This is a genomic window from Pseudomonas sp. BP6 (assembly GCF_017875935.1).
Classification (GTDB): domain Bacteria; phylum Pseudomonadota; class Gammaproteobacteria; order Pseudomonadales; family Pseudomonadaceae; genus Aquipseudomonas; species Aquipseudomonas putida_Y.
The window spans coordinates 4,218,963-4,332,412 of record NZ_JAGINI010000001.1; the positions used below are offsets into that span (position 1 = coordinate 4,218,963).

The 113,450-nt window shown below is 62.0% G+C and carries 109 protein-coding genes (1 of these 109 only partly in view); 54 read left to right on the forward strand and 55 right to left on the reverse strand.

Going from position 1 to position 113,450, the window contains the following annotated elements:
- Positions 1-92: 92 nt before the first annotated feature.
- Together lptG and lptF are read right to left on the reverse strand one after the other, a co-directional pair.
- Positions 93-1,154 carry an LPS export ABC transporter permease LptG gene (lptG, locus tag J3A98_RS19135; RefSeq protein ID WP_209967813.1) on the reverse strand — a complete coding sequence of 354 codons (1,062 nt, stop codon included), beginning with the start codon at positions 1,152-1,154 and terminating at the stop codon, positions 93-95.
- Positions 1,147-2,262 (reverse strand): LPS export ABC transporter permease LptF, encoded by a 1,116-nt coding sequence (gene lptF / locus J3A98_RS19140; protein WP_004575655.1) that lies wholly within the window; start codon positions 2,260-2,262, stop codon positions 1,147-1,149. Before lptF ends, lptG begins: the two co-directional genes overlap by 8 nt.
- Positions 2,263-2,563: 301 nt before the next feature.
- Here lptF and J3A98_RS19145 point away from each other — a divergent pair, with 301 nt between their 5' ends.
- From J3A98_RS19145 to rlmF, 5 genes are all read left to right on the forward strand, one after another.
- On the forward strand, positions 2,564-4,057 hold the full coding sequence (locus J3A98_RS19145; protein ID WP_209967817.1) for a leucyl aminopeptidase: 1,494 nt from the start codon (positions 2,564-2,566) through the stop codon (positions 4,055-4,057).
- Positions 4,058-4,107: 50 nt separating this feature from the next.
- A complete protein-coding gene (locus J3A98_RS19150; RefSeq protein ID WP_176683725.1) occupies positions 4,108-4,536 on the forward strand; it encodes a DNA polymerase III subunit chi in 429 nt (142 codons plus the stop codon).
- 5 nt (positions 4,537-4,541) lie between these two features.
- A complete protein-coding gene (locus J3A98_RS19155) occupies positions 4,542-4,907 on the forward strand; it encodes a DNA polymerase III subunit chi (protein ID WP_209967819.1) in 366 nt (121 codons plus the stop codon).
- Between the two features lie 180 nt (positions 4,908-5,087).
- Positions 5,088-7,934 carry a valine--tRNA ligase gene (locus J3A98_RS19160; RefSeq protein ID WP_176683727.1) on the forward strand — a complete coding sequence of 949 codons (2,847 nt, stop codon included), beginning with the start codon at positions 5,088-5,090 and terminating at the stop codon, positions 7,932-7,934.
- A gap of 178 nt (positions 7,935-8,112) precedes the next feature.
- Positions 8,113-9,066 carry a 23S rRNA (adenine(1618)-N(6))-methyltransferase RlmF gene (rlmF, locus tag J3A98_RS19165; RefSeq protein WP_209967821.1) on the forward strand — a complete coding sequence of 318 codons (954 nt, stop codon included), beginning with the start codon at positions 8,113-8,115 and terminating at the stop codon, positions 9,064-9,066.
- 47 nt (positions 9,067-9,113) lie between these two features.
- On the opposite strand, the gene J3A98_RS19170 is transcribed toward rlmF, so the two are convergent.
- The gene (locus tag J3A98_RS19170; RefSeq protein ID WP_003255106.1) at positions 9,114-9,395 is read right to left on the reverse strand and encodes an HU family DNA-binding protein; all 282 of its coding nucleotides are present in this window, start codon (positions 9,393-9,395) and stop codon (positions 9,114-9,116) included.
- A 370-nt stretch (positions 9,396-9,765) separates the two neighbouring features.
- Here J3A98_RS19170 and yejK point away from each other — a divergent pair, with 370 nt between their 5' ends.
- On the forward strand, positions 9,766-10,773 hold the full coding sequence (gene yejK, locus J3A98_RS19175) for a nucleoid-associated protein YejK (RefSeq protein WP_209967824.1): 1,008 nt from the start codon (positions 9,766-9,768) through the stop codon (positions 10,771-10,773).
- Here yejK and J3A98_RS19180 read toward each other — a convergent pair.
- The 4 genes from J3A98_RS19180 to J3A98_RS19195 form a co-directional block, all read right to left on the reverse strand.
- Positions 10,721-11,062 carry a GIY-YIG nuclease family protein gene (locus J3A98_RS19180; RefSeq protein WP_176683729.1) on the reverse strand — a complete coding sequence of 114 codons (342 nt, stop codon included), beginning with the start codon at positions 11,060-11,062 and terminating at the stop codon, positions 10,721-10,723. The two genes, yejK and J3A98_RS19180, sit on opposite strands and share 53 nt — an antisense overlap.
- Complete coding sequence (locus tag J3A98_RS19185) at positions 11,055-11,531, reverse strand: nuclear transport factor 2 family protein (RefSeq protein WP_176683730.1); 477 nt, start codon at positions 11,529-11,531, stop codon at positions 11,055-11,057. Before J3A98_RS19185 ends, J3A98_RS19180 begins: the two co-directional genes overlap by 8 nt.
- Positions 11,532-11,639: 108 nt before the next feature.
- Positions 11,640-12,920, reverse strand: a complete 1,281-nt coding sequence (locus J3A98_RS19190) for a CynX/NimT family MFS transporter (RefSeq protein WP_209967826.1) — start codon at positions 12,918-12,920, stop codon at positions 11,640-11,642.
- A gap of 13 nt (positions 12,921-12,933) precedes the next feature.
- Positions 12,934-13,584, reverse strand: a complete 651-nt coding sequence (locus J3A98_RS19195; protein ID WP_176683732.1) for a FadR/GntR family transcriptional regulator — start codon at positions 13,582-13,584, stop codon at positions 12,934-12,936.
- Positions 13,585-13,723: 139 nt separating this feature from the next.
- Between J3A98_RS19195 and J3A98_RS19200 the strand changes: the two genes are divergently transcribed.
- Positions 13,724-14,908 (forward strand): alkaline phosphatase family protein, encoded by a 1,185-nt coding sequence (locus tag J3A98_RS19200; protein ID WP_209967827.1) that lies wholly within the window; start codon positions 13,724-13,726, stop codon positions 14,906-14,908.
- 582 nt (positions 14,909-15,490) lie between these two features.
- On the opposite strand, the gene hisC is transcribed toward J3A98_RS19200, so the two are convergent.
- The 10 genes from hisC to J3A98_RS19250 form a co-directional block, all read right to left on the reverse strand.
- Complete coding sequence (hisC, locus tag J3A98_RS19205; protein WP_209967830.1) at positions 15,491-16,537, reverse strand: histidinol-phosphate transaminase; 1,047 nt, start codon at positions 16,535-16,537, stop codon at positions 15,491-15,493.
- Between the two features lie 2 nt (positions 16,538-16,539).
- Positions 16,540-17,865 carry a histidinol dehydrogenase gene (hisD, locus tag J3A98_RS19210; RefSeq protein ID WP_176683735.1) on the reverse strand — a complete coding sequence of 442 codons (1,326 nt, stop codon included), beginning with the start codon at positions 17,863-17,865 and terminating at the stop codon, positions 16,540-16,542.
- Between the two features lie 294 nt (positions 17,866-18,159).
- A complete protein-coding gene (gene hisG / locus J3A98_RS19215; protein ID WP_021781861.1) occupies positions 18,160-18,795 on the reverse strand; it encodes an ATP phosphoribosyltransferase in 636 nt (211 codons plus the stop codon).
- A 91-nt stretch (positions 18,796-18,886) separates the two neighbouring features.
- Complete coding sequence (gene murA, locus J3A98_RS19220) at positions 18,887-20,152, reverse strand: UDP-N-acetylglucosamine 1-carboxyvinyltransferase (protein ID WP_176683737.1); 1,266 nt, start codon at positions 20,150-20,152, stop codon at positions 18,887-18,889.
- Between the two features lie 23 nt (positions 20,153-20,175).
- A complete protein-coding gene (locus tag J3A98_RS19225) occupies positions 20,176-20,415 on the reverse strand; it encodes a BolA family protein (protein ID WP_003255121.1) in 240 nt (79 codons plus the stop codon).
- Between the two features lie 117 nt (positions 20,416-20,532).
- Complete coding sequence (locus J3A98_RS19230) at positions 20,533-20,835, reverse strand: STAS domain-containing protein (RefSeq protein WP_176683738.1); 303 nt, start codon at positions 20,833-20,835, stop codon at positions 20,533-20,535.
- Positions 20,832-21,479 carry an ABC transporter substrate-binding protein gene (locus J3A98_RS19235; protein WP_176683739.1) on the reverse strand — a complete coding sequence of 216 codons (648 nt, stop codon included), beginning with the start codon at positions 21,477-21,479 and terminating at the stop codon, positions 20,832-20,834. The genes J3A98_RS19230 and J3A98_RS19235 overlap by 4 nt, the downstream gene beginning before the upstream one ends.
- 9 nt (positions 21,480-21,488) lie before the next feature.
- Positions 21,489-21,974, reverse strand: a complete 486-nt coding sequence (mlaD, locus tag J3A98_RS19240) for an outer membrane lipid asymmetry maintenance protein MlaD (protein WP_176683740.1) — start codon at positions 21,972-21,974, stop codon at positions 21,489-21,491.
- Positions 21,974-22,771, reverse strand: a complete 798-nt coding sequence (gene mlaE / locus J3A98_RS19245) for a lipid asymmetry maintenance ABC transporter permease subunit MlaE (RefSeq protein ID WP_003255125.1) — start codon at positions 22,769-22,771, stop codon at positions 21,974-21,976. Before mlaE ends, mlaD begins: the two co-directional genes overlap by 1 nt.
- Positions 22,771-23,580 (reverse strand): ATP-binding cassette domain-containing protein, encoded by an 810-nt coding sequence (locus tag J3A98_RS19250; RefSeq protein WP_003255127.1) that lies wholly within the window; start codon positions 23,578-23,580, stop codon positions 22,771-22,773. Before J3A98_RS19250 ends, mlaE begins: the two co-directional genes overlap by 1 nt.
- Before the next feature lie 248 nt (positions 23,581-23,828).
- Between J3A98_RS19250 and J3A98_RS19255 the strand changes: the two genes are divergently transcribed.
- From J3A98_RS19255 to J3A98_RS19300, 10 genes are all read left to right on the forward strand, one after another.
- A complete protein-coding gene (locus J3A98_RS19255; protein WP_176683741.1) occupies positions 23,829-24,803 on the forward strand; it encodes a KpsF/GutQ family sugar-phosphate isomerase in 975 nt (324 codons plus the stop codon).
- A gap of 12 nt (positions 24,804-24,815) precedes the next feature.
- The gene (locus J3A98_RS19260; protein ID WP_176683742.1) at positions 24,816-25,340 is read left to right on the forward strand and encodes an HAD family hydrolase; all 525 of its coding nucleotides are present in this window, start codon (positions 24,816-24,818) and stop codon (positions 25,338-25,340) included.
- Between the two features lie 8 nt (positions 25,341-25,348).
- On the forward strand, positions 25,349-25,921 hold the full coding sequence (gene lptC, locus J3A98_RS19265; protein WP_209967832.1) for an LPS export ABC transporter periplasmic protein LptC: 573 nt from the start codon (positions 25,349-25,351) through the stop codon (positions 25,919-25,921).
- A complete protein-coding gene (gene lptA, locus J3A98_RS19270; protein WP_209967834.1) occupies positions 25,908-26,432 on the forward strand; it encodes a lipopolysaccharide transport periplasmic protein LptA in 525 nt (174 codons plus the stop codon). The genes lptC and lptA overlap by 14 nt, the downstream gene beginning before the upstream one ends.
- Positions 26,433-27,158 carry an LPS export ABC transporter ATP-binding protein gene (gene lptB, locus J3A98_RS19275; RefSeq protein ID WP_209967836.1) on the forward strand — a complete coding sequence of 242 codons (726 nt, stop codon included), beginning with the start codon at positions 26,433-26,435 and terminating at the stop codon, positions 27,156-27,158. It begins immediately after the preceding gene.
- 176 nt (positions 27,159-27,334) lie between these two features.
- Positions 27,335-28,828, forward strand: coding sequence for an RNA polymerase factor sigma-54 (locus J3A98_RS19280; protein WP_028697418.1), 1,494 nt, complete (start codon positions 27,335-27,337; stop codon positions 28,826-28,828).
- Between the two features lie 79 nt (positions 28,829-28,907).
- A complete protein-coding gene (gene raiA / locus J3A98_RS19285; protein WP_003255135.1) occupies positions 28,908-29,216 on the forward strand; it encodes a ribosome-associated translation inhibitor RaiA in 309 nt (102 codons plus the stop codon).
- 12 nt (positions 29,217-29,228) lie between these two features.
- The gene (ptsN, locus tag J3A98_RS19290; RefSeq protein WP_003255137.1) at positions 29,229-29,693 is read left to right on the forward strand and encodes a PTS IIA-like nitrogen regulatory protein PtsN; all 465 of its coding nucleotides are present in this window, start codon (positions 29,229-29,231) and stop codon (positions 29,691-29,693) included.
- Positions 29,694-29,695: 2 nt separating this feature from the next.
- Positions 29,696-30,550 (forward strand): RNase adapter RapZ, encoded by an 855-nt coding sequence (gene rapZ / locus J3A98_RS19295; RefSeq protein WP_176683746.1) that lies wholly within the window; start codon positions 29,696-29,698, stop codon positions 30,548-30,550.
- Between the two features lie 19 nt (positions 30,551-30,569).
- The gene (locus J3A98_RS19300; protein WP_010952144.1) at positions 30,570-30,842 is read left to right on the forward strand and encodes an HPr family phosphocarrier protein; all 273 of its coding nucleotides are present in this window, start codon (positions 30,570-30,572) and stop codon (positions 30,840-30,842) included.
- A gap of 23 nt (positions 30,843-30,865) precedes the next feature.
- Here J3A98_RS19300 and J3A98_RS19305 read toward each other — a convergent pair whose 3' ends face one another.
- From J3A98_RS19305 to pmbA, 6 genes are all read right to left on the reverse strand, one after another.
- Entirely contained in the window at positions 30,866-31,759 is an 894-nt protein-coding gene (locus J3A98_RS19305; RefSeq protein WP_049586462.1) for a ZIP family metal transporter, read from the reverse strand.
- 11 nt (positions 31,760-31,770) lie between these two features.
- Positions 31,771-32,382 (reverse strand): superoxide dismutase, encoded by a 612-nt coding sequence (locus J3A98_RS19310; RefSeq protein WP_176683748.1) that lies wholly within the window; start codon positions 32,380-32,382, stop codon positions 31,771-31,773.
- A gap of 1 nt (position 32,383) precedes the next feature.
- Positions 32,384-32,845 carry a hypothetical protein gene (locus tag J3A98_RS19315; RefSeq protein WP_209967838.1) on the reverse strand — a complete coding sequence of 154 codons (462 nt, stop codon included), beginning with the start codon at positions 32,843-32,845 and terminating at the stop codon, positions 32,384-32,386.
- A gap of 27 nt (positions 32,846-32,872) precedes the next feature.
- The gene (locus J3A98_RS19320) at positions 32,873-34,249 is read right to left on the reverse strand and encodes a class II fumarate hydratase (protein WP_209967840.1); all 1,377 of its coding nucleotides are present in this window, start codon (positions 34,247-34,249) and stop codon (positions 32,873-32,875) included.
- Positions 34,242-34,643: a hypothetical protein gene (locus J3A98_RS19325; RefSeq protein ID WP_012051310.1), complete on the reverse strand. Its 402-nt coding sequence runs from the start codon at positions 34,641-34,643 to the stop codon at positions 34,242-34,244. The genes J3A98_RS19320 and J3A98_RS19325 overlap by 8 nt, the downstream gene beginning before the upstream one ends.
- Positions 34,644-34,887: 244 nt before the next feature.
- Positions 34,888-36,234 carry a metalloprotease PmbA gene (gene pmbA / locus J3A98_RS19330; protein WP_176683751.1) on the reverse strand — a complete coding sequence of 449 codons (1,347 nt, stop codon included), beginning with the start codon at positions 36,232-36,234 and terminating at the stop codon, positions 34,888-34,890.
- Between the two features lie 109 nt (positions 36,235-36,343).
- On the opposite strand from pmbA, the gene yjgA reads away from it, so the two are divergent.
- Positions 36,344-36,865 carry a ribosome biogenesis factor YjgA gene (yjgA, locus tag J3A98_RS19335; RefSeq protein WP_003255152.1) on the forward strand — a complete coding sequence of 174 codons (522 nt, stop codon included), beginning with the start codon at positions 36,344-36,346 and terminating at the stop codon, positions 36,863-36,865.
- Between the two features lie 57 nt (positions 36,866-36,922).
- Here the strand turns inward: yjgA and tldD are convergent, their stop codons facing one another.
- The 8 genes from tldD to mreB all read right to left on the reverse strand — a co-directional run bounded on the left by tldD (position 36,923) and on the right by mreB (position 48,029).
- Positions 36,923-38,362: a metalloprotease TldD gene (gene tldD / locus J3A98_RS19340; RefSeq protein WP_209967842.1), complete on the reverse strand. Its 1,440-nt coding sequence runs from the start codon at positions 38,360-38,362 to the stop codon at positions 36,923-36,925.
- A 2-nt stretch (positions 38,363-38,364) separates the two neighbouring features.
- Positions 38,365-39,216, reverse strand: a complete 852-nt coding sequence (locus J3A98_RS19345) for a carbon-nitrogen hydrolase family protein (RefSeq protein ID WP_209967844.1) — start codon at positions 39,214-39,216, stop codon at positions 38,365-38,367.
- 8 nt (positions 39,217-39,224) lie between these two features.
- Positions 39,225-43,046, reverse strand: coding sequence for a YhdP family protein (locus tag J3A98_RS19350; RefSeq protein ID WP_209967846.1), 3,822 nt, complete (start codon positions 43,044-43,046; stop codon positions 39,225-39,227).
- A gap of 82 nt (positions 43,047-43,128) precedes the next feature.
- Positions 43,129-44,586 carry a ribonuclease G gene (gene rng, locus J3A98_RS19355; RefSeq protein ID WP_021781845.1) on the reverse strand — a complete coding sequence of 486 codons (1,458 nt, stop codon included), beginning with the start codon at positions 44,584-44,586 and terminating at the stop codon, positions 43,129-43,131.
- A gap of 54 nt (positions 44,587-44,640) precedes the next feature.
- A complete protein-coding gene (locus J3A98_RS19360) occupies positions 44,641-45,252 on the reverse strand; it encodes a Maf family protein (RefSeq protein WP_209967848.1) in 612 nt (203 codons plus the stop codon).
- A 32-nt stretch (positions 45,253-45,284) separates the two neighbouring features.
- Positions 45,285-45,773, reverse strand: coding sequence for a rod shape-determining protein MreD (mreD, locus tag J3A98_RS19365; RefSeq protein ID WP_176683756.1), 489 nt, complete (start codon positions 45,771-45,773; stop codon positions 45,285-45,287).
- Positions 45,773-46,825 carry a rod shape-determining protein MreC gene (gene mreC, locus J3A98_RS19370; RefSeq protein WP_209969917.1) on the reverse strand — a complete coding sequence of 351 codons (1,053 nt, stop codon included), beginning with the start codon at positions 46,823-46,825 and terminating at the stop codon, positions 45,773-45,775. The genes mreD and mreC overlap by 1 nt, the downstream gene beginning before the upstream one ends.
- 166 nt (positions 46,826-46,991) lie before the next feature.
- Complete coding sequence (mreB, locus tag J3A98_RS19375; protein ID WP_003255163.1) at positions 46,992-48,029, reverse strand: rod shape-determining protein MreB; 1,038 nt, start codon at positions 48,027-48,029, stop codon at positions 46,992-46,994.
- Between the two features lie 205 nt (positions 48,030-48,234).
- Here mreB and gatC point away from each other — a divergent pair, with 205 nt between their 5' ends.
- The 5 genes from gatC (at position 48,235) to J3A98_RS19400 (ending at position 53,053) form a co-directional block, all read left to right on the forward strand.
- Positions 48,235-48,522 (forward strand): Asp-tRNA(Asn)/Glu-tRNA(Gln) amidotransferase subunit GatC, encoded by a 288-nt coding sequence (gene gatC, locus J3A98_RS19380; RefSeq protein WP_003255165.1) that lies wholly within the window; start codon positions 48,235-48,237, stop codon positions 48,520-48,522.
- A gap of 15 nt (positions 48,523-48,537) precedes the next feature.
- A complete protein-coding gene (gatA, locus tag J3A98_RS19385; RefSeq protein ID WP_176683757.1) occupies positions 48,538-49,989 on the forward strand; it encodes an Asp-tRNA(Asn)/Glu-tRNA(Gln) amidotransferase subunit GatA in 1,452 nt (483 codons plus the stop codon).
- Positions 49,990-50,000: 11 nt separating this feature from the next.
- Positions 50,001-51,446: an Asp-tRNA(Asn)/Glu-tRNA(Gln) amidotransferase subunit GatB gene (gatB, locus tag J3A98_RS19390; protein ID WP_176683758.1), complete on the forward strand. Its 1,446-nt coding sequence runs from the start codon at positions 50,001-50,003 to the stop codon at positions 51,444-51,446.
- Between the two features lie 128 nt (positions 51,447-51,574).
- Positions 51,575-51,949, forward strand: coding sequence for a septal ring lytic transglycosylase RlpA family protein (locus J3A98_RS19395; protein ID WP_209967849.1), 375 nt, complete (start codon positions 51,575-51,577; stop codon positions 51,947-51,949).
- Positions 51,950-52,009: 60 nt separating this feature from the next.
- Positions 52,010-53,053 carry a calcium/sodium antiporter gene (locus J3A98_RS19400; protein ID WP_209967851.1) on the forward strand — a complete coding sequence of 348 codons (1,044 nt, stop codon included), beginning with the start codon at positions 52,010-52,012 and terminating at the stop codon, positions 53,051-53,053.
- 661 nt (positions 53,054-53,714) lie between these two features.
- Here J3A98_RS19400 and J3A98_RS19405 read toward each other — a convergent pair.
- The 3 genes from J3A98_RS19405 to J3A98_RS19415 form a co-directional block, all read right to left on the reverse strand.
- Positions 53,715-55,076 carry an amino acid permease gene (locus J3A98_RS19405; protein ID WP_176683761.1) on the reverse strand — a complete coding sequence of 454 codons (1,362 nt, stop codon included), beginning with the start codon at positions 55,074-55,076 and terminating at the stop codon, positions 53,715-53,717.
- Positions 55,077-55,132: 56 nt separating this feature from the next.
- Positions 55,133-56,074, reverse strand: coding sequence for an AEC family transporter (locus J3A98_RS19410; RefSeq protein WP_176683762.1), 942 nt, complete (start codon positions 56,072-56,074; stop codon positions 55,133-55,135).
- Between the two features lie 192 nt (positions 56,075-56,266).
- Complete coding sequence (locus tag J3A98_RS19415; protein ID WP_209967853.1) at positions 56,267-57,151, reverse strand: acyl-CoA dehydrogenase; 885 nt, start codon at positions 57,149-57,151, stop codon at positions 56,267-56,269.
- 160 nt (positions 57,152-57,311) lie between these two features.
- Here J3A98_RS19415 and olsB point away from each other — a divergent pair, with 160 nt between their 5' ends.
- Both olsB and J3A98_RS19425 read left to right on the forward strand, forming a co-directional pair.
- Entirely contained in the window at positions 57,312-58,067 is a 756-nt protein-coding gene (olsB, locus tag J3A98_RS19420; protein WP_003255175.1) for an L-ornithine N(alpha)-acyltransferase, read from the forward strand.
- Positions 58,067-58,855 carry a lysophospholipid acyltransferase family protein gene (locus J3A98_RS19425; protein WP_209967854.1) on the forward strand — a complete coding sequence of 263 codons (789 nt, stop codon included), beginning with the start codon at positions 58,067-58,069 and terminating at the stop codon, positions 58,853-58,855. Before olsB ends, J3A98_RS19425 begins: the two co-directional genes overlap by 1 nt.
- A 112-nt stretch (positions 58,856-58,967) precedes the next feature.
- Here the strand turns inward: J3A98_RS19425 and J3A98_RS19430 are convergent, their stop codons facing one another.
- On the reverse strand, positions 58,968-59,552 hold the full coding sequence (locus tag J3A98_RS19430) for an ACP phosphodiesterase (protein ID WP_176683765.1): 585 nt from the start codon (positions 59,550-59,552) through the stop codon (positions 58,968-58,970).
- A gap of 150 nt (positions 59,553-59,702) precedes the next feature.
- Between J3A98_RS19430 and J3A98_RS19435 the strand changes: the two genes are divergently transcribed.
- Both J3A98_RS19435 and J3A98_RS19440 read left to right on the forward strand, forming a co-directional pair.
- Positions 59,703-60,005, forward strand: a complete 303-nt coding sequence (locus J3A98_RS19435) for a helix-turn-helix transcriptional regulator (protein WP_003255178.1) — start codon at positions 59,703-59,705, stop codon at positions 60,003-60,005.
- 17 nt (positions 60,006-60,022) lie between these two features.
- Entirely contained in the window at positions 60,023-61,072 is a 1,050-nt protein-coding gene (locus J3A98_RS19440; protein ID WP_176683766.1) for an alkene reductase, read from the forward strand.
- A gap of 109 nt (positions 61,073-61,181) precedes the next feature.
- On the opposite strand, the gene J3A98_RS19445 is transcribed toward J3A98_RS19440, so the two are convergent.
- The 3 genes from J3A98_RS19445 to J3A98_RS19455 form a co-directional block, all read right to left on the reverse strand.
- Complete coding sequence (locus J3A98_RS19445) at positions 61,182-62,051, reverse strand: ATPase (protein ID WP_176683767.1); 870 nt, start codon at positions 62,049-62,051, stop codon at positions 61,182-61,184.
- Positions 62,052-62,124: 73 nt separating this feature from the next.
- Positions 62,125-63,117 (reverse strand): NAD(P)-dependent oxidoreductase, encoded by a 993-nt coding sequence (locus tag J3A98_RS19450; protein WP_209967856.1) that lies wholly within the window; start codon positions 63,115-63,117, stop codon positions 62,125-62,127.
- Between the two features lie 49 nt (positions 63,118-63,166).
- Complete coding sequence (locus J3A98_RS19455; RefSeq protein ID WP_209967858.1) at positions 63,167-64,057, reverse strand: LysR family transcriptional regulator ArgP; 891 nt, start codon at positions 64,055-64,057, stop codon at positions 63,167-63,169.
- Between the two features lie 101 nt (positions 64,058-64,158).
- On the opposite strand from J3A98_RS19455, the gene J3A98_RS19460 reads away from it, so the two are divergent.
- Both J3A98_RS19460 and J3A98_RS19465 read left to right on the forward strand, forming a co-directional pair.
- Positions 64,159-64,758 carry a LysE/ArgO family amino acid transporter gene (locus J3A98_RS19460; protein ID WP_003255185.1) on the forward strand — a complete coding sequence of 200 codons (600 nt, stop codon included), beginning with the start codon at positions 64,159-64,161 and terminating at the stop codon, positions 64,756-64,758.
- Between the two features lie 271 nt (positions 64,759-65,029).
- Entirely contained in the window at positions 65,030-65,626 is a 597-nt protein-coding gene (locus J3A98_RS19465) for a Fe-Mn family superoxide dismutase (RefSeq protein WP_003255187.1), read from the forward strand.
- A 153-nt stretch (positions 65,627-65,779) separates the two neighbouring features.
- Here the strand turns inward: J3A98_RS19465 and J3A98_RS19470 are convergent, their stop codons facing one another.
- Entirely contained in the window at positions 65,780-66,529 is a 750-nt protein-coding gene (locus J3A98_RS19470; RefSeq protein ID WP_176683770.1) for a TIM barrel protein, read from the reverse strand.
- Between the two features lie 193 nt (positions 66,530-66,722).
- Here J3A98_RS19470 and J3A98_RS19475 point away from each other — a divergent pair, with 193 nt between their 5' ends.
- From J3A98_RS19475 to J3A98_RS19535, 13 genes are all read left to right on the forward strand, one after another.
- Positions 66,723-67,625, forward strand: a complete 903-nt coding sequence (locus tag J3A98_RS19475) for a GntR family transcriptional regulator (RefSeq protein WP_104886648.1) — start codon at positions 66,723-66,725, stop codon at positions 67,623-67,625.
- Between the two features lie 206 nt (positions 67,626-67,831).
- Positions 67,832-70,288, forward strand: coding sequence for a membrane-bound PQQ-dependent dehydrogenase, glucose/quinate/shikimate family (locus J3A98_RS19480; RefSeq protein ID WP_209967860.1), 2,457 nt, complete (start codon positions 67,832-67,834; stop codon positions 70,286-70,288).
- A 187-nt stretch (positions 70,289-70,475) separates the two neighbouring features.
- Entirely contained in the window at positions 70,476-71,213 is a 738-nt protein-coding gene (locus tag J3A98_RS19485) for a TSUP family transporter (protein ID WP_209967861.1), read from the forward strand.
- A gap of 29 nt (positions 71,214-71,242) precedes the next feature.
- On the forward strand, positions 71,243-72,208 hold the full coding sequence (locus J3A98_RS19490; protein ID WP_209967863.1) for a TauD/TfdA family dioxygenase: 966 nt from the start codon (positions 71,243-71,245) through the stop codon (positions 72,206-72,208).
- Positions 72,209-72,623: 415 nt separating this feature from the next.
- A complete protein-coding gene (locus J3A98_RS19495) occupies positions 72,624-74,675 on the forward strand; it encodes a GGDEF domain-containing phosphodiesterase (protein WP_176683772.1) in 2,052 nt (683 codons plus the stop codon).
- A 158-nt stretch (positions 74,676-74,833) separates the two neighbouring features.
- Positions 74,834-76,165: an imelysin family protein gene (locus J3A98_RS19500; RefSeq protein WP_209967865.1), complete on the forward strand. Its 1,332-nt coding sequence runs from the start codon at positions 74,834-74,836 to the stop codon at positions 76,163-76,165.
- A 141-nt stretch (positions 76,166-76,306) separates the two neighbouring features.
- Positions 76,307-76,789 (forward strand): hypothetical protein, encoded by a 483-nt coding sequence (locus tag J3A98_RS19505; RefSeq protein ID WP_209967867.1) that lies wholly within the window; start codon positions 76,307-76,309, stop codon positions 76,787-76,789.
- Between the two features lie 13 nt (positions 76,790-76,802).
- Positions 76,803-77,189, forward strand: a complete 387-nt coding sequence (locus tag J3A98_RS19510) for a hypothetical protein (RefSeq protein ID WP_020192047.1) — start codon at positions 76,803-76,805, stop codon at positions 77,187-77,189.
- Between the two features lie 110 nt (positions 77,190-77,299).
- Complete coding sequence (locus tag J3A98_RS19515) at positions 77,300-78,727, forward strand: di-heme oxidoredictase family protein (protein ID WP_209967869.1); 1,428 nt, start codon at positions 77,300-77,302, stop codon at positions 78,725-78,727.
- 19 nt (positions 78,728-78,746) lie between these two features.
- The gene (locus J3A98_RS19520; RefSeq protein WP_104960841.1) at positions 78,747-79,811 is read left to right on the forward strand and encodes an imelysin family protein; all 1,065 of its coding nucleotides are present in this window, start codon (positions 78,747-78,749) and stop codon (positions 79,809-79,811) included.
- A gap of 2 nt (positions 79,812-79,813) precedes the next feature.
- Entirely contained in the window at positions 79,814-80,911 is a 1,098-nt protein-coding gene (locus J3A98_RS19525) for a DUF1513 domain-containing protein (RefSeq protein WP_176683776.1), read from the forward strand.
- A 218-nt stretch (positions 80,912-81,129) separates the two neighbouring features.
- A complete protein-coding gene (locus tag J3A98_RS19530) occupies positions 81,130-82,278 on the forward strand; it encodes an efflux RND transporter periplasmic adaptor subunit (RefSeq protein ID WP_209967871.1) in 1,149 nt (382 codons plus the stop codon).
- Positions 82,279-82,290: 12 nt separating this feature from the next.
- On the forward strand, positions 82,291-85,335 hold the full coding sequence (locus tag J3A98_RS19535; protein ID WP_209967872.1) for a multidrug efflux RND transporter permease subunit: 3,045 nt from the start codon (positions 82,291-82,293) through the stop codon (positions 85,333-85,335).
- Positions 85,336-85,443: 108 nt separating this feature from the next.
- Here the strand turns inward: J3A98_RS19535 and J3A98_RS19540 are convergent, their stop codons facing one another.
- The 5 genes from J3A98_RS19540 to colR all read right to left on the reverse strand — a co-directional run bounded on the left by J3A98_RS19540 (position 85,444) and on the right by colR (position 89,150).
- On the reverse strand, positions 85,444-85,674 hold the full coding sequence (locus J3A98_RS19540) for a hypothetical protein (RefSeq protein WP_021781819.1): 231 nt from the start codon (positions 85,672-85,674) through the stop codon (positions 85,444-85,446).
- Positions 85,674-86,372, reverse strand: coding sequence for a lipopolysaccharide kinase InaA family protein (locus tag J3A98_RS19545; RefSeq protein ID WP_209967874.1), 699 nt, complete (start codon positions 86,370-86,372; stop codon positions 85,674-85,676). Before J3A98_RS19545 ends, J3A98_RS19540 begins: the two co-directional genes overlap by 1 nt.
- Before the next feature lie 6 nt (positions 86,373-86,378).
- Positions 86,379-87,059 carry a class I SAM-dependent methyltransferase gene (locus J3A98_RS19550; RefSeq protein ID WP_209967876.1) on the reverse strand — a complete coding sequence of 227 codons (681 nt, stop codon included), beginning with the start codon at positions 87,057-87,059 and terminating at the stop codon, positions 86,379-86,381.
- A gap of 107 nt (positions 87,060-87,166) precedes the next feature.
- The gene (locus tag J3A98_RS19555; protein ID WP_021781816.1) at positions 87,167-88,477 is read right to left on the reverse strand and encodes a HAMP domain-containing sensor histidine kinase; all 1,311 of its coding nucleotides are present in this window, start codon (positions 88,475-88,477) and stop codon (positions 87,167-87,169) included.
- Positions 88,467-89,150: a two-component system response regulator ColR gene (gene colR / locus J3A98_RS19560; RefSeq protein ID WP_003255215.1), complete on the reverse strand. Its 684-nt coding sequence runs from the start codon at positions 89,148-89,150 to the stop codon at positions 88,467-88,469. The genes J3A98_RS19555 and colR overlap by 11 nt, the downstream gene beginning before the upstream one ends.
- Positions 89,151-89,333: 183 nt before the next feature.
- On the opposite strand from colR, the gene J3A98_RS19565 reads away from it, so the two are divergent.
- Positions 89,334-90,062 carry a phosphatase PAP2 family protein gene (locus J3A98_RS19565; protein WP_209967878.1) on the forward strand — a complete coding sequence of 243 codons (729 nt, stop codon included), beginning with the start codon at positions 89,334-89,336 and terminating at the stop codon, positions 90,060-90,062.
- 43 nt (positions 90,063-90,105) lie between these two features.
- On the opposite strand, the gene J3A98_RS19570 is transcribed toward J3A98_RS19565, so the two are convergent.
- The gene (locus J3A98_RS19570; RefSeq protein WP_209967880.1) at positions 90,106-91,026 is read right to left on the reverse strand and encodes an iron-sulfur-binding ferredoxin reductase; all 921 of its coding nucleotides are present in this window, start codon (positions 91,024-91,026) and stop codon (positions 90,106-90,108) included.
- 249 nt (positions 91,027-91,275) lie between these two features.
- Here J3A98_RS19570 and J3A98_RS19575 point away from each other — a divergent pair, with 249 nt between their 5' ends.
- Entirely contained in the window at positions 91,276-92,799 is a 1,524-nt protein-coding gene (locus J3A98_RS19575; RefSeq protein ID WP_003255232.1) for a fumarate hydratase, read from the forward strand.
- A 121-nt stretch (positions 92,800-92,920) separates the two neighbouring features.
- Here J3A98_RS19575 and J3A98_RS19580 read toward each other — a convergent pair whose 3' ends face one another.
- Positions 92,921-93,793: a carbon-nitrogen hydrolase family protein gene (locus J3A98_RS19580; protein ID WP_209967882.1), complete on the reverse strand. Its 873-nt coding sequence runs from the start codon at positions 93,791-93,793 to the stop codon at positions 92,921-92,923.
- The gene (locus J3A98_RS19585) at positions 93,790-94,380 is read right to left on the reverse strand and encodes a GNAT family N-acetyltransferase (protein ID WP_003255235.1); all 591 of its coding nucleotides are present in this window, start codon (positions 94,378-94,380) and stop codon (positions 93,790-93,792) included. Before J3A98_RS19585 ends, J3A98_RS19580 begins: the two co-directional genes overlap by 4 nt.
- A 115-nt stretch (positions 94,381-94,495) precedes the next feature.
- Here J3A98_RS19585 and J3A98_RS19590 point away from each other — a divergent pair, with 115 nt between their 5' ends.
- Positions 94,496-94,894 (forward strand): nuclear transport factor 2 family protein, encoded by a 399-nt coding sequence (locus J3A98_RS19590; RefSeq protein WP_176683785.1) that lies wholly within the window; start codon positions 94,496-94,498, stop codon positions 94,892-94,894.
- 30 nt (positions 94,895-94,924) lie between these two features.
- On the opposite strand, the gene J3A98_RS19595 is transcribed toward J3A98_RS19590, so the two are convergent.
- The 7 genes from J3A98_RS19595 to J3A98_RS19625 form a co-directional block, all read right to left on the reverse strand.
- Positions 94,925-95,503 (reverse strand): DJ-1/PfpI family protein, encoded by a 579-nt coding sequence (locus J3A98_RS19595; protein WP_021781811.1) that lies wholly within the window; start codon positions 95,501-95,503, stop codon positions 94,925-94,927.
- 51 nt (positions 95,504-95,554) lie between these two features.
- Positions 95,555-96,712 (reverse strand): phosphatidylserine/phosphatidylglycerophosphate/cardiolipin synthase family protein, encoded by a 1,158-nt coding sequence (locus J3A98_RS19600; protein ID WP_176683786.1) that lies wholly within the window; start codon positions 96,710-96,712, stop codon positions 95,555-95,557.
- Between the two features lies 1 nt (position 96,713).
- The gene (locus J3A98_RS19605; RefSeq protein ID WP_176683787.1) at positions 96,714-97,295 is read right to left on the reverse strand and encodes a YceI family protein; all 582 of its coding nucleotides are present in this window, start codon (positions 97,293-97,295) and stop codon (positions 96,714-96,716) included.
- A 44-nt stretch (positions 97,296-97,339) separates the two neighbouring features.
- The gene (locus J3A98_RS19610) at positions 97,340-97,636 is read right to left on the reverse strand and encodes an amidase (RefSeq protein ID WP_176683788.1); all 297 of its coding nucleotides are present in this window, start codon (positions 97,634-97,636) and stop codon (positions 97,340-97,342) included.
- Positions 97,633-98,712 carry a serine hydrolase gene (locus J3A98_RS19615; RefSeq protein ID WP_176683789.1) on the reverse strand — a complete coding sequence of 360 codons (1,080 nt, stop codon included), beginning with the start codon at positions 98,710-98,712 and terminating at the stop codon, positions 97,633-97,635. Before J3A98_RS19615 ends, J3A98_RS19610 begins: the two co-directional genes overlap by 4 nt.
- Before the next feature lie 108 nt (positions 98,713-98,820).
- Complete coding sequence (locus J3A98_RS19620; protein WP_003255244.1) at positions 98,821-99,381, reverse strand: response regulator; 561 nt, start codon at positions 99,379-99,381, stop codon at positions 98,821-98,823.
- Positions 99,381-100,637, reverse strand: coding sequence for an ATP-binding protein (locus J3A98_RS19625; protein WP_176683790.1), 1,257 nt, complete (start codon positions 100,635-100,637; stop codon positions 99,381-99,383). Before J3A98_RS19625 ends, J3A98_RS19620 begins: the two co-directional genes overlap by 1 nt.
- Before the next feature lie 202 nt (positions 100,638-100,839).
- Between J3A98_RS19625 and J3A98_RS19630 the strand changes: the two genes are divergently transcribed.
- The 9 genes from J3A98_RS19630 (at position 100,840) to J3A98_RS19670 (ending at position 112,593) form a co-directional block, all read left to right on the forward strand.
- On the forward strand, positions 100,840-101,556 hold the full coding sequence (locus J3A98_RS19630; protein ID WP_021781805.1) for an SIMPL domain-containing protein: 717 nt from the start codon (positions 100,840-100,842) through the stop codon (positions 101,554-101,556).
- A 388-nt stretch (positions 101,557-101,944) separates the two neighbouring features.
- The gene (locus J3A98_RS19635) at positions 101,945-103,570 is read left to right on the forward strand and encodes an ABC transporter substrate-binding protein (RefSeq protein ID WP_209967883.1); all 1,626 of its coding nucleotides are present in this window, start codon (positions 101,945-101,947) and stop codon (positions 103,568-103,570) included.
- Positions 103,571-103,717: 147 nt separating this feature from the next.
- Entirely contained in the window at positions 103,718-105,310 is a 1,593-nt protein-coding gene (locus tag J3A98_RS19640; protein ID WP_209967885.1) for an ABC transporter substrate-binding protein, read from the forward strand.
- 228 nt (positions 105,311-105,538) lie between these two features.
- On the forward strand, positions 105,539-106,918 hold the full coding sequence (locus tag J3A98_RS19645) for an OprD family porin (protein WP_021781802.1): 1,380 nt from the start codon (positions 105,539-105,541) through the stop codon (positions 106,916-106,918).
- A 78-nt stretch (positions 106,919-106,996) separates the two neighbouring features.
- Positions 106,997-108,607 carry an ABC transporter substrate-binding protein gene (locus J3A98_RS19650; protein WP_209967887.1) on the forward strand — a complete coding sequence of 537 codons (1,611 nt, stop codon included), beginning with the start codon at positions 106,997-106,999 and terminating at the stop codon, positions 108,605-108,607.
- A gap of 91 nt (positions 108,608-108,698) precedes the next feature.
- Positions 108,699-109,709, forward strand: a complete 1,011-nt coding sequence (locus J3A98_RS19655) for an ABC transporter permease subunit (protein WP_209967890.1) — start codon at positions 108,699-108,701, stop codon at positions 109,707-109,709.
- A gap of 10 nt (positions 109,710-109,719) precedes the next feature.
- Complete coding sequence (locus J3A98_RS19660) at positions 109,720-110,646, forward strand: ABC transporter permease subunit (RefSeq protein WP_009685150.1); 927 nt, start codon at positions 109,720-109,722, stop codon at positions 110,644-110,646.
- Positions 110,647-110,656: 10 nt separating this feature from the next.
- Positions 110,657-111,625, forward strand: coding sequence for an ABC transporter ATP-binding protein (locus tag J3A98_RS19665; RefSeq protein WP_209967892.1), 969 nt, complete (start codon positions 110,657-110,659; stop codon positions 111,623-111,625).
- Complete coding sequence (locus J3A98_RS19670) at positions 111,625-112,593, forward strand: peptide ABC transporter ATP-binding protein (protein WP_028697406.1); 969 nt, start codon at positions 111,625-111,627, stop codon at positions 112,591-112,593. Before J3A98_RS19665 ends, J3A98_RS19670 begins: the two co-directional genes overlap by 1 nt.
- 322 nt (positions 112,594-112,915) lie before the next feature.
- Here J3A98_RS19670 and J3A98_RS19675 read toward each other — a convergent pair whose 3' ends face one another.
- Positions 112,916-113,450, reverse strand: the 3' portion of a protein-coding gene (locus J3A98_RS19675; protein ID WP_209967895.1) for a DMT family transporter. 335 nt of this gene lie beyond the right edge of the window; 535 of the gene's 870 nt are visible here — the last part of the coding sequence; its start codon lies beyond the right edge, outside the window; it ends in the stop codon at positions 112,916-112,918.

The window sequence follows — 113,450 nt, forward strand, 5'->3', positions numbered from 1 at the left end:
TAGGAGCGGGTTTACCCGCGAAGAGGCCGGAATAGATCAACACCCATGAAAAAGCCGACCCTGAGGTCGGCTTTCTTGTGTACCTCAGGCTATTACCCTGCCCGGCGCAACAACCACAGGCCGGCCAAGGCACAGATGCCCCCCGGTATCACTACCGCCAGCAGCGGCGGGAAGCCGAATACCTGGCTCGAAGGCCCGAGCAGGTCCTGGCCAATGCGAAACACGAAGCCCACCAGTACACCCGTGAACACACGCTGACCAAGGGTTACCGAACGCAGCGGGCCAAAGATGAACGAGATCGCCATCAGCACCAGGGCCGCCGTTACCATCGGCTGCAGCACCTTGGTCCAGAACGCCAGCCAGTAGCGGGAGTTGTTCAGGCCCTGGTCAGACAGGTAGTGGATGTAGTCCCACAACCCGGTAATCGAAAGCGACTCCGGCGCGAGGATCACGGTATTGAGCAGTTCTGGCGTGAGCGAAACATCCCAGCGTTCCTCCGGCGCGCTGACCACCTCGGTGTGGTCGCCACGGAAGTAGGTGGTACGCACATCAGCGAGCAGCCAGTGGTCGTTCTGGTACTGCGCACGGCGGGCAAAGCTCGAGGTGACAATCTTGCGCTCGCTGTCGAAGCGGTAGCGGGTCACGCCCAGCAGCAGGCCATTGGGCTGCACGGCGTTGATGTGCACATACTCCTCGCCCTGGCGGTGCCACATACCGCGCTTGGAACTTTGTGCTTCACCACCACCTTGGGCCAGGGAACGGTCGGCCTGGGCCTTGTTCTCGGTCACCGGAGCCACATATTCGCCAATCAGCAGACCAACCAGCATCAGCACCAGCATCGGTTTCATCACCGCCCAGACGATACGGCCGATGGACACGCCAGCCGCACGCATGATGGTCAGCTCGCTGCTGCTGGCCAGACTGCCAAGACCGATCAGGCAACCGATCAAGGCGGCCATTGGCAGCATTTCATACAGCCGCCGAGGTGCGGTAAGCAGGACATAGTTGCCCGCTTCCATCAACGTGTAGGTGTCACTCAGGTCGCCCATCTCATCGATGAAGGCGAAAAGCGAAGCCAGGCCGAGGATGATCCCCAGCACAGCCAGAATGGCCAGCAGCACGCTCTGGCCGATGTAGCGATCGAGCTTAGCCATGGGCCACCTCCGCACGGCGGGCGGCGCGTTTGAGGCGCAGCGGCTCCCAGTACATCAGGCCAAGGCCGATCAGCAGGAACAGGCCGTGGACCCACCACATGCCCAGGGCAATCGGCAGCTTGCCCTTCTCGAGGGCGCCGCGTACGGAAATCAGCATTGTCAGGTAGGCCATGTACAGAAGAATTGCCGGCAGCAGCTTGAGGAAGCGGCCCTGGCGCGGGTTGACCCGCGACAGCGGCACCGCCAGCAGGGTGACGACGAACACCAGGATCGGCAGCGACAGCCGCCATTGCAGCTCGGCACGCTCACGCAGGCCCTCCTTGCCGATCAGTTCGGAAGTGGGAAGCGCTTCGCGCTCGGTCACTTCCTCGGCGACTTCCGGCTTGGGCAGCAGCACACCGTAGGTGTCATATTTGATGGCGCGGTAGTCGGCCTGGCCCGGGTTGCCGTCGTAGCGGTAACCGTTCTCCAGGACCAGGTAGCGGTTGCCGTCGGCCTGGATTTCCTGGTGGCCCTTCTCGGCGACCAGCACCGACGGGGCGCGGTCCTTGGTCTTGTCCTGGTTGAAGCGCTTCTCGGAGATGAACACCCCGCCCAGGTTGATACGGTCATCCGACAACTGCTCGGTATAGGTTACCCGCGAACCATCACGCAAGGTCTGGAAGCGGCCTGGCACCAAGGTATCGAACTCGGTCAGGGCGTCCTGCTGGCTGATGATCTGCTGCACCTGGGCCACGCCCAGCGGGGCCAGGCTCAGGCTCAGCCAGGCCACCAGCAGGGCAACCAGGGCAGCCGGTGCCATGGTCATGCCCAGCAGGCGCTGCTGGCTCATGCCCGTGGCCGACAGTACGGTCATCTCGCTTTCCAGGTACAGGCGCCCGTAAGCCAGGAGGATGCCGAGGAACAGCCCCAGAGGCAGGATCAGTTGCAGGAAGCCTGGCAAGCGGAAGCCCATGATCAGGAACAACACGCCCGGGTCGAGCACGCCCTGGGCAGCCTGGGCCAGGTACTTGATGAAGCGCCCGCTCATGATGATCACCAACAGCACAGCGCTGACGGCGCTCAAGGTGACCAGGACCTCGCGGGACAGATAACGAAAGACGATCAAACCAGACACTCCTGGGTTGTCAGGGCGGACAGCCATGCAATGGCGCCAAACAATGACTTAGTACATCCAAGAACAATGCCGGTTCGCCAAAGGCGAACCTCCATGTAAAGTGCGCGCATTATCCTGTGATTGACCGCCCCTGTCACTTGGCCGCGTACGAAGGCGCACATCGGGGTTGTCAGCACGCTTGCCACAGGCTCAAACTGGCAGCTTTTCCGCTGGTGCGCGACGACGCGGCCAGGCCCGTCCAGAGCGCTGGAACACACAGCGCCATTCGTATCGATCATTCGGGGATCCTGTCATGGAACTGGTTGTAAAAAGCGTAGCTGCTGCATCCGTAAAAACCGCCACCCTGGTCCTTCCGGTAGGGGAAAACCGCAAGCTCGGCGCTGTTGCCAAGGCTGCCGACCAGGCCTGCGAAGGGGCCATCAGCGCCGTGCTCAAGCGCGGCGACCTGGCCGGCAAGCCGGGCCAGACCCTGCTGCTACAGAACCTCCCGGGCCTGAAGGCCGAGCGCGTGCTGCTGGTAGGTAGCGGCAAGGAAGAAGCCATGGGCGACCGCGCCTGGCGCAAACTGGTGACCAGTGTCGCTGGCGTGCTCAAGGGCCTGAACGGCACTGACGCAGTGCTGGCCCTGGACGATATCGCGGTCAGCAACCGCGACGCCCATTACGGCAAGTACCGCCTGCTGGCCGAAACCCTGCTGGACGGCGAGTATGTGTTCGACCGCTTCAAGAGCCAGAAAGCCGAGCCGCGCGCGCTGAAAAAGGTCACCCTGCTGGCCGACAAAGCCGGCCAGGCCGAAGTCGAGCGCGCGGTCAAGCATGCCAGCGCCATCGCCAGCGGCATGGCCTTCACCCGCGACCTTGGCAACCTGCCGCCTAACCTTTGCCACCCAAGCTTCCTGGCCGAACAGGCCAAAGACCTGGGCAAGGCGCACAAGGCCCTCAAGGTTGAAGTGCTGGACGAGAAAAAGATCAAGGACCTGGGCATGGGCGCGTTCTACGCCGTGGGTCAGGGCAGCGACCAGCCACCACGCCTGATCGTGCTCAATTACCAGGGCGGCAAAAAGGCCGACAAGCCTTTCGTGCTGGTGGGTAAAGGCATTACCTTCGACACCGGCGGCATCAGCCTCAAGCCAGGCGCCGGCATGGACGAAATGAAGTACGACATGTGCGGCGCCGCCAGTGTGTTCGGCACCCTGCATGCAGTGCTCGAACTGCAACTGCCGATCAACCTGGTGTGCCTGCTGGCCTGCGCCGAGAACATGCCAAGCGGCGGTGCTACCCGCCCGGGTGACATCGTCACCACCATGAGCGGCCAGACCGTGGAAATCCTCAACACCGATGCTGAAGGCCGCCTGGTGCTGTGCGACACCCTGACCTACGCCGAGCGCTTCAAACCGCAGGCGGTCATCGACATCGCCACCCTGACCGGCGCCTGCATCGTCGCCCTGGGCAGCCACACCTCCGGCCTGATGGGCAACAACGACGACCTGGTCGGGCAGTTGCTCGATGCCGGCAAGCGCGCCGACGACCGTGCCTGGCAGTTGCCGCTGTTCGATGAATACCAGGAACAACTGGACAGCCCGTTCGCCGACATGGGCAACATTGGTGGGCCGAAGGCCGGTACGATCACCGCTGGCTGCTTCCTGTCGCGCTTCGCCAAAGCCTACAACTGGGCGCACATGGACATCGCCGGTACCGCCTGGGTCAGTGGCGGCAAGGACAAAGGCGCCACTGGCCGCCCGGTACCTCTGCTGACCCAGTACCTGCTGGACCGCGCTGGCGCCTGACGCCGTGAATCCGGTGGTGCCTTGCGCGCCACCGGCCGGCGATTCCCACCATGAGCAAAGTCGACTTCTACATTCTGCCCACCGACTCGCTGTCGGCGCGGCTCGATTTCGCCTGCAAGCTGTGCGAAAAGGCCTGGCGCCTCGGCCACCAGGTCTATCTGCACTGCCAGGATGCAGAACAGCGCAGTGAACTGGACCAACGCTTGTGGCGCTTCAAGGGCGAGGCCTTCGTGCCCCACGACCTGGCCGAGGTGCATGCCGATACTGGCGTGGTTCTGGGCCTGGCCGACGACGCAGGTAAGCACTGTGGTCTGCTGATCAACCTCGGCGCCAGCGTGCCGGGCTTTGTCGGGCAGTTCGAGCGGGTGGCCGAAATCGTCGTTGAAGAGCCCGCTATCCGCCAATCAGCCCGAGAGCGATTCCGTTTCTACCGTGAACAGGGCTATGCTCTGCAAGACCACCGCTTACAGCGACTTTGACGACGATGGACAAGCCCTCCCCTTTGCCCGATTCCGCCCACCTGCTCGATGACCTCGAGTCGATCCGTCAGCTGCTTGGCGACGCCGACCTGCAACCGCCGCTGCTCACCGAGACGGTAGAGCAGATTCCGTTGCTGCTGGACGAAACCGCCAGCGCCCCCGCGGCGCCCGCCGAACCGGTCGCTGCCGAACCCGAGGACGACCCGCAGGCCCGCCGCCAGGACACCCTGCTGCACCTGGAAAGCGAGCTGCGTGCCGCAGCGCAGATGATCATGCAAGACGTGATCAACGACTTCACCCCGCATATCGAGAACGAAATCAAGCGCCGGCTGGATGCGCGGATCGAGCGGCTGATCAAGCGTTCCGAGTAGAACCGGGCAGCGGTGTCGCCTACTTCGCGGGCAAGCCCGCTCCCACAGGTTCGAAGCCTGCGCTTTGCCCGCGAGGCAGGCGACACTGTTCCGACAGTTGTCAGCAGCTTGTCGCCTGCGGCCCCCAGCTTGGTTATACTTCCCGGCTTTCCCGAATAAATGCACAGGGTCCCGCCGCGCATGGATAAGACCTACCAGCCGCACGCAATCGAAACTTCCTGGTACAACACCTGGGAGTCCGAGAACTATTTCGCTCCACAAGGTGCAGGCGAGTCCTACACCATCATGATCCCGCCGCCGAACGTGACCGGCAGCCTGCACATGGGCCACGGGTTCAACAACGCGATCATGGACGCCCTGATCCGTTTCCGCCGCATGCAAGGCCGCGATACCCTGTGGCAGCCAGGCACCGATCACGCGGGTATCGCCACGCAGATGCTGGTCGAGCGCCAACTTGAAGCCAAAGGCCAGAACCGTCATGACCTGGGCCGCGAAAAGTTCCTGGAAAAGGTCTGGGAATGGAAGGATCAGTCCGGTGGCAACATCAGCCGCCAGATTCGCCGCCTGGGCTCGTCGGTAGACTGGAGCCGCGAGCGCTTTACCATGGACGATGGCCTGTCCGAAGCAGTGAAAGAAGCGTTCGTGCGCCTGCATGAAGACGGCCTTATCTACCGCGGCAAGCGCCTGGTCAACTGGGACACCAAGCTGCACACAGCCATCTCCGACCTCGAAGTGGAAAACCACGACGAGAAAGGCCACCTGTGGAACCTGCGCTACCCGCTGGCCGACGGCGCCAAGACCGCCGAAGGCCAGGACTACCTGGTGGTTGCCACCACGCGTCCGGAAACCCTGCTGGGTGACGCCGCCGTGGCAGTCAACCCGAACGACGAACGCTACCAGGCACTGATCGGCAAATTCGTCGAGCTGCCATTGGTCGGCCGCCGCATCCCGATCATCGCCGATGACTATTGCGACCCCGAGTTCGGTACCGGTTGCGTGAAGATCACCCCGGCCCACGACTTCAACGACTACGAAGTCGGCAAGCGTCACAACCTGCCGCTGCTGAACATCTTCGACAAGAATGCCTTCGTGCTGGCCAACGCCCAGGCCTTCAACCTCGACGGCAGCGTCAACGAGCAGGTCGACACCCAGCTGCCGGCCCAGTACGCCAACCTTGACCGCTTTGTCGCGCGCAAGCAGATCGTCGCCGACCTGGACGCCCAGGGCCTGCTGGTCAGCATCGACGACCACGCCCTGAAAGTGCCGAAAGGCGACCGCTCCGGCACGGTCATCGAGCCGTGGCTGACCGACCAGTGGTACGTTTCCACCAAGCCGCTGGCAGAACCTGCCATCGCCGCCGTGGAAGATGGCCGCATCCAGTTCGTGCCCAAGCAATACGAGAACATGTACTTCTCCTGGATGCGTGATATCCAGGACTGGTGCATCAGCCGCCAGCTGTGGTGGGGCCACCGTATTCCGGCGTGGTACGACGAGGCTGGCCAGGTCTACGTCGGCCGCAGCGAGGAAGAAGTACGCACCAAGCACAAGCTGGGCGCCGACGTGGTCCTGCGCCAGGATGACGACGTACTCGACACCTGGTTCAGCTCGGGCCTGTGGACGTTCTCCACCCTGGGCTGGCCGGAACAGACCGAATTCCTCAAGAAGTTCCACTCCACCGACGTGCTGGTGACTGGCTTCGACATCATCTTCTTCTGGGTTGCGCGCATGATCATGCTGACCATGCACCTGATCAAGAACGAAGACGGCACCCCGCAGGTACCGTTCAAGACCGTGTACGTGCACGGCCTGGTACGTGACGGCCAGGGCCAGAAGATGTCCAAGTCCAAGGGTAACGTGCTGGACCCACTGGACATCGTCGACGGTATCACCCTCGACGCCCTGCTGGAAAAACGCACCAGCGGCATGATGCAGCCCAAGCTTGCCGAGAAGATCGCCAAGCAGACCAAAGCCGAGTTCCCCGAAGGTATTGCCAGCTACGGCACCGACGCCCTGCGCTTCACCTTCTGCTCGCTGGCCTCGACTGGCCGCGACATCAAGTTCGACATGGGCCGCGTCGAAGGCTATCGCAACTTCTGCAACAAGATCTGGAACGCCGCCCGCTACGTGCTGGACAAGGGTGAAGACTGTGGCCAGAACGGCGAAGCCTACGAGCTGTCGCTGGCCGACCGCTGGATCATCTCGCAACTTCAGCGCACCGAAGCCGAAGTAACCCGCCAGCTGGAGCAGTTCCGCTTCGACCTGGCCAGCCAGGCGCTGTACGAGTTCATCTGGAACCAGTACTGCGACTGGTACCTGGAGCTGTCCAAACCGGTACTGTGGGACGAAAACGCCCCGGTAGAGCGCGCCCGCGGCACTCGCCGCACCCTGGTGCGCGTACTGGAAGTGGCACTGCGTCTTGCGCATCCGTTCATGCCGTTCATCACCGAAGAAATCTGGCAGCGCATCGCGCCGCTGGCCGGCATCGACGGCAAGACCATCATGCTGCAGCCATGGCCAGTGGCCAACGAAGCACGCATTGACGCCGCTGCCGAAGGCGACATCGAGTGGCTGAAAGAACTGATGGTCGGCCTGCGCAATATCCGTGCCGAAATGAACATCGGCCCCGGCAAGCCGCTGCCGCTGTTCCTGAAGAACGCCAACGCCGACGACCAGCGCCGCCTGCAGGAAAACGAAGCGCTGCTGAAGAAGCTCGCCAAGGTCGAGTCGTTCACCGTACTGGGTGATGCCGACGAAGCGCCGCTGTCGGCCACCGCCCTGGTAGGTGACCTGCAAGTGCTGGTGCCAATGGCCGGGCTGATCGACAAGGATGCCGAGCTGGCGCGCCTGAACAAGGAAATCCAGCGTCTGCAAGGTGAAGTGCAACGTGTTGGCGGCAAGCTGTCCAACGCAGCCTTCGTCGACAAGGCCCCGCCTGCGGTGATCGAGAAAGAACGCGCCAAGCTGGCCGAGTCTGAACAGGCCCTGGCCAACTTCACCGAGCAGCATGCGCGGATTGCTGCGCTGTAATCACTAGAGAGACCGTCGGGGCCGCTGCACGGCCCTTTCGCGACACAAGGCCGCTCCCACAGGACGGCGCCAACCCTCAAGGCGCCACCCTCCTGTGGGAGCGGCCTTGTGTCGCGAAAGGGCTGCATAGCAGCCCCAGGTTCTTCAAGCCACCGCTCGTATAGGGCTGGACACTGCCATGACCCCGAACAAACCCACCCTGCACCCGCGCAACCGCCACCAGGGTCGCTACGACTTCCCCAGCCTGATCAAGGCCCACCCTGATCTGGCCCGTTTCACCATCACCAACCCCCACGGCAAGCCCAGCATCGACTTTGCCAACCCCGAAGCCGTACGCGTGTTCAACCGTGCACTGCTCAAGGCCCAGTACGGCATCCAGCACTGGGACATCCCGGCCGATTACCTGTGCCCGCCCATTCCTGGCCGTGCCGACTACATCCACGTAGCCGCCGACCTGTTGGCCGATGACAATGCCGGCGACGTCCCAAGGGGCGCCCAAGTGCGCGCGCTGGACATCGGCGTGGGGGCCAACTGCATCTATCCACTGCTGGGCCACAGCGACTACCGCTGGCGCTTCCTCGGCTCAGACATCGACCCGGTGGCTCTGGCCTCGGCCAAGGCTATCGTCCAGGCCAATGGCCTGGGCAAAGCCATTTCCCTGCGCCAGCAGGCCAACCGAGCGCACATCCTCAGCGGCCTGCTGCAGGAGGGCGAACGCTTCGACCTGACCCTGTGCAACCCGCCCTTCCATGCCTCACGCGACGAAGCCACCCGCGGCAGCCAGCGCAAATGGAAGAACCTCGGCAAGCAGGACCCCAAACGCAAGCTGCCGGTGCTGAACTTCGGTGGCCAGAACAATGAACTGTGGTGCGAAGGCGGAGAAATCCGCTTTGTCACCCAGCTGGTTGGCGAAAGCGTGCAGTACGCCGAACAGGTGCTGTGGTTCACCAGCCTGGTGTCCAAGGCCAGCAACCTGCCAGGAATCGAAGCCGCACTGAAGAAATCCGGCGCCAAGGCCGTGCGCATCATTGAGATGGGCCAGGGACAGAAACAGAGCCGCATGGTCGCCTGGAGCTTCCATGACGACGCCGCACGCCAGACCTGGCACGCCCAGCGTAAATCACAGGCATGAAAAAACCGCGCCCGGGCAAGCCGGGCGCGGTTTCGTCAAAACAACAATTACTTGTTGATGGCGTCGGTCAGCACTTTGGCTGGAACGAACTTGACGACTTTCTTGGCAGCGATTTCGATGGCAGCGCCAGTCGAAGGGTTGCGGCCGGTACGGGCAGGACGCTCGGAGACTTTCAGCTTGCCGATGCCTGGCAGAGTGATTTCAGCGCCGTTTTCCAGTTGGTCGGCAACGATCTGGCCCAGTTGCTCCAGAGCATTCTTGGCGGTGGCTTTTGGCGCGGCGATCGATTCGGCGATGTCGGCAATCAGTTGGTCTTTGGTCAATGCCATGGTGGTGTTCCTTCCCTATCAAATTCGATGGTTATGCAGCGAACTACGACGTTATCGGGCCAGCCCCTTGAAATGGAGGGCCGCGCCAATCGCGTATGTAGATACGAAAATCGGCGTTTGGTTCGACACGGCGAAAGCGTGCTGCCAGCAATGCGCCACACGAGGGGCGCAAGACCGCGCAAAACTACCACAGGAATGGATAAATATCCGCTTCGCACTTTGATTAAATGCAGGTTTTTCGGGGGTTTCAGCTGAAAAACCACAAAATTGAACAAAAAACGAACAACAGACATATCTGCCAACATACGGCCACTGCATCACCTCAGGTCTAGGTTAAACTTGGCAACTTTTGCAGCTCGCCGAGAATTCCATGCCAATCCGTCATTGCATCGTTCACCTGATCGACAAAAAGCCCGATGGCAGCCCCGCCGTGCTGCATGCTCGTGACTCCGAACTGGCTGCCTCCGATGCCATCGAAAACCTGCTGGCCGACCTCAATTACAGCTACAACGCCAAGCAAGGCAAGGCCTGGGGCTTTTTCCACGGCGAATCGGGGGCCTACCCGCTGAGCGGCTGGCTGAAGCAGTACCTGGATGAAGAAAAGGACTTCACCGCCTTCAGCCGCGTGGCTGTCGAGCACCTGCAGAAGCTGATGGAAGAGTCCAACCTGTCCACCGGCGGCCACATCCTGTTTGCCCACTATCAGCAAGGCATGACCGAGTACCTGGCGATCGCCCTGCTGCACCATAGCGAAGGCGTGGCGGTGAATGCCGAGCTCGACGTGACCCCTTCGCGTCACCTCGACCTTGGCCAGCTGCACCTGGCAGCACGCATCAACCTGTCGGAGTGGAAGAACAACCAGAACTCCAGGCAGTATATTTCGTTCATCAAGGGCAAGAACGGCAAGAAGGTGTCGGACTACTTCCGCGACTTCATCGGCTGCCAGGAGGGCGTCGACGGCCCGGGCGAAACCCGCACCCTGCTCAAGGCCTTCAGCGATTTCGTCGAAAGTGAAGACCTGCCGGAAGAATCTGCCCGCGAAAAGACCCAGACCCTGGTCGAGTACGCCACTACCCAGACCAAGCTGGGCGAGCCGGTGACGCTGGAAGAGCTGTCCAGCCTGATCGACGAGGATCGCCCCAAAGCGTTCTACGATCACATCCGCAACAAGGACTACGGCCTGTCGCCGGAAATTCCTGCTGACAAACGCACACTCAACCAGTTCCGCCGTTTCACCGGGCGTGCCGAGGGGCTGTCGATCAGCTTCGAGGCGCATCTGCTGGGGGACAAGGTGGAGTATGACGAAGCGGCGGGGACCTTGATCATCAAGGGGCTGCCAACAACGTTGGTGGATCAGCTGAAGCGCCGCAAGGACTGATATCCCCCAAGCCGCCAAAGGAGGCCACCAGTGCCTCCTTCGCCGACTTGCGCAGCCGTTTCACCAACCGCTCCTGGCGCAGCGCCGCGCTCTTGTCCGGCCACTGCTCCACATAGACCAGTGCCTGGGCCGGGCTGGTCTTGAAATAGCGGGCGCCCTGCCCTTTCTGATGCGCGGCGAACCGACGCTGCGGGTCATCGCTGATGCCGCAATACAACGAGCCATTGGCTGCCCTTACCAGATAAACGAACCAGGGCTTACCAACAGCAGGTTCGACGACTTCACTCACCCTGGGCCTGCTGGAATGCGCGCAACCCCTTGAATGCCTGCAGGCGGACCTTGTTCTGCATCAGCGGCGACCACCCCAGCAGCATTCCAGGAATACCCAACGCTTGCCGCGACCAGCGCCACAGGTCAAAGGTGTCGTCATGCTGGCAAATCAGCCCATCACGAATGACAAAGCGTGCCTGGATATCGTTGACCACAATACGCCCGGTCTGGCTGAACAGGTAGGTAGCCACCCAGTGCGCGCTGCCACTGTGCTCATCTGCGCGTATGCTGTCGAATGTCAGGGTGAAGTCCTTGGCGCGAGTAGTGAGCATCCGCCACATATCGCCTGCGTCCTTGCCGCGCAGGGTGCCGAACACCGGGTCGCTGAAAACGATATCGTTGCTGTAGCAGGCCAGCATGGCGTCGGCATCCAGGCGCTGGAAGGCCTGGTAGAAACGGGTGATCAGGGCGCGGTTGGCATCGCTCATGGGGGGCTGGTCCGTCCTAGGTTCGAAAGCTGCACGATAATCTGCCCCGGTGGCTTATGCCAGTACCGTCCTCTTGGCGGGTAAGAGGACGGTACTGCAAAACAGGCCTCAGACTTTCTCGCTGGTCACCTGCACATGCAGCGCCCGCCCGGCCCCCAGACCGAACACGATGGCGCCGACGCCCAGCACCGCAAAAATCCAGCCCAGGGCCGCCCAGCCGCCAGTCAGGTCATGCACCAGGCCCACCGCAAATGGCCCCATCGAAGCCAGGGTATAACCCACCCCTTGGGCCATGCTCGACAAGTTCGCCGCCACGTGGGCATCCTTCGAACGCAGCACGATCAAGGTCAGCGCCAGGGCAAAGGTACCGCCCTGCCCCAGGCCCAGCACAATGGCCCACCCCCACAGTCCGGAAAGTGGCGCATACAGGCAACCGAACAGCCCCGCCAGCGTACCGGACATGACCACCACGATCGCCAGCCGCTGGTCCTTGCCGCGGGTGGCCAGCCAGGGGGCGCTGAGCGAGCTGATCAACTGCACGATTACCGACCCTGACAGCACCAGCCCTGCCTCGGTCGGGCTGAGGCCGCGGCCGATCAGGATCGTTGGCAACCAACCGAACACGATGTAAGCCAGTGATGACTGCAGACCCATGTACAGGGTCACCTGCCAGGCCAATGGATCACGCCACAGGCCTCGCACGCGATAGGCCACCTTGTGCAGACCATGCCCCTGGCGGGCCTGTGGCAGCCACACCAGCATGGCCAGCAAGGCCGGCAGCACCCAGAAGCCCAACCCTAGTGCCCAGCTGCCGTCGAAATGCTGGGCCAAAGGTACGGTGGCACCCGCGGCCATGGCAGCGCCCAGGCATAATGCCATGGTATAGACGCCGGTCAGCGTGCCAGCGTGCTGCGGAAAGTCGCGCTTGACGATACCCGGCAACAACACGCCGATAATGCCGATGCTGGCCCCCGCCATCAGGCTGCCGAGGAACACCCCAATAGCCCCAAAGGTGCTTCGTACCACGAGGCCAAGTGCCAGGGTGACGAGGATGCCAAGAATCACCCGCTCGCTGCCAAAGCGCCGCGCCAGCACCGGCGCCAAGGGAGCAAACAGGCCCAGGCAGAGCACCGGCAAGGTGGTCAGCAATCCAGCCTGCGAAGCATTCAGCCCCAGGCCTTCAGATACTTGGCCCAGCACCGGCGCCATGCTTGACAATGCCGGGCGCAGGTTCAGGGCCACCAGCACCAGGCCCAGCAGCAACAGCCAGGGCCGCCGCAGCACCACAGCCTGCTGCTGGACCTGCTCGTCGTCAGCTTCAGCGTCGATCAGCAGCTCATCGAGATCCCGCTCGTCCGACGGGGTATTACGGGTGATGGATTCAGCCATGGCCTTCTCGGTGTCAGGATTCAATGAGGGTACGGCTCAGGCGCTTGGCCCGTTCAGCGTCATGCTGCTCGATGGCGTCGAGGATCTGCCCATGCAAGTCGAACGTAGCCTGGCAGCGCGGAACGGTCGCCATATTGTGTTGCAGAGCGGCAGCCACGACCCCGGAAAAGTAACGGTACAGCTCGCTTAATGCCGGGTTGTGGGCGGCATCGACCAGCCGCTGGTGGAACACCAGATCGCAGGCCACATAGGCATCGACATCGCCGTGAAAATGCCCGGCACTGCCTTCCAGAGCATCCCGTAGCGCTTGCAGGTCGGCATCGGTACGGCGCAAAGCTGCCAGGCCGACGGCCTCCGCCTCGAGGATATGGCGGGTTTCACGGGCCTGATCGGGCGTACACCGGGACATCGCATGCACCGCCTGCAGCGGGTCCTGGGCAGTGCGCAGGTAGCTGCCGTCGCCCTGGCGAATTTCCACCAGGCCACTGAACGCCAGCACGCGCATGGCCTCACGCACGGTGTTGCGGCTAATGCCCAGTTGCAAGGCAAGCTCTGGCTCGGTAGGCAGGCGCTGACCGACCTGCCAATCGCCCAGCACGATGCATTCGCGCATGCGCTCTACGGCCAACTCCACCAGGGAGCGCTTGGTCAGCTCTGTATTCATGCCACTCAACCAATCATCCGACGAATTGGTGCAGCTTACTGGATTGCAGGCAAAAACGTAAACCACCTGGTATTTCTGCCAGTTGTGGGCATGCCACTTTGTTGCAACGCTCGTTGCGTGCTTTCAAGGATGCGCCAACATGCGACTGGCGAGTTTGCTGTTACTGCTGTTCCTGACCCTGCAGCCAGGCTGTGACACGGCCCGGCACCCGAGCCGCCCTAAAACCCTGCTCATCGGCCTTGACGGCGTACAGTTGCAGCAATACCTGCAACTGGGCGATGCGACCAACCTGAAACAGCGTCTGCACTACGGCAAGGCTTACGCCGGGGGGGTCAATGGTAAATCCAGCGAGCAACCCACCTTGAGCGGTCCAGGCTGGATCACTTTGCTGACCGGGGTATGGAGCAACAAGCATGGCGTTAAATCGGACGACGACTCGCAACGGGTAAACCCGGCGTTTCCGAGCCTGTTCAAGCGGCTACGCCTGGCCTACCCCAATGCCTACCTCTCCAGCATCGTCAACGGGTCGCCCATCAACACGGCATTTCTGCTGGAGGACGCCCATGACGCCGATGTACGCGAAAGTGGTTTGCCAGATGAACAGGTGATTGAGCGTACGTTGCAGATCCTCGACGACACACCTGCTGATTTCACGTTCATTCAACTGGACGAACCTGACCAGATCGGCCATCACAGGGGTTATGGTGAGCGCTATGCGCAGGCGTTGCGCAAGGCCGACAGCGAGATCGGACGGCTGTTGGACAAGGTAGACCAGCGTCGTCGCATGTTCCCGCAGGAAGACTGGCTGGTAATCGTCAGTACCAACCATGGCCGCGATTATTGGGGGAAAGGCCATGGTGGTGCTTCGGAGCAGGAAAAGCGTATTTTCATCGCCAGCAACAAGCCGTTGAATGAGGAGCTGACCGAGCTGAGCATTCCCGTGGAGATGCCTGGACCCGGCAACCTGTACGGGCTACCCGCGCAGACCTCGGTAGCGCCTACGGTGCTGTGCCACATGGGCCTCAAGCTGCAGCCGGAATGGCTATTGGACGGCACGCCTTTACTGGGTGATACCGGCGTACGCAAGGCGCGGGCCGACGAAAACAAAGGACGGCTACGCTGGAATAGCAGCGCCAATGGCTATCTGACCATTATCAAGAACGGCCATGTGGTTGCCCAGGTTGCGGCCAGAGACGAGCAATGGACCGATCCGGAGGGCATGGACAAGCAGAACGATTATGTACTGGTGCTTGATGGTACACCGGCGGCGGTGCGCAACAGGCCGGCAGCCAAGTCGTTTGTGATCGAAGGCCACCGCTATTAAGCCCTTGAAGCAACTGTTCTGTCGCTTCTCAAGGGCTGGCGCGATCCCCGTAGGAGCGGGTTCACCCGCGAAAGGGCCGGACCTGCTGGCCAATTACCACCCGCCATTCACCGTTGCCGCCGCTACCGTATTCGCGGGTAAACCCGCTCCTACGCCGGATCGGGGGTGGACACAGCTCGGTGGTTTGGCGCAGGCCGCGTGTAGGAGCGGGTTCACCCGCGAAAGGGCCGGGCCTGCTGGCCAATTACCACCCGCCATTCACCGTTGCCGCCGCTACCGTATTCGCGGGTAAACCCGCTCCTACGCCGGATTGGGGGTGGACACAGCTCGGTGGTTTGGCGCAGGCCGCGTGTAGGAGCGGGTTCACCCGCGAAAGGGCCGGACCTGCTGGCCAATTTCACCAGCCGTTCACCGTTGCCGCCGCTACCGTATTCGCGGGTAAACCCGCTCCTACGATGGACGCGCACAGGCTGTTGTAGGAGCGGGTTCACCCGCGAATGGGCCGGGCCTGCTGGCCAATTTCAACCGACCGTTCGCCGCTGCCGCCGCTACCGTATTCGCGGGTAAACCCGCTCCTACACGTCAGCTCAACGCATCCAGCAGTGCCTGGTTCATTTCCGGCGTACCGATGGTGATCCGCAGGAACTGGGCAATACGCGGCTGCTTGAAGTGGCGCACGATCACGCCCTGCTCGCGCAAGCGTGCCGCCAGCTCGCCAGCATCCTGCTGGGGGTGGCGGGCGAAGATGAAGTTGGCAGCCGACGGCAGCACCTCAAAGCCCTTGGCCTGCAACTGCCCGACCAGTTCCTCGCGGCTGTCTATCACCTTGCGGCAGGTTTCCTCGAAATACTCACGGTCTTCGAACGCCACCGCCGCGCCGACGATAGCTGCACGGTCCAGCGGATAGGAGTTGAAGCTGTTCTTGATCCGCTCCAGCGCTTCGATCAGGTCCGGGTGCCCTACCGCCAGGCCAACTCGCAGACCCGCCAGCGAGCGCGACTTCGACAGCGTCTGGGTAACCAGCAGGTTATCGTAGCGGTCCACCAGGCTGATCGCCGTTTCACCACCGAAATCGATGTAGGCCTCATCCACAACCACCACCGAATCACGGTTGGCCTGCAGCAACTGCTCCACCACCTGCAACGGCATCAGGCAACCGGTCGGCGCGTTGGGGTTGGGGAAGATGATGCCAGCGTTGGGCTTTTTGTAGTCCTCAATGCGGATCTGGAACTGCTCATCCAGCGCCACCTGTTCGAAGGCAATGCCGTACAGCCCGCAGTAGACCGGGTAGAAGCTGTAGCTGATGTCCGGGAACAGCAGGGGCGCATCGTGCTGGAACAGGCCATGGAAGATGTGCGCCAGCACCTCGTCCGAGCCGTTGCCGACAAACACTTGCGCCGGCGTCACGCCGTAGTACTCGGCCACCGCTTGCTTGAGACGGTCACCGTTCGGGTCCGGATACAGGCGCAGGTTATCGTTAAGCTCGCCGCGCATGGCCTCCAGCGCCTTGGGTGACGGGCCATAGGGGTTTTCGTTGGTGTTCAGCTTGACCAGGCGCGCCAGCTTGGGTTGCTCGCCCGGCACGTAAGGCACCAGGCCCTTGACGAAGGGGCTCCAGAATCGACTCATGCTCAGTTCCCCTTGTCTTGGGTCAGGATACGGTATTCGGCACTACGGGCGTGGGCAGTAAGCGACTCGCCACGGGCCAGGACCGAGGCAGTGTGGCCCAGCTCGGACGCGCCCTGCTCGGAGCAGAAGATGATCGACGACCGCTTCTGGAAGTCATACACCCCCAGCGGCGACGAAAAACGCGCGGTACCTGAAGTGGGCAGCACGTGGTTAGGGCCAGCGCAGTAATCGCCCAGCGCTTCGCTGGTGTGGCGGCCCATGAATATCGCGCCAGCGTGGCGAATGTGTGGCAGCCAGGCTTGCGGGTCGGCCACCGACAGCTCCAGGTGCTCCGGTGCGATGCGGTTGGCCACTTCCATGGCCTGCTGCATGTCTCGCACCTGGATCAGCGCACCACGGCCATTGATCGACTTCTCGATGATATCGGCACGCTCCATGGTCGGCATCAGCTTGTCGATGCTGGCGGCCACGCGATCGAGGAAGGCGGCATCCGGGCTGACCAGGATGGCCTGGGCGTCTTCGTCGTGCTCGGCCTGGGAGAACAGGTCCATTGCGATCCAGTCCGGGTCGGTCTGGCCGTCGCACACCACGAGAATTTCCGAGGGGCCGGCGATCATGTCGATGCCTACCTGGCCGAACACGTGGCGCTTGGCGGTGGCAACGTAGATGTTGCCCGGGCCGACGATCTTGTCCACCTGCGGCACGCTTTCAGTGCCGTAGGCCAGCGCAGCCACGGCCTGGGCACCGCCGACGGTGAACACCCGGTCGACACCGGCGATGCAGGCAGCCGCCAGCACCAGCTCGTTGACCTCACCCCGCGGGGTCGGTACCACCATCACCACTTCAGCCACGCCGGCAACCTTGGCCGGGATGGCGTTCATCAGCACCGACGACGGGTACGACGCCTTGCCGCCCGGCACATACAGGCCAGCACGATCCAGCGGGGTGACCTTCTGGCCGAGCACGGTGCCGTCGGCCTCGGTGTACTGCCAGGAATCCTGCTTCTGCCGCTCGTGATAGATGCGCACACGGTTGGCGGCCTTTTCCAGGGCTTCACGCTGGACGGGGGTGATACGGGTCAGCGCCAGTTCCAGGCGCGCGCGATCAAGGATCAGGTCGTCAATCGACTTGGCATCAACGCCATCGAAACGCTGGGTGAATTCCACCAGTGCCGCATCGCCGCGTTCGCGCACGGCCTTGATGATGTCGAGCACGCGCTGATTGACCGCGTCATCGGACACACTTTCCCAGCTCAGCAGATGATCCAGATGTCGGGCGAAATCCGGATCAGCAGCGTTGAGACGGGCAATTGCAGTGGACACGGTCATGGCGAGGGCCTCGTAATAATAGCGAATGCTCAGGCGCCCTAGGGGATTGGGCGAAAAGTGCCTGCGCGACGACCATGCTACGTTAAAAACAGGCTCGGAATGCTCATTTGCAACCAGCAAAGTCGGGCGCGACCCCGGCCGTTCCTCGCCTGTTTTCGTTCTTGCATGATCGCCGCTCGGCGACTTTTCGCACAATCCCAAGCTACCAGTCCATCCGCGCGGGCACCCGAGAAAAATGGCTATGACGCGGATAGACGGGCGCGACAGCGAAGGCCGCGCGCAGCAAGTAGAGCGTTAGCCGCGGTGTCGCGATTCGACCGCTCCGCGCAGCGTCTCGATCAGACTCTGGATACGGGCGTGCTGCATTTTCATGGAGGCTTTGTTGACCACCAGGCGCGAGCTGATCGTGGCGATCAGCTCCTGGGGCTCCAGGCCGTTGGCACGCAGGGTGTTGCCGGTGTCGACCACGTCGATGATCTTGTCGGCAAGGTTGATCAGCGGTGCAAGCTCCATCGAGCCATACAGTTTGATAATGTCGACCTGGCGACCTTGTTCGGCGTAGTAACGCTTGGCTACGTTGACAAACTTGGTGGCCACGCGCAGGCGCCCCTTGGGCTCGGCTGCGCCGACTACGCCCGCGGTCATCAGCTTGCATTGGGCAATCTGCAGGTCCAGGGGCTCATACAGGCCCTGGCCGCCGTACTCCATCAGCACGTCCTTGCCGGCCACACCCAGGTCGGCGGCACCATGCTCGACATAGGTCGGCACGTCGGTGGCACGCACGATCAGCAGACGCACGTCGTCCTGCGTGGTAGGGATGATCAGCTTGCGGCTCTTGTCCGGGTTTTCGGTCGGCACGATGCCGGCCTCGGCCAGCAACGGCAAGGTATCGTCGAGAATACGGCCTTTGGAAAGCGCGATGGTCAACATTGGAACGTCGGTCCTTAAGCGGCTGCTGCCGGCCAGGTCATCGACCTGGCCGCATTCAATTCAAAAGGTGCGTCCTTGCACCCGCGGGGCATTAGCCCGGTACGCGGCGGATTTTCGCGCCGAGCATCTGCAGTTTTTCCTCGATGCACTCGTAACCACGGTCGATGTGGTAGATGCGATCGATCAGGGTATCGCCTTCGGCAACCAGCGCCGACAGCACCAGGCTGGCGGAAGCACGCAGGTCGGTGGCCATGACCGGGGCACCCTTCAGCGCCTTGACGCCAGTGACGATGGCGGTGTTGCCTTCGACCTGGATCTGCGCGCCCATGCGGTGCATTTCGTAAACATGCATGAAGCGGTTTTCGAAGATGGTCTCGATGACCGCGCCAGTGCCTTCGGCAATGGCATTCAGCGAGATGAACTGCGCCTGCATGTCGGTCGGGAACGCCGGGTACGGGGCGGTACGCAGGTTGACGGCTTTCGGCCGCTTGCCATGCATGTCCAGTTCGATCCAGTCTTCGCCGGTGGTGATGTCGGCACCCGCTTCCTTGAGTTTTTCCAGCACGGCTTCAAGGATGGTAGGGTCGGTGTCCTTGACCTTGACACGGCCACCGGTCACGGCAGCGGCGACCAGGTAGGTACCGGTCTCGATGCGGTCCGGCATCACGCGGTAGTTGGCCGAATCCAGTCGTTCGACACCATCGATGGTGATGGTGTCGGTACCTGCACCTTGAATGTTCCCGCCCATGGCGTTGATGAAGTTGGCCAGGTCGACCACTTCAGGCTCACGCGCGGCGTTCTGCAACACGCTGCGGCCCTTGGCCAAGGCAGCGGCCATCATGATGTTCTCGGTACCGGTCACGCTGACGGTGTCGAAGAAGAAGTGCGCACCGCGCAGGCCACCTTCAGGCGCCTTGGCCTTGATGTAGCCGCCTTCCACTTCGATCTTCGCCCCCATGGCCTCAAGACCACGGATATGCAGATCGACCGGGCGCGAGCCAATGGCGCAACCGCCAGGCAGGGCCACTTCGGCCTCGCCGAAACGGGCAACCATCGGGCCCAGCACCAGGATCGAGGCGCGCATGGTCTTGACCAGCTCGTACGGCGCGACCAGGGTCTTGATGGTGCGTGGATCGATCTCCACTGACAGCTTTTCGTCGATCACAGGCTCGATGCCCATGCGCCCGAACAGCTCGATCATGGTGGTGATGTCGTGCAGGTGCGGCAGGTTGCCCACGGTGACCGGGCCATCGGCCAGCAGAGTCGCTGCCAGAATCGGCAGGGCTGCGTTCTTCGCACCCGAAATGCGGATCTCGCCGTCAAGGCGAGCGCCGCCAGTAATAATCAGTTTGTCCATTGGAGTCTCGCCGCCAAGTTGGCTCAGGTGCGCTCAGCCCAGGCTGCGCTGCTGAAAAATTTCATGGTTACCGCATGGATGCTGCCATTGGCGATCCACGGATTCAGGTGAGCATAGATCGCCTGCTGGCGTTTGACCGGACTCAGGCCAGCCAACTCGTCGCTGATCACGTTCAACTGGAAGTTGCAGCCTTCGCCTTCAACTTCGACCCGGGAACCCGGCAATTTCTCTTCAAGGAAGCTTTTAACTTCTACGGCCTGCATGCTCAACCTCAATCGGCGCCCGATGCGCACGGGTCGGCCATCATACAAAAAAGCCCCTCGCCTGCGAAGCCCAACGAAGGCTTCGCTGACCGAGGGGCCATCATTCGTGCCTGGCCATTAGCTTGCCAGCACTTCATCGAGATCATAGACCTCGGCAATTTCCCGCATGTCGTCGGGCATGCCACGCACCTCGCACGCCTTGCCGGTGGCCTGAGCATCACGAATGTACCCAAGCAGTAGCGACAGGCCGACACTCGAAGACTTCTCGACAGCCGAGCAATCAAGCACCAGTCGCGGCTCGCGCGAGCCATCGATCAGCACCTTGCCTTGCTTGCGCAAGGCCGGGCCGCTGCGGTAATCCAGCACGCCAGTCAGACGTAGCACGCCCGGCTCTGCCATGCTTACAGCAGCCTCACTCATTTGACGCTCTTCTCTGGCGAGCTGTCGGCCGTCTGCTTGGCCTTGGCCACTTCGCCTGCCCAGCCATCGATGGTCTTGTCCAGGTCGTTGCCGTTGCGCTGCATGGCATCGGCGAACTGGTCACGGAACAGCTTGCCAATGTTGATGCCGTTGACGATCACGTTACGCACCTTCCACTCGCCGCCAATGTTCTGCAGGGTGTACTGCACGGGGTAAACGGCACCGTTGTTGCCGGTAACCTTCATGCCGACGCTGGCGCGCTTGCCGTCATCGGCTTTAGCCGGGTCGACAGTGATGCCCTGGTTGTTGTATTCGAGCAAGGCATTGCCATAGAACTGCATCAGGCTGCGCTTGAAGTTCTCCTGAAAGCGCTGCATCTGCTCCGGGGTCGCCTTGCGCGAGTACTTCACGGTCATGATGCTGCGCGAGATACCGTCAGCATCCACCACCGGGCCGAGAATGCGGTTGAGTGAGTCATAGAAGGCGTTGGGGTTGGACTTGTACTGCTCCTTGTTGGCCTTGAGGTCGCCGAGCAGTTCATTGGTGGTGCCCTGAACCACATCGTGCGGTGTCTGCGCAGCCAGAGCCAGCAGGGGGAAGGCCGCCAGTAGCACTAGCAGGCCACGTCGCAGGATCGAAATCATGGATACTCCTTAATTAGCCGGTTGCGCTTCTTTCGGTTCCTTGCCAACAGAGTTGAGCAGGAACTTGCCAATCAGATCCTCCAGCACCAGTGCCGACTGAGTGTCATGGATGGTTGAACCATCCTTGAGGACTTCGTCTTCACCGCCAACGCTGATGCCGATGTACTTCTCACCAAGCAAACCGGCGGTCAGGATCGAGGCAGTGGAGTCGGTCGGCAGGTTATCGACCGACTTGTCCAACTGCAACGTCACCCGACCGGTGTAGGAATCACGGTCCAGATCGATGGCGGTGACCTTGCCGATGGTCACACCGGCCATGGTCACTTTAGCTCTGACCGTCAAACCGGCGATATTGTCGAAGTAAGCATAAACTTTATAGGTATCACTGCTCGGGCTGGCCGACAGCCCGCTGACACGCAGGGCCAGCAGCAGCAGCGCCAGGATCCCGGCCAGGAGGAACAGGCCGACACCGATTTCCAGGGTGCGGTTTTGCATCAGAAATCTCCAAACATCAAGGCGGTCAGAATAAAGTCCAGACCCAGCACTGCCAACGAGGCATAGACCACGGTCTTGGTGGTTGCACGGCTGATCCCTTCTGAGGTGGGCTCACAGTCGTACCCCTGGAATACGGCGATCCAGGTCGAGACGAAAGCAAACACCAGGCTCTTGACCAGCCCGTTGAGCACGTCGTCAGTGAAAGAAACGCTGTTCTGCATGTTGGCCCAGAACGAGCCCTCGTAGACGCCCAGCCAGTCCACCGCCACCCACGAACCACCCCAGATACCGACCACGCTGAAGATCAGCGCCAGCAACGGCAGCGAGATGAAACCGGCCCACAAGCGTGGTGCAACGATGTACTTGAGCGGGTCGACACCGATCATTTCCAGGCTCGACAGCTGCTCGGTAGACTTCATGTTGCCGATTTCAGCGGTCAGCGCGGAACCGGCACGGCCGGCAAACAGCAATGCCGTTACCACCGGGCCAAGTTCACGCAGCAGGGTCAGGGCGACCATCTGCCCTACCGCCTGCTCCGAGCCGTACTTGGTCAGGATGCTGTAGCCCTGCAGCGCCAGCACCATGCCGATGAACACCCCGGACACGACGACGATCGCCAGCGACAGCACACCGACCGAGTACAACTGCTTGGTCAGCAGCTGGAAACCGCCGCCAATGCCACCGCGACCGACCAGCGCATGGAACAGGAACAGGCACGAACGCCCGAGCACGGCCAGCACGTCGATTGCCGAGCGGCCCAGCAGGCGGACACGTTCGAGTAAGGATTTTCTGCGCATCAACGCGCCCCCAGCAGGTCGGCGCGGTAGTCAGGCGCGGGAAAGTGGAAGGGAACCGGGCCGTCCGGATCGCCTTTCATGAATTGGCGGATCCGTGGATTGTCCGAGCCCATCAGCTCATCAGGCGTCCCCTGGCCCAGCACCTGACCGTCACCTACCACGTAGATGTAATCGGCGATGCTGGCGGTTTCTGCCAGGTCATGGGAAACCACGATGCTGGTGATGCCCAAAGCATCGTTGAGCAAGCGAATCAGGCGCACCAGTACCCCCATGGCGATCGGGTCCTGGCCGACGAACGGTTCGTCGTACATGAGGATCTGCGGGTCCAGGGCAATCGCCCGGGCCAGTGCCACACGGCGCTTCATGCCACCGGACAGCTCGTCGGGCATCAGGTCGATGGCACCGCGCAGGCCCACGGCCTGCAGCTTCATCAACACGATGTCACGGATCATCTCGTCCGACAGCTGAGTATGCACGCGCAGCGGGAACGCAACGTTCTCGAACACATCGAGGTCGGTGAACAACGCGCCGCTCTGAAACAGCACGCCCATCTGCTTGCGGGCGTCGAACAGGTCGCTGCGCGACAGCGTCGGCAGGTTCTGCCCGGCAACCCATACCTCACCGCTCGCGGGGCGCAACTGCGCGCCCATCAGGCGGAGCAACGTGGTCTTGCCGCAACCCGATGGCCCCATGATGCCGGTGACCTTGCCGCGCGGGATGCTGATGTCGACGTTGCTGAAAATGCTGCGCGAACCGCGTTTGAAGGTCACACCCTTCAACTCGACCGCGTAGGCGCTATCCACACTCATCTAGACTCCTTGCTTATGCAGCCTCGTCCTAATGGACGCCGGCCTCCATCTGGAAGGCACAAGCACCCCTGACAGGCCGAATAGCGGCGAACTATAGCACCGCTGACAGCGCCGCCCCAAGGCCGGGCAACCAGCCGTTCAGCCCCGCGACAGACTTTGGTGGTATTTGCTGCAGTAATCGAGGAGGTGAGGGTTTTCATCATTGCGCGTATAATCGTCGCCTTTTCATCAGGCATTGCTTTTTCGACATGAGCCAATCCAGCGAGCTGATCCAATCCGCCCAACGCACTCTGCGCCTGGAACTCAAGGCCGTGGAGGCCCTTTTGGCGCGCATCGACGACAATTTCGTCAAAGCCTGCGAACTGATTCTGTCCAGCAAGGGCCGGGTCGTCGTGGTCGGCATGGGCAAGTCCGGGCACATCGGCAACAAGATCGCCGCGACCCTGGCCAGCACCGGCACCCCGGCGTTTTTCGTACACCCGGCCGAAGCCAGCCATGGCGACATGGGCATGATCACCCGCGACGATGTCATCCTTGCCCTGTCGAATTCCGGCAGCACTGCCGAAATCGTCACCCTGCTGCCACTGATCAAGCGCCTGGGTATCAAGCTGATCAGCCTGACTGGCAACCCAGACTCGCCGCTGGCCCAGGCCGCCGAAGTCAATCTTGACGCCCGCGTCGAGCAAGAGGCCTGCCCGCTGAACCTGGCCCCCACTTCCTCGACAACCGCATCGCTGGTGCTGGGCGACTGCCTGGCCATCGCCCTGCTTGAAGCCCGCGGCTTCACTGCCGAGGACTTTGCCTTCTCACATCCCGGGGGAGCGCTGGGCCGCCGCCTGCTGCTGAAGGTCGAGAACGTGATGCACGCCGGCGACGATCTGCCTCAAGTACCACGCGGCACCCTGCTCAAGGACGCGCTGCTGGAAATGTCCCATAAAGGTTTGGGCATGACCGTGATCGTCGAAGCCGACGGCAAGCTGGCCGGGATCTTCACCGACGGTGACCTGCGCCGCAGCCTGGACCGCAACATCGATGTGCACACCACTCTGATCGACCAGGTCATGACCGTTCATGGCAAGACTGCGCGTGCCGACATGCTCGCCGCCGAAGCCCTGAAGATAATGGAAGACCACAAGATCAACGCTCTGGTGGTGGTGGACCGTGAAGACCGCCCTACCGGCGCCCTGAACATGCATGACCTGCTGCGCGCCGGCGTAATGTAAAGGAGCGATGGAATGAACCAGGACCTCATGCAACGCGGCAAAGGCATCAAGCTGGCAGTGTTCGACGTGGACGGCGTGCTCACCGACGGGCGCCTGTATTTCCTCGAGGATGGCAGCGAATTCAAGACGTTCAATACCCTCGACGGCCAGGGCATCAAGATGCTCATGGCCTCGGGCGTGACCACCGCGATCATCAGCGGGCGCAAGACCCCAGTGGTCGAACGCCGGGCCAGGAACCTCGGTATCCCGCACCTCTTCCAAGGCCGGGAGGACAAATTGGTGGTACTTGACGGCCTGCTCGCCGAACTGGGCCTAAGCTATGATCAAGTGGCTTACCTGGGCGACGACCTGCCCGACCTGCCGGTGATTCGCCGGGTGGCTCTGGGCATGGCCGTAGCCAACGCCGCACCATTCGTACGCCAGCATGCCCACGGCGTGACCCAGGCACGTGGCGGCGAAGGCGCGGCCCGTGAATTCTGCGAACTGATCATGCACGCCCAGGGCACCCTGGACGCTGCCAACGCCAACTACCTGTAAGGCTGCCCATGCTCAGCAAGAAAGCCCGAAACATTGTGCTGCTCGGGGCGATAGCCGCCCTGTTGGTAGCCATTGGCTACTGGAATGTCAGCCCCGAAAGCTTCCTCGACAAGCCCGTGGCCCAAGTCGATGAAAGCGCCATCGACTACTACGCGATCAACGCCCACAGCGTGCAGTTCCTGCCCGACGGCAAGCTGCAATACGAAATGACCGCCGACAGGATCGAACACCTCAAGACCAGCGAAATCACACAAGTGACCACACCGGACCTGCACCTGTACCGCGGCACTGCGTACCCGTGGCATGTGCAGAGCACACGCGCCGAGGTCAATCCGGACGGTACCGAGGTCGAACTGATTGACAAGGTACGGATTGCCCGCACCGATGAAAAGCAGCGTGAAACCATCATTACCAGCTCACGCATGACCGTGTTCCCGCAGAAGCAATATGCGCAGACCGAGCAAGCCGTTAGAATCGACGGCGCCGGAGGCACAACTACGGGCAAAGGCATGAAAGCGTATTTGAAAGAAGGCAAGATGGACTTGCTCTCTAACGTAAGAGGACAGTATGAGGCTCGTTAAAACCCTCCCCCTTTTGCTCAGCCTGAGCGCAGCACTGGGAAGCGCGAGCGCCCTCGCCCTGCCGAATGACCGTGACCAGCCTATTCGCATCCAGGCCGACAACGCCCACCTGGATGACAAGCAAGGCGTGGCCACTTACACCGGCGACGTGATCATCACCCAGGGTTCGATGATGATCAAAGGCAACACCGTGACCATTACCCGCTCCGCCTCCGGCGATATCGACGTAGTGACCTCGGTGGGCAACCTGGCCTACTTCGAGCAGCAGCAGAGCGCAGCCAAGCCAGACAAGATGAAAGGCTGGGGCGTGACCATCCAGTACCAGGCGCAGAAGGACCTGGTAATTCTCACCGACCGCGCCAAGGTCGAGAACGAAGGCAACACCACCGAAGGCGAGAAGATCGTCTACAACACCCAGACCCAGGTGGCGACCGCCGGTCGCGGTAGCAACGTGACAACACCCCGTCAGCGTATCGACATGGTGATCCAGCCCAAGAAGAAGGCCGAGTAAATGGCAACCCTCAAAGCCCAGCACCTGGCAAAGAGCTACAAGGGGCGGCAGGTAGTACGTGATGTCAGCCTGTCGATCGACAGCGGCCAGATCGTCGGCCTGCTCGGCCCCAACGGCGCCGGCAAGACCACTTGCTTCTACATGATTGTCGGTCTGGTCCAGGCCGAACAGGGCCGCGTACTGATCGACAGCCTCGATGTGAGCTACCAGCCCATGCACGGCCGCGCGCGCGCCGGCATCGGCTACCTGCCCCAGGAAGCCTCGATCTTCCGCAAGCTGTCGGTAGCCGACAACATCATGGCCATCCTCGAGACCCGCAAGGACCTCGACCGGGACGGCCGCCGCAAAGAGCTGGAAAGCCTGCTGCAGGAGTTCCACATCAGCCACATCCGCGACAACCTCGGCATGAGCCTGTCCGGTGGCGAACGCCGCCGTGTCGAGATTGCCCGCGCCCTGGCGACCGCACCCAAATTCATCCTGCTGGACGAACCGTTCGCCGGTGTCGACCCGATTTCAGTCGGCGACATCAAGCAGATCATCCACCACCTCAAGGCCAAAGGTATCGGTGTACTGATTACCGACCACAACGTGCGTGAAACCCTGGATATCTGCGAGACCGCTTACATCGTCAACGATGGCCGACTGATCGCCGAAGGCGACGCTGAAACCATCCTGGCAAACGACCTGGTCAAAGAAGTTTACCTGGGCCACGAGTTCCGCCTCTGACCCGAAAAGCGCCTGAAGTACTGGCAAGCAAGCCGTGAGACTGCGGGTAAAGTTGTTACGGTACTCTAGGCAAACGCTACAATTTAAGGCATAAAACTTGCTTGATCTGGCGCTCCGGCGCCCTCGTGTAGTGGATGGCGCATGCGCGCCGGCGAACAAGGTATTAAGCCCCTGCCATGAAACCATCGCTCGTCCTAAAAATGGGCCAGCAACTGACGATGACACCTCAGTTGCAACAGGCCATCCGCCTGCTCCAGCTCTCTACCCTGGACCTCCAACAGGAAATCCAGGAAGCGCTGGAGTCCAACCCGATGCTCGAACGTCAGGAAGACGGCGAAGACTTCGACAACAGCGACCCGATGGCCGACAACGCCGAGAACAAACCGGCCGCCGAAGTTCAGGACAACAGCTTCCAGGAAAGCGCCGTTAGCGCCGACAATCTGGAAGACGGTGAGTGGAGCGAGCGCATCCCCAACGAGCTCCCGGTCGATACCGCCTGGGAAGATATCTACCAGACCAGCGCCAGCAGCCTGCCGAGCAACGATGACGACGAGTGGGACTTCACCACCCGTACATCGGCCGGCGAGAGCCTGCAAAGCCACCTGCTGTGGCAGTTGAACCTGGCGCCGATGTCCGATACCGACCGCTTGATTGCCGTGACCCTGATCGACAGCATCAACGGTCAGGGCTACCTGGAGGACACACTCGAGGAAATCTGCGCCGGTTTCGACCCGGAGCTGGATATCGAGCTGGACGAGGTCGAAGCAGTACTGCACCGCATCCAGCAGTTCGAGCCGGCTGGCGTCGGCGCCCGCAACCTCGGTGAATGCCTGTTGCTGCAACTGCGCCAACTACCCGCTACAACTCCGTGGATGACCGAAGCCAAGCGCCTGGTCACCGACTTCATCGACCTGCTCGGCAGCCGTGACTACAGCCAGCTGATGCGGCGGATGAAAATCAAGGAAGACGAACTGCGCCAGGTCATCGAGCTGGTGCAAAGCCTTAACCCGCGCCCGGGTTCGCAGATCGAGTCCAGCGAGCCCGAGTACGTGGTGCCCGACGTCATCGTGCGCAAGGACAGCGACCGTTGGCTGGTAGAACTGAATCAGGAAGCCATCCCACGCCTGCGCGTCAACCCTCAATACGCCGGCTTCGTTCGCCGTGCCGACACCAGCGCCGACAACACCTTCATGCGCAACCAGCTGCAGGAAGCGCGCTGGTTCATCAAGAGCCTGCAAAGCCGCAACGAGACCCTGATGAAGGTCGCCACGCAGATCGTCGAGCACCAGCGCGGCTTCCTCGACCACGGCGACGAAGCGATGAAGCCGCTGGTGCTGCATGATATTGCCGAAGCAGTAGGCATGCACGAATCGACCATCTCACGGGTTACCACGCAGAAATACATGCACACCCCGCGTGGCATCTACGAACTGAAATACTTTTTCTCCAGCCATGTCAGCACCTCCGAAGGCGGAGAATGCTCGTCCACGGCGATCCGCGCGATCATCAAGAAACTGGTTGCAGCGGAAAATCAGAAAAAGCCATTGAGTGACAGCAAGATCGCTGGTTTACTGGAGGCACAAGGCATCCAGGTAGCCCGTCGCACCGTCGCCAAGTACCGCGAGTCACTCGGCATCGCACCGTCGAGCGAGCGCAAGCGACTGATGTAGCCCCTGAGATGTGCCACAGCGTTTTCGTGGCAGGTGCAAGACCTGCCTCTTTATGCACGGGCAACAAAGGAGAAGCTGTATGCAAGTCAATATCAGTGGACAGCATGTAGAAGTCACCCAGCCACTGCGCGATTACGTGCTTGAAAAGCTCGCCCGCGTGGAGAGTCACTTCGACAAGATCACCAACGTGCAGGTAATCATGAAAGTCGAGAAGCTTCAGCAGAAGGTCGAGGCGACCCTGCAGATTCCCGGCGGCGAAGTGGTAGCCAACGCCGAACACGAAGACATGTATGCAGCGATCGACGCCCTGGCCGACAAGCTCGACCGCCAACTGAAAAAACACAAGGAAAAACAGCAAAGCCTGCTGCAAGGTGCAGCTGCCCGCTGATCCCCCTCATCCATGATCCGACTTGAAACCATCCTGACCCCCGGCCGTTCCCTCGTGAACGTGCCGGGCGGCAGCAAGAAGCGCGCCCTGGAAAAGGTCGCCACTGTCATCGCCGACCAAGTGCCAGAACTGGAGATGCAGGACGTCTTCGAAAAACTGGTAGCCCGGGAAAAGCTCGGTTCTACCGGTTTCGGCAATGGCATCGCCATCCCGCACTGCCGGCTTGAAGGATGCTCCGCTCCCGTCAGCGCCCTGCTGCACCTGGAAGCCCCTATCGATTACGACGCTATCGATGGCGCGCCGGTTGACCTGCTGTTTGTGCTACTGGTGCCCGAAGCGGCCACCGATGCCCACCTTGAACTACTGCGTCAGATCGCCAGCATGCTCGATCGCAAGGAAGTCCGTGATCGGCTGCGTGCGGCCACCAGCAATGAGGCCCTGTTCCAGGTTGTCCTGGACGTACAGAACGAGCACTGAACATGCGCCTGATCATCGTCAGCGGCCGGTCCGGCTCCGGCAAGAGCACCGCCCTCGATGTCCTGGAAGACAGCGGTTTCTATTGCATCGACAATTTACCCGCCGGGCTGCTGCCGCAGTTGGCGGAAAATGCACTGATCAACACCGATTTGCTGCAGCCCAAGGTGGCGGTGTCTATCGATGCGCGCAACCTGCCCAGCCACCTGACGCGCTTCCCCGAACTGCTTGAAGAAGCCCGCGCCCGGCACATCCAGTGTGACGTGTTGTACCTGGATGCCGATGAAGAGGTCCTTCTCAAACGTTTCTCGGAAACCCGCAGGCGGCACCCCCTGACCAACGCCAACCGCTCGCTCGCGGAAGCGATCCGCGTGGAAAGCGAATTGTTGGGCCCTATTGCCGACCTGGCCGACCTGAAGATCGACACCACCAACCTGAACCTGTACCAGTTACGTGACTCGATCAAGCTGCGCCTGCTGAACCAGCCCGAGCCCGGCACAGCGTTTCTGGTCGAGTCGTTCGGTTTCAAGCGGGGGATGCCGGTCGACGCCGACCTGGTTTTTGACGTGCGCTGCCTGCCCAACCCCTACTGGAAGCCAGAGCTGCGTGAGCACTCGGGTCTCGATCAACCCGTGATCGACTACCTGGCCGCACAACCGGATGTCGAAGACATGTACAACGACATCTCCAGCTACCTGCTCAAGTGGTTGCCCCGCTTCGCTGCCAGCAACCGCGCCTACGTAACCATCGCCATCGGCTGCACTGGCGGCCATCACCGTTCGGTGTACATCACCGAGCGCCTTGGTCGACAGTTGCAGAAAACCCTGAAAAACGTCCAGGTCCGCCATCGCGACCTCTAGCCCAAGGATCCGCCCCACGATGCCCGCCCGCGAAATCACCATCATCAACAAGCTGGGTCTGCATGCCCGGGCGGCAGCCAAGTTCGTCGGTGTGGCCGGCCGCTTCCCCTGCCAGGTGCGGGTCGGTCGCGCCCCGGACAAGCTGGTGGATGGCAAGAGCATCATGGCGGTGATGATGCTGGCAGCAGGCAAAGGCACCCAGGTGCACCTGCATACCGAAGGCGAGCAGGACAGCGACGCCATGGATGCACTGGTCGAGCTGATCAACAACTTCTTTGACGAAGGCGAATAGCCCCCCACACACCTGCGCTTGCATCAGGACATCGCGGTATCCATCACCATCATCAGACAGAAACCTGTACACAGCCCCAGGCTGGCCAGACGATGATGGCCGTTGCTGCGCGATTCTGGAATGATTTCCTGGGTGACCACCAGCAACATCGCCCCCGCTGCACAGGCCAGCCCCAGCGGCAGCAGCAGTTCGGCAACATTCACCAGCCAGGCACAGATCAACGCCGCCAGCGGCTCGACCAAGCCTGAGGCTGCGCCGATCAGGAAGGCCTTGAAGCGCGGCATGCCCGCCCCTGCCAGCACCAGCGCGATCACCAGCCCCTCAGGCACATCCTGCAAGGCAATGCCCATGGCCAGGCTGTCGGCGTCGGCCATGCCACCCCCGGCCGACACACCAATGGCCATACCTTCGGGGATGTTGTGGGCAATTATGGCAATCACGAACAGCCAGATGCGCGCTGCGATCACCGGCTGGTTTGCCGTGCCCACCAACGCCTCCGGCGAAGCCCAGGATACCTTGAGGTCGACCAGGAACAGGCACAACGCCCCGAACATCAGGCCAAAACTGACCAGGCCACCTGCCCCCCAAGGGCTGAAGCCAATAGACTGAGCCGCCGCCAGGCCCGGCATGATCAGGGAAAACGCGGTGGCCGCCAGCATCACGCCAGCACCGAAGCCCAATAGCGTATCCGCCAGCGCCACCGGCATATTGCGAATGACCAGTACCGGTACTGCGCCCAGTGCCGTACCCAGTGCGCATAAAGCACCGCCCTCCAGGGCGCGCAGCATGCGCGGGTCGAGGTCTAGCCAGGCGAGGCCCCGCGCCACCAATAACGCGGCGCCAGCCAACAAAAGCAAAGTCCCAAGCGCCAGGCGGAACAGGCGCACACTGCTGACAGACATCACCTCAGAGCGCATACCGGTCCGACTCACTTCAGGGCTTCGAGGTAACGACGTTCAACTTCCACCCAGTCAATGACGTTGTAGAAGGCACCGATGTATTCCGGACGACGGTTCTGGTACTTGAGGTAGTAAGCGTGCTCCCACACGTCCAGGCCGAGGATCGGCGTATTGCCGTGCATCAGCGGGCTGTCCTGGTTGCCGCTACTCTCCACCATCAAGGTTTTTTGCGGCGTCACGCTGAGCCAGGCCCATCCGCTGCCGAAGCGGGTCAACGCGGCTTTGGTGAAAGCCTCCTTGAAAGCCTCGAAGCCGCCAAGTTGTGCAGTGACGGCTTGCGCCAGTTGGCCCACAGGCTCGCCACCGCCCTGAGGCGACATGACAGTCCAGAACAGGCTGTGGTTGGCGTGACCACCGCCGTGGTTGGTCACGGCGCCACGCAGGTTTTCCGGCAGTTGCTTGACGGCAGCGACCAGTTTTTCCACCGGCCATTCGGCCCACTCGGTACCTTCGAGGGCGGCATTGAGGCCGTTCACGTAAGTCTGGTGATGCTTGGTGTGGTGGATTTCCATTGTCTGGGCATCAATGTGTGGTTCCAGCGCATCGTAGGCGTATGGCAATGCAGGCAAGGTATGGGGCATGTCAGTGAATTCCGTAGGCATGGGTTCTGGGTGTTACATCCGGCTGGGCAGCGAGCTCGCTGGCCCCGGCGCTGTGGCGGTTGAGCAAGCGCTCGGTACGCGGGTACTGGCCATACTCGGCAATGAAACTCAGCAGCTCGGTGTAAGTGCGCGCACTGTGGCGCAAGGCGGCATCACGCAGCGCCTGAGGCAGGCGCACTTCCTGGCAGGCCTGCAGCAGTCGCTGGTGAGCAGCGCACAGGTAGTCGGCGCTTTCATGCGGCTGGTCAAGGCGCAGGTGCAGGTCAGCCAGGTTGTGGTGGGCGATGACGAATGCAGCCACCGCTTCGTCCACGTCATGCCAGCGCTCGAACAGCAGCTGGGCCAACGCCAAGGCTTGCAGGTAGTGTTCCCGGGCGTCCACCAGCTCGCCTAGTTCGAATAGGCGGTTGGCGGTTTCCGTGGTGCGTTTCCAGTGCTGCACGGTTGTCTCCTGGGCGAGGACGCAGGGTCAGATACCGCCGGCGGTGAGTTTTTCCGGGTCCAGCAGCGCTTCGAGCTGGTCGCGGGACAGGTTGGTGTGCTCCAGCGCCACATCGATGATTGGACGACCCTGCTTGTAGGCGGTCTTGGCGATTTCGGCGGCTTTGAGGTAGCCGATGATCGGATTCAATGCAGTGACCAGGATCGGGTTGCGCGCAAGGGCTTCCTTGAGTTTGTCTTCGTTGACCTTGAAGCTGGCGATGGCTTTGTCGGCCAGCAAGCGGCTGACATTGGCCATCAGCTCGATGCTTTCCAGCAGGTTGCGGGCGATCACCGGCAGCATCACGTTCAGCTCGAAGTTACCGGCTTGGCCTGCGACGGCGATGGTCGCGTCGTTGCCAATCACTTGGGCGGAGACCATGGCAGTGGCCTCCGGGATCACCGGGTTGACCTTGCCTGGCATGATCGAAGAGCCCGGCTGCAGAGCTTGCAGCTCGATTTCGCCCAGACCGGCCAGCGGGCCGGAGTTCATCCAGCGCAGATCGTTGGCGATTTTCATCAACGCCACCGCGGTGGTCTTGAGCTGGCCAGACAACGCCACGGCAGTGTCCTGCGAGCCGATCAGTGCGAACAGGTTCTGGCCGGGCGTGAACTCGACCTTGGTCAGGCCACTGAGCTGGCGAGCGAAACCGACAGCGAACTGCGGATGGGCGTTGATGCCGGTACCCACGGCAGTTCCGCCCTGGGCCAGCGCCTGCAGGTGCGGCAGCATCGCTTCGATATGCGCCTTGGCAGCATTGATCTGCGCAGCCCAGCCATCCAGCACCTGGCTCATGCGCACGGGCATCGCGTCCATCAGGTGAGTACGACCGGTCTTCACGAATTGATGTACTTGTGCCGACTTGACCTCGATCACCTGTACCAGGTGCGCCAGGGCTGGCAGCAACTGCTCGTGCAGGGCCAACGCGGCGCTGACGTGGATGGTGGTCGGAATGATGTCATTGCTGCTCTGGCCACAGTTGACGTGGTCATTGGCATTGACCGCCTCACCCAGTACATGGGTAGCCAAGGTGGCGATCACCTCATTGGCGTTCATGTTCGAACTGGTGCCAGAACCTGTCTGGAACACATCCACCGGGAAGTGCTGGATGAAGTCCTCGGCCAGCAGTTGCTCGACAGCCTTGACGATAGCCTGGCCCTGCCCGGCAGACAGTTGCTCCAGTTCGACGTTGGCCTTGGCCGCAGCGGCCTTGGCCAGCAACAAGGCACGAATGAACTGGGCCGGCATACGCTGGCCGCTGATCGGGAAGTTGTCGACCGCGCGCTGGGTCTGGGCGCCGTAGAGGGCCTGGGCCGGCACCTGCAGCTCACCCATGCTGTCACGCTCGATACGGGTATCACTCATCATCAAATCCTTGCATCAGTTCATCGGGAGAAATCGAAGGCAGCAGACGGCAATTGGCCAACTGCAGGGCGTAGGGTTGCCAGCGTTGGTTCTGTTCCTGGCGGTCGAGGTTGCGCAAGTCCAGCAGAGGGCGCCACGCCTGATCCAGGCACAGGCAACGCCAATGCCAGGGGAGCATGCGATCGCAGGCGGTATCCAGCAGCAGGCGAAACGCTGTCAGCGCCACCGTCCATGGCGAGGTTTCGGTGCAACACACCAGATAGCGGCCTTCGGCCAGGTAATGCTCGATCAGGCGCGGCTCGTCGGGGTCGAGCGCACAGCGAATGCGCCGGCTGAGCCAGCGCCAGTTTTCCAGGTAGGGCAGTTCGCGGAGGACGGATTTCATGAACATCATCGCCGGGTTACTGGATAATGATATTCATTATTAAGTGATAAACAGAATCACTTCAAGAAAAAGGTGATGAAATAAAAACCCGGCGCGAGGGCCGGGTCTTTGGATTTGCAGAGAAGGTGTAGTGCTGTGCCGGCCTCTTCGCGGGTAAACCCGCTCCTACAACGGCCTGTGTCCCCGCCCCGATGTGCGTCCACTACCGTGTAGGAGCGGATTGATCCGCGAAAGGGCCGGCGCAGGCTAAAGATCAGCTACCAGCAACGGTCATCCGCTCGATCAGCACCGAGCCCGTATGAATGTTGCTACGGGTTTCAAGATCGCTGCCAATCGCGACAATCTGCTGGAACATGTCCTTCATGTTTCCGGCGATGGTGACTTCCTGCACGGCATGCTGAATCTCGCCATTCTCGACCCAGAACCCCGCCGCACCACGGGAATAGTCCCCCGTCACCATGTTCAAGCCATGCCCCATCAGTTCGGTCACCAGCAGCCCGCGCCCCATGCGGCGAATCAGCGCGGCCTGATCTTCGACACCGTGGCTGACGAACAGGTTGTGCACGCCACCGGAATTGGCAGTACTCGGCAAACCCAGCTTGCGCCCGGAGTAGGTGCCCAGCAAGTACGACACCAGCTCGCCTTTTTCGACAAAAGGTTTGGCATAGGTGGCCAGGCCATCACCGTCGAACGCAGCACTGCCCAACGCACGCGGAATATGCGGGCGCTCGTCGAGGGTCAGCCAGGAAGGGAACAGGCGCTGGCCAATGGTACCCTCCAGGAACGACGACTTGCGGTAGAGGTTGCCGCCGGAAATGGCCGACAGGAAGCTACCGAACAGGCCACCGGCCAATTCGGCCGAGAACAGCACCGGTACCTCGCAAGTCGGCACCGGCCGGGCGCCAAGGCGGTTGGCGGCACGCTGGGCAGCGCGCACGCCGATGCTGCGCGGGTCGGCCAGCAGGTTGCCTTGGCGGTTCACGTCGTACCAGTAGTCACGCTGCATCTGCCCGTCGCCTTCGGCAATCATCACGCAGCTCAGACTGTGCCGGGTCGAGGCGTAACCACCGATGAATCCATGGCTGTTGCCATACACGCGGCAGCCCTGGTGGGTATTGAGGGTGGTGCCATCGGCGTTGAGGATGCGCGGGTCGGCGTCGAAGGCCGCGGCCTCGCAGGCCAAGGCCATTTCAATGGCCTTCTCGGGCTCGATATCCCAGTCGTGGTACAGGTCCAGATCAGGGATTTCACGCGCCATCAGTGCCGCGTCGGCCAAGCCCGAGCATTCATCCTCGGAGGTGTGCCTGGCAATTGCCAGCGCTGCGGCGACGGTCTCGCGGATCGCCTCCGGGCCACTGGCCGAGGTGCTGGCCGAACCTTTACGCTGGCCAGCATAGAGGGTGATACCAAAGCCCTGGTCGCGGTTGAACTCGACCGTTTCGACCTCACGCTGGCGTACGGTGGTGGACAGCCCCTGCTCCAGCGACACCGCCACTTCGCAGGCACTGGCCCCCTGACGACGCGCCTCGGCGATGATCGCCTCGACCTGTTCCTGCAATGCTGGCAGGTCTCTCGGACCTACGCTCTGGACTGCACTCATGGTTCTCTCCACTCAAATTCTGCGTACGGCTTGGGGTCATTCTACGACCGGGCCGGACAAGCGGCCCCCGACTGGTTATCATGGCGGCGATTTCTAGCGGACTGCCACCATGGTTGATTCAAACGACGACGCCTTCGACGGCGAAAAAAGCAAAACCCAGATCAAGCGCGAACTGCATGCGCTGGTCGAACTCGGCGAGCGGCTTACCACGCTCAAGGCCGATACCTTGGCGCGCCTGCCATTGACCGACGAGCTGCGCAAGGCACTGGCCGAGGCCAGCAAGCACACCGCTCATGGCGCCCGTAAACGCCACATGTCGTTCGTCGGCAAGCTCATGCGCGTGCAAGACCTCGATGCCATCCACGCCTTGCTCGAGCAGATGGACAGCTCGACTCGCCAGTACAACGAACGCTTCCACAGTTTGGAGCGCTGGCGTGACCGGTTGATCGACGGTAACGACGAAGACCTCGAGCGCTTCGTCAACGAGTACCCCGACACCGACCGCCAGCAACTGCGCTCGCTGGTGCGCCATGCCCAGCACGAGAAGGCGCGGAACAAGCCGCCTGCCGCCGCGCGCAAGGTGTTCAAGTACATTCGCGACCTCGACGAGTTGCAACGCGGGCTACGCTGACAGGCTGGGCCCCTGTGAGAGCGGGCATGCCCGCTCCCACAACGACTCCCGAAGCCATCAAGCGCCCGTACCGCCTACGGTAATCGCATCCAGCTTCAAGGTAGGTTGCCCCACCCCGACCGGCACCGACTGCCCGTCCTTGCCGCACGTCCCTACCCCGCTGTCCAGTGCCAGGTCGTTACCGACCATCGAAACCCGGCTCATCGCCTCGGGACCATTACCGATCAAGGTTGCGCCCTTCACCGGCGCGGTAATCTTGCCGTCCTCGATCAGGTAGGCCTCACTGGTGGAGAACACGAACTTGCCGCTGGTGATATCCACCTGCCCACCACCGAGATTGGCGCAGTAGATCCCCTTCTTCACCGACGCGATGATCTCCTGCGGGTCGCTTTCGCCGGCACGCATGTAGGTGTTGGTCATGCGTGGCATCGGCAGGTGCGCGTAAGATTCACGGCGGCCGTTGCCGGTCACTGCCATGCCCATCAGGCGCGCGTTCAGCTTGTCCTGCATGTAGCCCTTGAGCACACCATTCTCGATCAGCGTGGTGCATTCGGTCGGGGTGCCTTCGTCGTCCACGCTCAGAGAACCACGGCGGCCTTCAAGGGTGCCATCGTCAACGATGGTGCACAGGCTCGACGCCACTTTCTCGCCAATGCGGCCGCTGAATGCCGAACTGCCCTTGCGGTTGAAGTCGCCTTCCAGGCCATGGCCAACAGCCTCGTGCAACAGCACGCCCGACCAGCCCGGGCCCAACACCACCGGCAAGGTACCGGCCGGCGCCGGGATCGCTTCCAGGTTCACCAGGGCCTGGCGCAGAGCCTCGCGGGCATAGCCCATCACCCGCTCTTCGGTGAAGAAGCGGTAATCGGTACGCCCGCCACCGCCCTGCCCACCGCGTTCGCGACGGCCATTCTGCTCGACGATGACGCTGACATTGAAGCGCACCAGCGGACGTACGTCGGCGGCCAGGCTGCCATCGGCCGCAGCAATCAGAATACGCTCCCAAACCCCAGCCATGCTCACGCTGACCTGCTGAATGCGCGGGTCCAGGGCACGGGTGGCGGCATCGACACGTTTAAGCAACTCGACCTTTTCGGCACGACTGAGCACGTCCAGCGGGTTGTCCGCGGCATACAGGGCGGCCACCTCCTGGCTGCGGAAGGCTTGCACCGTGCCGTTCTGCCCGGCACGGGAAATCGAACGGGCAGCACGGGCTGCCGAGGTCAGCGCTTCAAGGTTGATCGCGTTGCTGTAGGCGAAGCCGGTTTTTTCGCCGGACTGGGCACGCACGCCCACGCCCTGGTCGAGGTTGAAGCTGCCCTCTTTGACGATGCCGTCTTCCAGCGCCCAGGTTTCCGAGATCTGGCCCTGGAAATACAGGTCGGCGGCGTCGATGCCGGGGCCAGCCAACTCACCCAGCACGCTCTGCAGGCTGTCCAGGGTCAAGCCGCCTGGGGCCAGGAGCTGCTCGCTGACGGTGGATAACATCTGGCTCATAGTCACTCCGAGGTGTGCGCAGGCCGCAACGCGCCCTGCGAAAAAAAGCGCCGGTGCGATACCACCGGCATGCACGCCCGAATGGACGCTTGTTCTTCAATGTCGCGCTCGGCAAGCAGTACCGCTTCACCTTGCGCCTGTTCTGCGAGAATGCGCCCCCAAGGGTCGACGATCGCCGCATGACCATGGGTTTCCCGTGGACCGGGGTGGGCGCCGCCCTGTGCCGCAGCCAGCAGGTAACACTGGGTTTCGATGGCCCGGGCACGCACCAGCACCTCCCAGTGTGCTGCGCCGGTCACTGCAGTAAAAGCTGCCGGTGCGGTGATCAGCTCCGCGCCGGCAGCGCGCAGCGCGCTGTACAGTTCGGGAAAGCGCAGGTCGTAACACACGCTCAGCCCCAGCCGCCCGACCGGCGTATCAGCCACCACTACCTGAGCACCCTGTGCGTAGTCATCCGACTCGCGGTAACGGCCCCGGTTGTCGGCCACGTCCACGTCAAACAGGTGCAGCTTGTCATACCGTGCCGCCACCTCGCCGTGTTCATCGATCAGCAACGAGCACGCATGGGCCTTGGCATCGGGCTGGCCGGCCGGTGGCAAGGGCAAAGTACCGGCAACAATCCATAACTTGAGGTCGCGGGCGGTGCGTTTCAACCATGGCAGAATGGGCCCTTGCCCCAAAGCCTCGGCACGGCCGATGGCAGCAGCGTCCTTGCGCCCCATGGCGGCAAAGTTCTCCGGCAGCACCGCCAACCGCGCGCCGCCCAACGCGGCCTGCTCCAACAGGGCACCGGCACGCTGCAGGTTGGCCTGCACGTCGTCCTGGCTGACCATCTGGATTACCGCTGCCTTCATGGGTACTCCTAGCGGGATTTCTCGAAAGGTTTCACAAATGTGATTCTAGGCTCTTTCCACGGCCCTTCGACACGGTAGTGCACGCTGGCAAAGCGTGACACGCGGTCACCGATCAGCCGATCGACCAGGAACAGCGCACCGCCCACAGCCGGCGCGCCGACGATCAACGCTGCCAGCGGCAGGTTGTTGGTCACCGGCAGGCTCACCTGCAAGTCAGCATCGACCCGGTCGCTGACCATGTCCAGCCTGCCGTCGAGCTCGAAGTTGCTCGACGGGCCGGTCACGGTAATCGGATTGCGGGTCACGTACACGCCACTACTGGCCACCAGCAAGCCCTTGACCCGGTCATAGGCCAGGCCCTTGTCAAACAGGTCGGAAAAGTCCAGACGCAGGCGCCGGCCAATCGAGTTGAAGTTGAGCAGGCCGAACACCCGCAGTGCTTGTGCGCTGCCTTCGACCTCGACGAACTGGCCGCTGCGCAGCGCGGCATCCATGCTGCCCGAGAAGCGTTTCAGGCCCACCGCGGCGGGCGAGCCCGGCCAGCGGCCATCCACATCCAGGCGGAAGTCGCGGCTGGTCACAGTCGGGGCAAAGCCCCAGGCCTTGAGCACATCCGCCAGATTCTTGCCGTCAAGGCGCCCTTTGTACCAACTGCTGGTTTTGCCCGTTTCACCTTCCCAGCCACCGCCGCCATCGATGCGCAACCCCTTCAGATCGAGGTCGATATCACTGGCTTTAACGCCACGTGCGGTCGGCCGCAGCTTGATCGAGGCGCTGCCGTAAAGATCGTCACCGCGATAGAGCTTGTCGATGCTCAGGTCCAGTGCCGGGACTTTGCGCGGATCGAACGAGGCCAGCGGGTCGGGGCCGTCTTCAGCCTGCTGCTCAGCGGCGCTGGCGGCAGGCAGGCGCAAGGTCTGCATGCGCACGGCCATGGGCACGCCCTTGGCATCCGGAACGCGTGCGTTACCGATGACTTCCTTGCTGTCGAGGCGCAAATCCCAGGCCGGGCCGGCCCGGGCCAGGCGAACCACGGCCTGGTTCAGATCCATGCCGAAGACTTTCAACTGGCCGATGCTCAGGTCGACGCTTTGCAAGTTCTGCCGCGCGCTGCCACCCGGGTCGTCGCCAGCCAGCCGGGCAGCCTGTTCCTGCCAGGGGGCCAGGTCCAGCGTCTCCAGTCGCCCGCGCACCCTCAGCCCTTGGCTGGCAGGTACCCGGGCGTCGCCTGTGCCCAGCACTAGCTCGCCACGGCCCTGAGTCAACTTCTCGGCCGGTGCGGCATAGGCGAAGCGGGCAAGGTCGGCGTAGGCGGCATCGAATTGCCGCTCCGGTCCCTGAAGGCTCATGTCGAAACGGCTGTCACGGGTATCTGCCGCCGCTTTGCCAAACGGAGCCGGCAGGTCGATGGCCAGGCCCTTGAGGCTGGAAGTGACACTCAGGTGGTTGTCCCGGCTCCCCAGACTGAGTTGCAACTGATACGGCAGGTCACCGGATGCCGGCAAAGCCTGGTTGAATTGCAGCCAGTCAGTCAGCGTCTTGAGCGATACCTGGCCATTGGCATTGATGCGGGTCTGCATCTGCCCAGCCTGACCTTCAGCGGTTATTCGAGCCGTTACCGGCTTGCCGAAGGCCTGTAGGCTGATGCCTTTGCCACTCAGACCCTTGTCGAAATCGAAGCTGAAGTCTCCCTTCAGGCGGCTCAACTCCAGGCTTGGCGGAGCAACTTTCAGGCGCGCATCGCTGGTGGTGAAGTCCACCTGCACTTTTGGGCGCTGCCCATGGGCCAGCGGGATATCGAGCTTGACCTTGCCCTTCAGCGGCCCCTCACCTTCCCAGCCGGCGAAAATTTCACCAGTGCCGATGGGCGCCTCCTTGAGAATCTTCAGGCCATCACCCAGGCTACCGTCGAAGTCGCCGTCCAGGTAAAGGTGACTGTGCTGGTCACCGTCGACATGCGGGATATCGACTGTTACATCACTGACCTTGGTGTCGAGCAGCACGCCTCGCCGGGCCAAGATGCGCACGCCACTGTCCTCGATGAACACATCGCCATCCACATGCTGCACCTGTGGCCAACCGGGCTGGAAGTCCAGGGCGGCGTCATGCACCTTGAAGAACAGGCTGATGCTGCGCGCCTCCGGTGCTGCGCCATGGTTCAGCGAGCCCTGATACTGGAAGTAGCCCTGGTCCACAGCACCTTTGATGATCGCGCTGCGCAGCCATTCGTCGAGGGCCGGGCTGAGCACTTCGGGCAGATACTTGGCGGTATAGCGGCCATCGCCTTCGGTCAGGCCGACGCGCAGGTCCATGTAGTCCTCGCGGCCTTCCTCGAAGAACAGGCGAATCAGGAAGTCGCCGGCGATCTTGCCCTCTTCGCCCAGCACCTTGAGATAGGGCGCAATCAGGGTGAAACCGTCTTTGTCCAAGGTCCAGGTCAGGCGCGCATTCGCCTTCTGGTAGTGCCAGGGCTTGGCGAAGATCGGGTACAGATGCAGCATGAACGCATCGGTATCCAGGCGCAGCTCGCCGTGGCCCAGGTCACCGCTGATGCTGCCACTGACGTTACCGGCCGCCGGAGCGTTGTAATAAGCATCGAAGCCTACCTTCTCCAGGTTGGCCGCGAACTGCAGGCGCTGGTCACCCTCGGCCTTGGGCCTGACCTCGAGGCGCACATTGCGCAACGCACCGGTCACCTTCAAGCCATCGACCACATCCTTCACCTTGTCCGGCAATGGTGCCAGGGCGTCGATCAGCGGAGTCAGCGGAGTGAGGTCGAGACGGTCGGCCTGTAACTGCCAGCTTTCATCGGCTGCGTTCTGGCCAGGGCGCTGCTGCAACTGCAGGTGAGACTCCCAGCGGGCCTTGCCGAGGTCCATGGCCAACGAGTCGACGACCACATCGAAGCCTTGCTCCCGGCGCTGGAACCAGGCGCCCAAAGCGAGGTTATTCAGGTCGGCAGCCTTGCGCCCGGCATAGGCCCCCTGCAGCCTGGGTGCATTGAGCCTTACGACGGCCCGTTGCAACTGCCCCTTGCCCCAGCCGATCCAGAACTCACCGCCCGCCCGCAGGGTATCCGCATGCCACTGCCCCAACACCCTGGGTGGCAACCAATGTGCCCAGTCACTTTGCGGCAGGCTCACATAGGCTTGTACCTCGCCATCACGCCAAGCCTCGGCCGACATACGGCTGTTCAGGCTCAGCGCCAGGGGCTGGCCATCAGGCAGGGTCGCGCGCAAGTCCAATGCCTGACGTGTGGCACCGGCCTGCAGGCCAGCACTCACATAAGTCAGGGTCAGCGGGTCGCGCTGCCAGGGGTGCAGGGTGACCAGACTGTCGAATACATCGATGCGCCCCAACTGCCGCAGGCGCTGCAGCATGTCGGCAGGGTCCAGCGGCGCGTCGTCCTTCTTCGGCAGGCCCTCCAGGCTCCAGGCGCCCTGCTCGTTCTCGCGAAGGATCAGTTGCAGCCCGCCCAGCTGAATGCGCGCCAGGCGCACTTCACGGGCGGTGAGGCTGGCCCAGATGTCGGGCACTACCATGACGTCGTCAAGCCGCAGCGCCTTGGTGCCTTCGCCCAGTTGCAGGTCGCGCACCCGCAGCACGGGGGCCAACCCGCTCCAGTGCCCTTCCAGGGCACCGACATGCACGGGCAGGCCCAGCGCCTGCTCGGCCTTGCTTTCTAAGTCGGCACGGTACTCGGCGACCAGCGGCACCAGTTCACGGCCAAGGCTGACATACAGCGCCACCAATACGGCCAGCAGGGCACAAATGCCCAACCCCCAGCGGGTCAGAGCGACAAGAACGCGGTTCAGACGTCCCATGGCCATGGCCCTCCAAGTCGTTTATCCATGATGGCCCGTAGTGCCGGTTTTACCAGCCCGACGATACCGTGGCGTGTTTCAGAAGGCCTCAGAGCAGCACCACGTCGTACTGTTCCTGCGAATACATCGACTCGACCTGGAAGCGAATGGTTCGACCGATGAAGGCTTCCAGTTCCGCCACGTTGCCTGACTCCTCATCCAGCAGGCGGTCGACCACCTTCTGGTTGGCCAGCACACGGTAGCCTTCGGCCTGATAGGCGCGGGCCTCACGCAGGATCTCGCGGAATATTTCGTAGCAGATGGTCTCGGGCGTTTTCAGCTTGCCGCGGCCCTGACAGGCCAGGCACGGCTCGCACAGCACCTGCTCCAGGCTTTCCCGCGTGCGCTTGCGGGTCATCTGCACCAGGCCCAGTTCGGTGATGCCGATGATGTTGGTCTTGGCGTGATCGCGCTCCAGCTGTTTTTCCAGGGTACGCAGAACCTGGCGCTGGTGATCTTCGTCTTCCATGTCGATGAAGTCGATGATGATGATGCCGCCAATGTTGCGTAGGCGCAGTTGCCTGGCGATGGCGGTAGCGGCCTCGAGGTTGGTCTTGAAGATGGTTTCTTCGAGGTTGCGATGGCCGACGAAAGCCCCGGTGTTGACGTCGATGGTGGTCATCGCTTCGGCCGGGTCGACCACCAGGTAACCGCCGGACTTCAACGGCACCTTGCGCTCCAGGGCCCGCTGGATCTCGTCTTCGACGCCGTACAGGTCAAAGATAGGGCGCTCGCCCGGGTAATGTTCGAGGCGGTCGGCTATTTCCGGCATCAGCTCGCCGACGAACTGCGTGGTCTTCTGGAAGGTTTCCCGCGAGTCGATGCGGATCTTCTCGATCTTCGGGTTGACCAGGTCACGCAGGGTACGCAGGGCCAGGCCAAGGTCTTCATAAATGACCGTGGGCGCGCCACAGGTCTTGATCTGGGTGCCAATCTGCTCCCACAGGCGGCGCAGGTAGCGAATGTCCTGCAAGATCTCCTCGGCACGCGCGCCTTCGGCGGCGGTGCGCAGGATGAAGCCGCCGGCATCCTTGATGTTCTCGCTATCCATGCAGTCGCTGACCACCTGTTTGAGGCGATCACGCTCGGCTTCGTCCTCGATTTTCAGCGAGATACCGACATGACTGCTGCGTGGCATGTACACCAGGTAGCGCGACGGAATCGATAGCTGGGTGGTCAGGCGCGCCCCCTTGGTGCCGATCGGGTCCTTGGTCACCTGCACCACCAGAGCCTGGCCTTCATGTACCAGTGCGGTGATGTTCTCTACCGCCGAGCCTTCACGCTGGGAGATCTCCGAGGCATGGATAAATGCAGCGCGCTCAAGGCCGATGTCGACGAAGGCCGCCTGCATGCCTGGCAGCACACGCACCACCTTGCCCTTGTAGATATTGCCGACGATGCCACGGCGCTGGGTGCGCTCGACGTGCACTTCCTGCAGCACCCCGTTTTCCACCACCGCCACACGTGACTCCATCGGGGTGATGTTGATCAGGATCTCTTCACTCATGGCAGGCTCTCGTCAAAGGTTCTTTCTTATGATGGATGGCGTATGCACTGCTGGCTACTGCGGGTTTGTTACCTCTGGCGTATGCGCGAGCGATTGCCAGCAGGCGATGCCGAACTGGCCAAGCAAATCGGCCGTTTCACAGAGCGGCAAGCCGACCACCGCCGAGTAGCTGCCGGAAAGGCCGGTGACGAAAACCGCACCCAGCCCCTGCAAGGCATAGCTGCCAGCCTTGTCTGCTGGCTCGCCGCTGGCCCAATAGCGTTGCGCTTCATCGGTGCCGATGGCGCGAAAGCGCACCTTGCTGGTAACGCAAAAACTGTGCACCCGCTGGCCATCGTCCAGAGCGACAGCGGTCAGCACCTGATGCTCACGGCCTGACAGGTCAGCCAGCATGGCCAAGGCATCTTCGCGGTTTTCCGGCTTGCCGAGAATACGACCATCGAGTACCACTGCGGTGTCAGCGCCGAGCACTACAGCCGGGCCATCGATGCTGGCCAGGCCGGCGGCAGCCTTTGCCCGGGCCAGGCGTTCGACGTAGGCAGGGGCGCTTTCGCTGGGTAGCGGAGTTTCATCGACGGGAGCACTGATGACGATGAACGGCACGCCGATCTGCGTCAGCAGTTCACGACGACGGGGCGAGCCGGAAGCCAGGTATAACGGGGTCATTCAGACATCTCCCTGTCAGCGGCGCGTTGCCGTCAGTTGATATGCAAGCGTCGACGCAGGTCGCGCAAGGCAAAGCTGATCCACGGCCAGAGCAAGGCACTGATCACCGCCGACCAGACCAGCGCCAGGGTGGGTAGGCGGTTGCCGGTCAGTGCGCTGAGCCACAGCTGGATCAACTGGGCGATACCAAAGATCACCAGAATGACCAGGCTTTGCTGCCACATGGGGAACATGCGCAGACGCTGCTGCAGGGACAACACCAGAAAGGTGATGAAGGTAAGAACCAGCGCATTCTGCCCCAACAGGGTGCCATACAGCACGTCCTCGGCCAGGCCCAACACGAACGCCGTGGTCATGCCGACTTTGTTCGGCACGGCAAGGGTCCAGAACGACACCAGCAAGGCCAGCCACATGGGCCGGAACACCTCCATGAACTGCGGCATGGGGGAAACGCTGAGCAGCAGGCCGATGGCGAAAGTAAGCCAGATGATCCAGCCGTTATTGCGGCGTGATGCAGCCATCATTGCCTCCGGAGTTGAGCGGGTGCGGCCGGCGTGGCAGGTGCAGCAGACGGGACTGCTGGCTGCGCGACCGGAGTGGCCGGTGCTGCCGGTGTGACCGACGCGGCAGGCGTGCCAGCGGCGGGTGCGACCTGATCATTGGTAGCGGTCGGATGGCCAGCAGGTGCAGCGCCCTTGCGATCAGCCTCTTCCTGGGCAATGGCGGCATCGGTGGCGCGCTGCTCCGGGCTACGTCGGTCACTGAACACCAGCAGCATATAGCGGCTGCGGTTGAGTGCGGCGGTAGGGATGGCACGAACGATGGCAAAGGGCTGGCCGGAATCGTGGATCACTTCGTTGACCGTGGCCACCGGGTAGCCGGCAGGAAAGCGCTGCCCCATGCCGGAACTGACCAGCAGGTCGCCTTCCTTGATGTCGGCAGTGTCGGCCACATGGCGCAACTCCAGGCGTTCCGGGTTGCCAGTGCCGCTGGCGATGGCACGCAGACCGTTGCGGTTGACCTGCACCGGAATGCTGTGGGTGGTATCGGTCAGCAACAGTACCCGCGCGGTGTAGGGCATCAACTCTACGACCTGGCCCATCAGGCCGCGGGCATCGAGCACCGGCTGGCCCAGGAACACACCATCACGCTCACCCTTGTTGATCAGAATGCGGTGGGTAAACGGGTTGGGGTCGACACCGATCAGCTCGGCCACTTCAACCTTTTCGTTGACCAGCGCCGAAGAGTTGAGCAACTCGCGCAGCCGCACGTTCTGCTCGGTCAGGGCTGCCAGCTTCTGCAGGCGCCCCTGCAGCAGCAGGGCTTCGGTCTTGAGCTTCTCGTTTTCGGCAATCAGCTCGGTGCGGCTACCGAACTGGCCGGCCACACCTTGCCAGGCACGCTGCGGCAAATCGGTGATCCAGTACGATTCCATCAACACCAGGCCCATCTGGCTGCGCACGGGTTTGAGCACGTCGAAGCGCGCGTCGACAACCATCAACGCGACCGACATCACCACAAGAACGAGGAGGCGAACGCCCAGCGAAGGGCCCTTGGAGAAAAGCGGTTTAATGGGCCGTTCCTCGTGGACGACTCAGGAGGTCATTGGACATGGAACAACGCACCAGCCTGGTTGCGGGTTGACGGATACGGTGCCCCAAACGGGCACCAGCGCGGCACATACAGGTAGCACTGTGTGTACTACCTGTAAACCGGGCGCTCGTGAACAGCGAGCGGGATCACTCGCTGGAGAGCAGGTCCATCGCGTGCTTGTCCATCATTTCCAGGGCGCGACCGCCGCCACGGGCGACGCAGGTCAGCGGGTCCTCGGCAACGATTACCGGCAGGCCGGTTTCCTGGGCCAGCAGTTTGTCGAGGTCACGCAGCAGCGCACCACCACCGGTCAGCACCAGGCCGCGCTCGGCGATGTCCGAAGCAAGCTCGGGCGGCGATTGCTCGAGGGCGCTCTTGACCGCCTGGACGATGGTCGCCAGCGATTCCTGCAGCGCTTCGAGCACTTCGTTGGAGTTCAGGGTGAAGGCACGCGGCACACCTTCGGCCAGGTTGCGGCCACGCACGTCGACTTCACGTACTTCACCACCTGGGTAGGCAGTACCGATTTCCTGCTTGATACGCTCGGCGGTGGATTCGCCGATCAAGCTGCCGTAGTTGCGGCGCACGTAGGTCACGATGGCTTCATCGAAGCGGTCACCGCCCACACGGACGGACTCGGCATAGACCACGCCGTTCAGCGAGATCAGGGCGATTTCAGTGGTACCACCACCGATATCGACGACCATCGAACCGCGGGCCTCTTCAACCGGCAGGCCTGCACCGATGGCAGCGGCCATCGGCTCTTCGATCAGGAACACTTCACGGGCACCCGCACCGAGGGCCGACTCGCGGATGGCGCGGCGCTCTACCTGGGTCGACTTGCACGGCACGCAGATCAGCACGCGCGGGCTTGGCTGCAGGAAGCTGTTCTCGTGAACCTTGTTGATAAAATATTGCAACATTTTTTCGCAGACGCTGAAGTCGGCGATGACGCCGTCCTTCATCGGACGAATGGCTGCAATGTTGCCAGGCGTACGGCCCAGCATGCGTTTGGCTTCGGTACCGACGGCGACGACGCTTTTCTGGTTGCCATGGGTACGGATGGCAACAACCGAGGGTTCATTCAGGACGATACCGCGCTCACGCACGTAAATAAGGGTGTTGGCAGTACCCAGGTCGATCGAAAGATCGCTGGAAAACATGCCACGCAGTTTCTTGAACATGGGAAAGTGACCCTGGGGAAAGCGTGGGTAAAAAAGTGCGGCAAACTCTAACAATGGCAGGGATTTTGGGCAAGGAGCCAATATGTTAAATTGGCTGTTTTTCCGAGCACGCCAGCAGAATTTCGCGGCCGTTAGACCGCCAGAAAGCTGACATGTTCCTCACTGCGGACCCAAATTCCGTTCTTTGTTTCCCTTGGAGATCCTCATGGCGCTTGAACGCTGCGACGTGGAAAAGATCGCCCATCTGGCCCGCCTGGGCCTGAATGATGGCGAACTGCCACGCATTACTGACGCCCTGAACAGCATTCTCGGCCTGGTCGACCAGATGCAAGCGGTCGATACCACTGGCATCGAGCCCCTGGCCCACCCGCTGGAGGCCAGCCAGCGCCTGCGTCCCGACCAAGTCACCGAAAGCAACCAGCGCGACGCCTACCAGGCCATTGCGCCGTCGACCGAAAGCGGTCTGTACCTGGTTCCCAAAGTCATCGAGTAAGGGATAGAGCCTGCCATGCATCAATTGACCCTGGCCGAGATCGCCCGCGGACTCGCCGACAAATCGTTTTCTTCCGAAGAGCTGACCGGCGCGCTACTGGCGCGCATCAAACAGCTCGACCCTCAGATCAACAGCTTCATCAGCATCACCGACGACCTGGCCCTGGGCCAGGCGCGTGCCGCCGATGCCCGTCGCGCCGCTGGCGAAACCGGCGCGCTGCTGGGTGCACCGATCGCCCACAAAGACCTGTTCTGTACCAACGGCGTACGCACCAGCTGCGGCTCGAAGATGCTCGACAACTTCAAGGCGCCCTATGACGCCACCGTGGTCGCCAAGCTGGCCGAAGCCGGCATGGTCACCTTGGGCAAGACCAACATGGACGAGTTCGCCATGGGTTCGGCCAACGAATCCAGCCATTACGGCGCGGTGAAGAACCCGTGGAACCTCGAGCACGTGCCAGGCGGCTCATCCGGTGGTTCGGCCGCTGCAGTGGCCGCGCGCCTGCTGCCCGCCACCACGGGCACCGACACCGGCGGCTCGATCCGCCAGCCCGCGGCACTGACCAACCTCACCGGCCTCAAGCCGACGTACGGTCGTGTGTCACGCTGGGGCATGATCGCCTACGCCTCCAGCCTCGACCAGGGCGGCCCGCTGGCCCGCACCGCCGAAGACTGCGCGCTGCTGCTGCAAGGCATGGCCGGTTTCGACGCCAAGGACTCCACCAGCATCGAAGAGCCGGTGCCGGACTACAGCGCCAACCTGAACGCTTCACTTCAGGGCCTGCGCATCGGCCTGCCGAAAGAGTACTTCGGCGCCGGTCTCGACCCACGCATCGCCGACCTGGTCCAGGCCAGCGTCAAAGAGCTGGAAAAGCTCGGCGCAGTGGTCAAGGAAATCAGCCTGCCGAACATGCAGCATGCCATTCCGGCCTACTACGTGATCGCCCCGGCCGAAGCCTCTTCCAACCTGTCGCGTTTCGACGGCGTACGCTTCGGCTACCGCTGCGAAGAGCCGAAAGACCTCACCGACCTCTACAAGCGCTCACGCGGCGAAGGCTTCGGCGCTGAAGTACAGCGCCGTATCATGGTCGGTACCTACGCCCTGTCGGCCGGCTACTACGACGCCTATTACGTGAAGGCGCAGCAAATCCGCCGCCTGATCAAGAACGACTTCATGGCCGCCTTCAACGATGTCGACCTGATTCTCGGCCCGACCACGCCAAACCCGGCCTGGAAGCTCGGCGCCAAGAGCAGCGACCCGGTTGCCGCCTATCTCGAAGACGTCTACACCATCACCGCCAACCTGGCAGGCCTGCCAGGCCTGTCGATGCCTGCGGGCTTCGTCGACGGCCTGCCGGTCGGCGTGCAACTGCTGGCGCCATACTTCCAGGAAGGCCGCCTGCTCAACGTCGCGCACCGCTACCAACAGGTGACCGACTGGCACACCCGCGCCCCCAACGGCTTCTGAGGAATTCACACATGCAATGGGAAGTTGTGATCGGGCTGGAAATTCACACTCAGCTCGCCACCCAGTCGAAGATCTTCTCCGGCAGCGCTACCACCTTTGGCTCCGAGCCGAATACTCAGGCCAGCCTGGTTGACCTGGGCATGCCCGGCGTACTGCCGGTGCTGAACGAGGAAGCCGTGCGCATGGCGTGCATGTTCGGCCTGGCCATCGATGCCGAGATCGGCAGGCGCAACGTGTTCGCACGCAAGAACTACTTCTACCCGGACCTGCCCAAGGGCTACCAGATCAGCCAGATGGACCTGCCGATCGTCGGCAAGGGCCACCTGGACATCGCACTGGAAGACGGCACCATCAAGCGCATCGGCGTAACCCGCGCGCACCTGGAAGAGGACGCCGGCAAGAGCCTTCACGAAGACTTCAGCGGTTCCACCGGCATCGACCTGAACCGTGCCGGCACCCCGCTGCTGGAAATCGTCTCCGAGCCTGACATGCGCAGCGCCAAGGAAGCCGTCGCCTACGTCAAGGCGATCCACGCGCTGGTGCGCTACCTGGGCATCTGCGACGGCAACATGGCCGAAGGTTCGCTGCGCTGCGACTGCAACGTATCGATCCGCCCGAAAGGCCAGACCGAGTTCGGCACTCGCTGCGAAATCAAGAACGTCAACTCGTTCCGTTTCATCGAGCGCGCGATCAACAGCGAAATCCAGCGCCAGATCGACCTGATCGAAGACGGTGGCAAGGTGGTGCAGGAAACCCGCCTGTACGACCCGAACAAGGACGAAACCCGCTCCATGCGCAGCAAAGAGGAAGCCAACGACTACCGTTACTTCCCCGATCCGGACCTGCTGCCGGTGGTCATCGAGGACAGCTTCCTCGAAACCATCCGCGCCGGCCTGCCGGAGCTGCCACCCCAGAAGGTCGAGCGTTTCCAGAGCCAGTACGGCCTGTCGGCCTACGATGCCAATGTCTTGGCTTCCAGCCGCGAACAGGCGGACTACTTCGAAGAAGTGGTGAAAATCGGGGGTGATGCCAAGCTGGCGGCCAACTGGGTCATGGTCGAACTGGGTAGCCTGCTGAACAAGCTGGGTGTCGAAATCGATCAGGCGCCGGTCAGTGCCGCGCAACTGGGCGGCATGCTGCTGCGCATTCGTGACAACACCATCAGCGGCAAGATTGCCAAGACCGTGTTCGAGGCCATGGCCGCCGGTGAAGGCGATGCCGACAGCATCATCGAGAGCAAAGGCCTGAAGCAGGTTACCGATACAGGTGCGATCGACAAGATGCTCGACGAAATGCTGGCAGCCAATGCCGAGCAGGTCGAACAGTATCGTGCAGCCGATGAGGCCAAGCGCGGCAAGATGTTCGGCTTCTTCGTCGGCCAGGCCATGAAAGCCTCCAAAGGCAAGGCCAACCCGGGGCAGGTGAACCAATTGCTCAAGGCCAAGCTCGAAGGGTGATGATTTTCCCCCTGTAATGCTGCGAGGGCTTCGCCCTCGTTCGCGGCTAAAACCGCTCCTACACAAGCCAGCGCTTTACCTGTAGGGGCGGGTTTACCCGCGAATGGCCGCACCGGAGAGCACCTGACTTGCTAAAACGATCCCTCGGCACCCTCGCCCTGTTTTCTTTCCTGGCCGGTTGCGCCAGCCATGACATCGACCCGCGCGGTTACGACCGGACGGGTACCGCGTCCTATTACGGGTCGCGCCACCACGGCAAACGCACTGCCAGTGGCGAACCATTCAACCAGCACAGCCTTACCGCCGCCCACCGCAGCCTGCCTTTCGGCACGCGAGTACTGGTGACCAACATGGCCAACCAGCGCAGTGTGGTGGTTCGCATCAACGACCGTGGCCCGCACACCCGGGGCCGCCTGATTGACCTGTCTCGCGCAGCAGCAGAAAAAATCGGCATGCTCCGTAGCGGAACAGCGCGCGTCCGGGTACAAGGGCTTAGCGACTGACGCGACAGGAGTCCGACCATTTTCGACCTGGCCACCCTTCCCACTTTTAGCCTGCTACAAATGGGCGTTGCCCTGCTGTTGCTGGTCGGCGGCGCCGAGCTACTGGTGCGCTCCGCTTTGCGCCTGGCGCAGCGCCTGCACGTTCGCCCGCTGATCATAGGCCTGAGCCTGGTGGCCTTCGGCAGCACCGCGCCACAATTGACCGTAAGCCTGCAGGCTGCCTACCAAGGCGCGCCGGATGTGGCAGTAGGCAGCGTGATCGGCAGCAACATCTTCAACGTACTGGTCATTCTCGGCCTGGCCGCGCTGATCATTCCGCTGCGGGTGTCACGCCAACTGGTGCGTCTGGACATTCCATTGATGATCGTCGCCAGCGGACTGGTGTATGCACTGTCCGCCAATGCCCGCCTGGGCAGGGTTGAAGGGGCACTGCTATTGCTGGGGCTGGCCGGTTACCTGGCAATACTCTGGCATCAGTCGCGCCACTATGCACGCACCTACCCTGCCCCGGACGCCACCAGGTCCGGGGCCGGGCGCTTCTGGTCAGGTACGCTGTTGCAGGTATTGGTCGGCCTCGGCCTGCTGAGCCTGGCGGGCCACTTGCTGCTGGAAGCTGCCATCGAGGTGGCCACCGACCTGGGCCTGTCCGAGCGCATCATCGGCCTGACGGTGGTCGCCATCTGCACCTCCCTGCCGGAACTGGCCGCTGCGCTGATCGCCGCCTTGCGTGGCGAACGGGAGATCGCCGTGGGCACGGTGATCGGCAGCAACCTGTTCAACCTGCTGGCCGTACTGGGCCTCACCGCACTGATCACCCCGGAGCCACTGTCGATTTCGCCTAACGCGCTATCTTTCGATCTGCCTGTAATGCTCGGCGTTGCCGTCCTGAGCCTGCCAGTGTTCTATTCCGGTTACCGCATCACTCGCGCCGAAGGCCTGGTGCTTCTTTGCCTGTACCTGGCCTACGGCCTGCATGTGGCGGCTTTTACCATGGGTATGCCGCTGGCTGGCCGCCTGGAGCGCTTGATGCTGTTCTATGTACTGCCGGTGCTCGCCACAGTGTTGCTGTACACCACCGTGCGCGCCTGGCGGAGGCAGCATTGAGGGGCATGGAAGGGGCACGCGTCAGGGCCGCCAGACGCATTCCTTTAGGCTTTCATCGCCTGTGAGATCGAGCGCCGCCCGCGCGGCGCTTCGCGGGTAAACCCGCTCCTACGTTTGTTTCGGGCCAATTATTCCTGTGGGATTTGCGCGCGAACGCTTTGGCGCATGCCTCGATATCGCGTCGTACAAACAAGGCGGTCGCGCGCGCCTGGCACAGAACGGTTTGTTTCGGGCCAATTATTCCTGCGGGATTTGCGCGCGAACGCTTTGGCGCATGCCTCGATATCGCGTCGTACAAACAAGGCGGTCGCGCGCGCCTGGCACAGAACGGTTTGTTTCGGGCCAATTATTCCTGCGGGATTTGCGCGCGAACGCTTTGGCGCATGCCTCGATATCGCGTCGTACAAACAAGGCGGTCGCGCGCGCCTGGCACAGAACGGTTTGTTTCGGGCCAATTATTCCTGCGGGATTTGCGCGCGAACGCTTTGGCGCATGCCTCGATATCGCGTCGTACAAACAAGGCGGTCGCGCGCGCCTGGCACAGAACGGACTGGCCCGAAACAAACGTAGGAGCGGGTTTACCCGCGAAGCGCCGCCCGCGCGGCGCTCGATCTCACAGGCGCCGAAAACCTAACGGCATACCCCTTACGAACAAACCCGATCAGCCCTTGGCCTGGCGCGCCTTCTTCAACTTGAAGGCAACCCACAGCACAGCGATCCATGCCGGGATCAGCATTACCGAGATGCGAATTGGCGGCGTCAGGTACATCACCACCAGGATCAGCACGATGAACGCCAGGCACAGGTAGTTGGTCAATGGGTGCCCCAGGCTTTTGTAGAAAGGGGTGATCCCGGCGGCCAGCTTGGCCTGGCGGAACTTCAGATGGGTAATACTGATGCTCGCCCAGTTGATCACCAGCGCAGACACCGCCAACGCCATCAGCAAACCAAAGGCCCCTCCCGGCATCAGGTAATTGATCAGCACGCACAGGCCGGTCGCAAAGGCCGACACGCCCAGCGCGGTCAGCGGCACACCGCTACGGCTTACCTTCAGCAACTGACGCGGCGCATCGCCCTGGCTGGCCAGGCCGAACAGCATCCGGCTATTGGCGTACACACAGCTGTTGTACACCGAAAGCGCAGCCGTCAGCACCACGATATTGAGGATGGTCGCCACCAGGTCGCTGTCCAGTTCGTGGAAGATCATCACGAACGGGCTGCCGCCCTGCACCACCTTCTGCCAAGGGTACAGCGACAACAGCACTGCCAAGGCACCGATGTAGAAAATCAGGATGCGATACACAACCTGGTTGGTGGCCTTGGGGATGCTCTGGCGCGGGTTGTCGGCTTCGGCAGCCGTGATGCCTACCAACTCCAGGCCACCGAACGAGAACATGATCACCGCCAAGGCCATTACCAGACCAGTGACACCGTTAGGGAAGAAGCCACCGTACTGCCACAGGTTGGCCACGCTGGCATCCGGGCCACCATGGCCGCTGCCCAGCAACCAGGCACCAAAGCCGATCATGCTGACGATGGCAACCACCTTGACCAGGGCGAACCAGAACTCCATCTCGCCATAAACTTTTACCTGGGTCAGGTTGATCAGGTTGATCACCACGAAGAAGATCGCCGCCGTGGCCCAGGTAGGGAAGTCCGGCCACCAGTACTGCACATAGATACCGACCGCCGTCAGCTCGGCCATGCCGACCAGCACGTACACCACCCAGTAATTCCAGCCTGAGACAAAGCCGGCGAACTCGCTCCAGTATTGGTGGGCGAAGTGGCTGAAGCTGCCGGCGACCGGCTCTTCCACCACCATTTCGCCCAGCTGGCGCATGATCAGGAAGGCCATCAGGCCGGCGATGGCGTAGCCCAACAACACGGAGGGGCCGGCCAACTGGATGGTCTGGGCAATGCCCAGGAACAACCCGGTACCGATGGCCCCGCCCAGCGCGATCAGCTGGATATGGCGATTCTTCAGCCCGCGCTGTAACCGCTCGGGCGTGCTCTGGTCTTGCATGAAGTGTCCTTTAGCTCAGTGAGGCAGTGTTGTTGCTGTTATTTGCAGTCAAGGATCTAGATCCATCCGCCCCACTGCAAGATGAAAATACCAATGTTGGTGGTGATCGCCGCCATTAGCGTGGTGATCACGATGATCGACGCGGCCAGTTCATGATTGCCGTTGGCCGCCCTCGCCATCACGTAGCTGGCCGCAGCGGTCGGGCTGCCTATGTACAGGAACAGGATGCCCAGCTCCGCCCCGCGAAACCCACACAACCAGGCCCCAAGGGTACCGAGCAGCGGCAGCCAAAGCATTTTCACGAGGCTGGCATCGATGGCCAACCGACCACAGTTACGCAGGGCTGCCAGCGACAGCGTGCCGCCGATACAGATCAGCGCCAGCGGCAGGGTCATCTGCGCCAGGTAGTCGCCCGAGGTCAGCAGCCAGTTGGGCAGCGGCACCTGGCCATAAGCCATGGGAGCGGCCACCAGCACGCTGATGATCAGCGGGTTGCTGAAAATGCTCTTGCAGATACTCCACGGGTCGGACTTGAGGTCCGGGCTGTACACCGCCAGCACCACCGCGGACAGCGAGTTGTACATGAGGATGACCAAGCCTGCGAGCACCGCCCCCAGGGAGATGCCATAGTCACCGTACAGGCTGGCGGCCAGGGCCAGGCCTATCACACCATTGTTGCCGCGGAATGCGCCCTGGGTATAGATGCCCCGGTCGGCCATCGGGCTGCGCCAGATGGCCATGCCCCAGGCAATGGCGAAACCGGCCAAAGTGGCGACGATGAAATACAGGAGCACGCCTGGCTTGACCGCTGCGGCCAGGTCGGCGTGATAGATGCCGAGAAACAGCAGCGCCGGCATGCAGACGTTGAACACCAGCTGCGAGGCGACACGGTTGAAGTTGTCGTCGATCAAGTGTATGCGTTTGAGCAGGACGCCCATGAACAGCATGGCGAAAACCGGTGCCGTGATGTTCAGGGTCTGGATAAGAAGGGCGAGCATGCGCAAGCGATCCTGGAGGGGGTTGCCGTCAGGCGGCCAATGATACGTCAACGGCCGGGATTTGCGGGGATCAAGCGCGATAAAAGGAATGTCTTTTCAGGTTATCCGCTGCCCGTACCGGCCTCATTGCACGCCCCCACCGACTAGCACGCCGCGACTCATCGGTTCATACAAACCCGTGTCAGCCAGTCATTACAACCCCGCAGCAACCCAAGCCTTGTTCAGCCGCTTCTCCCGCGCCGACGCCGCCAGCGCCATCACCCCCTGGTCACGCTGCCAGATTTGCGCCCAATGCACCGGCCCTGCCGCCAACGCTGCATCGATCTCCCCCCGCAACGCCTGGAACTGCGCAAACAACCCGCCCAGCAACAAGTGACACCCCATGCTATCGGCACACTGCCGGCTCCCCTCGGCACAGCCGGCCAAAAGCCCGAGCAACTGCAGGCGCAGCCCCTGCGGCCAGGCGCACTCCTGCCCCACGCCATACAACCAGGCGGTCAGCGCCGTGAGTACATACAAGTCCTCCAGCGAACGGAACGGCTTCACATAGGCATCCCAGCCGTCACCGGCCAGCAACTCGCACGATGCCTGCTCCAGCAGCAATCGGCCATGACCGACTTCCGGCATCAGCGGCAGGGTTGGCAATGGCTCCAGTGTCACCCCCGGCTCCCCGGGGTAAACCACCGCCAGGCTCAGTTGCGGCGCAGCGCCAGCCGCTTCGCTACGCGCCGCCACCAGCAACCACTCCGCCTCCAGCCCCGCGGTAACGAAGTCTTTGCAACCCGACAGCCGCAGAGCGTCCAGCCGTGTGTGCATGTCTGCCGGCCGCACGCTGCGCCGCTCGGTGGCACACAAGGCGCCAAGGCTGTGCGGCGCACTGGGCCACAGCACGCGAAGGGCAGCCTGGTAACCCACCAGGAAGGCCAGGCCCGGGGTGGCCATTGCACGCCCGCCCAGTACCGCCAGTTCGAACGGGGCAACCGGGCCGAGGCGCTCAAGCAGCGCGGCGTAGGTTTCGCCCAGGGTGTCTGTCGGCGCGAGGCGAAGCGGATCGTTGAGTCGTTGCAACCAGGCCATGGAACAGCTCCTTGCTGGAGGGCTTTCAGTTAAGGCTCAGGGTGTGTCACGCAAGCATCACCAAAGATTCACAGGGGTGACACTGGGTCTACCTAGGCTGACTTTGCACAACAAAGCCGACCGGCCGCAACCCTTCTTGGCTGGCTTATGGAGACTCGTAATGACTCGGATCGCTACCGCTGGCGACTACAGCACTGAACGCCGTCTGCAAGCCGAACGCCTGGTTGGCGCCGCAGCGCTGCAAGAAGCCCAGGCCCTGCGCTATACAGTATTCAGCGCAGAGTTCAAGGCCAAGCTCAAAGGTGCCGAGCAAGGCCTGGACATGGACGACTACGACGTGCACTGCCGCCACATTGGTGTACGCGACCTGAGCACCGGCGAACTGGTTGCCACCACCCGCCTGCTCGATCACCAGGCTGCCAGCAGCCTGGGCCGGTTCTACAGCGAAGAAGAGTTCAGCCTGCACGGCCTGTTGCAGCTGCAAGGCCCGATCCTCGAGCTGGGCCGTACCTGCGTAGCCCCCGACTACCGCAACGGCGGCACCATCGCCGTGCTCTGGGGCGAACTGGCCGAGGTGCTCAACGAGGGCCGCTACAGCTATCTGATGGGCTGCGCCAGTATCCCCATGCAGGACGGCGGCGTGCAGGCCCATGCAGTGATGCAGCGCCTGCGTGAGCGTTACCTGTGCACCGAACACCTGCGTGCCGAGCCGAAAAACCCGCTGCCGAAACTGGCCTTGCCCAATAACGTCATTGCCGAAATGCCACCGCTGCTCAAGGCCTACATGCGCCTGGGGGCGAAAATTTGTGGCGAGCCATGCTGGGACGAAGATTTCCAGGTGGCCGACGTGTTCATCCTGCTCAAACGCGACGAGCTGTGCCCACGCTACGCCCGCCACTTCAAGGCGGCGGTCTGATGCCGAAGTTGCGGGTACTGGCCCGCCTCATCCGACTGCTGCTGGTGCTGGCGCAGGGCATGCTGATGGCCAGCATTATCGCCTTGGGTGAGCGCCTGGGCTTCAAGGCGCCGATCGAACGGCGCCAGCGCTGGACCTGTCTGTTCATGAAACGCCTGGTCGCCGCCCTGCCCTTCGACGTGAAGGTAGTTGGCGAACTTCCACAGCGGCCGATGCTGTGGGTCAGCAATCATGTTTCCTGGACCGACATTCCCCTGCTTGGCATGCTCACGCCTCTGTCTTTCCTGTCCAAGGCCGAAGTGCGTCACTGGCCGGTGGCCGGCTGGCTGGCGGAAAAGGCCGGCACGCTGTTCATTCGCCGTGGTGGTGGCGACAGTCAGCGCCTGCGCGAACAGATCGCCGGGCAACTGGGGCTGGCTCGTCCGCTGTTGATCTTCCCCGAAGGCACCACTACCAGCGGCCGCACGTTGCGCACCTTTCATGGCCGCCTGCTGGCAGGTGCCATCGACCGTGGCGTGGCGGTGCAGCCAGTCGCTGTTCAGTACCTGCGTGATGGCCAGATCGACCCGGTAGCGCCGTTCATCGGTGAAGACGACCTGGTGTCGCACCTGATGCGCCTGTTTGCCCTGCCGCGGGGCGAGGTGTGCATCCACCTGCTGCAGCCTATCGGTAGCGTGGGCAAGGAACGTGCAGTGCTGGCGTTGCAGGCACAGCAGGCGATTCACCTGACGCTGTTCGGGGTTGAAGACGTAAAGATGGCGCCACGTCGGCAGGCGCGGGCTGCCTGAATGCTTGCACGGCCTGTTCTGGCCCTTTCGCGGGTGAACCCGCTCCTACACCGATCGCATTCCCCGTAGGAGCGGGTTTACCCGCGAAGAGGCCAGTATCACCCACACACCTCTAACGGTCAGACATCCGCCCTACCGCCGCAAATGCCTGCAACTGCGGGTAAAACTCGCGAAAATCCGCCAGCAGCGGCTCATACAGCCGCTCCAGTTCCACCATCACCCCAACCATCCCCTCAGGCCGCGACAAGCGTCGGGCAATACCGTTGAACACCTGCTCCAGAGTGGCAAAATCGCCATACGCCCCGAGCCAGTCATCCGCTGCCATGAACGGCGCAATCCGCGCCAACCGTCCAGGCAGCTCGGGCTCTGCCAGCAGTACCCGATAAAACGCGCCAGTGAACTGCTCCAGCGGCTGCTCGGCGTAATGGCTCCAATGCCGTGCCAGGCAATGGTCGAAAAACACATCCAGGACGATGCCGGCAAAGCGCCGCCGCTCGCGCGGAAAACGTGCCAGAGCCGCCAGCACCAACGGGTGCTGGTCAGTGTAACTGTCGATATGCCGGTGCAGCCGGATGGCCGCCTCCAGCGCGGGCGGAAAGCGCCCTTCCAACGAGCCTTTGACAAAGTCGCCGTAAAGGCTGCCAAGCAATTGTTGCGGCGCCGGGCCGCCCAGGTGCAAGTGTGCGAGGTAGTTCATGAGCGCAGTCTAGCACCGCCGCCCGACATATCGTTATAACGCGATATATCGATTCGTGCTCAGCTCAGAACGCCTTCGTATTTGTATATCGAAATACAGCGAATTATATTTCGTCCTATCGCGATATACCGCTACAGCGAACCTCAAACCATGCCACTCGATCTCGACGAAATCATAAAGGCACTGGCCCACCCGGTCAGGCGAGAAATTCTCAGCTGGCTGAAAGACCCGGCAACCCAGTTCCCAGACCAGTACCACAGCACCGAAAACGGTGTGTGTGCCGGGCAAATCGACCAACGCTGCGGCCTGTCGCAGTCGACCGTCTCTGCCCACCTGGCCACGTTGCAGCGCGCCGGGCTTATCAGCAGCCAGAAGATCGGCCAATGGCACTTCTTCAAACGCGACGAAGCCACCATCCAGGCGTTTCTCGAACAACTGCGCCAAGCACTTTGACAAGGCAGGTAACCGCTATGACCACGCTTTTCGATCCGATCAAACTGGGCGACCTGCAACTGCCCAACCGTATCATCATGGCCCCGCTGACCCGCTGCCGCGCCGATGAAGGCCGCGTGCCCAATGCGCTGATGGCCGAATACTACGTACAACGTGCCAGCGCCGGGCTGATCCTCAGCGAGGCGACTTCGGTCAGCCCCATGGGCGTCGGCTACCCAGATACCCCCGGCATCTGGAACGATGAACAGGTACGTGGCTGGAACAACGTGACAAAGGCCGTGCATGCCGCGGGCGGTCGCATCTTCCTGCAACTGTGGCACGTGGGTCGTATCTCCCACCCCAGCTATCTGAATGGCGAACTGCCTGTGGCCCCCAGCGCGATCCAGCCCAAGGGCCATGTGAGCCTGGTGCGCCCACTGAGTGACTACCCTACCCCGCGGGCGCTGGAAACCGAAGAAATCAACGACATCGTCGAGGCCTACCGCAGTGGTGCCGAAAATGCCAAGGCTGCCGGTTTCGATGGTGTGGAGATCCATGGCGCCAACGGTTACCTGCTCGACCAGTTCCTGCAAAGCAGCACCAACCAGCGCACCGACCGTTACGGTGGCTCGCTGGAAAACCGCGCGCGCCTGTTGCTGGAGGTGACCGATGCGGCCATTGAAGTGTGGGGCGCGCAGCGCGTAGGTGTGCACCTGGCACCGCGTACCGACGCCCACGACATGGGCGACGCCGACCGCGCCGAGACCTTCACCTATGTGGCCCGAGAGCTGGGCAAACGCGGCATCGCCTTCATCTGCTCACGGGAGCGGGAAGCCGACGACAGCATCGGGCCGCTGATCAAAGAGGCATTCGGTGGCCCGTACATCGTCAACGAGCGGTTCGACAAGGCCAGTGCCAATGCGGCCTTGGCCAGTGGCAAAGCGGATGCCGTGGCGTTTGGAGTGCCATTCATCGCCAACCCCGACCTGCCGGCACGGCTGGCAGCGGATGCACCGTTGAACGAGGCACACCCCGAAACCTTCTATGGCAAGGGGCCGGTGGGTTACATCGATTATCCGCGGTTGTGATCGAGGGCCATTCGCGGGCACGCCCGCTCCCACCGGTACAGCGAAAAGCTTGAAAGCTGTTCTTGATCCTGTGGGAGCGATCGTGCCCGCGAACAAGGCTCAGCTGATGTCACGGACGGGCGTTGATCTGTTGCTGCAGGTTCTGAATCTGGCTCTGCAGCGTATTCAGGTTACGCGTCATCTGCGCACGGAAGGCATCGAACTCCTTCACCGAAGCACCACTGGAGGACGCCGCAGCCGGGCGGTTGTCGATCTGGCTCTTGAGCACGACCATGTCCTGCTCCAGGCTCTGGATAGCCGCACTCGGGTTGCCCTGCTTCTTCAACGCTGCCACCTCGCCACCCAAACTCTTGAGCTGGCCGTCCAGCTTGCCGCCATCCACCTGCGCAGCCTTCAGCGCGGCAACCTGCTCGTTCAGGCTCTTCAACTGGGCATCAAGCTTGCCACCATCGACCTGGCCCGAACGCAGCGCCGCCAGCTCACCATTCACCAGCTTCAACTGCGCCTGCAACTGGCTTTGCAGCTCGGTCACGGCCTTCTGCTGTTCTCGGGTATCGGCCAGCACCTGCTCCAGACGCTTGCCCAGGTCGCCGGTCTGTCCGGCAACACCCTTCTGCAACTGGCGCAGCTGCAGCTTCAATGCCTCAGTGCTGGTAGTGGCGCCTGACTCGCTGGCCGCCACTTTGCCACTGATCGCCTGAAGTCGCCCAGCCGCCTCCTCACTGATGCGGGCAAAGCTTTCCTGGGTCGCCACCAGTTGCTGCTCCATCAGCGAGATCTGCTGGAAGCTCCACCAGCCCAGGCCCGCCAACGCGATGAACGAGGCACCGATCAAAGCCCACAACGGCGCCGTGCTGGCCCCGCGGGTGGCTTTCTGGCGGCTGCGCATCACATGCGCCGGTATCAGTTCGTCATCATCAACGGTGCCCGCACGCAAGGCAGGCACGTCATCGAAGTCATCGTGAGCATGGTTACGCATGTAGAGATTCAACCGCGGTAGTCACAAAGAGGCACGAGTATAAACCGCCAACGGGGTGCATTGATGACCATTATCAGCCGGGCGGCAAATGCTTCCACCAGCCACAGAATTCATCCACCGCCGTCCACAGGCTGACCTTGGGCTCATAGCCCAGGTACTGCCGGGCACGGCTGATATCCAGGGTGAAATCACGGCTCATCACCTGCATCCCCAGGCGCGACAAGGTCGGTTGCGGACGCCCTGGCCATAACATGCAGGCCGCCTCGTTCAGCGCGGCCAGGCTGTAGGCAAGGCCATAGGAACGGTAGCGGGTCACCTGGGGAAGCTGCATCTGGCGCATCACGTAGTTGACCACGTCCCACAGCGGCAGTGGCTGGCCGTTGCTTATGTTGTAAGCCTGGCCCAGCGCCCGGTCATCAGCGAACAATGCACTCAGCAGCGCCTCGTTGAGGTTGTGGACACTGGTGAAATCGACCTTGTTCAGGCCATTACCGATGATCGCCACACGCCCTTTGCGCTGCATCTGCATCAGCCGCGGGAAGATACTGGCATCGCCAGCGCCGGTGACGAATCGCGGACGCAGCGCCAGCACTTCCAGGCCGAACTCCTGGGCACCAAACACTTTCTGCTCGGCCAGGTACTTGGTTTGCCCATAGTGATCGTGGAAGCGACGCGGCACCTGGTCTTCACGGATGTCCAGACGCGAACGGCCATTGAAATAGATCGACGGCGAAGACAGATGCACCAGGCGCCGCACATGCTCCTTCAGGCAGCCCTCGACCACGTTCTCGGTCACCACCACGTTGCCCTGGTAGAAATCCTGATAGCGCCCCCAGTTCCCCACCGCGCCAGCGCAGTGCATCACGGCTTCGACACCCTGGCACAAACGCCGGGCCAGCTCGGCGTCACCCAGGTCGCCCGGGATGAACTGTGCGCCACGCTTGACCAGGTGCTCGACCCCTTCGGCACGGCGGCCGCTGACGCGCACGTCCAGGCCTTGCTCCAGGGCGAAACGCGCAAAGCGCCCGCCAATGAAGCCACTCGCGCCGGTGACCAGAATTCGCATGTAACACTCCGTCTTGCCAGATTTCAGATGCAACTGACGCCAGCCATGGCTACAAGGGCACCAGCCAATGTTGTGCGGTGTGCCGCAGGTGGTCGGTCAATTGCGCGAGCAATTGCCCGCCATTGCGCCAATGATGCCAGTACAGCGGTACATCGATGGGGGTATCGCGACAGATTTCCACCAATTGCCCACTGGCCAGTTGCTCCCGGGCCTGCAGTTCGGGCACCAGGCCCCACCCCAACCCAGCCTCGGTCATGCGCAGGAAGCCTTCGGATGAAGGGCACAGGTGGTGCAGGAAACCACCCTCTATGCCCAGCGATGCCAGGTAGCGATGCTGCAGAAAATCGTCCGGGCCGTACACGATCGCCGGGGTACGGGCCAAGCGGCTGGCGACAAAACCTTGGGGGAAGTGCCGCTCCATGAACACGGGACTGGCCAGCGCCCGGTAGCGCATGGCCCCCAGTGGCAAACTGCGTGCGCCGGCTACCGGCCGCTCACTCCCACACAGGCAGGCTGCCACTTCGCCGGCACGCATGCGTTTAAGGCCCACTTCCTGGTCCTCAACCACCAGGTCGGTCAGCACGTTCTGTTGTGCGCAGAAGTTGCCCACCGCGCCGGCCCACCAAGTGGCCAGGCTATCGGCGTTGAGGGCGATGCGCAGGCGCTCCGGCATGCCCTCTTCGTCCAGCGCCGGTACCTGGCGCTGCAGGTCGCGCTCGAGCAGGCGCACCTGCTGCACATGGTTGAGTAGCTGGCGGCCGACTTCGGTCGTGCCGGGCGGCGTGGCACGCACCAGTACCGGCTGGCCGACCCGCGCCTCAAGCAACTTGATGCGCTGGGAAATGGCCGACTGCGACAAGCCCAGTACCTGCGCTGCACGCTCGAAACCGCCTTGTTCGATCACTGCCGCAAGGGCAGCCAGCAGCTTGTAGTCGAACATCGATTTTCCTAATGGGTGATCAGCTTTATTTGTTTTTCTTATACAGCGCCGAACATCACAATGGCCAGCATCTTCCGTGACCCTTTTTGGAGAGCCCTGCCATGTGGCAAAGCTATCTCAATGGCATGCTTGTGGCCTTCGGCCTGATCATGGCCATCGGCGCCCAGAACGCCTTCGTCCTTGCCCAGAGCCTGCGCCGTGAGCATCATCTGCCGGTGGCAGCACTGTGCATCGTCTGTGATGCCATCCTCGTGGCCGCCGGGGTATTCGGCCTGGCCACCGTGCTGGCACATAATCCGACCTTGCTGGCGATTGCCCGTTGGGGCGGCGCGGTGTTCCTGATCTGGTACGGCGCCAAGGCGCTGCGTAGCGCCTGCTCCAAGCAGAGCCTGCAGCACCAGCAAGGCCAGGGCGTTCGCTCACGTCGCGCCGTGCTGCTCAGCGCCCTGGCGGTGACCCTGCTGAACCCGCACGTGTACCTCGACACGGTGTTGCTGATCGGCTCGCTGGGCGCCCAACAGTCCGCCCCTGGCGCCTACGTGGCCGGGGCGGCCAGCGCTTCGCTGCTGTGGTTCTCGACCCTGGCCATTGGCGCGGCGTGGCTGGCACCGTGGCTGGCGCGGCCGGCGACCTGGCGCATGCTCGACCTGATGGTGGCAGTGATGATGTTTGCGGTGGCTGCGCAACTGATCTTCAACTGACCTCGGGGCTTGGCGCGGCATATTCATCGACTGCAAGATCGAGCGACACTCAGTCTCACAGGCAACACCCGCGCAACGGCGAGCCGCCGGTCGGCTCAGCCCAACCCCTCCGGAACCTCTATTCCCTATGTTTGTTGCGTGGTTATGCGCCGGGCCCAGTGCTATGATCCAGCGCTTGCGTCGCAAAGAGTACAGACTCGCCGACGCTTATCGGGCCGCCCGTGATCGGCCTTGCGCAAACCGCAAACAGACCTGAATCAGGAGATCCACCATGGCTTTTGAATTGCCGCCGCTGCCGTACGCCCATGATGCCCTGCAGCCGCACATCTCCAAGGAAACCCTGGAGTATCACCACGACAAGCACCACAACACCTATGTCGTGAACCTGAACAACCTGGTCCCAGGCACCGAATTCGAAGGCAAGACCCTGGAAGAGATCGTCAAGAGCTCTTCGGGCGGCATCTTCAACAACGCCGCTCAAGTCTGGAACCACACCTTCTACTGGAACTGCCTGTCGCCAAACGGCGGCGGCCAGCCGACCGGTGCCCTGGCTGACGCCATCAACGCCGCTTTCGGTTCCTTCGACAAGTTCAAGGAAGAGTTCACCAAGACTTCGGTTGGCACCTTCGGTTCCGGCTGGGGCTGGCTGGTGAAGAAAGCTGACGGTTCCCTGGCCCTGGCCAGCACCATCGGCGCCGGCTGCCCACTGACCAGCGGCGACACCCCGCTGCTGACCTGCGACGTCTGGGAACACGCCTACTACATCGACTACCGCAACCTGCGTCCGAAGTACGTCGAGGCGTTCTGGAACCTGGTCAACTGGGCCTTCGTTGCCGAGCAGTTCGAAGGCAAGACCTTCAAGGCCTGAGTCCCTCAGCCTTGAGCAAGAAACCCGGCCACGTGCCGTAATGCTGTCAGTCCAGCATTGCCGCCCACGCCGGGCTTCCTCAAAAAACCGATGCCAGTCTTCTGGCATCGGTTTTTTTTCAAGGGATCTGGAACGGGCCAGCGCACAGGGCTTTCATGAAGCGTACTGACCAAGCCAGCCAAGGCTATCTGCGGTAGCGCCCTTAGGCCGGTACTCACACCCGACCCACCCCGCATACCCGCGCTGCTCCAGCGTCGCAAACAACCCTGCAATGTCCATCTGCCCCGTCCCCGGCTGATGCCGCCCAGGACAGTCGGCCACTTGCACATGCACCGTACGCTCAAAGAACTGTGCCAGCACATCGGCCGCATTTCCGGTCAACAACTGTGCATGGTAAAGATCAAGGATCAGCCCGAGACTCGCATGCGCCTCCAGCACCTGCTGTGCCTTGCTGAAGTCGGACATGTAATACCCTGGCATTTCCTGCGTGCAGATCACTTCGATCAATGGCCGCAGCCCCTGGTCCTCGAAAAATTTCACGGCATAGTCCAGGTTGCTCGCGTACACCTTGCCGGCGCCATCCTCGTGGGTTATCCCGGACATCAGGTGCACATCCGTACATGCCAGTGTGCGGGCATAGCTGGCTGCCTGGCGCAGCCCGTCACGAAACTCGGGCTCCTTGCCCGCCACCGCAGCAATGCCCTTGGAAACGCCAGCCGGTGCGGCAAACTGGATCAATGGCAACGCATACTTCGCCAGTTGATCAGCCAACAAACTCGCATCCAACTCATAGGGCGAGGGGAATTCCACCGCGCGAAATCCGGCGGCAGCAGCGGCTTCGATACGCTGCAGAAAAGGCAGTTCGTTGAACTGGAAGCCGAGGTGAGCATTGAATTTGAGCATGTGTAACGATCCATCCCGGGAAGAAAACATTCGTCGTTCCAAAGCCTGAGCCGCGGCTCCGGCGCTGCGCTGGCGGCAACTGCGCCAGCTCGCTGCGTGCAGATACTCAGGACCTTCGTGTGTGGTATTTTCCTGCCCCAGTCCGACCCAAATCTGCCGGATCGACTGAAGTCAATCATTCGGAATACAGCCTGTGATCAAGAAAGATCTCGCCCTGCAATTGGCCCCTCGCGTCATCGAGATGATCCGCGCCCGGTCGATGAAGGCCGGCGAGCCATTGCGCGAGCAGACCTTCGCCCAAGCCTTCGATGTCTCCCGCTCCCCCATCCGCAGGGTATTCGCCCTGCTCGCCGAGTGGAACATCGCGGTGCAGGAGCCCAATCGCGGCTATTTTCTGAAACAGGACGCCGGGCAGATCCAGGAAGCCACCGTACCGCCCGCCTGCGACCCCTTCGAAGACTTCTACCTGCGTGTGGTGGACGACATCCTCAACGGGGAAATCCCTGCCGAATTCTTTGAAGCCCAGCTACTGCGACGCTACTCTGTGCCTCGCGGGCAACTGCTCAAGGTCCTCAACCGGCTGGCAAGCGAAGCCATGGTGGAGCGCAAGCCCGGGCAAGGCTGGAGCCTCAACGAATTCGTGCACAACGCCCAGACCCACATCCAGAGCTACCGCTTCCGCATGGCCATCGAGCCGGCCGCACTGCGTGAGCCGGGCTACAACGTGAACCAGGCCGCCTTTGCCAAAGCCAGGGCGCAACAGCAGGCCATGCTCGACGGCGAGATTCACACGCTGTCACGTGCCCAACTGTTTGAAATCGGCGCCCAGTTTCACGAAATGATCGTGCAATGCTCGGGCAACCTCTTCTTCATCGATGCCATACGCCGGCAAAACCAGCTCAGACGCTTCATGAGCTACAAAGCCAACGTCGACCGCAGTCGCCTGATGACGCAATGCCTGGAGCACCTGCACCTGCTCGACCTGATAGAGTCCGGTCGGCGTGAAGAGGCCGCACGGTTTCTCTGGAAACATCTGGACGAAGTCGGCCGCCTCAAAACCGGCCAGGATGCCTTGCAGGAAAGCCAGCAGGCATAACCCTTCTCCTACCTTCCTCCAATCCCGCGCGTGAATCAGGCGTGGCAGCTTAGCCATTGCCTCCTTTTCATACAAGATACAAAATAGCCTGAAAAATCGGCGCCCCGAGTAAATCTTTCGTCGCTTATTGTATTTCGTTGCAATGATGAGCAATATTTACACCGCTCGGACGCACTGTGGCACCGAATCACACAGGAATGGATGCAATGGAACAAGGAACGTTGGCTAAAGGGACGGGGGTCTCGAGCCTTCTGTTCGGGGTGTACACGATTCTGCTGGCCCTGCTTGGCCTGACACTGGCCTATCAGGGAGGCGCGCTGGTCAATGCCGGTGGCTCGCCTTACTACGCGATGATGGGCACCGCATTGTTGCTGGCCGCCGCACTCATGGGCCTGAAGAAGGCGGTCGGAATCTACCTCTATGGCGCAGCATCCCTGGCCACCTACGGTTGGGCGATCTGGGAGTCGGGGTACAACGGCTGGGCCTATATTCCACGCCTCGCCTGGCTGGTACTGCTCAGTGTGATCTTTCTGGCTTTCTGGCCACTGGTCCGCCGCGACTTCACCAAAATCAACAAGGCACTGTATTTCAGCATCATGGGCGTGCTGCCGCTGCTGATGGCGGCCACCATCCTGGCACCGCTGTTTTTCCCGAACACCGTTCATCTGGCCGACTCGCCGGCTATCACCGCGCATTCACAGCAACCGTTCAGCCGCAGCACGGTGGCATCACCAGACGCCAACGTCGCCGCGTCTCACGACAAGACCAACTGGACCGCCTATGCTGGCTCGAACCTCGGCAACCACTATTCCGCTGCAGCGCAGATTACTCCAGCTAACGTTTCCGGCCTGGTCAAGGCGTGGGAATACCACCATGGCGATGTCAAACAGCCTGGCGAAAAAACCAAGTATCTGAACGAGGCGACCCCCATCAAGGTTGGCGACTCGCTGTATACCTGCACGCCGAAGCAAATCATCATTTCGTTGAACGCGACCACCGGCAAAGAAAACTGGCGCTACGATTCGAAAGTCGACCCGGACTACTTCGCCAACGGCGGTGCCTATTGCCGTGGTGTCTCGTACTACGAAGTACCCAATGCCAGCGGGCTGTGCGCCAAACGCATCATCTGGGGCACCAACGACATCCGACTGGGTGCAGTTGACGCGCTTACCGGGCAGGCCTGCCCAGACTTCGGCACGGCAGGCTTTGCCGACCTCAAGGACGGTCTAGGTACGTTCCGTAAAGGCTCCACCGGCATCACTTCCGCACCGCTGGTCATCCGCGGGGTGGTCATCACAGGTGGCCGGGTGCTGGACTCGGATGTGCGCCCGGCACCGTCAGGCGTGGTTCGCGCTTACGATGCAGTCAGCGGCCAACAAAAGTGGGCCTGGGATCTTGGCCGTCCCGATAGCACTGCCCCTGCCGACGCAGATGAAACCTATACGCTCAGCACGCCCAACTCATGGGCGCCGATTTCCGCCGACGACGAGCTGGGCCTGGTCTACATCACCACTGGTAATGCTGCAGGTGACTTCTATGGCGGTACCCGTACAGCACAGGAAGACAAGTTCAGCTCTTCACTGGTGGCCCTGGATGCCCTCACCGGCAAGGTCAAATGGCACTTCCAGACCGTCCATCACGACCTCTGGGACTACGACCTGAGCCCGCAACCGGCGCTGCTCGACTTCCCCACCGCCAACGGCCCACGCCCGGCAGTCATTCAAGCCACGAAGTCAGGCCAGTTGTTCGTCCTGGACCGAGCCACCGGCGAACCGCTGGTCGATATCTCGGAGGCTGCCGTCCCACAGGGCACGGCCCCTGGGGACTACACCGCGGCGACGCAACCGTTGTCACCGGGCATGCCGAGCACCATGGGCCGCCCATCGAAAACCCCGGAAGTGCTGAACGAAGCCAATGCTTGGGGCCTGACGCCGTTCGATCAACTGCAATGTCGCATCGAGTTTCGCCAGGCGCGTTACGAAGGGATCTTTACGCCACCGGTAGTCGGCCAGCAAAGCCTAATCTTCCCCGGGCACCATGGCGGCCTGAACTGGGGCGGCGTGATGGTGGACCTGCAGCGAGGCCTGCTGATCATCAACAACCAGCGGCTGCCGTACATGCAGGGGCTGGTTCCACGCGAGCAGCTCGACGCGATCAATGCCAAATCGTTTCAGGAGTCGCCCGGCAACAACCAGGGGTTCCGCGTCCAGGCCGGCCTGCCGTACGGGGCCATCAAGACCCCATGGATGTCGGCGCTGGAACAACCGTGCATCGCGCCACCTTGGGGGTTCATCTCCGCTATCGACCTGCGCACCCGTGAAGTGCACTGGAGCCGCCCATTCGGCACCGGCTATGACAGCGGCCCCTTTGGCATCGCCTCGAAACTGCGCTTCGAAATCGGAACACCGAGCGATGCCACCGGCGTGGCTACAGCCGGCGGCGTGACCTTCATCGGCGCTGCCATCGACCGTTTCATGCGCGCCTACAACAGCGAAAGTGGTGAATTGCTGTGGGAAGAACGCCTACCGGCCGGCAACCAGGCGTCGCCCCTGACCTACGTGAGCGAAGGCCGCCAGTACGTGGTTGCCGTGGTCGGCGGGCATGACCGGATTCCGACCAAGCTGGGTGACAGCATCATTGCCTGGGCGCTGCCGGAGAAATAGCGAACCCACGGCATAAAGGCGCTGCGGCAATAAAGGCCAAGCGCCACCATCCCCACGTTCAACCATTCATCAATAGCCGATGGCGCGCCGTGCGCTATCGGGTAGCTGCGTGCGCGCCAAAACAGCAACGCGCCACTGCGCAACCAAAGTGCCCACTTGAATTCATGTCAATCAGACAGGAGTGACAATGTTCGAACTATCCGCTGGCCTGTATGTTTTGGTGGGCGTCAGCTTTCTGACTTCGTTGATGACTGCCGCTATTGGCGTAGGTGGAGGGATTGGCCTGTTGGCAGTCATGCCGCAGTTCCTGCCCATTTCTGCTGTGGTCCCCGTACATGGCCTGATTCAGATGGTCAGTAACGGCAGCCGCTTCGCCTTCGATTACAAACACGCGAAAATCGAAATTCTCCCGCGTTATGTGATCGGCTGCCTTTCAGGGGCCGCTATCGGTTACTTCTTCATCGGGCACTTCCCGGAGAAGTACCTGTCGTTGATTCTCGGCATCTTCATCCTGGCGATTACCTGGACCCAGCTGGTCGCCTCGCTCGGCTTTGTCCTGAAAAACTTTGCCATCGTTGGCTTTCTGCAAACTTTTCTATCTCTGTTTGTTGCCGTCACCGGGCTTATTTCCCAACCGATCCTGATGAAGATGAACATTAACAAGGATCAAGTCATCGTCACCCACGCCATGCAAATGAGTGTACTGCATGGCCTGAAAGTAACCGCCTTTGTCATTGCCGGCTTTGCCTTCATGGACTATGCCCAGTTGATCATCATCATGATCACGGCCTCCACCGCCGGTTCCTACCTAGGCGGGTTCCTTCGAGATCGAATATCGCAACGGGTTGGCGCCACCCTGCTTAAAGCCGGGGTGACGTTCTTCGGTTTGAAAATGATTGCGGACCATTTTATTCAGAACATCTGAAGTTCATCCATTCAAACAAGGAGTTTGAAATGATCGCGCGTAAAAAGTTTGATTCCAAGGACACCCAGGGGATCTCGACTTTTCTTCATGAGCATGGATATTGCGTTATCAAGCCCGAGGACGGTTCACTCGAGGCCTTTCGCGCGGTGGCAGGCAGGTTCGGCCTGATCCAGTTCCATACCAAATCCGACAAGACTGGCGTGGTCGGCGGTGGCGAACCGATCAACCAGGACTGGCAAGCGTTCAGGGACGACTACCATGGCGAGCTGTCGAGCGACTTCTACCCACATACGGATGGCTCGTTCCTCAATGGCATGGCGTATGTCGATGGGGTTGCCAAGAAGATTACTCCGCCCAAATACGTCATTCTGCAGTGCGTCTCCAAGCCGCAGTTTGGCGGTGACAATTTCCTGGTGGATGGGCAGCGTATTTATAATGACCTGCTGGTGAACAAACCCGACATCCTGAAAACCCTGATGACTCCTGGCAGTGTTACTTACTGCCGTGACGATCTGCTGTCGATCGATTGTTCGGTGTTCGAAAAGGTCAACGATAGCAAACTGCGTATTCGCTACCGCTATGACAGCACTGCGTTCAGTCCGGAATGGGCCAGTTCCGCCTTCCAGCATATCCAGGATAACTATTCAACTAACCCGGACTACATCACCAACATCAGTCTGGAACCTGGCGAGATCCTGGTCATGGATAACTTACGGGTATTGCATGCGCGCCATCAGTTCACGGACGGCAATCTGAAAAGAAAAGTCCGTCGCCTGTGGATTGCCGATGACACCTGCATGGTATTCAAGAATATCCTGAACCAGTCGCCGGTGCGCCGAGCGATGTTACCGTTCCAGAAATACAATATTGCCACCGCCGAGAATGCGCCGGCTTTCATCGACTACCGTTGCGGAATCCGGTTTCAGTCGGACACGTTCCTGACCGTGCCTTCCGAACCTGAACAATGGCCGGTCAGCAACGCTCATTGCAAATAACCTTCCCCCTGCCTGCAACGGCCCGCTAGCGCGTCCATTCACAGTGTCTGCCTGATGGCGGATGCTGTGCTCGTCTGCTGGCGTAAACCGGTGGTTGCTTACCCTCACAGGAACCCATCCACTTCTTCGGCCGCGTGCACATCCAGGTCCGCTCCACAGGCCCTCTGCTCGAGGAATGTGCCATGCCTGTGGGGGCGGGCTATCCGCGAAGCAGCCAGCACGTTTTCACCTGCGCCCCACCCGCAAAACGCTTGCTCAGGCCGCATACCACGCTAACATCAAACCTCTGGAAGATTGACACAGCGCATTCAAGTTGCGGGGTCAGGCAACCGATACACTGCTAATGGTCGGCCGGTAGTGTATCGTCATCGTTGATGGCAAAATGATGCCATGCGCATGGATTAAGGAAACCCCATTGAAGCTGGAATTGCGGAACAGCTTGTCGGTCAAGTTGCTCAGGGTCGTGCTGCTGTCGGCGTTGGCGGTTGGCGTCGTGCTCAGCTGTGCGCAAATCATCTACGACACCTACAAGACCCGCCAAGCCGTGAACAATGATGCCCAGCGCATCCTCGACATGTTCCGTGACCCTTCGACCCAGGCGGTGTACAGCCTCGACCGTGAAATGGGCATGCAGGTCATCGAAGGCCTGTTCCAGGACGAGTCGGTGCGCATGGCCTCCATTGGCCATCCCAACGAAACCATGCTGGCAGAAAAGTCCCGCCCGCTGCAGGACATGTCCATGCGCTGGCTCACCGACCTCATCCTCGGCCAGGAACGCACCTACACCACGCAACTGGTCGGCCGCGGCCCTTACAGCGAATACTACGGTGACCTCAGCATTACCCTCGATACCTCGTCCTACGGTAAAGATTTCCTGATCAACGCGGTGATCATCTTCATTTCCGGGGTGCTGCGGGCCATGGCCATGGGCCTGGTGCTGTACCTGGTCTACCACTGGCTGCTGACCAAACCGCTGTCGAAGATCATCGAGCATCTCACCCAGATCAACCCTGACCGCCCCAGCCAGCACCAGATACCGCTGCTCAAGGGGCACGAGAAAAACGAACTGGGGCTGTGGGTGAACACCGCCAACCAGTTGCTGGCCTCGATCGAACGCAACACCCATCTGCGCCACGAGGCGGAAAACAGCCTGCAGCGCATGGCCCAGTACGACTTCCTCACCGGCCTGCCCAACCGTCAGCAACTGCAGCAGCAACTGGACAAGATCCTCGTCGACGGCGGCCGCCTGCAGCACCGCGTGGCAGTGCTGTGCTTAGGCCTGGACGACTTCAAGGGCATCAACGAACAATTCAGCTACCAGGTCGGTGACCAGTTGCTGCTGGCGCTGGCCGACCGACTACGCGCCCACAGTGGCCGCCTCGGCGCCCTGGCGCGGCTGGGCGGTGACCAGTTCGCCCTGGTACAGGCCAATATCGAGCAGCCTTACGAGGCTGCCGAACTGGCGCAGAGCATCCTCGACGACCTGGAAGTGGCGTTCGACCTCGACCACGAGCAAATCCGCCTGCGCGCGACCATCGGCATCACCCTGTTCCCGGAAGACGGCGACAGCACCGAGAAACTGCTGCAGAAAGCCGAACAGACCATGACCCTGGCCAAGGTCCGTTCGCGCAACCGCTACCAGTTCTATATCGCCAGCGTCGACAGCGAGATGCGTCGCCGTCGCGAACTGGAAAAGGACCTGCGTGAAGCCCTGCCGCGCAACCAGTTGTACCTGGTGTACCAGCCACAGATCAGTTACCGCGACCACCGAGTAGTCGGCGTAGAGGCCCTGCTGCGCTGGCAGCACCCGGAGCTGGGCATGGTGCCACCCGACCAGTTCATCCCCTTGGCCGAGCAGAACGGCAGCATCATCAGCATCGGCGAATGGGTGCTTGACCAGGCCTGCCGACAACTGCGCGAATGGCACGACCAGGGCTTCAGCGACCTGCGCATGGCGGTCAACCTGTCTACCGTGCAACTGCACCACAGCGAGCTGCCTCGGGTGGTCAACAACCTGCTGCAAGCCTATCGCTTACCACCGCGCAGCCTGGAACTGGAAGTCACCGAAACCGGCCTGATGGAAGACATCAGCACCGCCGCCCAGCACCTGTTGAGCCTGCGCCGCTCCGGGGCGCTGATAGCCATCGACGACTTCGGCACCGGCTACTCGTCACTCAGCTATCTGAAGTCGCTGCCCCTGGACAAGATCAAGATCGACAAGAGTTTCGTTCAGGACCTGCTCGACGACGATGACGACGCCACCATCGTTCGCGCCATCATCCAGCTGGGCAAGAGCCTGGGTATGCAGGTAATCGCCGAGGGCGTGGAAACGGCCGAGCAGGAAACCTACATCGTGGCCCAGGGTTGCCACGAGGGCCAGGGCTACCACTACAGCAAACCCCTTTCGGCCCGTGAACTGACCCACTTCCTCAAGCAAGCGCAACGCAACCGGGTTTCGGTGTCCTGAGGCCACCTGCCCGGTTACAGGCTGTGCCCCGAATTTACATGAATTGCGCGCCGCCCCTTTACAGCAAATGCAAATCTTTCGCATGATGTTGTAGTTTCGCGTGCCACGGCGCACGGTCCACCCCTTTGGTCCAACCACACGATGCAGGAAAACCAACAATGATTCGAATGCCTCTGGCCTCCGCCAGTCTGCTGGCCATTGCCATCGCCCTCGCCGGTTGCGGTGAAGGCAAGGACGAAAAAGCCGCCGCGGCGCAAGCCCAGGCACCTGCTGCTGCCACCGCTGCTGCGCCAGGCGCTGTCGACGAAGCAGCCGGCAAAGCCGTGGTCAAGCATTACACCGACATGGTATACGCCGTGTACAGCGACTCGCTGAGCACTGCCAAGACGCTGCAGACCGCTGTCGACGCGTTCCTCGCCAAGCCCAACGACGAAACCCTGAAAGCCGCCAAGGAAGCCTGGTTCGCCGCCCGCGTACCGTACCTGCAGAGCGAAACCTTCCGCTTTGGCAACACCATCATCGACGACTGGGAAGGCCAGGTGAACGCCTGGCCCCTGGACGAAGGCCTGATCGACTACGTCGACAAGAGCTACGAGCACGCCTTGGGCAACCCGGCGGCCAGCGCCAACATCGTCGCCAACACCGAGATCCAGGTGGGTGAAGAGAAGGTCGACGTCAAGGACATCACCCCCGAAAAACTGGCTGGCCTGAACGAGCTGGCTGGCTCCGAAGCCAACGTTGCCACGGGCTATCACGCCATCGAATTCCTGCTCTGGGGCCAGGACCTGAACGGCACCGGCCCAGGCGCAGGCAACCGCCCGGCATCCGACTACCTGGAAGGCCAGGGCGCTACCGGCGGCCACAACGACCGCCGCCGCGCCTACCTGAAAGCGGTTACCGACCTGCTGGTCACCGACCTCGAAGAGATGGTCGGCAACTGGGCACCGAACGTCGCCGACAATTACCGCGCCAAGCTGGAAGCCGAGCCTGTCAACGACGGCCTGCGCAAGATGCTGTTCGGCATGGGCAGCCTGTCGCTGGGCGAACTGGCGGGCGAGCGCATGAAAGTTTCGCTGGAGGCCAACTCGCCGGAAGACGAGCAGGACTGCTTCAGCGACAACACCCACTACTCGCACTTCTACGACGCCAAGGGCATCCGCAACGTCTACCTGGGCGAGTACACCCGTGCGGACGGCACCAAGCTGACCGGCCCTAGCCTGTCGTCGCTGGTCGCCAAGGTTGACCCAGCCGCCGATGCAACCCTCAAGGCCGATCTGGAAGCCACCGAGGCCAAACTCCAGGTGATCGTCGACCACGCCCTCAAAGGCGAGCACTACGACCAGCTGATCGCCGCCGACAATGCTGCAGGTAACCAGGTCGTGCGTGACGCCATCGCCGCACTGGTCAAGCAGACCGGGGCGATCGAGCAGGCCGCGGGCAAGCTGGGCATTGCCAACCTGAACCCGGACACTGCGGATCACGAGTTCTGATCCCACTGTAGTGCTTCATCGCAAACGCCCGGCCTTGTGCCGGGCGTTTTCGTTTGCTGCCGGGTAAAACGCTTCCCGCTGCCTGGCGCGCGCGCAGATGCTCATCCTGTAGGCCTTCGATCAAACCTAACAGGAGGCACAGTGCTGCAGATTCTCGATGTCTGGGGCGAAGGCCGAATCGTCCAGCGCATGAATGGGGGAGACCTCGTTACCGGATTCAACGATGCCTACAACCTGAACAAGGCTGGCCAGCTCATCTCCAACGGGCCGTTGGCAGGCGGGCACATTCCCAACCTCATTGTCGTATACGAATACGATGCTCCGGACTTTCCCCTCGACGACCATGCAGTCCCTCACGTGACACTGATGGGCGCCCCGATCACCCGCCATGTGGCCGAGGAAATGTGCCGGGTAGTTGCTCGCCCCGGCAAGATCTACCTGTACGACCCCAACGAAACCGACCGCCGAATGTTCGAAGCGGTCGCCATTGACCAAGGCCTGCAGCTGCTTGGTCGCTTTCATCCCGCCGAGCTCGACCCCCCGTTCAACGAAATCACCTTGCTCGCGGCCTATGTCTATCGCGCCCCGACTAGCCCGTTACCCCGCCCGAAAACTGAACATTAAAAGGAAACAAAACATGGCCAACGTCACCTACTTGCGCTCCATCGCCAATAACACCCCTTATACCTTGACCCTGATCGACGGTGAAAACCGTAGCAACAGCCTGGCAGTCGGTGCCCAGCACGTCTGGAATGGCTCGCTGGCCATCCCGTGGATCGGCAGATCGACTGAGAACCACAAGGCCTTGCGCCTGATCCTCGGCCCGTCTGCCGACACCAGCATCTGGATATTCCAGGATTACTGGCAACCTGCGCACATGGACGCAGTCAAGTGCATTACCGCCTCCTCCATGGAATACACCAGCGAAGAAGTCATCGAGGTCACCGGCGATAATCGCGGTGGCGGCAACAAGAACCTGATCGTCAACCTGGTCAACCGACACTTCATGCTCTATATGGCCTGAGCAGGAGCGCTCGCAGCGATTTCATCAAGCAAACGCAAATTGCTCTTATTCAATGATCCTGGGCCTGCTAAGCTGCACGCCGGTTTTTTCGCTCACGCCCAGGATTCTCGATGTCCTTGTCGCTGTCCCGATTCCCCCCCCTGCTGCTGGCCTGTGCCCTGGCCGCCTGTGACGACGCCCCGCGTTTTACCCACGCCGAGCCCGGCGAAGCGTTGTCGGGTGGCAAAGCGACCGTGCAGCGCAGCGACCGCAATGCCTATTCCCTGCCCTCGGCCAACCTCTCGCCAGAGCTGCGCCTGGACTTCGCCGTTGGCAACAGCTTCTTTCGCAACCCTTGGGTGATCGCCCCGTCCACCACCACCGCGCGTGATGGTCTGGGCCCGCTGTTCAATACCAACGCCTGTCAGAACTGCCACGTGCGCGATGGCCGTGGCCACCCGCCAGAGCCGGGCGACAGCAACGCGGTAGGTATGCTGGTGCGCCTGTCGATCCCCGACCAACCCTACCTGGCCAAAGTGATCGAGCGCCTCGGCGTGGTGCCAGAGCCGGTCTACGGCACCCAGTTGCAGGACATGGCCATCCCCGGCGTGGCACCGGAAGGCAAGGTGCGGGTGAGCTACACCCGCGAAACCGTGTCATTCAAGGACGGCCACCAGGTCGAGCTGCGCAAGCCGGCCCTGCAAATCACCCAGCTCGGCTATGGTGTGATGCACCCCGACACGCGCTTTTCCGCGCGGGTGGCACCACCGATGATCGGCCTGGGCCTGCTTGAGGCTATCCCCGAAACCGACCTGCTAGCCAACGAAGACCCGGACGACCGTAACCGCGATGGCATCCGCGGGCGGGCCAACCGTGTATGGGACGACGCCCAGGGCAAAACAGTGATCGGCCGGTTCGGTTGGAAAGCCGGGCAGCCCAACGTCAACCAGCAGAACGTGCACGCCTTTGCCGGCGACATGGGGCTGACCAGCACCCTGCAGCCCAACGACGATTGCACCCCGGCACAAACCGGCTGCCTGGCTGCGCCCAACGGCGACGGTGCCGATGGCGAAAAAGAAGTCAGCGACAACATCCTGCGCCTGGTCACGTTCTACACCCGCAACCTGGCTGTGCCGGCCCGCCGCGACGTCGGCTCGCCACAGGTACTGGCGGGCAAGAACCTGTTCTACCAGGCGGGTTGCCAAGGTTGCCACACACCGCAGTTCACCACCGCCGCCGACGCCGCCGAACCAGAGTTGGCCAACCAGGTCATCCGCCCCTACAGCGACCTGCTGCTGCATGACATGGGCCCGGGGCTGGCCGACGAGCGCACCGAATTCGCCGCCAACGGCCAGGACTGGCGCACCGCGCCACTGTGGGGCATCGGTCTGAGCGAAACGGTCAGTGGCCACAGCCAGTTCCTGCATGACGGCCGCGCCCGCAACCTGCTTGAAGCCGTGTTGTGGCACGGTGGCGAAGCCGAGGCGGCACGCAACTTCGTACTCACTTTCAATGCCGAGCAGCGCGCCGCGTTGCTGGCGTTCCTGAACTCACTTTAAACGCGCAAAGGAGCCGGGCATGTTCCGACCCAAACTGTTGTTCACAAGCCTCGCCGCACTCGCCCTCGGTGCCTGCTCGCCACAGGACCCGCAAGCAGTGACCTCCGCCGCCATCGCCAACCAGGTGATCCTGCCTACCTACAGCCGCTGGGTCGAAGCCGACCGTACGCTGGCTGCCAGCGCCCTGGCCTACTGCGAAGGCAAGGAAAGCCTGGACAAAGCCCGCGCCGACTTCCTCAACGCACAAAAAGCCTGGGCTGAGCTGCAGCCGCTGCTGGTCGGCCCGTTGGCCGAAGGCAACCGTGCCTGGCAGGTACAGTTCTGGCCCGACAAGAAAAACCTGGTCGGCCGTCAGGTCGAGCAACTGGTCAACGGCGACAAGCCGGTTGATGCTGAGGTCCTGGGCAAGTCCAGCGTGGTGGTGCGTGGCCTGTCGGCCTATGAGTACATCCTGTTCGACAGCAAGCCGGACATCGCCACTGCCGAACAGAAAGCCCGCTACTGCCCGCTGCTGGTGGCCATCGGCGCGCACCAGAAGGCCTTGGCAGAGGAAATTCTCAAAGGCTGGAACAGCACCGACGGCATGCTCTCGCAGATGACCAAGTTCCCCAACCAGCGCTACGCCGACTCCCACGAGGCTATCGCCGACCTGCTGCGCGCTCAGGTTACCGCCCTGGACACCCTGAAGAAGAAGCTCGGCGCACCGATGGGCCGTCAGAGCAAGGGCATTCCGCAGCCGCTGCAGGCCGAGGCCTGGCGCAGCCACAACTCGATGAACAGCCTGCAGGCCAGCCTCAAGGCCGCCGAAGCCGTCTGGGTCGGGGTAGACAACCAGGGCCTGCGCGGCCTGTTGCCCAGCGATCAGAAAGCGCTGGCGGACAAGATCGACGCCGCCTACGCTACCTCGCTCAAGTTACTGGCCGATAACCAGAAAACGCTCGGTGAGCTGCTGGCCGACGACGCCGGTCAGCAAACCCTCAACCAGATCTACGACAGCCTAAACGTCGTCCACCGCCTGCACGAAGGCGATCTGGCCAAGGCGCTGAACATCCAGCTGGGCTTCAATGCCAACGACGGTGACTGATCATGCTGCGACGCCAGGCACTCAAACTCGGTAGCGTATTGCTCAGCGCCCTCACCTTGGGCGGCTGGAGCCTGTTCCGCAACAAAGGCAGCGAACCCTTGCTGCTCTCGGCGCGTGACAACGGCGACGGCCAGCACTATGCCGTAGGTTTTCGCCTGGACGGCACACAGGTGTTCAGCACGCAGGTCGCTCAGCGTTGCCATGCCATCATCCACCACCCCGAGCAGCCAATCGCCCTGTTTGTCGCCCGCCGCCCTGGTACTGAAAGTTACCTGATCGACCTCCGTGACGGGCGCCTGCTGCAAACGGTAGCCTCGCAGCCGAACCGGCACTTCTATGGCCACGCCGTCGTGCACAAAGGCGGCGAATGGCTGTATGCCACCGAGAACGACACCACCGACCCGGGGCGCGGCGTGCTTGGCGTGTACCGTTTCGAAGGCGAGCGCCTGGTACACACTGGCGAGATCCCGACCCACGGTATCGGCCCGCACGAGGTTGCCTGGCTACCCGACGGCGAAACGCTGGTCGTGGCCAACGGCGGTATCCGTACCGAAGCCGAAAGCCGTGTCGAGATGAACCTCGACGCCATGCAACCGAGCCTGGTGCTGATGCAGCGCGACGGTACCCTGCTGAGCAAGGAAACCCTGGCCCAGCAGATGAACAGCGTGCGACACCTGGCAGTGGCCAGCGATGGCACCATCGCCGCCTGCCAGCAGTTCATGGGCGATGCCGATGAAACTGCCGAGCTGCTGGCGATCAAGCGCCCGGGCGAGCCATTCAAGGCCTTCCCGGTGCCGGAGCGGCAACTGCAAGCCATGGCCCAATACACTGCAAGCGTTGCCATCCACAGCGAGCTGCGGCTGGTGGCGCTGACTGCGCCGCGGGCCAACCGCCTGTTCGTCTGGGACCTGGACAGCGGCGCGGTGCGGCTGGATGCCCCGATGCCCGACTGCGCAGGCGTTGGCGCGGTGAAGGACGGTTTTGTCGTCACCTCCGGGCAGGGCCGCTGCCGGTTCTACGATTGCCGCAAGGCCGAACTGGTCGGGCAACCGATGAACCTGCCGTCCGGCTTCTGGGACAACCACCTGCATCTCGTCTGATTGTTCTGTTGCACTCACTGGCCTTCTCGCCGCTAAAGCCGATCCAACAAGGTTCTACACAGTCCCTGTAGGAGCGGCTTTAGCCGCGAAAAGGCCGGCACAGGCATTTCACGCCCCTCCTCCCGAAAAACAGTCAATACTTCCCCCATTCACACGTGGGCAGGATCGCCCGTTGTCGTGTTGAAGCGAATAACAACTGCATCCAAGGAACCGGACCTATGCTGCGCCGCCGCATGCTCATCATGTTGGCCGTGGTTCTGCTGATCGTGCTGGCCCTGGGGGGGTACAAAGCCTTCTCGATCTACCAGCAGATCCAGATGTTCACTGCCCCCAAGCCACCCATCACCGTGGCGGCTGCCATGGCCGAACAGCGCCAGTGGCAGGAGCGCCTGCCCGCTGTCGGCAGCCTCAAGGCACTGCAGGGCGTGGACCTGAGCCTGGAGGTGGAAGGCATCGTCAAATCCCTGCACTTCGACTCAGGCCAGCGGGTCAAGGCCGGGCAACTGCTATTGCAGCTCAACGATGATCAGGAGACAGCCCTGCTCGGCACCGCCCAGGCCGACCTGGGCCTGGCCAAGGTCGATTTCGGCCGAGGCAGCCAGCTGGTTGGCGATTCGGCCATCTCCCGCGGCGAGTTCGATCGCCTTTCCTCCCAGTACCGGCGCAACCAGGCAGTGGTCGAACAGCTCAAGGCGCAGAAAATCAAGAAGAGACTCAATGCGCCTTTCAGCGGCACCATCGGCATCCGCCAAGTGGACATTGGCCAATACCTGGCCGCCGGCACGGTGATCGCCACCCTGCAAGACACGTCCAGCCTGTACGTGGACTTCAACGTGCCGGAACAGGCCCTGCCAGACCTGAGCCTGGGCCAGCAGGTGCTGGTGCATGTGGCCGCCTACCCGGGCCAGCGCTTTCCCGCCAGCCTCAGCGCCATCAACCCCAAGGTCGAGGAGACCACGCGCAACCTGCTGGTACGCGCCACCATGGCCAACCCCGACGGCAAACTGCTGCCAGGCATGTTCGCCAGCCTGTTGATCCTGCTGCCCAACCCGCAGCCGCAAGTGGTGGTGCCGGAAAGCGCCATTACCTACACCCTGTACGGCAACTCGGTGTATGTCGCCTCACCGAAAAAGGACGAGAACGGCAAGCCGGAATACGACGACAAGGGCCGACCCCAGCGGGTCGCCGAACAGCGCACGGTGCAGACTGGCGAGCGCCGAGACGGCGTAGTTGTGGTCAGCGAAGGCCTGCAGGCTGGGGAACAGGTGGTCACCGCCGGGCAGCTGAAACTCACCCCCGGTGCCGCGATACGCATTGGCCAGGACAACGCCCTAAAGCCCGAACCGGGCGCAGCGGCCAAGGACTGACAGGAGGCTGGCATGGCGTTCACCGACCCGTTCATCCGCCGCCCGGTGCTGGCCAGCGTGGTCAGCCTGCTGATTCTGCTGCTCGGCTTCCAGGCCTGGAACAAGCTGCAGATCCGCCAGTACCCACAAATGGAAAACGCCCTGATCACGGTCACCACCGCCTACCCCGGGGCCAACGCCGAAACCATTCAGGGCTACATCACCCAGCCATTGCAGCAAAGCCTGGCCAGCGCAGAAGGCATCGACTACATGACGTCGGTGAGCCGGCAGAACTTCTCGATCATTTCCATTTACGCGCGCATTGGCGCCGACAGCGACCGGCTGTTCACCGAGCTGCTGGCCAAGGCCAATGAGGTGCGCAACAAGCTACCCCAGGACTCAGAAGACCCGGTACTGAGCAAGGAAGCTGCCGACGCCTCGGCGCTGATGTACGTCAGTTTCTACAGCAAGGAAATGAGCAACCCGCAGATCACCGACTACCTGTCACGGGTAATTCAGCCCAAGCTGGCCACTTTGCCGGGCATGGCCGAGGCGGAGATCCTCGGCAACCAGGTGTTCGCCATGCGCCTATGGCTGGACCCGGTAAAACTGGCCGGTTTCGGCCTTTCGGCTACCGACGTGACCAATGCCGTGCGCCGCTACAACTTCCTTTCTGCCGCTGGCGAGGTGAAGGGTGAATACGTGGTCACCAGCGTCAACGCCAGTACCGAGCTGAAGTCGGCCGAGGCGTTCGCCGCCCTGCCGCTCAAGACCAGCGGTGACAGCCGCGTGCTGCTGGGCGATGTGGCGCGGGTCGAGATGGGCGCAGAAAACTACGACACGGTCAGCTCGTTCGACGGTACCCCATCGGTCTATATCGGCATCAAGGCCACCCCGGCCGCCAACCCGCTGGATGTCATCAAGGAAGTGCGGCGCATCATGCCAGAGCTGGAAAGCCAGCTGCCCTCGGCACTGAAAGTGTCGATTGCCTACGACGCCACGCGGTTCATCCAGGCCTCGATCGACGAAGTAATCAAGACCTTGGGCGAAGCGGTGCTGATCGTCATCGTCGTGGTGTTCCTGTTCCTCGGTGCCCTGCGCTCGGTGCTGATTCCGGTAGTGACCATACCGCTGTCGATGATCGGTGTACTGTTCTTCATGCAGATGATGGGCTATTCGCTCAACCTGCTGACCCTGCTCGCCATGGTGCTGGCCATCGGCCTGGTGGTGGACGATGCCATTGTGGTGGTGGAAAACATCCACCGGCACATGGAAGAAGGCAAGTCGCCGTTCGACGCCGCCCTGGAAGGCGCGCGCGAGATCGCTATGCCTGTGGTGTCGATGACCATCACCCTTGCCGCCGTGTATGCACCGATCGGCTTCCTCACCGGGCTCACTGGCGCGCTGTTCAAGGAGTTTGCCCTGACGCTGGCCGGGGCGGTGATCATTTCAGGTGTCGTTGCCCTTACCCTGTCACCGATGATGTGCGCCCTGCTGCTGCGCCGGGAGCAGAACCCGAGAGGCTTGGCCCACCGCCTCGACCAGCTGTTCGAACGCCTGAAGGAGCGCTACCAGCGCGTGCTGCACGCCACCCTCGACAGCCGGCCGGTGGTGCTGGTGTTTGCCGTGATCATCCTGTGCCTGATTCCGGTGCTGCTCACATTCACCCAGAACGAACTGGCGCCCAACGAGGACCAGGGGGTGATATTCATGATGAGCAGCTCGCCACAGCCGACCAACCTTGACTACCTAAACGCCTACACCGACCAGTTCACACCACTGTTCAAGGCCTTCCCCGAGTATTATTCGTCGTTTCAGATCAACGGCTTCAATGGCGTACAGACCGGCATTGGTGGTTTTTTGCTCAAGCCTTGGGACGAGCGCGAACGCACACAGATGGAGCTACTGCCGCTGGTGCAGGCCAAACTCGAGGAAATCAGCGGGCTGCAGATCTTCGGCTTCAACCTGCCGTCGTTGCCCGGCACTGGCGAGGGCTTGCCATTCCAGTTCGTGATCAATACCGCTGGCGACTACCCGGCACTGCTGGAAGTGGCCCAACGCATCAAGACGCGCGCTCAGGAGTCGGGCAAGTTCGCCTTCCTCGATATCGATCTTGCCTTCGACAAGCCCGAAGTGGTTGTGGACATCGACCGGGCAAAGGCGGCGCAGATGGGGGTGTCGATGGACACCATAGGCGGCACTCTGGCGACCCTGCTGGGCGAGGCGGAAATCAACCGTTTCACCCTTGAGGGCCGCAGTTACAAGGTGATCGCTCAGGTTGAGCGGCCGTACCGCGACAACCCCGGCTGGCTGAACAATTACTACGTGAAGAACGACCAGGGCCAGTTGCTGCCGCTGTCGACCCTGATCACCCTCACCGATCGCGCTCGCCCACGCCAGCTCAACCAGTTCCAGCAACTGAACGCTGCGATCATCCAGGGCGTCCCCATGGTCAGCCTGGGCGAGGCGCTGAAGACCGTGGAAGACATCGCTCGCGAAGAGGCACCGGAAGGCTTTTCCTTCGACTACGCCGGCGTGGCCCGTCAGTACGTTCAGGAAGGTAGCGCATTGTGGGTCACCTTCGGCCTGGCGCTGGCGATCATTTTCCTCGTGCTGGCTGCGCAGTTCGAAAGCTTCCGCGACCCGTTGGTGATTCTGGTGACAGTGCCGTTGTCGATCTGTGGCGCGCTTTTGCCGCTGTTCCTGGGTGTGTCGAGCATGAACATCTACACCCAGGTCGGGCTGGTGACTTTGATCGGGCTGATCAGCAAGCACGGTATCCTGATCGTCGAGTTCGCCAACCAACTACGCGAGGAGCGTGGTCTGAGTGTGCGCGACGCGATCGAGGAAGCAGCGGCCATTCGCCTGCGGCCGGTGCTGATGACCACGGCGGCGATGGTGTTCGGCATGGTGCCGCTGATTCTGGCAACCGGGGCGGGAGCGGTCAGCCGTTTTGACATCGGTATGGTGATTGCCACCGGGATGTCGATTGGCACGCTGTTTACCTTGTTTGTGTTGCCGTGTATCTACACCCTGCTGGCGCACAAGGCGAGCGCCAAGGAACCTGCAATCGCTTGAGCCGACCTGTGGGAGCGGGCATGCCCGCGAAGAGGCCGGCAACGCAGCCGCAAAAAGCCAGAGGCCCCGCAATCGCGAGGCCTCTGGCTTTTCACGCTAACGCAGGGTTCAACCGAATGGTCGCAACCCTTGACGCAAGCCAAACAGGAACAGCAAAAGGTCATGGTCCGGCTCAGTCCGGGCCTGCTGCGGTTTTGCATCCCGCGGCAACGCGCACTGGTCTGCCATTTCTGCCTTGCTGAACACCGTCGGTCTCGGCTCTTCCCAGGCAGCCACCGCCACGGTGGTCACCGCCAGGCCAGCTACCAGGAACAAAGCTCGAGCAATTTCTAGTTTCATTACTCTAACCCTTTGACAGCGCTGCCAAACGCCATCTTGTAAAAGTAGAGCAGCGTCCGCCATTCCGCGTCATTGAGCGACGAATGGCGGCGGAGCTGACGCAAGTCATTGCCGGCCGCACGCTGGCAACTGATACGCCGCCTGCACTTTTCCAGGTCCAGCAGCGCCACTTCGACGCGGGCCTGCTCGCCCTCGCCGATCACCTTGATGAATACGTGCTTGCCATACAGGCAGCCGTGTTGCCAGTGCCCCAGGTGCATCCGCGCCAGGTTGTCCGCCAGGTCCTTGAGCATGCGCTCATGCACCACCTGCGGGTAATGCTCGCGGGCACCTTCGGCATGCCAGGTGTCGAGTTCGACAAAACCGTCCAGCGCTTCGCTGACCAGCAGCGCGCGCCACTGGTGCTCGGCATCGCGCTGCGCGCCACAGAAGACAATGCGCGGTACACGCACACCCAACTGCTCGAAACTGTTCAGCGCATCGAGTTCACGCAATACGGTCGGCCGACCAAAAGGGTGCAACAGGCTGCGGTAGATATGCCCAACCTGGCGCTTGGCATACAACAGCTTGCCATTGCCATCGTTGAGGCGTTGCACGCCACTTTCGCCGCCGCGGCGCTGGTTAGGCTCCTCGACCCACTCGCCTTGCTGACGCCAGTAAAAATCGAACCGCGATTCCCCTTTATGGGCTACAGCCATCAAACACTACCCCTTACGCAATACGTAGACTCGCCACATGGCATAGAACGGCAGGAAGTCGAGGCGTTCCTGGATTCTGAAGCCGGCGACCCTGAATTCTTCTTCGACCGTTTCGGCAGGTAACACGAAACGGTTCTGGTAATTATCCTGTTCGGCCTTGGCGCTACGGCGCTGCTCCAGCTTTTTCCGGCGCCAGGCCTTGAAGTTTCCATCCACCCACAGGGACAGGATCACACTATCACGGCTAACCCGTTGAAATTCCGAAAGAATGGTCTTTCTGTGCGCCGACTCGCCAATGTGATGGAACAAGCGCATGCAGAAAATGCTGTCCACGGCGTTATCTGGCAGGTCGATGGCAAATGCCGAAGTCTGCAAAGGCCGTACCCGTGCCACCACTTCTGGCGGTTGCGCCGCACAGGCTGTCTCAATCATGGCCTCGGAGTTGTCGGCACCGATGATTACCCGATTGGGCTTTTCCGCCAACAGCGGCCAGAAACGGCCCGCTCCGCATGGCAGATCGAGTACCAGGCCAGGCTCGCCCGCCAATGCCAAGGCGCGGCGCGCCAATTGCTCATCTCGCTTGTGGGAAAGGCGTCGCGCCAGGCCGTCCTGGTGCTTGAGAAAGTACTCGCGCGCATGGTCTTTGTCGTACTTCTCGGAAAATTCAAGCTTGATGGGGCTACGCATTGGGCATCTCCTGACTCCATTGCGCCCACATTAGGTATGCAAGCGTTGGAATCAGGTCATGCCAGTGTGAAAAAAACGTTGAGTACCAGTTGACCTGATACAAGAAATTACCCGACCAAGGCGTCCGGGTCACCTTTGGCCGCGGTGTTGCTCAGGTCCACCTGGAAGCGGCAGCCATGTGGCAAGGTGGATGTCAGGGTGACACGCCAACCCTGGTCGTCACAGATCCGCTGTACCAGCGAAAGCCCCAGCCCCAGGCCCTCGCCACGCCGTTCATCGCCGCGCACGAACGGCCTGAACATGGCCTCGCGCTGCTCTTCGGGGATACCCACGCCGCTGTCTTCTACGCTGAAACCGTTGGCTTCCAGGCTCAGGCGGATATACCCACTGTCGGTGTAGTGCGCAGCATTGCGCAGCAGGTTGCCCATCACCGACTGCAGGAAGGTGGCGTTGTACAGCACAGGGCTAGCACTCACGCGGCCATCGAAATACAGGGTGAGGCCTTTCTGTTCGATGGTGTCGCGCCACACCCCGATGAGCTCATCGGCCACTTCGCGCAGGGTCGCCCGTGACGCCACTGCACCCTCATCACGCTGCGCCCGGGCCAACATGAGGAAGGTCTTGACCAGCTCGCGCATTTCTTCGGTAGCCCGCGCAACCCGCTCCACCTGGCTACGCGCGCGGGCATCAAGGCCAGGGTTTTCCATCAGAAGCTCACACGAGGTAGCCAACACCATCAACGGCGTGCGTAGCTCGTGGCTGACATCGCTGGTGAACAGCCGCTCGCGGGTCAGCGCATCACGCAAGCGGCCCAGGGTGTCGTCGAAAGCCACTGCAAGCTGGCCGACTTCGTCTGCCGCATAATCCGGTGCCAGCGGTGGGGCCAGGCCCAGTAACTGATCGCGGTGGCGCACCTGACGCGCCAGCCGGATGACCGGAGCCATTACCCGACGTGCAACCAACCAGCCAAGGATGACCGCCAGCACCAGGCTGAGCACGAAGCCCACCACAACCACGGCAAACAGTATGCGCTCGCGCTCCTCGAAGTCGCTCTGGTCCTGCAGCAGTACATAGCGGCGACCATCGACGATCTCGACCATGGCGTGGTACGACAGCTGGTCTCGGAACACCTCGTGGAAACCGCGGTCGAGGTGACGCAGGTCCTTGGGTAGCTCGAAGTCGTCACGCCCACCACTGAAGTAGAACAGCTGATCTGGGCGAGGCCGATGACTCCAGTCACTGACGCTGTCCATACGCAGCAGGCGCTGCAGATCACCGCCCAGTACAGAAGAAATCAGTCGCTCCTCGACCAGATGCACCGTGGCGACGATACCGAATGCGAAGGCCCCGGCCACCAGCGCGCTCATCAGGGCAAAGGCGATGATGATGCGCTGGGCAAGACTTTGCTTAAACTCCATCGCGGCCCTCGGCGAGGCGATAGCCGACGCCATGGACGGTATGCAGCAACGGTTTCTCAAACGGTTTGTCGATCACCTGGCGCAGTTGATGCACATGGCTGCGCAGGCTGTCGCTATCGGGGCAGTCATCGCCCCACAAGGCTTCTTCCAGCACCTCGCGGCGCAGTACGTGCGGGCTTTTCTGCATCAGTACCGCCAGCAGCTTGAGACCGACCGGGTTGAGCTTCAGCAGGCGACCCTGGCGGGTAACCTCCAGGGTATCGAGGTCGTAGCTGAGGTCAGCCACCTGCAGGGTACGGCGCCCACCGCCCTGGGCACGGCGCAGCACCGCTTCGATGCGCGCCGCCAGCTCCGACAGGGCAAATGGCTTGAGCAGGTAATCGTCAGCACCCGAGCGGAAGCCTTGCAGGCGGTCGTCCAGCTGGTCACGGGCAGTGAGCATGATCACCGGCGTGTCACGGCGGGCATCTTCGCGCAGGCGCTTGCACAAGGTGTAACCATCAATGCCTGGCAGCATGATGTCGAGTACGATCAGGTCGTAGTGCTCGGTGGCAGCCAGATGCAGCCCGGACAGGCCATCCTGGGCACAGTCGACGGTGTAGCCTTTCATGCCCAGGTAATCGGCCAGGTTGGCCAGGATATCGCGGTTGTCTTCAACCAAAAGAATGCGCATCGGTTTCTCCTGTGCGGCGCTTCTCGCTGTGGTGCGCGGCAGGCGCAGCTTAAGGCCAATGCCTGCACGGTGCCAGCCCTTGGGAAAATTCACCCCACTTGACAGTTTTTTCACTGATCCTTCACGGACACAGGATAGCGGGCGGCCGAAAATACCCGCTCTTTTTCGCGCCCTGGAGCCGTCATGCAGCAACGCACCCGCCCTCGCCCGATCAACGTCTGGCTGTACCTGGGGATTCCCCTGGCGACTGCGCTGGCCCTGATCCTGCTGGAACTGACTTCAGTCGACATGGATGTCGCCAACCTGTTCTTCGACCCCGCTGCCGGGCAGTTCATTGGCCGCCACAGTTACCTGTTGGAAAACATCCTGCATGACCGGGTCAAGCAAGTGGTGATTCTGTTGGGGGTGATATCGCTGCTGACCTTTGCCGCGAGCTTGTTCTGGAAGCGCCTGTTTGGCTGGCGCCGTGAACTGGGCTGCCTGGCGCTGGCGCTGGGCTTGTCCACAGCGTTTGTCACGCCGCTGAAAAAAGTCACCCAGGTGCAGTGCCCTTGGAGCCTGACCCAGTTTGGCGGCACCGAAACCTACAGCAAGCTGCTGGAACCACGGCCGCCTACCGACAAGCCTGGGCTGTGCTGGCCGGGCGGGCATGCAGCGACCGGGTTCTGCCTGTTCGCCTTGTTCTTCATGCTGCGTGATCGCAAGCCGCGCCTGGCGCGGGTGGCCTTTGTAGTGGCCTTGACAGCAGGGTCGATACTGTCGGTGGGCAGGATGATGCAGGGGGCGCACTTCCTGTCGCACAATGTGTGGACAGCAGTGTTCTGCTGGTTGATCGGACTGGGGTCGTATTACCTGGTTCTCTATCGGCGGGCGCAGGCCGAGGTGCCCGTCGCCGAGCACAGCGCCGCATGAAAGAGGGGCCGCTTTGCGGCCCTTCGCACTTCAAGTGCTACCCTCAGGCATGCTCGACGAACACATCAGCAAACACCTGTCCCCGCGGTACCCCTGCCATGAACATGCGCCGGGCAAACCGTTCGACACTCCCCGGCGCCCCACACAGCAGCGCCACCGTCTGCCGCGACAATAACCGCATCCTGGCCAACGCTTCATCCAGCTGCTCCGCCAGCACCAGCTCGACACTCACCCCTGGGAGCTTCAGCAGCGGCTCCGCCAGGTAGTGCCCAGCCTGATCGCGCGCCACATGCACCACCCGGATTTCGCCCCGATGTCCCCGGCGCAACGCTTCGCGCAAGATACCCCAGAGCGGCGCCAGCCCGGTTCCCGCAGCCAGCAACCACAGCGGCCGCTCCTGCCAATCAGGGTCGTAATGAAGGGCTCCGCCTCTGAACTCCCCCAAACGCATCTCATCGCCGACCCGCAGACCACGCGCCTTGTCGCAAAAGGCACCAGGCCGCTGGCAATCGATATGAAACTCGAGAAAATCATCCTCGCCTGGCAGGCTGGCCAAGGAATAAGGCCGAGCAACCGCGCCTAGCCACAGCACCACGTGCTGCCCCGCCTGGTAACGCACCACCCGATCGGGCCGCAACCGCAGGCGCAAGACATCGCCAAACCATTCCAAAGCGCAGACATGCGCCGGTACGCCACCCTGCTGGGGGTCGTATAGCGCCACACGCAGGTCCTCGACCACCCGGCACTGGCAAGCCAGACGCCAGCCCTGGGCGTGTCTCTCCAATGCCAAAGCCTCGGGCAAAGCGTCTGCCGGTTGCCCGTCCAGGCAGCGCACCAGGCAGGCGTGGCAACTGCCCGCGCGGCAACTGTAAGGCACATTCAGTCCCGCCTCGTTGAGGGCATCGAGCAGGTTGCTGCCAATGGGCACCAGCCAGCGGCGCTCGCCCACGCAAATTTCGGGCATGTTCGGTACATCTCCTGCTGTCCAAGGCTCACTGTAAGCCAAGCAGAGCACACCAGCAAAATAGATGCCTGCGCGCTGCCGACCATGGTCCAGACCGGCCGCAGGTGTGCCGGGCACGGATGCGCGCTATACTGCCGCGCCTTTTTCCGTCGGCCTGACCTGCCGGCGCCTTGCAAGGCGCTTCGACGTGCTGGTCGGCTATGTCGAGCGTCTTTTTGAATGTTCCCGTCTTTAAGAGGAGCGCGCTGCATGACCGTGATCAAGCAAGACGACCTGATTCAGAGCGTCGCCGACGCCCTGCAATTCATCTCGTACTACCACCCCGTCGATTTCATCCAGGCCATGCACGAGGCCTATCTGCGTGAAGAGTCGCCTGCTGCACGCGATTCCATCGCCCAGATCCTGATCAACTCGCGCATGTGCGCCACCGGCCATCGTCCAATCTGCCAGGACACCGGTATCGTCACCGTGTTCATCCGCGTGGGCATGGACGTGCGCTGGGATGGCGCCACCATGAGCGTCGACGACATGATCAACGAAGGTGTGCGTCGCGCCTACAACCTGCCTGAGAACGTCCTGCGCGCTTCGATCCTGGCCGACCCGGCCGGTGCCCGCAAGAACACCAAGGACAACACTCCGGCAGTGATCCACTACTCCATCGTCCCTGGCGACAAGGTCGAAGTGGATGTCGCAGCCAAGGGCGGTGGCTCGGAAAACAAGTCGAAGATGGCCATGCTCAACCCGTCCGACTCGATCGTCGACTGGGTACTGAAGACCGTGCCGACCATGGGTGCTGGCTGGTGCCCGCCCGGCATGCTCGGCATCGGCATCGGCGGTACCGCCGAGAAGGCCGCGGTCATGGCCAAGGAAGTGTTGATGGAGTCCATCGACATTCACGAACTGAAAGCCCGTGGCCCACAGAACCGCCTGGAAGAAATCCGCCTGGAGCTGTTCGACAAGGTCAACCAGCTGGGCATCGGCGCCCAGGGCCTGGGTGGCCTGACCACCGTGCTCGACGTCAAGATCATGGACTACCCGACCCACGCCGCGTCCTTGCCGGTGTGCATGATCCCCAACTGCGCCGCTACCCGCCACGCCCACTTCGTGCTCGATGGCACCGGCCCGGCAGAACTGGAAGCGCCGTCGCTGGACGCCTACCCGGAAATCGTCTGGGAAGCCGGCCCGAGCGCCCGTCGCGTCAACCTCGACGACATCACCCCAGAAGAAGTGGCCAGCTGGAAGCCGGGCGAAACCATCCTGCTCAACGGCAAGATGCTGACCGGCCGCGATGCCGCGCACAAGCGCATGGTTGAAATGCTCAACCGTGGCGAAGAGCTGCCGGTAGACCTGAAAGGCCGCTTCATCTACTACGTCGGCCCGGTCGACCCGGTGGGTGACGAAGTGGTAGGCCCAGCCGGCCCGACCACTGCTACCCGCATGGACAAGTTCACCCGCCAGATCCTCGAGCAGACTGGCCTGCTGGGCATGATCGGCAAGTCCGAGCGTGGCCCGACCGCCATCGAGGCGATCAAGGACAACAAGGCCGTGTACCTGATGGCCGTTGGCGGCGCTGCCTACCTGGTAGCCCAGGCCATCCGCAAATCGAAGGTACTGGCCTTCGCCGAGCTGGGCATGGAAGCGATCTACGAGTTCGAAGTCAAGGACATGCCGGTGACCGTCGCCGTGGACAGCAACGGCGAGTCGGTACACATCACTGGCCCTGCCCTGTGGCAGAGCAAGATTGCCGAAAGCCTGGCCGTCGAAGTGAAGTAACCTGATGTAACTGCGGTGGCTGCTTCGCGGGCAGGCCTGCTCCCACACGTACAGCACAAGCCAGAAGGCTACGCGTTGACCTGTAGGAGCGGACTTGCCCGCGAAGAGGCCGCCACTGTCGTCACAGGACTCTCTCGAACTGCTCCGGCCAGTCCCGCCAGGTAAACACCTGCCCTTCCTGTCTCACCCGCCGCACTTCCTCCAGATCCACCTCGCACACCAGCCACTGGCTGCAGTCCGGGCTCAACTGCTCACTCAACGCCAGCACCCCATCGCCCGGCATCCCGTGATCCGGCGGCACGAACAGGCCTGCCCGGCCGATATTCTCGTCCAATGCCGGTGACCACGGCGCCACCCCCACCGTAGGGCTCTGCAACACGGCAATCTGGTTCTCCAGGGCGCGCGCCTGGGCGCCAATACGCACCCGATGGTAACCGGCCTCGGTATCGGTACAACTCGGCGCCAGGATCAGGTCGGCACCACACTCGGCCAAGCGGCGGGCCAGCATCGGGAACTCGTTGTCGTAGCAGATCAGAATGCCCAAGCGCCCCAGTTCGGTTTCGAACACCTGCAGCCCCTGGCCTGCAGCAATGTCCCACTGCTCGCGCTCGAAGCGGGTCATCATCAGTTTGTCCTGATAACCCAGCACACCTTGGGGGCCGAACAGCCAGGCACGGTTGCGGTAGCGCCCATCGCTGTCCAGCACCGGCACACTGCCCGGTTGCAGGTAGATCCCCCAGCGCCGGGCAAGGCTCTCGCACAACGCTTTCCAGGGTTCGATCAGCGGCTGGATGCCGGCAATCGAAGCCTTCAGGTCTTCCCGCTGCCCGGCACTCAGCTGGCCGCTCAGCACCAGCCCGGCGTACTCCGGCAACAGCAGCAAGCGTGCCCCCGCCTCCACCGCTTCGGCGCACAGGCCTTGCAGGTGGTCGGCGTACGCATCCCATGTTTCATGCAGCTCGATGGCGTACTGGCAGGCCGCCAGGCGGATCATATCGGCAGTGCCTTGAGCCAGAACGACATCAGTTTGTCGGAGCTTTCCTGCTCGTCCAGGTCGCGCCAGGCGTAGGTGGTGCGCAGCGACGGGTCGTGCAGGAAGCCGCGGTTGCGCCAGAAGCCGTGCAGGGGTTTGTACTCTGCTGGCCGTCGCGGGTGTGCACCAGGCCGTTCGACCGCGCAGAACGCGCAATAATCGAACTCGGCCAGTTTGTGTGCGTAGGACTCGCGCTCGATGAAGAAGCGAACCCCCAGGCCCTGACCGCGGTATGCCGGCAACACCAGCGACTCACCGAAGTAGTACACACTGGCCGGGTCGCGCCCCTGGGCCAGGAACGGCTGCTGGAATTCGGGCGCGACGTCCACCAGCGGCAGGCCGGTAGAGGCGCCGACCACTTTGCCGTCGTCCAGCGCCAGCACAACCAGGCTGCGCCCGGAGCGGGCATAGTTGGCCAGGTAGTCGGCCTCGTACTCCGGGGTGCCGTCGTAAAGGTAGGGGAACTCGCGGAACACAGTAAGGCGCAGGCGAGCGAGGTCATCGATGTAAGGCGCGATAGCGGCACCGTGCAACAGGCGTATTTCCATGTTTGGCGGTCGTTTTGTCGATGTGGATGACGCGCTCGGCTAAGCCGGGCTTGAGGGGAAACCCTATCATCCGAGTTAGCGACCCGCCTTTTCCCTACACGACAGGAATTGTTCCATGACCGCAACCGAACTGGTAAATGCTTACTACGCCGCCTTCAACGCGGGTGACATGCCAGGCTTTCTGGCGCTGCTCAGCGAAGACGTGATCCACGACATCAACCAGGGCGAACGTCAGATGGGCAAAGCCAGGTTTGCCGCGTTCATGGAAAAGATGAACCGCTGCTACCGCGAGCGCCTGGCCGACATCGTGGTGATGCAGAACGCCGATGGCAGCCGCGCGGCGGCGGAGTTCACCGTACATGGCCAATACCTGGTCGATGACGAAGGCTTGCCGGCGGCAAACGGGCAGACCTATGTGCTGCCGGCGGGGGCGTTCTTCTATATTCACTGTGGCAAGATTGCCCGGGTGACCAACTACTACAACCTCAATGATTGGGTTGAGCAGGTTGCCTGAAGCAACCCGCTGCCAACTCAATCAAGCCTGTCAGACAATACGCGTGCCCAGCACTTGAAGGAACGCCGCCAGCCAGGCCGGGTGCGCTGGCCATGCCGGGGCGGTCACCAGGTTGCCATCCACATGCGCCTGGTCCACCGCGATGTCGATGAACGTGCCACCCGCCAGGCGCACTTCTGGCGCACATGCCGGGTAAGCGCTGCATTCACGCCCATCCAGCACCCCAGCTGCCGCCAGCAACTGGGCACCATGGCATACCGCCGCAATCGGCTTGCCGGCCTGGTCGAACGCCCGCACCAGCTCCAACACCTTTTCATCCAGGCGCAGGTATTCCGGCGCGCGACCACCCGGAATCAGCAGCGCGTCATAACTCTCGGGCCGCACCCGCACGAAGTCATAGTTCAGGGCAAAATTGTGCCCGGGCTTTTCGCTGTAGGTCTGTTCACCCTCGAAGTCATGAATCGCGGTACGCACAGTCTGCCCCGCCAGCTTTTCCGGGCACACCGCATGCACCGTGTGGCCTACCATGCTCAGGGCCTGGAACGGCACCATCGCTTCGTAATCCTCGACGTAGTCGCCCACCAGCATGAGAATTTTCTTCGCCGTCATCTTGCCCACTCCTTCGGTTAACCGTGAATAGTCACTGCACGATAGCCGCTGTCAGTCACGGCGGTCGAGGAAGTTGACCACCAAACGATCCAGCCAGCCCCAGATCCGTTGCTTGACCCTGCGCCACAAAGGGCGCGCATGCCAGTGAGCGAGATCGACTTCTTCGCTCAGGGCGAAGTCGCGCTCGAAGCTGGCCACCACCGCCGCTGTCAACGGCGGGTCCAGCGCCTCGATGTTGGCTTCAAGGTTGAAGCGCAAGTTCCAGTGGTCGAAGTTGCACGAACCGACGCTGACCCAGTCGTCCACCACAGCCATCTTCAGGTGCAGGAAGCACGGCTGGTACTCGAAAATCCGTACGCCCGCGCGTAACAGCCGCGGGTAGTAACGATGCCCGGCGTAGCGTACCGAGGGGTGATCGGTGCGCGGACCGGTCAACAACAGCCGCACGTCCAGGCCCTTGCTGGCGGCCCGACGCAACGAGCGGCGCACGCTCCAGGTCGGCAAGAAGTACGGCGTGGCCAGCCATACCCGTTTCTTGCCGCTGTTCAGTGCCCGTACCAGCGCGTGCAGGATGTCCTGGTGCTGGCGGGCGTCGGCATAAGCGACCCGGCCCATGCCCTGTCCCTGCGCAGGCACCCTGGGCAGACGCGGCAGGCCAAAGCCTTCAGCAGGGCGCCAGGCGGTGCGGCGAGTGTTGGCGTGCCACTGACGGTCGAACAGCAACTGCCAGTCGCTCACCACCGGCCCCTGCATCTGCACCATCACTTCGTGCCATTCGCTGGTCGCCTCACCCGGCTTCCAGAACTCGTCGGTAACGCCCGTCCCCCCCACCACGGCCCAACGTTCGTCCACCAGTAGCAATTTGCGATGATCACGGTACAGGTTACGCAGGCCACGCTTCCAGCGCAGGCGGTTATACCAGCGCAAGTACACGCCAGCGTCCAGCAGGCGCTGACGCAACGCACTGTTGAAGGCCAATGCACCGTAGTCATCGAACAGGCAGCGCACCCGCACGCCACGCCGGGCGGCCTGCTCCAGCGCGTCGACCACCGCCTCGGCACAGGCGCCGGCCTCGACCAGGTACAGTTCCAGGTCAACCTGGAAGTCGGCACGCATGATCGCCAGGAGCATGCGCGGAAAGAACGCGGGGCCGTCGATAAGCAGTTCGAACTGGTTGCCATCCCGCCAGGGGAAGACCGGCCCCGCCATGTCAGCGAGCAGTGAAGATCAGCACCGCGCTAACCGGCACCGACGGGTTGATGGACTTCAACCTGGCAAACTTGCGCAGGCTTTCCAGGCCCGGCATCAAGCCAAAATCTTCGGCGCGCAGCACCAGAGGCTCTAGGGTCACCACCTGGAAGCGCCGCGCATCCAGGCGGGTGGCCAGCAACAAAACATTGTAGCGGTGCGACTGGCCATGCAGGGTGACCGTCAGCGGCAGGCGCAACTCGATCTGTGCACCATCGGCCAGGTCATTGATCGGCTGCAGGTCGATCTGCGTCTTCACTGTGGCCTCGGCGAAGCGCGCGACCTCGAACAGGTTGTCGCGCATTTGCTCGTCACGCAGTGGAATACCGCTGCTCACCGAGTCCATCTCGATCCTCAAACCGGCCACACCCTTGCGGTCGACCGTACCATGCAGCACCAGAAAGCGATGCACTTCGGCGGTATTGCCATTCTTGCCGGTGATGAAGGACAGCCGTGAAGATTCGCCATCCAGGTGCCAATTGGCATGAGCGGGTAGGCACAAAGCAAGTAATAAGGCAGGCAGCAGGCGGGGCAACTTGAACATGACAGATCTCGTGAAACCAGGCCGCCAACCTTACCCGCCTGCATTCATGGCAGCAAGCGGCAGCCCTCACGGGCGCCTTGCCAGGCCGCCTGGCTACGCCGCCCCAGGCCTTCAGCGGTGACTTGCCGCTGCTGGCTGTTTTCCTCCAGCAGGCTCAGTGGCAGCCATTGTTTCACATACCCCAGGCAGTACGCCTCGTCGAAGCCCATGACAAAGCGGCAGGAACAGTATTCCTTGGCCGAGTAGGCCGGGAGGATGCCGGGGAAGTCCGCCAGCGCCTGGCGTTCCTGCCAGGCCCAGTACAGGAGCCCTGCCAGTACCAGCAGCCATAACCGCTTCATGCCCCCTCCCCGGCCAGTGCCGCCAGCACCCGTTTGAGCAGTTCGTCGTGTCGATAGCTGCTGTCGCGGTCATCGGCATAGCGCACGATCACCAGCTTTTGCTCAGGCAGCACATATAACGCCTGCCCCCAGTGGCCAAGGGCGGCGAAGGTGTCTGCCGGTGCACTGGGCCAAGGCCGTTCGGCGCCAGCCAGCGGTTGGTTGAGCCACCAGTGGCCACCAGGGTTGGCCTCGCCAGGCAGCGGCTGGGCCTGGGCAAACGGGGTGCGGTTGAAGGCTACCCAGGCTTTAGGCAGCAATTGTCGGCCCTGCCAGCGCCCGTCGCGCTGCATCAGCAGGCCGATACGGGCCAAATCGCGGGCACTGAGGTACAGATAGGAAGAGCCTACGTAGGTGCCTGCCCGGTCACGCTCCCACACCGCACTGCCGATACCCAACGGGGTGAACAGAGCGTGCCAGGGGTAGTCGGGGTACTGCCCGGCATCGAGCATGCCGCGCAGCGCTGCGGCGAGCAGGTTACTGTCGCCGCTGGAGTAGAGGAATCGCTGACCGGGGCTGGCAGCGATACCCCGCGCTGCCGTATAGGCAGCCATGTCTGCGCGGCCACGGGTATACAGCATGGCCACCACAGAGGATTTCAGCGGTGCATATTCATAGTCTTCCTGCCAGTCGAGGCCACTGGCCCAGTGCAGCAGGTCGGCCACGCGCACGCCGGGGTGGGCGCGCATAGGTGGATAGAAGCGGCTGACCGGGTCTTGCAGCTGGAAGCGGCCTTCGCCCTGGGCCACGCCCATTATCGTGGCCAGTACGCTCTTGCTTACCGACCAGGTCAGGTGCGCGGTGTCGGCACGGGTGGGCGCTGTGTAGCGCTCGTGGAGGATACGACCGTCGCGGATGACCAGCAGAGCGTCGGTGCGGATGCCGTTGCGCTCTGAGGGAGAGCGTGCGGGAAAGGCGTAAGCGTCGACGGCCCGCCAGTCAAGGGAGGCAGGGTCGTTCTGCCACTGCGGGTCAGGCCAGTCCTCAGCCTTGACGCTACCTGCAATCATCGCAAGGAGGACCAACAGTACCTTCATCGTGCTCGCCCTGATTGGGGCTGCCTTGCAGCCCTTCGCGGGCAAGCCCGCTCTCACAGTTGCAGGAGCGGATGCCCCCGCGAACAGGCCAACATCATCAATAGAGCATCAGCGCCGAACCGGCCGCTTCTGCAACTTGCGCTGCAGCGTCCGCCGGTGCATGCCCAGCGCCCGTGCGGTCGCCGAGATGTTGCCTTCATGCTCGTTCAGCACGCGCTGGATGTGCTCCCACTGCAGGCGATCGACCGACATCGGGTTTTCCGGCACCAGGGTATCCAGGTCGGTGTGCTCCGACAGCAGCGCTGCCAACACGTCATCGGCGTCAGCCGGCTTGCACAGGTAGTTGCAGGCACCGCGCTTGACTGCCTCTACTGCGGTGGCAATGCTCGAGTAACCGGTCAGGATCACCACGCGCATTTCCGGGTCCAGTTCCAGCAACTTGGGCAGCAGCACCAGGCCGGAGTCGCCATCCATCTTCAGGTCCAGCGTGGCGTAGTCCGGCAGGTCCTGCTGGGCCAGGATCAAGCCTTCTTCGGCAGAACTGGCAGTGCTCACACGGAAACCGCGACGGCTCATGGCCCGGGCCATGACCCGGGTGAAGGTGGCATCATCATCCACCAGCAGCAGGTGCGGCAGCTCTTCGCTTTCGACCTGGTTTTCTTCGCTCATCATTCATCTCCTCGCTTGCCATAGGGCAGGCGCAGTTCGGTCAGGGTGCCACCCTGTTCATGACTATAGAGTTTCACCGAGCCGCCCGCACGGGTCACGCTGGCCTTGCTCAAGAACAGGCCCAGGCCGAAGCCTTTGCCCTTGGTGGTAATAAAAGGTTTGCCAATGGCTTCGGCAATGGCCGGCGGTACACCAGGGCCATGGTCGTGGATACTGATGACAATGTCTTGGGCGTCCCAGTCCAGGCGCACCTCCAGATCATCGGGGCAGGCATCGGCGGCATTGTTCAACAGGTTCAGTAGCGCCTGGGTCAGGTCTGGCGGCGGTGCCAGGCGCGGCACTTTGCCGTCGCGCAGGCGCTGGAAGCGGTAGCTGGCTTCCGGGCGCATCAGGTGCCAGCGGTTGAGCGCCTCGTCCAGCCACGCAGTCACATCCTGCTCCACGATGGCCAGGCGTCGGTTGGCTTCGGCTGCGCGTACCAACTGTTGCAAGGTCTCTTTGCACAGCTTTACCTGGTCCTGGAGGATCTGCAGGTCCTCCTGCAACAGCGGATCGGTGTGGTCCTGGCGCATTTCGTTGATCAGCACACTCATGGTCGCCAGCGGTGTGCCCAGCTCATGGGCGGCACCGGCGGCCTGGGTAGCCACAGCCAGCAGTTGCTCGTCGCGCAGGCTTTCTTCACGCCGTTCTGAACGCAGTTGCTCCTGGCGGCGCAGCTCTTCGGCCATGCGCGCAGCAAAGAAGGTGATCACTGCGGCAGCCAAGGCAATGCTCAGCCACATGCCGTAGACCTGCATCTTGTCCCGCGCCATTGGCAGCCCTTCGAGCGGGTAGAACTGCACCAGCAGCAGGCTGTAGGCCGTCAGCGCAATACCCGACAGGATCAGCGAATACAGCCACGGCAAGGTCACCGCAGCGATCGCCAGCGGCACCAGGTAATACGACACGAACGGGTTGGTCGAGCCGCCGGAGTAATACAGCAAGGCGCTATGGATCAGCAGGTCACAGGCCAGCTGCAGGGCGTATTCCATTTCGGTGACGGGCAGCGACAGGCGCAGGCGCAGGGCCGTGAAGGCACACAGCAGCGAAGACAGGGCCAAGGTTCCGGCCAGCGACAGCCAGGGCAACGGCAGCAGTTCGGTCCAGTAGGCAACGCCCACCGAGCCGGCCTGGGCAGCCAGGACCAGGACCCGAATAAGGGTGAGGCGCCAGAGGTTCTGGCGGGTAGCGGACAACGGTTGTACGGCGGCGAGCATGAGCTCTCCTGATGAGTGCTCCAGAAAAATCGGCTGGAGTATACCGAAGCCGGGCGCCTCGCTGCAGCGATGCGGCAAAGCGCCACACTTTGTCACAGGTTCATGATGGCACTTTTGAACCCACTACACTGTTGCCGGTCCGATGGGCCATGCGTGGAATGGAAGTCCAGCCCCCACGCCTTTCAATGCCAAGGAGTATCACATGCAAATCCCACGTCGCGGCGCCGCCCTGATCATGTCTTGCGGCCTGCTCGCCAGCCTGCCGGCACTGGCCGCCGATGAACCACGTTTCAACCAGGTGTCGCTGCGGGCCGAAGTCAGCAAGGAAGTGGCGCGCGACCTGATGGTCGTGACCCTGTACAGCGAAGCGCAGAACAGCGACCCGGGCAAGCTCGCCAAGCAGATCACCGAAACCATGAACAAGGCCGTGCAGCAGTCGCGCCAGGTCAAGGACGTGAAGATCAGCCAGGGCAGCCGCAACAGCTACCCGGTGTACGACAGCAAGGGCCAGAAGATCACCGGCTGGCGCGAACGCGCCGAGCTGCGCCTGGAAAGCGCCAACTTCCCGGCCTTGTCCCAGCTTACCGCCGATCTGTTGCAAGAGCTGAAAATGGGCGGCATGGACTTCTCCATCGCCCCGGCCACGCGCAAGGCCAGCGAGGATGCACTGCTCAAGGATGCGGTCGATGCCTTCAAGGCACGCGCGCAACTGGCCACCGAAGCGCTGGGCGGCAAAGGCTACAAAGTGGTCAGCCTGAACCTCAACAGCAGCGGCTACCCGCGTCCGTACTTGCGTAGCGCGCCGATGGCGATGAAGGCCATGGGGGCTGATGAAGCAGCACCGGCGCCAGATATCGAGGCGGGCACCAGTGAAGTGAGCATGAATGCCGATGGCCTGATCGAAGTGCAGATGCCATAAGGCGTCCACGCATCATCTGTGGGAGCGAGCGGGCTCGCGAACAAGACACTGCGGTGGATGGCACGGGCTTCGCCCGTGTTCGCGGGTAAACCCGCTCCTACAGGTGACCGCATCAATTTCACGATTTTCGGAAGTTTCCTACGCACCACATAGGTGCCTTCCTACATTCCTGCCCGTCCGAAACATCGCGCAAAACGCCATCATTCTGCCTACGCAAACGTTTAACTTCGCCAAAAGTTATATCGATGCGACATCCATGTACGGACGTTCCACTTTTCTGGCGCCAACTATCCTCCTACCTGTTGCATTGGGAACAGCCCCTGCATAAGTATCCGCAGGTCGGCTCACGAGGCCACCTCATCCAAAAAATGACAACAATGAGGCCACCATGCTCAAACACGCAGTCATTCCGTTCCTGCTGGGTGCAGGCTTGCTCAGCGGCGCACCGTCGGCCGTTGCCGCATCCAACCTGGTGTTCTGCTCCGAAGGCAGCCCGGCCGGCTTCGATCCGGGGCAGTACACCACCGGGACCGACTTCGACGCCTCGGCAGAGACCGTGTTCAACCGCCTGACCCAGTTCGAGCGCGGCGGCACTGCGGTCATCCCGGGCCTGGCGACCCAATGGGAAGTGTCCGACGACGGCAAGACCTATACCTTCCACCTGCGCGAAGGGGTCAAGTTCCACACCACCGACTACTTCAAGCCCAGCCGCCCGTTCAACGCCGACGACGTGCTGTTCACCTTCAACCGCATGCTCGACAAGGACAACCCGTTCCGCAAGGCGTACCCCACCGAGTTTCCATACTTCACCGACATGGGCATGGACAAGAACATTGCCAAGGTGGAGAAACTTGACGAGCACACGGTGAAGTTCACCCTCAACGAGGTTGACGCCGCGTTCATCCAGAACCTGGCCATGAGTTTTGCCTCGATCCAGTCCGCCGAATACGCCGACCAGCTGCTCAAGAACGGCAAGGCCGCCGACATCAACCAGAAGCCGATCGGCACCGGCCCGTTCGTGTTCAGCAAGTACCAGAAGGACGCGCAGATCCGCTTCAAGGGCAACAAGGACTACTGGAAGCCCGAGGACGTGAAGATCGACAACCTGATCTTTGCCATCACCACCGACGCCTCGGTGCGCATGCAGAAGCTTAAAAAGAACGAGTGCCAGGTCACCCTGTTCCCACGCCCGGCCGACATCGAGCCGCTAAAAGCCGACAAGAACCTGCAAATGCCGCAGCAGGCCGGTTTCAACCTCGGTTATATCGCCTACAACGTGATGGACAAGATCAAGGGCAGCAACGAGGCCAACCCCATGGCCCAGCTGAAAGTCCGGCAGGCGCTGGACATGGCCGTGGACAAGAAAAAGATCATCGAGTCGGTGTACCAGGGCGCCGGCCAGTTGGCGGTCAACGCCATGCCGCCCACGCAGTGGTCCTATGACGACAGCATCAAGGACGCCGCCTTCGACCCCGAGAAAGCCAAGCAACTGCTCAAGGAAGCCGGCATCAAGGAAGGCACCGAAATCACCCTGTGGGCCATGCCCGTGCAACGCCCGTACAACCCCAATGCCAAACTGATGGCCGAAATGCTCCAGTCCGACTGGGCCAAGATCGGTATCAAGGCGAAGATCGTCAGTTATGAATGGGGCGAGTACATCAAGCGCTCCAAAGGTGGCGAACAGGGTGCCATGCTGATTGGCTGGAGCGGTGACAATGGTGACCCGGACAACTGGCTGGGTACCCTCTACGGTTGCGATGCCGTCGATGGCAACAACTTCTCCAAGTGGTGCTACAAGCCCTACGACGACCTGATCAAGCAGGCCAAGGCCACGTCCGACCAGGCCAAGCGCACCGAGCTGTACCAGAAGGCGCAGCATATCCTCAAGGAGCAGGTACCGATCACCCCGATCGCCCACTCCACTGTCTACCAGCCCATGAGCGCCAAGGTGAAGGACTTCAAGATCAGCCCGTTCGCGCTGAATTCCTTCTACGGCGTCAGCGTGGACAAATAGGCTGACCGAGGCACCCGCTGAGCGGCGGGTGCCCCTCCCTCCTTGCCACCCTTTCATGTCGTCCTGCGGCTATCCGCTGCGGGGTCGGCTAACTGTTGCCGCCATTCGCACCCCAAGGCGGCGCAAACAGATGAAAAAGGAATTGCCATGCGCCACGTCAAACGCCTCTCGACCCTTCTGGCCCTGGGCCTGATCAGCCAATCCCCGGCCCTTTTGGCCAACAATCTGGTGTTCTGCTCCGAGGGCAGCCCATCTGGCTTCGACACCGCCCAGTACACCAGCGCCACCGACAACGACGCCGCCGAACCCATCTACAACCGCCTGGTCGAGTTCGAACGTGGCGGTACCGCCGTGCACCCGGCCCTGGCGACCCGCTGGGAGGTGTCCGACGACGGCCTGCGCTACACCTTCCACCTGCGTGAAGGGGTCAAGTTCCACAGCAACAAGGCCTTCAGCCCGAGCCGCACGTTCAACGCCGACGATGTGCTGTTCACCTTCAACCGCATGCTCGACAAGGGTCATCGGTTCCGTCAGGCCTACCCTACCGAGTTCCCCTATTTCATCGGCATGGGCCTGGACAAGAACATCGCCCGTATCGAGAAGATCGACCCGATGACCGTGGTGTTCACCCTGAACACGGTCGATGCCGCGTTCATCCAGAACCTGGCCATGAGCTTCGCCTCCATCCTCTCCGCTGAATACGCCGAGCAGTTACTGGCCAGTGGACGCCCCAGCGACATCAATCAGCAGCCTATCGGTACCGGGCCGTTCGTGTTCCAGCGCTACCAGAAGGATTCGCAGATCCGCTACAAGGGCAACAAGGACTATTGGGCAGCGAACGAAGTGAAGATCGACAACCTGGTGTTCTCGATCAATACCGACCCCTCGGTGCGCATCCAGAAGCTGCGCCGCAACGAATGCCAGGTCACCCTGCACCCGCGCCCGGCCGACCTGCCGGCGCTCAAGGCCGACAGCACGCTGCAGGTGCTCCAGCAACCAGGCTTCAACCTCGGCTACATCGCCTACAACACCCAGCACCCGCCATTCGACCGCCTGGAAGTGCGCCAGGCAATGGACATGGCGGTTAACAAGAAAGCCATCATCCAGGCGGTTTATCAGGACGCCGGTCAACTGGCGGTCAATGCCATGCCACCGACCCAGTGGTCCTATGACGACAGCATCAAGGACGCCCCGTACGCGCCGGAAAAGGCCAGACAGCTGCTGCAACAGGCGGGTGTCAAACCTGGCACCGAGATCACCCTGTGGGCCATGCCGGTGCAGCGCCCGTACAACCCCAATGCCAAGCTGATGGCCGAAATGCTCCAAGCCGACTGGAGCAAACTCGGGTTCAAGGTGCGCATCGTCAGCTACGAATGGGGCGAATACCTCAAACGCATGAAAAACGGTGAGCACGACGTCGCCCTGATCGGCTGGACCGGTGACAACGGCGACCCGGACAACTGGCTGGGCACCCTATACAGCTGCGATGCCATCGGCAGCAACAACTACTCGCAGTGGTGCGACCCGCAGTACGACAGCCTGGTCAAGCAGGGCAAGCAGGTGACCGACCGTACCCAGCGCACCGCCCTCTACCAGCAGGCCCAGCAGCGGCTCAAGCAGCAGGTACCGATTACCCCGGTGGCGCATTCCACAGTGAACCAGCCGCTTAGCGTCAAGGTTTCCCAGTTCAAGGTCAGCCCGTTTGGGCGCAATGATTTTTCCGGTGTGAGTGTTGATTAAGCGTTAGCCAGTACCGGCCTCTTCGCGGGCAAGCCCGCTCCCACAGGATCTCAACAGGTTCGGACACTGCGCCCTACCAGTGGGAGCGGGCTTGCCCGCGAAGAGGCCAGTACGGCCAACACAACGTCCCGATTCTGCCCGGTGATCCCGCGGCAACCCTGGCAACACAGCAGCAATCACCCGGCCCACAAGGCCGGCCATAACTAGAAAAGAAAGGGAGCTTTAACCTTGAAAGTATTCACCTTGACCGCACTGGCGTTATCCATCAGTGCCTTTTCCACTGTGGCCCAGGCAGATCCGCAGAGCCAGGACTACCTCCCGCTCACCCTCAAAAGCACCAGCGAGCAAGCGCAAGCCAGCGGCTTCATCGACGGCCAAAGCCTGTCCGGCAGCACCCGCAACTGGTATGCCCGCGAACGCGCCGCACGCGCGCCGCTGTGGAAGTACTACAAGAACGACGGCACCCGCCACGACACCCACAGCCGTGAAAACTGGGTACAGGGCACCATCCTCAACTACAGCTCCGGCTTCACCCAGGGCACCGTGGGCTTCGCCGTCGAGGCCGCCGGCTACAACGCCATCGCCCTGCAGCAGAGCCGCGAAGCCATTGCCGGCCCCAACAACCGCACCCTCACCCACAGCGATGGCGACCCCATCGGCCAGTGGAGCAAACTGGGCCTGGGCAATATCAAGGCGCGTGTGTCCAACACCACCCTTACCCTCGGCCGCCAGTCGGTAGACACGCCGATGATCGCCTACATCGGCAACCGCGCCCTGCCCTCGAGCTTCCAGGGCGCGTTTCTGCACAGTGCTGAATTCGACAACCTCAGCATCGACCTGGGTACCTTCGACCGCGTCTCGCCACGTACCGAACAGAGCCTCAGCAAGTTCCGCAGCGAGTACAGCGCCACCGGCGTGGAAACCGACCGTGCCAGCACCGCCGGTATCAACTACCAGCCGTTCAAGAGCCTGAGTACCAGCCTGTACGCCACCAAGGTCGACGACTTCTGGAACCAGTACTACTTCGGCGCCAACCATGTGCTCGGCGACAGCGCAGTGCTCAGCCTGAGCACCGGCCTGAACTACTACAAGACCGTCGACGCCGGCAGCCAGAAAATGGGCAAGATCGACAACGATACCTACAGCCTGTCACTGGGCCTGACCCATCAGGCCCACACCCTCAGCGCCTCCTGGCAGCAGGTCAACGGCAACGAGTACTTTGACTACCTGCACGAAACCAACGGCATCTTCCTGGCCAACTCGCTGCTGTCGGACTTCAACGGCCCCAACGAGAAATCGCTGCAGATTTCCTATGTGCTGAACATGGCGCCCTATGGCGTGCCTGGCCTGAAGTTCAACCTGTACAACGCCCGCGGCTGGGGTATCGACGGCACCCACTACCGTGGCACTGCCTACGACGTGAATGGCCTGGATGGCGAAACCCACTATGAGTGGGGTATCGGCACCAGCTATGCGCTGCAGAGCGGGCCGCTGAAAGACACCAGCATCCGTGCCACCTACACCACCCATCGCGCCAGCAAGGCACAGGGCGATGGCAGCCTGGATGAGTTCCGCGTGGTCACCACCATTCCGTTCAACATCCTTTGAGCGCTGGCGCCACGGCCGGATTCGCTGCCGGCCGTGGCAGCTACGCTGGAATCAATGCCCGCAGGGAGACTTCAACCTATGCAGACAGCTTTCAGAAAAATGCCAGCGCTGCGCCTTACCCTGGCCGCGCTGATACTGGGCAGTGCCACGCATCTGGCCGCCAAGCCGCTGGTGGTGTGTACCGAAGCCAGCCCGGAAGGGTTCGACGTTGTTCAGTACACCACTGGGGTCACCTTCGATGCCTCGTCCGAAACCCTGTTCAATCGCCTGGTCGACTTCAAGCCCGGCACCACCGAGATCCAGCCAGCCCTGGCCGAGCGCTGGGACATTTCATCCGACGGCCTGACCTACACGTTTCACCTGCGCCAGGGGGTGAAGTTCCACAGTACCGAGTACTTCACCCCTACCCGTGAATTCAACGCCGACGATGTGCTGTGGAGCCTGCGCCGCCAGCTCGACCCCGCCCACCCATGGCACGACAAGACCAGCGTCGGCTACCCGTATTTCGAAAGCATGGCCTTCAGGCAGCTGCTCAAGTCGGTGGACAAAACCGACGACCACACGGTGGTGATCACCCTCTCCCGCCCGGAAGCGCCGTTCCTGCGGGACATGGCGATGGGGTTCACCTCGATCTACTCCGCCGAATACGGCGACCAGTTGCTCAAGGCCGGCAAGACCGCAGAGCTGAACAGCAAGCCGATCGGCACCGGCCCGTTCATCTTCCAGCGCTACAACAAGGATGCGCAGGTCCGCTTCAAACCTAACCCGGATTACTTTCGCGGCAAGCCGCCAGCCGACGCCCTGATATTCGCCATCGCTACCGATAGCAACGTGCGCCTGCAGAAACTGCGCGCCAACGAGTGCCAGGTGGCGTTGTACCCCAAACCTGAGGACGTGCCGTCGATAAAAGCCGACGCCAACCTCAAGGTCGCAGAGACCGAAGCGTTGGTCACCGGTTATATCGCCATGAATACCCAGCACAAATACCTCAACGACGTGCGCGTACGTAAAGCCATCAACATGGCCTTCGACCGCCAGACCCATGTTGACCAACTGTTTGGCAAAGGCAACGCACTGGTGGGTGTAAACCCTTACCCACCCACCATGATCGGCTACAACACCCACAACCAGAACCCACCGCGCGACCTCGACAAAGCCCGCGCCCTGCTCAGGCAGGCCGGTGTACCCGAGGGCACGGTAATCACCCTGTTCACCCGCAACGGCGGCGGCATGACCAACCCCAACCCGCGCCTGTCCGCCGAAATGCTGCAAGCCGACCTCAAGCAGATCGGCCTGAAGCTGGATATCCGCGTAATGGAATGGGCCGAGATGCTACGCCGCGCCAAGCAGGGCGAAGCCGACCTGGTGTCAACCGGCTGGGCAGGCGACAACGGCGACCCGGACAATTTCCTTGGCCCGCTGCTCAGTTGCGAGGCGGCCAAGAACGGTGAGAACTACGCGCGCTGGTGCAACTCGAAATTCCAGGAGCTGATCACCCGTGCCCGCGAGGTGATCGACAACGACGAGCGCGCAAGGCTCTATAGCGAGGCATTGAAAGTGTACGATGACGACCAACCCTGGATCAGCATGGCCCACCCCAAGGTGTTCACGGCCATGCGTGACAACGTGGAGGGCTACGTGATCAGCCCTCTGACCAACAATAACTTCGCCACGACCAAGGTGAAGTAGAACAACAACGACCGCCGGCACCCCACACGGGGACCGGCGGCACTGCCGTAGCGGGCTGATCGCCCCACGGCCTGATGAGGTAACCCCGACAATGTTGAGTTTTATTGCCCGGCGCCTTGGCCTGCTGATACCGACCTTTTTCGGCATCACCTTGCTGACCTTCGCGCTCATACGCCTGATCCCCGGCGACCCGGTGGAAGTGATGATGGGCGAGCGCAGGGTCGACCCCGAAATGCATGCCCAGGCCATGGAACGCCTGGGCCTGAACAAGCCACTGCCGGTCCAGTACCTGGACTACGTCGGCAAACTTGCCCAGGGTGACCTTGGCGAATCGCTGCGCACCCGCGAGAGCGTGTGGCGCGAGTTCCTCACCCTGTTCCCGGCCACCCTTGAACTGGCCTTCGCCGCCCTGCTGTTCGCCGGCATCGTCGGCCTGCTGGCCGGGGTAATCGCTGCACTCAAGCGCGGTTCGTTGTTCGACCACGGTGTCATGGGCATATCACTGGCCGGCTACTCGATGCCGATTTTCTGGTGGGGCCTGATCCTGATCATGTTCTTCTCGGTAAGCCTGGGCTGGACCCCGGTATCCGGGCGCATCAACCTGCTCTACGACATCGAGCCGAAAACCGGCTTCATGCTCATCGATACCCTGCTCAGCGATGAAGAGGGCGCATTCAAGGACGCAGTGATGCACCTGATCCTGCCGGCCATCGTGCTCGGTACCATCCCGTTGGCAGTGATCGCCCGCATGACCCGCTCGTCGATGCTCGAAGTGCTGCGTGAGGACTACATCCGCACCGCCCGCGCCAAAGGCCTGTCGCCGGTCCGTGTGGTGTTCGTGCACGGCCTGCGCAATGCGCTGATCCCGGTGCTGACCGTGTTCGGCCTGCAGGTCGGCACGCTGCTGGCCGGTGCAGTGCTGACCGAAACCATCTTTTCCTGGCCGGGCATCGGCAAATGGCTGATCGAAGCCATCGGTGCCCGTGACTACCCCGTGGTCCAGAACGGCATCCTGTTGATCGCCTGCCTGGTGATTCTGGTCAACTTCGTCGTGGACATCCTCTACGGCCTGGCCAACCCACGCATCCGTCATCAGCGCTGAGGCCCTTGCCATGACTAGCCCGATTCCAAAATCCGTGTCGCCGGCCAGCCCGGTGGACCAGAGCCTGCTTTACCCCTCCCCGTACAAAGAATTCTGGCAAGCCTTCGCGCGCAACAAGGGCGCGGTAATGGGCCTGGCCTTCATGTGCCTGGTAGTGTTCTGCGCACTGTTCGCGCCTTGGGTCGCCCCACATGACCCGAGCGAGCAGTACCGCGACTTCCTGCTGACCCCGCCGGTGTGGCTGGAAGGCGGCACCTGGCAGTTCATCCTGGGCACCGACGAACTGGGCCGTGATCTGCTTTCGCGGCTGATTCAAGGTGCACGGCTGTCGCTGCTGATCGGCCTGTCGTCAGTGGTGATGTCACTGATCCCGGGCATTCTCCTTGGGCTGCTGGCCGGCTTTTTCCCGCAGTTGCTCGGCCCGTCGATCATGCGCCTGATGGACGTGATGCTGGCCTTGCCGTCGCTGTTGCTGGCCGTGGCCATCGTCGCCATCCTCGGCCCTGGCCTGATCAACACCGTGATCGCCATCGCCATCGTCTCGCTGCCCTCTTATGTGCGCCTGACCCGCGCCGCCGTGATGGGTGAACTCAACCGCGACTACGTCACCGCCGCACGCCTGGCCGGTGCCGGCCTGCCACGGCTGATGTTCGTCACCGTACTGCCCAACTGCATGGCCCCGCTGATCGTGCAGGCCACCCTCAGCTTCTCCTCGGCCATCCTCGACGCCGCCGCACTGGGTTTCCTTGGCCTCGGCGTACAGCCGCCAACCCCCGAGTGGGGCACCATGCTGGCTTCGGCCCGAGACTACATCGAGCGCGCCTGGTGGGTAGTGAGCCTGCCTGGCCTGACCATTCTGCTCAGTGTGCTGGCAATCAACCTGATGGGCGACGGCCTGCGCGATGCGCTGGACCCGAAACTCAAGAACGCCGCCTGAGGAGAACGCCATGTCACTGTTGCAGATCAACAACCTGAACGTGCGCTTCGGCGACGCCAATGCAGTACCGGTGGTAGACGGCCTGGACCTGAAAGTGGACGCTGGCGAGATCCTGGCCATCGTCGGCGAGTCCGGCTCGGGCAAGTCGGTGACCATGATGGCCCTGATGGGCCTGATCGACGCACCCGGGCGCATCACCGCCGACTCACTGACCTTCGACGGCACCGATATGCTCAAGCTCAGCGGCCGCCAGCGGCGCAAGGTGGTGGGCAAGGACATCGCCATGGTCTTCCAGGACCCGATGACCGCGCTCAACCCCAGCTACACCGTGGGCTTCCAGATCGAGGAAGTGCTGCGCCAGCACTTGGGCCTTAAGGGCAAGGCTGCCCGCCAGCGTGCTCTGGAGCTCTTGAAGAAGGTTGAGATTCCGGCCGCCGAAAGCCGCCTGGACGCTTACCCGCACCAGCTGTCAGGCGGCATGAGCCAACGTGTGGCGATTGCCATGGCCATTGCCGGCGAGCCCAAGCTGCTGATCGCCGACGAACCGACCACGGCCCTCGACGTGACCATCCAGGCACAGATCATGGAACTGCTGGTCAACCTGCAGAAGGAGCGCAACATGGCGCTCATCCTGATCACCCACGACCTCGCCGTGGTTGCCGAAACCGCCAGGCGAGTGTGCGTGATGTACGCCGGCCAAGCCGTGGAAGTCGGCCAGGTGCCAGAACTGTTCGATGTGCCCGCCCACCCTTACAGCGAAGCCCTGCTCGCCGCGATTCCCGAGCACAGCATTGGCGCCGAGCGCCTGGCCACACTGCCTGGCATCGTCCCCGGCCGCTACGACCGCCCCGTCGGCTGCCTGCTGTCACCACGCTGCCCCTATGTACAGGACAATTGCCGGCGCCAGCGCCCGCCCCTCGACCCACAGGCCTACAGCCTGGTGCGTTGCTTCTACCCGCTGAATCAGGAGGTGGCGTGATGGCCGTCGTACTTACCGCACGGGAGCTGACCCGGCATTACGAAGTGTCCCGCGGGCTGTTCAAGGGCCACGCGCTGGTACGCGCGCTCAATGGCGTGTCGTTCGAACTGGAGGCCGGCAAGACCCTGGCCGTGGTCGGTGAGTCCGGCTGTGGCAAGTCGACCCTGGCCCGCGCCCTGACCCTGATCGAAGAGCCTTCGTCCGGCTCGCTGCAAATTGCCGGCACCGAGGTGAAGGGCGCCAGCAAGGCAGAGCGCAAACAACTGCGCCGCGATGTGCAGATGGTGTTCCAGAGCCCCTACGCCTCGCTCAACCCACGGCAGAAGATCGGCGACCAACTGGCCGAACCGCTGCTGATCAACACCTCGCTGAGCAAGGCCGAGCGCCGCGACAAGGTGCAGAAGATGATGGAGCAGGTCGGCCTGCGCCCCGAGCACTATCAGCGCTACCCGCACATGTTTTCCGGCGGTCAGCGCCAGCGCATTGCCCTGGCACGGGCGATGATGCTGCAGCCGAAAGTGCTGGTGGCGGACGAGCCAACCTCGGCGCTGGACGTGTCGATTCAGGCGCAGGTGCTGAACTTGTTCATGGATCTGCAGAAGGAGTTCAACACCGCCTACGTGTTCATCTCGCACAACCTGGCGGTGGTACGGCATGTGGCGGATCAGGTACTGGTGATGTACCTGGGGCGGCCGGCGGAGATGGGGCCGAAGGAGGACATCTACGCGAAGCCGCTGCACCCGTATACCCAGGCGTTGCTGTCGGCGACACCGGCGATTCATCCAGACCCGTTGAAGCCGAAGATTCGCATCGCCGGAGAGCTGCCCAACCCGCTGAACCCGCCGGATGGTTGTGCGTTCCACAAACGCTGCCCGCATGCGACCGAGCGGTGTGCCAAGGAGGTGCCGGCGCTGAGGCAGGTGAGCACACGGCAGGTTGCCTGCCACTATGCGGAGCAGTTTCTTTAACTGTTAGAAAACTGGGCAGCCCTCAATGCGAAAAACAGCAGTTTGCTGCGCTGCCCAGTCACGCTTCCTGACCACCGCTCACTTAGCAGGGCTAATAATGGAGGACTGAGCATGCGTTCCAGCGCCGAGCATCTGAGGATGCGGCGGGAGGAGCGCAGCTGAAGTGCCAAGGCTTTTTGATTGTGGAGCTGAATCCATTTGTGGACGAGGATAGATTTGACAGTCCATTAATATGATGACTCATATCTACAGGCCCACAGCGAAGAAATACGCCATTGGCACATTCCCCCAAAAATCTACAATTTATATACCGAAGAAAATGTCACCCATACAGGTGCAGAAGCAAAGCCCCTGACAACACTAGGCTAACACCACCGATCTGGATAACTGATAGCCGCTCGCGAAAAAAGAAGTACCCCAGGATCGCGGCGATACCACCCGATAACGTGCTGATGACGGTGACAACGGACACCGAGCCATTTAGAGCCCCCCAAGAAAACGCAGAAAACCCTCCCAAGTTGAAAAGACTGGCCCCGCACAGTGAGCCATAGGTCTTCAGCATTATTGTCGTATGGTCCCGCAGGAACCTGACGGCTTCACGGATCAAGAACATGACCCCCACCGCATACCCTAGCGCCAGCATGTTCACCGGCCCCAGCGCCGGCAAGGTAAACTTCCCCTGAATCCAGAAGCTGATGCCGTAAAGCATGGCCGCCAACAAAGCAAACCACACAGACATCACACTGGTAACCTTACGATCGAAACCACCACCATTATCGCTGCGGCAGGCCAACAGCACGCCGAAAAAGCAGACAAGGATACCGACCACCTCCCAAGCGGAGAGGGCGTCACCACCC

Bases quoted from the DNA above. Each gene is read 5' to 3' on its own strand.
- J3A98_RS19490 (WP_209967863.1), top strand. From the start codon at position 71,243: ATGATCGCGCGTAAAAAGTTTGATTCCAAGGACACCCAGGGGATCTCG.
- J3A98_RS19225 (WP_003255121.1), bottom strand. From the start codon at position 20,415: ATGCAGGCCGTAGAAGTTAAAAGCTTCCTTGAAGAGAAATTGCCGGGT.
- J3A98_RS19405 (WP_176683761.1), bottom strand. From the start codon at position 55,076: ATGCAAGACCAGAGCACGCCCGAGCGGTTACAGCGCGGGCTGAAGAAT.
- J3A98_RS19605 (WP_176683787.1), bottom strand. From the start codon at position 97,295: ATGTTCAAGTTGCCCCGCCTGCTGCCTGCCTTATTACTTGCTTTGTGC.
- J3A98_RS19655 (WP_209967890.1), top strand. From the start codon at position 108,699: ATGTTGAGTTTTATTGCCCGGCGCCTTGGCCTGCTGATACCGACCTTT.
- J3A98_RS19650 (WP_209967887.1), top strand. From the start codon at position 106,997: ATGCAGACAGCTTTCAGAAAAATGCCAGCGCTGCGCCTTACCCTGGCC.
- J3A98_RS19525 (WP_176683776.1), top strand. From the start codon at position 79,814: ATGCTGCGACGCCAGGCACTCAAACTCGGTAGCGTATTGCTCAGCGCC.
- J3A98_RS19530 (WP_209967871.1), top strand. From the start codon at position 81,130: ATGCTGCGCCGCCGCATGCTCATCATGTTGGCCGTGGTTCTGCTGATC.
- J3A98_RS19660 (WP_009685150.1), top strand. From the start codon at position 109,720: ATGACTAGCCCGATTCCAAAATCCGTGTCGCCGGCCAGCCCGGTGGAC.
- J3A98_RS19325 (WP_012051310.1), bottom strand. From the start codon at position 34,643: ATGATGTTCATGAAATCCGTCCTCCGCGAACTGCCCTACCTGGAAAAC.
- pmbA (WP_176683751.1), bottom strand. From the start codon at position 36,234: ATGAGTGCAGTCCAGAGCGTAGGTCCGAGAGACCTGCCAGCATTGCAG.
- J3A98_RS19190 (WP_209967826.1), bottom strand. From the start codon at position 12,920: ATGGCTGAATCCATCACCCGTAATACCCCGTCGGACGAGCGGGATCTC.
- J3A98_RS19620 (WP_003255244.1), bottom strand. From the start codon at position 99,381: ATGAGCGAAGAAAACCAGGTCGAAAGCGAAGAGCTGCCGCACCTGCTG.
- J3A98_RS19510 (WP_020192047.1), top strand. From the start codon at position 76,803: ATGGCCAACGTCACCTACTTGCGCTCCATCGCCAATAACACCCCTTAT.
- J3A98_RS19350 (WP_209967846.1), bottom strand. From the start codon at position 43,046: ATGGCCATGGGACGTCTGAACCGCGTTCTTGTCGCTCTGACCCGCTGG.
- J3A98_RS19590 (WP_176683785.1), top strand. From the start codon at position 94,496: ATGACCGCAACCGAACTGGTAAATGCTTACTACGCCGCCTTCAACGCG.
- raiA (WP_003255135.1), top strand. From the start codon at position 28,908: ATGCAAGTCAATATCAGTGGACAGCATGTAGAAGTCACCCAGCCACTG.
- lptB (WP_209967836.1), top strand. From the start codon at position 26,433: ATGGCAACCCTCAAAGCCCAGCACCTGGCAAAGAGCTACAAGGGGCGG.
- J3A98_RS19665 (WP_209967892.1), top strand. From the start codon at position 110,657: ATGTCACTGTTGCAGATCAACAACCTGAACGTGCGCTTCGGCGACGCC.
- J3A98_RS19580 (WP_209967882.1), bottom strand. From the start codon at position 93,793: ATGATCCGCCTGGCGGCCTGCCAGTACGCCATCGAGCTGCATGAAACA.
- murA (WP_176683737.1), bottom strand. From the start codon at position 20,152: ATGGACAAACTGATTATTACTGGCGGCGCTCGCCTTGACGGCGAGATC.
- J3A98_RS19305 (WP_049586462.1), bottom strand. From the start codon at position 31,759: ATGCGCTCTGAGGTGATGTCTGTCAGCAGTGTGCGCCTGTTCCGCCTG.
- J3A98_RS19625 (WP_176683790.1), bottom strand. From the start codon at position 100,637: ATGCTCGCCGCCGTACAACCGTTGTCCGCTACCCGCCAGAACCTCTGG.
- J3A98_RS19300 (WP_010952144.1), top strand. From the start codon at position 30,570: ATGCCCGCCCGCGAAATCACCATCATCAACAAGCTGGGTCTGCATGCC.
- rlmF (WP_209967821.1), top strand. From the start codon at position 8,113: ATGACCCCGAACAAACCCACCCTGCACCCGCGCAACCGCCACCAGGGT.
- J3A98_RS19455 (WP_209967858.1), bottom strand. From the start codon at position 64,057: ATGTTCGACTACAAGCTGCTGGCTGCCCTTGCGGCAGTGATCGAACAA.
- J3A98_RS19425 (WP_209967854.1), top strand. From the start codon at position 58,067: ATGCCGAAGTTGCGGGTACTGGCCCGCCTCATCCGACTGCTGCTGGTG.
- J3A98_RS19545 (WP_209967874.1), bottom strand. From the start codon at position 86,372: ATGGCTGTAGCCCATAAAGGGGAATCGCGGTTCGATTTTTACTGGCGT.
- J3A98_RS19450 (WP_209967856.1), bottom strand. From the start codon at position 63,117: ATGCGAATTCTGGTCACCGGCGCGAGTGGCTTCATTGGCGGGCGCTTT.
- J3A98_RS19195 (WP_176683732.1), bottom strand. From the start codon at position 13,584: ATGAATACAGAGCTGACCAAGCGCTCCCTGGTGGAGTTGGCCGTAGAG.
- J3A98_RS19600 (WP_176683786.1), bottom strand. From the start codon at position 96,712: ATGGCGGGGCCGGTCTTCCCCTGGCGGGATGGCAACCAGTTCGAACTG.
- J3A98_RS19540 (WP_021781819.1), bottom strand. From the start codon at position 85,674: ATGAAACTAGAAATTGCTCGAGCTTTGTTCCTGGTAGCTGGCCTGGCG.
- gatB (WP_176683758.1), top strand. From the start codon at position 50,001: ATGCAATGGGAAGTTGTGATCGGGCTGGAAATTCACACTCAGCTCGCC.
- lptC (WP_209967832.1), top strand. From the start codon at position 25,349: ATGCTCAGCAAGAAAGCCCGAAACATTGTGCTGCTCGGGGCGATAGCC.
- J3A98_RS19550 (WP_209967876.1), bottom strand. From the start codon at position 87,059: ATGCGTAGCCCCATCAAGCTTGAATTTTCCGAGAAGTACGACAAAGAC.
- J3A98_RS19465 (WP_003255187.1), top strand. From the start codon at position 65,030: ATGGCTTTTGAATTGCCGCCGCTGCCGTACGCCCATGATGCCCTGCAG.
- mreD (WP_176683756.1), bottom strand. From the start codon at position 45,773: ATGGCTGCATCACGCCGCAATAACGGCTGGATCATCTGGCTTACTTTC.
- rng (WP_021781845.1), bottom strand. From the start codon at position 44,586: ATGAGTGAAGAGATCCTGATCAACATCACCCCGATGGAGTCACGTGTG.
- J3A98_RS19575 (WP_003255232.1), top strand. From the start codon at position 91,276: ATGACCGTGATCAAGCAAGACGACCTGATTCAGAGCGTCGCCGACGCC.
- colR (WP_003255215.1), bottom strand. From the start codon at position 89,150: ATGCGCATTCTTTTGGTTGAAGACAACCGCGATATCCTGGCCAACCTG.
- J3A98_RS19520 (WP_104960841.1), top strand. From the start codon at position 78,747: ATGTTCCGACCCAAACTGTTGTTCACAAGCCTCGCCGCACTCGCCCTC.
- mlaD (WP_176683740.1), bottom strand. From the start codon at position 21,974: ATGCAAAACCGCACCCTGGAAATCGGTGTCGGCCTGTTCCTCCTGGCC.
- lptG (WP_209967813.1), bottom strand. From the start codon at position 1,154: ATGGCTAAGCTCGATCGCTACATCGGCCAGAGCGTGCTGCTGGCCATT.
- J3A98_RS19570 (WP_209967880.1), bottom strand. From the start codon at position 91,026: ATGCCCGAAATTTGCGTGGGCGAGCGCCGCTGGCTGGTGCCCATTGGC.
- J3A98_RS19430 (WP_176683765.1), bottom strand. From the start codon at position 59,552: ATGAACTACCTCGCACACTTGCACCTGGGCGGCCCGGCGCCGCAACAA.
- lptA (WP_209967834.1), top strand. From the start codon at position 25,908: ATGAGGCTCGTTAAAACCCTCCCCCTTTTGCTCAGCCTGAGCGCAGCA.
- J3A98_RS19170 (WP_003255106.1), bottom strand. From the start codon at position 9,395: ATGGCATTGACCAAAGACCAACTGATTGCCGACATCGCCGAATCGATC.
- ptsN (WP_003255137.1), top strand. From the start codon at position 29,229: ATGATCCGACTTGAAACCATCCTGACCCCCGGCCGTTCCCTCGTGAAC.
- J3A98_RS19250 (WP_003255127.1), bottom strand. From the start codon at position 23,580: ATGAGTGTGGATAGCGCCTACGCGGTCGAGTTGAAGGGTGTGACCTTC.
- J3A98_RS19310 (WP_176683748.1), bottom strand. From the start codon at position 32,382: ATGCCCCATACCTTGCCTGCATTGCCATACGCCTACGATGCGCTGGAA.
- gatC (WP_003255165.1), top strand. From the start codon at position 48,235: ATGGCGCTTGAACGCTGCGACGTGGAAAAGATCGCCCATCTGGCCCGC.
- J3A98_RS19360 (WP_209967848.1), bottom strand. From the start codon at position 45,252: ATGACCCCGTTATACCTGGCTTCCGGCTCGCCCCGTCGTCGTGAACTG.
- mreB (WP_003255163.1), bottom strand. From the start codon at position 48,029: ATGTTCAAGAAACTGCGTGGCATGTTTTCCAGCGATCTTTCGATCGAC.
- J3A98_RS19260 (WP_176683742.1), top strand. From the start codon at position 24,816: ATGAACCAGGACCTCATGCAACGCGGCAAAGGCATCAAGCTGGCAGTG.
- J3A98_RS19640 (WP_209967885.1), top strand. From the start codon at position 103,718: ATGCGCCACGTCAAACGCCTCTCGACCCTTCTGGCCCTGGGCCTGATC.
- J3A98_RS19160 (WP_176683727.1), top strand. From the start codon at position 5,088: ATGGATAAGACCTACCAGCCGCACGCAATCGAAACTTCCTGGTACAAC.
- J3A98_RS19255 (WP_176683741.1), top strand. From the start codon at position 23,829: ATGAGCCAATCCAGCGAGCTGATCCAATCCGCCCAACGCACTCTGCGC.
- J3A98_RS19200 (WP_209967827.1), top strand. From the start codon at position 13,724: ATGCGACTGGCGAGTTTGCTGTTACTGCTGTTCCTGACCCTGCAGCCA.
- J3A98_RS19555 (WP_021781816.1), bottom strand. From the start codon at position 88,477: ATGGAGTTTAAGCAAAGTCTTGCCCAGCGCATCATCATCGCCTTTGCC.
- J3A98_RS19400 (WP_209967851.1), top strand. From the start codon at position 52,010: ATGGGCGTTGCCCTGCTGTTGCTGGTCGGCGGCGCCGAGCTACTGGTG.
- J3A98_RS19320 (WP_209967840.1), bottom strand. From the start codon at position 34,249: ATGAGTGATACCCGTATCGAGCGTGACAGCATGGGTGAGCTGCAGGTG.
- J3A98_RS19280 (WP_028697418.1), top strand. From the start codon at position 27,335: ATGAAACCATCGCTCGTCCTAAAAATGGGCCAGCAACTGACGATGACA.
- J3A98_RS19185 (WP_176683730.1), bottom strand. From the start codon at position 11,531: ATGAGCGATGCCAACCGCGCCCTGATCACCCGTTTCTACCAGGCCTTC.
- olsB (WP_003255175.1), top strand. From the start codon at position 57,312: ATGACTCGGATCGCTACCGCTGGCGACTACAGCACTGAACGCCGTCTG.
- J3A98_RS19440 (WP_176683766.1), top strand. From the start codon at position 60,023: ATGACCACGCTTTTCGATCCGATCAAACTGGGCGACCTGCAACTGCCC.
- J3A98_RS19445 (WP_176683767.1), bottom strand. From the start codon at position 62,051: ATGCGTAACCATGCTCACGATGACTTCGATGACGTGCCTGCCTTGCGT.
- J3A98_RS19460 (WP_003255185.1), top strand. From the start codon at position 64,159: ATGTGGCAAAGCTATCTCAATGGCATGCTTGTGGCCTTCGGCCTGATC.
- J3A98_RS19610 (WP_176683788.1), bottom strand. From the start codon at position 97,636: ATGAAGCGGTTATGGCTGCTGGTACTGGCAGGGCTCCTGTACTGGGCC.
- yjgA (WP_003255152.1), top strand. From the start codon at position 36,344: ATGGTTGATTCAAACGACGACGCCTTCGACGGCGAAAAAAGCAAAACC.
- hisD (WP_176683735.1), bottom strand. From the start codon at position 17,865: ATGACCGTGTCCACTGCAATTGCCCGTCTCAACGCTGCTGATCCGGAT.
- J3A98_RS19535 (WP_209967872.1), top strand. From the start codon at position 82,291: ATGGCGTTCACCGACCCGTTCATCCGCCGCCCGGTGCTGGCCAGCGTG.
- J3A98_RS19670 (WP_028697406.1), top strand. From the start codon at position 111,625: ATGGCCGTCGTACTTACCGCACGGGAGCTGACCCGGCATTACGAAGTG.
- J3A98_RS19345 (WP_209967844.1), bottom strand. From the start codon at position 39,216: ATGAAGGCAGCGGTAATCCAGATGGTCAGCCAGGACGACGTGCAGGCC.
- J3A98_RS19635 (WP_209967883.1), top strand. From the start codon at position 101,945: ATGCTCAAACACGCAGTCATTCCGTTCCTGCTGGGTGCAGGCTTGCTC.
- J3A98_RS19155 (WP_209967819.1), top strand. From the start codon at position 4,542: ATGGACAAGCCCTCCCCTTTGCCCGATTCCGCCCACCTGCTCGATGAC.
- J3A98_RS19235 (WP_176683739.1), bottom strand. From the start codon at position 21,479: ATGATTTCGATCCTGCGACGTGGCCTGCTAGTGCTACTGGCGGCCTTC.
- hisG (WP_021781861.1), bottom strand. From the start codon at position 18,795: ATGTTGACCATCGCGCTTTCCAAAGGCCGTATTCTCGACGATACCTTG.
- J3A98_RS19565 (WP_209967878.1), top strand. From the start codon at position 89,334: ATGCAGCAACGCACCCGCCCTCGCCCGATCAACGTCTGGCTGTACCTG.
- hisC (WP_209967830.1), bottom strand. From the start codon at position 16,537: ATGAGTCGATTCTGGAGCCCCTTCGTCAAGGGCCTGGTGCCTTACGTG.
- J3A98_RS19615 (WP_176683789.1), bottom strand. From the start codon at position 98,712: ATGAAGGTACTGTTGGTCCTCCTTGCGATGATTGCAGGTAGCGTCAAG.
- J3A98_RS19145 (WP_209967817.1), top strand. From the start codon at position 2,564: ATGGAACTGGTTGTAAAAAGCGTAGCTGCTGCATCCGTAAAAACCGCC.
- tldD (WP_209967842.1), bottom strand. From the start codon at position 38,362: ATGAGCCAGATGTTATCCACCGTCAGCGAGCAGCTCCTGGCCCCAGGC.
- yejK (WP_209967824.1), top strand. From the start codon at position 9,766: ATGCCAATCCGTCATTGCATCGTTCACCTGATCGACAAAAAGCCCGAT.
- J3A98_RS19470 (WP_176683770.1), bottom strand. From the start codon at position 66,529: ATGCTCAAATTCAATGCTCACCTCGGCTTCCAGTTCAACGAACTGCCT.
- J3A98_RS19515 (WP_209967869.1), top strand. From the start codon at position 77,300: ATGTCCTTGTCGCTGTCCCGATTCCCCCCCCTGCTGCTGGCCTGTGCC.
- J3A98_RS19410 (WP_176683762.1), bottom strand. From the start codon at position 56,074: ATGCTCGCCCTTCTTATCCAGACCCTGAACATCACGGCACCGGTTTTC.
- J3A98_RS19150 (WP_176683725.1), top strand. From the start codon at position 4,108: ATGAGCAAAGTCGACTTCTACATTCTGCCCACCGACTCGCTGTCGGCG.
- J3A98_RS19230 (WP_176683738.1), bottom strand. From the start codon at position 20,835: ATGAGTGAGGCTGCTGTAAGCATGGCAGAGCCGGGCGTGCTACGTCTG.
- rapZ (WP_176683746.1), top strand. From the start codon at position 29,696: ATGCGCCTGATCATCGTCAGCGGCCGGTCCGGCTCCGGCAAGAGCACC.
- J3A98_RS19415 (WP_209967853.1), bottom strand. From the start codon at position 57,151: ATGGCCTGGTTGCAACGACTCAACGATCCGCTTCGCCTCGCGCCGACA.
- J3A98_RS19485 (WP_209967861.1), top strand. From the start codon at position 70,476: ATGTTCGAACTATCCGCTGGCCTGTATGTTTTGGTGGGCGTCAGCTTT.
- J3A98_RS19500 (WP_209967865.1), top strand. From the start codon at position 74,834: ATGATTCGAATGCCTCTGGCCTCCGCCAGTCTGCTGGCCATTGCCATC.
- J3A98_RS19480 (WP_209967860.1), top strand. From the start codon at position 67,832: ATGGAACAAGGAACGTTGGCTAAAGGGACGGGGGTCTCGAGCCTTCTG.
- gatA (WP_176683757.1), top strand. From the start codon at position 48,538: ATGCATCAATTGACCCTGGCCGAGATCGCCCGCGGACTCGCCGACAAA.
- mlaE (WP_003255125.1), bottom strand. From the start codon at position 22,771: ATGCGCAGAAAATCCTTACTCGAACGTGTCCGCCTGCTGGGCCGCTCG.
- J3A98_RS19435 (WP_003255178.1), top strand. From the start codon at position 59,703: ATGCCACTCGATCTCGACGAAATCATAAAGGCACTGGCCCACCCGGTC.
- J3A98_RS19595 (WP_021781811.1), bottom strand. From the start codon at position 95,503: ATGACGGCGAAGAAAATTCTCATGCTGGTGGGCGACTACGTCGAGGAT.
- J3A98_RS19630 (WP_021781805.1), top strand. From the start codon at position 100,840: ATGCAAATCCCACGTCGCGGCGCCGCCCTGATCATGTCTTGCGGCCTG.
- J3A98_RS19585 (WP_003255235.1), bottom strand. From the start codon at position 94,380: ATGGAAATACGCCTGTTGCACGGTGCCGCTATCGCGCCTTACATCGAT.